93 protein-coding genes, 1 other RNA gene, 1 pseudogene and 1 riboswitch (2 of these 96 cut by a window edge) are annotated in these 115,343 nt (G+C 45.0%); of the genes and pseudogenes, 56 read left to right on the top strand and 39 right to left on the bottom strand.

The genetic code is table 11. The features are described from left to right. A pseudogene (locus ECHVI_RS01095) lies at window positions 1–41 on the bottom strand (DUF4143 domain-containing protein) (its annotated part extends 223 nt beyond the left edge of the window); the annotation flags it as partial. Between the two features lie 276 nt (window positions 42–317). Between ECHVI_RS01095 and ECHVI_RS01090 the strand changes: the two are divergent. From ECHVI_RS01090 to tenA, 9 genes are all read left to right on the top strand, one after another. Further along, the gene (locus ECHVI_RS01090) at window positions 318–605 is read left to right on the top strand and encodes an FtsB family cell division protein (RefSeq protein WP_015264087.1); all 288 of its coding nucleotides are present in this window, start codon (window positions 318–320) and stop codon (window positions 603–605) included. Continuing rightward, window positions 586–1,158: a hypothetical protein gene (locus ECHVI_RS01085; RefSeq protein ID WP_015264086.1), complete on the top strand. Its 573-nt coding sequence runs from the start codon at window positions 586–588 to the stop codon at window positions 1,156–1,158. Before ECHVI_RS01090 ends, ECHVI_RS01085 begins: the two co-directional genes overlap by 20 nt. A gap of 15 nt (window positions 1,159–1,173) precedes the next feature. Further along, window positions 1,174–2,016, top strand: a complete 843-nt coding sequence (gene epsC, locus ECHVI_RS01080) for a serine O-acetyltransferase EpsC (protein WP_015264085.1) — start codon at window positions 1,174–1,176, stop codon at window positions 2,014–2,016. Window positions 2,017–2,019: 3 nt separating this feature from the next. After that, window positions 2,020–2,898 (top strand): cysteine synthase CysM, encoded by an 879-nt coding sequence (gene cysM, locus ECHVI_RS01075; RefSeq protein ID WP_015264084.1) that lies wholly within the window; start codon window positions 2,020–2,022, stop codon window positions 2,896–2,898. Between the two features lie 532 nt (window positions 2,899–3,430). Continuing rightward, a complete protein-coding gene (locus tag ECHVI_RS01070; protein WP_041739250.1) occupies window positions 3,431–4,456 on the top strand; it encodes an LLM class flavin-dependent oxidoreductase in 1,026 nt (341 codons plus the stop codon). A gap of 102 nt (window positions 4,457–4,558) precedes the next feature. Then, a riboswitch (TPP riboswitch) is annotated at window positions 4,559–4,653 on the top strand. Window positions 4,654–4,880: 227 nt separating this feature from the next. Beyond that, window positions 4,881–5,681 carry a hydroxyethylthiazole kinase gene (gene thiM / locus ECHVI_RS01065; protein WP_015264081.1) on the top strand — a complete coding sequence of 267 codons (801 nt, stop codon included), beginning with the start codon at window positions 4,881–4,883 and terminating at the stop codon, window positions 5,679–5,681. Beyond that, window positions 5,674–6,312 carry a thiamine phosphate synthase gene (gene thiE / locus ECHVI_RS01060; protein ID WP_015264080.1) on the top strand — a complete coding sequence of 213 codons (639 nt, stop codon included), beginning with the start codon at window positions 5,674–5,676 and terminating at the stop codon, window positions 6,310–6,312. The genes thiM and thiE overlap by 8 nt, the downstream gene beginning before the upstream one ends. After that, window positions 6,309–7,148 (top strand): bifunctional hydroxymethylpyrimidine kinase/phosphomethylpyrimidine kinase, encoded by an 840-nt coding sequence (thiD, locus tag ECHVI_RS01055; RefSeq protein ID WP_015264079.1) that lies wholly within the window; start codon window positions 6,309–6,311, stop codon window positions 7,146–7,148. The genes thiE and thiD overlap by 4 nt, the downstream gene beginning before the upstream one ends. Further along, on the top strand, window positions 7,132–7,785 hold the full coding sequence (gene tenA, locus ECHVI_RS01050) for a thiaminase II (RefSeq protein ID WP_015264078.1): 654 nt from the start codon (window positions 7,132–7,134) through the stop codon (window positions 7,783–7,785). The genes thiD and tenA overlap by 17 nt, the downstream gene beginning before the upstream one ends. Before the next feature lie 540 nt (window positions 7,786–8,325). Here tenA and ECHVI_RS01040 read toward each other — a convergent pair. Further along, window positions 8,326–8,640 carry a hypothetical protein gene (locus tag ECHVI_RS01040; RefSeq protein ID WP_015264077.1) on the bottom strand — a complete coding sequence of 105 codons (315 nt, stop codon included), beginning with the start codon at window positions 8,638–8,640 and terminating at the stop codon, window positions 8,326–8,328. 552 nt (window positions 8,641–9,192) lie between these two features. Here ECHVI_RS01040 and ECHVI_RS01035 point away from each other — a divergent pair. The 4 genes from ECHVI_RS01035 to ECHVI_RS01020 all read left to right on the top strand — a co-directional run bounded on the left by ECHVI_RS01035 (window position 9,193) and on the right by ECHVI_RS01020 (window position 13,186). Further along, window positions 9,193–10,440, top strand: a complete 1,248-nt coding sequence (locus ECHVI_RS01035; protein ID WP_015264076.1) for a sulfite oxidase — start codon at window positions 9,193–9,195, stop codon at window positions 10,438–10,440. Window position 10,441: 1 nt separating this feature from the next. After that, window positions 10,442–10,909, top strand: a complete 468-nt coding sequence (locus ECHVI_RS01030) for a hypothetical protein (RefSeq protein WP_015264075.1) — start codon at window positions 10,442–10,444, stop codon at window positions 10,907–10,909. A gap of 148 nt (window positions 10,910–11,057) precedes the next feature. Next, the gene (locus ECHVI_RS01025; protein ID WP_015264074.1) at window positions 11,058–12,002 is read left to right on the top strand and encodes a fasciclin domain-containing protein; all 945 of its coding nucleotides are present in this window, start codon (window positions 11,058–11,060) and stop codon (window positions 12,000–12,002) included. Between the two features lie 101 nt (window positions 12,003–12,103). After that, window positions 12,104–13,186 (top strand): hypothetical protein, encoded by a 1,083-nt coding sequence (locus ECHVI_RS01020; RefSeq protein ID WP_157501151.1) that lies wholly within the window; start codon window positions 12,104–12,106, stop codon window positions 13,184–13,186. A gap of 14 nt (window positions 13,187–13,200) precedes the next feature. Here ECHVI_RS01020 and ECHVI_RS01015 read toward each other — a convergent pair whose 3' ends face one another. Next, entirely contained in the window at window positions 13,201–13,950 is a 750-nt protein-coding gene (locus tag ECHVI_RS01015; RefSeq protein ID WP_015264072.1) for a hypothetical protein, read from the bottom strand. Between the two features lie 153 nt (window positions 13,951–14,103). Here ECHVI_RS01015 and ECHVI_RS01010 point away from each other — a divergent pair, with 153 nt between their 5' ends. Further along, window positions 14,104–15,000, top strand: a complete 897-nt coding sequence (locus ECHVI_RS01010) for an IS982 family transposase (RefSeq protein ID WP_015264071.1) — start codon at window positions 14,104–14,106, stop codon at window positions 14,998–15,000. Window positions 15,001–15,906: 906 nt separating this feature from the next. Then, window positions 15,907–16,668 (top strand): transcriptional repressor AgaR, encoded by a 762-nt coding sequence (gene agaR / locus ECHVI_RS01005; RefSeq protein ID WP_015264070.1) that lies wholly within the window; start codon window positions 15,907–15,909, stop codon window positions 16,666–16,668. A gap of 73 nt (window positions 16,669–16,741) precedes the next feature. Here agaR and ECHVI_RS01000 read toward each other — a convergent pair whose 3' ends face one another. From ECHVI_RS01000 to ECHVI_RS00990, 3 genes are all read right to left on the bottom strand, one after another. Then, window positions 16,742–17,536 (bottom strand): endonuclease/exonuclease/phosphatase family protein, encoded by a 795-nt coding sequence (locus ECHVI_RS01000; protein ID WP_015264069.1) that lies wholly within the window; start codon window positions 17,534–17,536, stop codon window positions 16,742–16,744. Window positions 17,537–17,545: 9 nt separating this feature from the next. After that, complete coding sequence (locus ECHVI_RS00995; protein ID WP_015264068.1) at window positions 17,546–19,480, bottom strand: beta-N-acetylhexosaminidase; 1,935 nt, start codon at window positions 19,478–19,480, stop codon at window positions 17,546–17,548. A 150-nt stretch (window positions 19,481–19,630) separates the two neighbouring features. Next, a complete protein-coding gene (locus ECHVI_RS00990) occupies window positions 19,631–20,509 on the bottom strand; it encodes a LysR substrate-binding domain-containing protein (protein WP_015264067.1) in 879 nt (292 codons plus the stop codon). A 124-nt stretch (window positions 20,510–20,633) separates the two neighbouring features. Here ECHVI_RS00990 and hutH point away from each other — a divergent pair, with 124 nt between their 5' ends. Continuing rightward, window positions 20,634–22,160, top strand: a complete 1,527-nt coding sequence (gene hutH / locus ECHVI_RS00985; protein WP_015264066.1) for a histidine ammonia-lyase — start codon at window positions 20,634–20,636, stop codon at window positions 22,158–22,160. A gap of 110 nt (window positions 22,161–22,270) precedes the next feature. Here hutH and ald read toward each other — a convergent pair whose 3' ends face one another. Further along, entirely contained in the window at window positions 22,271–23,389 is a 1,119-nt protein-coding gene (gene ald, locus ECHVI_RS00980; protein WP_015264065.1) for an alanine dehydrogenase, read from the bottom strand. Between the two features lie 432 nt (window positions 23,390–23,821). On the opposite strand from ald, the gene ECHVI_RS00975 reads away from it, so the two are divergent. After that, entirely contained in the window at window positions 23,822–26,236 is a 2,415-nt protein-coding gene (locus ECHVI_RS00975; protein WP_015264064.1) for an alpha-ketoacid dehydrogenase subunit alpha/beta, read from the top strand. 58 nt (window positions 26,237–26,294) lie between these two features. Here the strand turns inward: ECHVI_RS00975 and ECHVI_RS00970 are convergent, their stop codons facing one another. Next, window positions 26,295–26,969, bottom strand: a complete 675-nt coding sequence (locus tag ECHVI_RS00970) for a hypothetical protein (RefSeq protein WP_015264063.1) — start codon at window positions 26,967–26,969, stop codon at window positions 26,295–26,297. Window positions 26,970–27,043: 74 nt separating this feature from the next. On the opposite strand from ECHVI_RS00970, the gene ECHVI_RS00965 reads away from it, so the two are divergent. Further along, complete coding sequence (locus ECHVI_RS00965) at window positions 27,044–28,048, top strand: long-chain-fatty-acid--protein ligase (RefSeq protein WP_015264062.1); 1,005 nt, start codon at window positions 27,044–27,046, stop codon at window positions 28,046–28,048. Between the two features lie 189 nt (window positions 28,049–28,237). On the opposite strand, the gene ECHVI_RS00960 is transcribed toward ECHVI_RS00965, so the two are convergent. Further along, window positions 28,238–29,395, bottom strand: a complete 1,158-nt coding sequence (locus tag ECHVI_RS00960) for a sigma-54-dependent transcriptional regulator (protein WP_015264060.1) — start codon at window positions 29,393–29,395, stop codon at window positions 28,238–28,240. 23 nt (window positions 29,396–29,418) lie between these two features. Continuing rightward, an RNA gene (gene rnpB, locus ECHVI_RS23185) (RNase P RNA component class A) lies at window positions 29,419–29,816 on the bottom strand. Between the two features lie 133 nt (window positions 29,817–29,949). Here rnpB and ECHVI_RS00950 point away from each other — a divergent pair. Beyond that, window positions 29,950–30,513, top strand: coding sequence for a DUF3109 family protein (locus ECHVI_RS00950; protein ID WP_041739245.1), 564 nt, complete (start codon window positions 29,950–29,952; stop codon window positions 30,511–30,513). A 57-nt stretch (window positions 30,514–30,570) separates the two neighbouring features. Here the strand turns inward: ECHVI_RS00950 and ECHVI_RS00945 are convergent, their stop codons facing one another. Next, window positions 30,571–31,533, bottom strand: coding sequence for an NAD-dependent epimerase/dehydratase family protein (locus tag ECHVI_RS00945; protein ID WP_015264058.1), 963 nt, complete (start codon window positions 31,531–31,533; stop codon window positions 30,571–30,573). 374 nt (window positions 31,534–31,907) lie between these two features. Here ECHVI_RS00945 and ECHVI_RS00940 point away from each other — a divergent pair, with 374 nt between their 5' ends. Next, the gene (locus ECHVI_RS00940) at window positions 31,908–32,525 is read left to right on the top strand and encodes a hypothetical protein (protein ID WP_015264057.1); all 618 of its coding nucleotides are present in this window, start codon (window positions 31,908–31,910) and stop codon (window positions 32,523–32,525) included. A 322-nt stretch (window positions 32,526–32,847) separates the two neighbouring features. On the opposite strand, the gene accC is transcribed toward ECHVI_RS00940, so the two are convergent. The 8 genes from accC to ECHVI_RS00905 form a co-directional block, all read right to left on the bottom strand. Beyond that, window positions 32,848–34,197: an acetyl-CoA carboxylase biotin carboxylase subunit gene (gene accC, locus ECHVI_RS00935; RefSeq protein ID WP_015264056.1), complete on the bottom strand. Its 1,350-nt coding sequence runs from the start codon at window positions 34,195–34,197 to the stop codon at window positions 32,848–32,850. 29 nt (window positions 34,198–34,226) lie between these two features. Further along, a complete protein-coding gene (gene accB, locus ECHVI_RS00930) occupies window positions 34,227–34,712 on the bottom strand; it encodes an acetyl-CoA carboxylase biotin carboxyl carrier protein (protein WP_015264055.1) in 486 nt (161 codons plus the stop codon). Between the two features lie 100 nt (window positions 34,713–34,812). Continuing rightward, the gene (gene efp, locus ECHVI_RS00925) at window positions 34,813–35,376 is read right to left on the bottom strand and encodes an elongation factor P (RefSeq protein WP_015264054.1); all 564 of its coding nucleotides are present in this window, start codon (window positions 35,374–35,376) and stop codon (window positions 34,813–34,815) included. Window positions 35,377–35,400: 24 nt separating this feature from the next. Continuing rightward, window positions 35,401–36,399 (bottom strand): beta-ketoacyl-ACP synthase III, encoded by a 999-nt coding sequence (locus tag ECHVI_RS00920; RefSeq protein ID WP_015264053.1) that lies wholly within the window; start codon window positions 36,397–36,399, stop codon window positions 35,401–35,403. A gap of 382 nt (window positions 36,400–36,781) precedes the next feature. Continuing rightward, a complete protein-coding gene (gene rpmF, locus ECHVI_RS23205) occupies window positions 36,782–36,973 on the bottom strand; it encodes a 50S ribosomal protein L32 (protein ID WP_015264052.1) in 192 nt (63 codons plus the stop codon). Between the two features lie 18 nt (window positions 36,974–36,991). After that, window positions 36,992–37,558, bottom strand: coding sequence for a YceD family protein (locus ECHVI_RS00915; RefSeq protein WP_015264051.1), 567 nt, complete (start codon window positions 37,556–37,558; stop codon window positions 36,992–36,994). A gap of 72 nt (window positions 37,559–37,630) precedes the next feature. After that, complete coding sequence (gene pdxA / locus ECHVI_RS00910) at window positions 37,631–38,653, bottom strand: 4-hydroxythreonine-4-phosphate dehydrogenase PdxA (protein ID WP_015264050.1); 1,023 nt, start codon at window positions 38,651–38,653, stop codon at window positions 37,631–37,633. A gap of 74 nt (window positions 38,654–38,727) precedes the next feature. Next, window positions 38,728–40,164, bottom strand: coding sequence for a leucyl aminopeptidase family protein (locus ECHVI_RS00905; protein ID WP_015264049.1), 1,437 nt, complete (start codon window positions 40,162–40,164; stop codon window positions 38,728–38,730). 54 nt (window positions 40,165–40,218) lie between these two features. Between ECHVI_RS00905 and rsmA the strand changes: the two genes are divergently transcribed. The 10 genes from rsmA to ECHVI_RS00855 all read left to right on the top strand — a co-directional run bounded on the left by rsmA (window position 40,219) and on the right by ECHVI_RS00855 (window position 59,684). Continuing rightward, complete coding sequence (rsmA, locus tag ECHVI_RS00900) at window positions 40,219–41,001, top strand: 16S rRNA (adenine(1518)-N(6)/adenine(1519)-N(6))-dimethyltransferase RsmA (RefSeq protein WP_015264048.1); 783 nt, start codon at window positions 40,219–40,221, stop codon at window positions 40,999–41,001. Further along, window positions 40,989–42,356, top strand: a complete 1,368-nt coding sequence (mgtE, locus tag ECHVI_RS00895; protein WP_015264047.1) for a magnesium transporter — start codon at window positions 40,989–40,991, stop codon at window positions 42,354–42,356. The genes rsmA and mgtE overlap by 13 nt, the downstream gene beginning before the upstream one ends. A gap of 49 nt (window positions 42,357–42,405) precedes the next feature. After that, complete coding sequence (locus ECHVI_RS00890) at window positions 42,406–43,341, top strand: 2-hydroxyacid dehydrogenase (RefSeq protein WP_015264046.1); 936 nt, start codon at window positions 42,406–42,408, stop codon at window positions 43,339–43,341. 154 nt (window positions 43,342–43,495) lie between these two features. Beyond that, entirely contained in the window at window positions 43,496–43,969 is a 474-nt protein-coding gene (gene greA / locus ECHVI_RS00885; protein WP_015264045.1) for a transcription elongation factor GreA, read from the top strand. A 50-nt stretch (window positions 43,970–44,019) separates the two neighbouring features. Next, window positions 44,020–44,415, top strand: a complete 396-nt coding sequence (locus ECHVI_RS00880; RefSeq protein ID WP_015264044.1) for an HIT family protein — start codon at window positions 44,020–44,022, stop codon at window positions 44,413–44,415. A 465-nt stretch (window positions 44,416–44,880) separates the two neighbouring features. Continuing rightward, the gene (locus tag ECHVI_RS00875; protein WP_015264043.1) at window positions 44,881–45,849 is read left to right on the top strand and encodes a PorP/SprF family type IX secretion system membrane protein; all 969 of its coding nucleotides are present in this window, start codon (window positions 44,881–44,883) and stop codon (window positions 45,847–45,849) included. Between the two features lie 2 nt (window positions 45,850–45,851). Further along, window positions 45,852–48,176 (top strand): OmpA family protein, encoded by a 2,325-nt coding sequence (locus tag ECHVI_RS00870; protein WP_015264042.1) that lies wholly within the window; start codon window positions 45,852–45,854, stop codon window positions 48,174–48,176. Continuing rightward, window positions 48,173–49,774 carry a T9SS type B sorting domain-containing protein gene (locus ECHVI_RS00865; RefSeq protein WP_015264041.1) on the top strand — a complete coding sequence of 534 codons (1,602 nt, stop codon included), beginning with the start codon at window positions 48,173–48,175 and terminating at the stop codon, window positions 49,772–49,774. Before ECHVI_RS00870 ends, ECHVI_RS00865 begins: the two co-directional genes overlap by 4 nt. Window positions 49,775–49,803: 29 nt before the next feature. Next, window positions 49,804–55,644 (top strand): beta strand repeat-containing protein, encoded by a 5,841-nt coding sequence (locus ECHVI_RS00860; RefSeq protein ID WP_015264040.1) that lies wholly within the window; start codon window positions 49,804–49,806, stop codon window positions 55,642–55,644. A gap of 26 nt (window positions 55,645–55,670) precedes the next feature. Continuing rightward, window positions 55,671–59,684, top strand: a complete 4,014-nt coding sequence (locus ECHVI_RS00855; RefSeq protein ID WP_015264039.1) for a hypothetical protein — start codon at window positions 55,671–55,673, stop codon at window positions 59,682–59,684. Between the two features lie 106 nt (window positions 59,685–59,790). Here ECHVI_RS00855 and ECHVI_RS00850 read toward each other — a convergent pair whose 3' ends face one another. Together ECHVI_RS00850 and rlmD are read right to left on the bottom strand one after the other, a co-directional pair. Continuing rightward, a complete protein-coding gene (locus ECHVI_RS00850) occupies window positions 59,791–60,165 on the bottom strand; it encodes a hypothetical protein (protein WP_015264038.1) in 375 nt (124 codons plus the stop codon). 85 nt (window positions 60,166–60,250) lie between these two features. Continuing rightward, a complete protein-coding gene (gene rlmD / locus ECHVI_RS00845) occupies window positions 60,251–61,654 on the bottom strand; it encodes a 23S rRNA (uracil(1939)-C(5))-methyltransferase RlmD (RefSeq protein WP_015264037.1) in 1,404 nt (467 codons plus the stop codon). A gap of 369 nt (window positions 61,655–62,023) precedes the next feature. Here rlmD and ECHVI_RS00840 point away from each other — a divergent pair, with 369 nt between their 5' ends. Together ECHVI_RS00840 and ECHVI_RS00835 are read left to right on the top strand one after the other, a co-directional pair. Further along, window positions 62,024–62,836: an SDR family oxidoreductase gene (locus tag ECHVI_RS00840; RefSeq protein ID WP_015264036.1), complete on the top strand. Its 813-nt coding sequence runs from the start codon at window positions 62,024–62,026 to the stop codon at window positions 62,834–62,836. A 6-nt stretch (window positions 62,837–62,842) separates the two neighbouring features. After that, the gene (locus ECHVI_RS00835; protein ID WP_015264035.1) at window positions 62,843–66,835 is read left to right on the top strand and encodes an AAA domain-containing protein; all 3,993 of its coding nucleotides are present in this window, start codon (window positions 62,843–62,845) and stop codon (window positions 66,833–66,835) included. Between the two features lies 1 nt (window position 66,836). On the opposite strand, the gene ECHVI_RS00830 is transcribed toward ECHVI_RS00835, so the two are convergent. Genes ECHVI_RS00830 through recQ form a run of 4 tightly spaced genes read right to left on the bottom strand, consistent with a single transcriptional unit; the run spans window position 66,837 to window position 72,254 of the window. Continuing rightward, window positions 66,837–67,319 carry a gliding motility lipoprotein GldH gene (locus tag ECHVI_RS00830; protein ID WP_015264034.1) on the bottom strand — a complete coding sequence of 161 codons (483 nt, stop codon included), beginning with the start codon at window positions 67,317–67,319 and terminating at the stop codon, window positions 66,837–66,839. Then, window positions 67,309–68,706: a PSP1 domain-containing protein gene (locus tag ECHVI_RS00825; protein WP_015264033.1), complete on the bottom strand. Its 1,398-nt coding sequence runs from the start codon at window positions 68,704–68,706 to the stop codon at window positions 67,309–67,311. The genes ECHVI_RS00830 and ECHVI_RS00825 overlap by 11 nt, the downstream gene beginning before the upstream one ends. 60 nt (window positions 68,707–68,766) lie before the next feature. Further along, entirely contained in the window at window positions 68,767–70,059 is a 1,293-nt protein-coding gene (gene purD / locus ECHVI_RS00820) for a phosphoribosylamine--glycine ligase (RefSeq protein ID WP_015264032.1), read from the bottom strand. Between the two features lie 17 nt (window positions 70,060–70,076). Next, window positions 70,077–72,254, bottom strand: coding sequence for a DNA helicase RecQ (recQ, locus tag ECHVI_RS00815; RefSeq protein WP_015264031.1), 2,178 nt, complete (start codon window positions 72,252–72,254; stop codon window positions 70,077–70,079). Between the two features lie 100 nt (window positions 72,255–72,354). Here recQ and ECHVI_RS00810 point away from each other — a divergent pair, with 100 nt between their 5' ends. Both ECHVI_RS00810 and ECHVI_RS00805 read left to right on the top strand, forming a co-directional pair. After that, window positions 72,355–73,323 carry a KpsF/GutQ family sugar-phosphate isomerase gene (locus ECHVI_RS00810; RefSeq protein ID WP_015264030.1) on the top strand — a complete coding sequence of 323 codons (969 nt, stop codon included), beginning with the start codon at window positions 72,355–72,357 and terminating at the stop codon, window positions 73,321–73,323. An 8-nt stretch (window positions 73,324–73,331) separates the two neighbouring features. Next, window positions 73,332–74,402 carry a mannose-1-phosphate guanylyltransferase gene (locus ECHVI_RS00805; RefSeq protein WP_015264029.1) on the top strand — a complete coding sequence of 357 codons (1,071 nt, stop codon included), beginning with the start codon at window positions 73,332–73,334 and terminating at the stop codon, window positions 74,400–74,402. A 78-nt stretch (window positions 74,403–74,480) separates the two neighbouring features. Here the strand turns inward: ECHVI_RS00805 and ECHVI_RS00800 are convergent, their stop codons facing one another. The 3 genes from ECHVI_RS00800 to ECHVI_RS00790 all read right to left on the bottom strand — a co-directional run bounded on the left by ECHVI_RS00800 (window position 74,481) and on the right by ECHVI_RS00790 (window position 77,186). Continuing rightward, on the bottom strand, window positions 74,481–74,975 hold the full coding sequence (locus ECHVI_RS00800; RefSeq protein ID WP_015264028.1) for an OsmC family protein: 495 nt from the start codon (window positions 74,973–74,975) through the stop codon (window positions 74,481–74,483). Window positions 74,976–75,097: 122 nt separating this feature from the next. Next, entirely contained in the window at window positions 75,098–76,174 is a 1,077-nt protein-coding gene (locus tag ECHVI_RS00795) for an Ldh family oxidoreductase (RefSeq protein WP_015264027.1), read from the bottom strand. A gap of 46 nt (window positions 76,175–76,220) precedes the next feature. Beyond that, a complete protein-coding gene (locus tag ECHVI_RS00790; RefSeq protein ID WP_015264026.1) occupies window positions 76,221–77,186 on the bottom strand; it encodes a Ppx/GppA phosphatase family protein in 966 nt (321 codons plus the stop codon). A gap of 196 nt (window positions 77,187–77,382) precedes the next feature. Here ECHVI_RS00790 and ECHVI_RS00785 point away from each other — a divergent pair, with 196 nt between their 5' ends. The 11 genes from ECHVI_RS00785 to hemL all read left to right on the top strand — a co-directional run bounded on the left by ECHVI_RS00785 (window position 77,383) and on the right by hemL (window position 91,915). Then, window positions 77,383–78,966 (top strand): acyl-CoA carboxylase subunit beta, encoded by a 1,584-nt coding sequence (locus ECHVI_RS00785; RefSeq protein WP_015264025.1) that lies wholly within the window; start codon window positions 77,383–77,385, stop codon window positions 78,964–78,966. Between the two features lie 172 nt (window positions 78,967–79,138). Next, window positions 79,139–80,206: a M42 family metallopeptidase gene (locus ECHVI_RS00780; RefSeq protein ID WP_015264024.1), complete on the top strand. Its 1,068-nt coding sequence runs from the start codon at window positions 79,139–79,141 to the stop codon at window positions 80,204–80,206. Between the two features lie 457 nt (window positions 80,207–80,663). After that, window positions 80,664–81,836 carry an SIS domain-containing protein gene (locus ECHVI_RS00775; protein ID WP_015264023.1) on the top strand — a complete coding sequence of 391 codons (1,173 nt, stop codon included), beginning with the start codon at window positions 80,664–80,666 and terminating at the stop codon, window positions 81,834–81,836. Between the two features lie 2 nt (window positions 81,837–81,838). Next, window positions 81,839–82,762 (top strand): 1-phosphofructokinase family hexose kinase, encoded by a 924-nt coding sequence (locus ECHVI_RS00770; RefSeq protein ID WP_015264022.1) that lies wholly within the window; start codon window positions 81,839–81,841, stop codon window positions 82,760–82,762. Beyond that, window positions 82,755–83,699, top strand: a complete 945-nt coding sequence (locus ECHVI_RS00765) for a carbohydrate kinase family protein (protein ID WP_015264021.1) — start codon at window positions 82,755–82,757, stop codon at window positions 83,697–83,699. Before ECHVI_RS00770 ends, ECHVI_RS00765 begins: the two co-directional genes overlap by 8 nt. A gap of 8 nt (window positions 83,700–83,707) precedes the next feature. After that, a complete protein-coding gene (locus ECHVI_RS00760; protein ID WP_015264020.1) occupies window positions 83,708–84,532 on the top strand; it encodes a class II fructose-bisphosphate aldolase in 825 nt (274 codons plus the stop codon). Further along, a complete protein-coding gene (locus ECHVI_RS00755; RefSeq protein ID WP_015264019.1) occupies window positions 84,533–85,516 on the top strand; it encodes an amidohydrolase family protein in 984 nt (327 codons plus the stop codon). Window positions 85,517–85,575: 59 nt separating this feature from the next. Continuing rightward, window positions 85,576–86,988, top strand: a complete 1,413-nt coding sequence (locus ECHVI_RS00750) for a Gfo/Idh/MocA family protein (protein ID WP_015264018.1) — start codon at window positions 85,576–85,578, stop codon at window positions 86,986–86,988. Between the two features lie 205 nt (window positions 86,989–87,193). Continuing rightward, entirely contained in the window at window positions 87,194–88,723 is a 1,530-nt protein-coding gene (gene guaA, locus ECHVI_RS00745; RefSeq protein ID WP_015264017.1) for a glutamine-hydrolyzing GMP synthase, read from the top strand. 219 nt (window positions 88,724–88,942) lie between these two features. Further along, window positions 88,943–90,616 (top strand): ABC transporter substrate-binding protein, encoded by a 1,674-nt coding sequence (locus ECHVI_RS00740; protein ID WP_015264016.1) that lies wholly within the window; start codon window positions 88,943–88,945, stop codon window positions 90,614–90,616. 9 nt (window positions 90,617–90,625) lie between these two features. Further along, entirely contained in the window at window positions 90,626–91,915 is a 1,290-nt protein-coding gene (gene hemL, locus ECHVI_RS00735) for a glutamate-1-semialdehyde 2,1-aminomutase (RefSeq protein ID WP_015264015.1), read from the top strand. Window positions 91,916–92,027: 112 nt separating this feature from the next. Here the strand turns inward: hemL and ECHVI_RS00730 are convergent, their stop codons facing one another. Continuing rightward, window positions 92,028–93,065, bottom strand: coding sequence for a DUF3667 domain-containing protein (locus tag ECHVI_RS00730; protein WP_015264014.1), 1,038 nt, complete (start codon window positions 93,063–93,065; stop codon window positions 92,028–92,030). Between the two features lie 136 nt (window positions 93,066–93,201). Here ECHVI_RS00730 and ECHVI_RS00725 point away from each other — a divergent pair, with 136 nt between their 5' ends. After that, complete coding sequence (locus ECHVI_RS00725) at window positions 93,202–93,558, top strand: Spx/MgsR family RNA polymerase-binding regulatory protein (protein WP_015264013.1); 357 nt, start codon at window positions 93,202–93,204, stop codon at window positions 93,556–93,558. 71 nt (window positions 93,559–93,629) lie between these two features. On the opposite strand, the gene ECHVI_RS00720 is transcribed toward ECHVI_RS00725, so the two are convergent. Next, a complete protein-coding gene (locus ECHVI_RS00720) occupies window positions 93,630–94,115 on the bottom strand; it encodes a copper resistance protein NlpE (RefSeq protein WP_015264012.1) in 486 nt (161 codons plus the stop codon). 7 nt (window positions 94,116–94,122) lie between these two features. After that, a complete protein-coding gene (locus ECHVI_RS00715) occupies window positions 94,123–95,079 on the bottom strand; it encodes an NAD-dependent epimerase/dehydratase family protein (RefSeq protein ID WP_041738238.1) in 957 nt (318 codons plus the stop codon). Between the two features lie 258 nt (window positions 95,080–95,337). Between ECHVI_RS00715 and kbl the strand changes: the two genes are divergently transcribed. Next, window positions 95,338–96,531: a glycine C-acetyltransferase gene (kbl, locus tag ECHVI_RS00710; RefSeq protein WP_015264010.1), complete on the top strand. Its 1,194-nt coding sequence runs from the start codon at window positions 95,338–95,340 to the stop codon at window positions 96,529–96,531. 381 nt (window positions 96,532–96,912) lie between these two features. Here kbl and ECHVI_RS24210 read toward each other — a convergent pair whose 3' ends face one another. The 3 genes from ECHVI_RS24210 to folP form a co-directional block, all read right to left on the bottom strand. Then, window positions 96,913–97,041 (bottom strand): hypothetical protein, encoded by a 129-nt coding sequence (locus ECHVI_RS24210; protein ID WP_281168842.1) that lies wholly within the window; start codon window positions 97,039–97,041, stop codon window positions 96,913–96,915. 214 nt (window positions 97,042–97,255) lie between these two features. Next, entirely contained in the window at window positions 97,256–98,122 is an 867-nt protein-coding gene (gene cdaA / locus ECHVI_RS00705; protein WP_015264009.1) for a diadenylate cyclase CdaA, read from the bottom strand. After that, window positions 98,119–99,003 carry a dihydropteroate synthase gene (folP, locus tag ECHVI_RS00700; protein ID WP_015264008.1) on the bottom strand — a complete coding sequence of 295 codons (885 nt, stop codon included), beginning with the start codon at window positions 99,001–99,003 and terminating at the stop codon, window positions 98,119–98,121. Before folP ends, cdaA begins: the two co-directional genes overlap by 4 nt. A gap of 17 nt (window positions 99,004–99,020) precedes the next feature. Between folP and ECHVI_RS00695 the strand changes: the two genes are divergently transcribed. From ECHVI_RS00695 to ECHVI_RS00685, 3 genes are read left to right on the top strand one after another with little or no spacing between them, the layout of a single operon-like run. Next, on the top strand, window positions 99,021–99,572 hold the full coding sequence (locus tag ECHVI_RS00695; RefSeq protein ID WP_015264007.1) for a DUF1599 domain-containing protein: 552 nt from the start codon (window positions 99,021–99,023) through the stop codon (window positions 99,570–99,572). Then, window positions 99,565–100,656, top strand: a complete 1,092-nt coding sequence (locus tag ECHVI_RS00690; protein WP_015264006.1) for a BT_3928 family protein — start codon at window positions 99,565–99,567, stop codon at window positions 100,654–100,656. Before ECHVI_RS00695 ends, ECHVI_RS00690 begins: the two co-directional genes overlap by 8 nt. Beyond that, the gene (locus ECHVI_RS00685; protein WP_015264005.1) at window positions 100,656–101,186 is read left to right on the top strand and encodes a shikimate kinase; all 531 of its coding nucleotides are present in this window, start codon (window positions 100,656–100,658) and stop codon (window positions 101,184–101,186) included. Before ECHVI_RS00690 ends, ECHVI_RS00685 begins: the two co-directional genes overlap by 1 nt. On the opposite strand, the gene ECHVI_RS00680 is transcribed toward ECHVI_RS00685, so the two are convergent. Both ECHVI_RS00680 and ECHVI_RS23200 read right to left on the bottom strand, forming a co-directional pair. Beyond that, the gene (locus ECHVI_RS00680) at window positions 101,176–102,675 is read right to left on the bottom strand and encodes an OmpP1/FadL family transporter (RefSeq protein WP_041738237.1); all 1,500 of its coding nucleotides are present in this window, start codon (window positions 102,673–102,675) and stop codon (window positions 101,176–101,178) included. The two genes, ECHVI_RS00685 and ECHVI_RS00680, sit on opposite strands and share 11 nt — an antisense overlap. A gap of 114 nt (window positions 102,676–102,789) precedes the next feature. Continuing rightward, on the bottom strand, window positions 102,790–104,103 hold the full coding sequence (locus tag ECHVI_RS23200) for a hypothetical protein (protein ID WP_015264003.1): 1,314 nt from the start codon (window positions 104,101–104,103) through the stop codon (window positions 102,790–102,792). 132 nt (window positions 104,104–104,235) lie between these two features. Between ECHVI_RS23200 and proS the strand changes: the two genes are divergently transcribed. From proS to floA, 3 genes are all read left to right on the top strand, one after another. Then, window positions 104,236–105,717: a proline--tRNA ligase gene (proS, locus tag ECHVI_RS00670; protein ID WP_015264002.1), complete on the top strand. Its 1,482-nt coding sequence runs from the start codon at window positions 104,236–104,238 to the stop codon at window positions 105,715–105,717. A gap of 254 nt (window positions 105,718–105,971) precedes the next feature. Next, window positions 105,972–106,430, top strand: a complete 459-nt coding sequence (locus tag ECHVI_RS00665) for an NfeD family protein (RefSeq protein WP_015264001.1) — start codon at window positions 105,972–105,974, stop codon at window positions 106,428–106,430. Between the two features lie 6 nt (window positions 106,431–106,436). Beyond that, window positions 106,437–107,444, top strand: a complete 1,008-nt coding sequence (floA, locus tag ECHVI_RS00660) for a flotillin-like protein FloA (RefSeq protein WP_015264000.1) — start codon at window positions 106,437–106,439, stop codon at window positions 107,442–107,444. A 381-nt stretch (window positions 107,445–107,825) separates the two neighbouring features. Here floA and ECHVI_RS00655 read toward each other — a convergent pair whose 3' ends face one another. Continuing rightward, complete coding sequence (locus tag ECHVI_RS00655; RefSeq protein ID WP_015263998.1) at window positions 107,826–109,388, bottom strand: WG repeat-containing protein; 1,563 nt, start codon at window positions 109,386–109,388, stop codon at window positions 107,826–107,828. A gap of 156 nt (window positions 109,389–109,544) precedes the next feature. Beyond that, the gene (hemA, locus tag ECHVI_RS00650; RefSeq protein WP_015263997.1) at window positions 109,545–110,816 is read right to left on the bottom strand and encodes a glutamyl-tRNA reductase; all 1,272 of its coding nucleotides are present in this window, start codon (window positions 110,814–110,816) and stop codon (window positions 109,545–109,547) included. A 271-nt stretch (window positions 110,817–111,087) separates the two neighbouring features. Here hemA and ECHVI_RS00645 point away from each other — a divergent pair, with 271 nt between their 5' ends. Then, on the top strand, window positions 111,088–111,801 hold the full coding sequence (locus ECHVI_RS00645) for a ComEA family DNA-binding protein (protein WP_015263996.1): 714 nt from the start codon (window positions 111,088–111,090) through the stop codon (window positions 111,799–111,801). Window positions 111,802–111,922: 121 nt separating this feature from the next. Here ECHVI_RS00645 and ECHVI_RS00640 read toward each other — a convergent pair whose 3' ends face one another. After that, the gene (locus ECHVI_RS00640) at window positions 111,923–113,563 is read right to left on the bottom strand and encodes an amidohydrolase (protein ID WP_015263995.1); all 1,641 of its coding nucleotides are present in this window, start codon (window positions 113,561–113,563) and stop codon (window positions 111,923–111,925) included. Between the two features lie 26 nt (window positions 113,564–113,589). On the opposite strand from ECHVI_RS00640, the gene ECHVI_RS00635 reads away from it, so the two are divergent. Together ECHVI_RS00635 and ECHVI_RS00625 are read left to right on the top strand one after the other, a co-directional pair. After that, window positions 113,590–114,072 carry a type I restriction enzyme HsdR N-terminal domain-containing protein gene (locus tag ECHVI_RS00635; protein ID WP_015263994.1) on the top strand — a complete coding sequence of 161 codons (483 nt, stop codon included), beginning with the start codon at window positions 113,590–113,592 and terminating at the stop codon, window positions 114,070–114,072. Between the two features lie 530 nt (window positions 114,073–114,602). Beyond that, window positions 114,603–115,343, top strand: partial view of an ABC transporter substrate-binding protein gene (locus ECHVI_RS00625; RefSeq protein ID WP_015263991.1) — the 5' portion only. The gene runs 27 nt beyond the window's last position; 741 of the gene's 768 nt are visible here — the first part of the coding sequence; the start codon lies at window positions 114,603–114,605; its stop codon lies off the right edge, out of view.

The raw sequence follows: 115,343 nt of genomic DNA, 5'->3' as shown, positions 1-115,343 counted from the left end.
TCCCAAATAGGGTGCCCCGTAAGGCTTTCAAAACTTGAAACCTGAAAGTATGCGTTTCAATTTTCAAGGTTTAGCAAAAACCAAATAGGCAATTGACAAAGGGGAGTGGTTAAGGTGCCACCTGGCAGACAAGGGCCATACAGCTGATACCGGTTCTTTTATCGATCCATAACATGACCGAATCTTCCAATCTTTTAGTATTTACAAATCTTATAACTTTCAAACCTTAACAACCAATTATTCCTTATTGTAGATAGCCGTTCAAAGATTAGTCCCGACTATTTCCTATATTTGTCATAAGTAAAACTTCGCGTCTTATGGCCAAATACCTTAAATACACCAAAAACTTCTATTTTATCTTCACGGTACTTTTTGTGACCTGGATGGTATTTATTGATAATAATGATATCATCAGCCAGATAAAGCTACAGGCTAAACTCAATAGTTTGGAAGACCAAAAGGAATTCTATTTGGAGCGAAAGGAAAAAATTAAGGCTGAAAGAGAAGAATTGCTTAGTAATTATGAACTTTTGGAGAAGTTTGCCCGTGAAAGATACTTAATGAAGAAAAAAACTGAAGATCTGTATGTTATCGTTGACGAGTAAATTCAGGGCATTGCCCCTTTTGGTGGTACTTTTCTTATTTTTAGGAACGGTAGATGTATTTGCGCAGCGGGAATTTTATCAAGAAGAGGAAGCGCCTGTTCCGTTGAGCGAGCGTTTGTATTTCGGAGGTAACCTGGGGCTGCAATTTGGGTATGTGACTTATGTGGAAGTGTCTCCACTGGTAGGGGTAATGATTACGGATCGTTATTCCGCAGGGCTGGGCATTACCTATCAATACCTGAAGTATAAAGACTTTGGAGAATCCTCCAATGTTTATGGCGGCAGGATCTTTAACCGTTATAATATCCTCCCTAATCTTTTTGCCCATGCAGAGTATGAAAACCTTAGTGTAGAAGCATATAAGCAAGATGATTTTGGGAGAATTGTTTCAGAGCGGGAGTGGGTTCCCGGTTTGTTTCTTGGAGGCGGATATTTTGTGCCTTTCGGTCGAAGGGGCGGAATGAATTTCACCCTCTTGTACAATGTTCTTTATGACAACCAAAACCTTATTTATACTGAACCATATGTGATCAGACTGGGTTTTGTTTTATAACTGCTAACGATTACGATGGAATACAGAAAATCATTTATAAAGAAAATTCACGATTCCCACAAACAATGCCCTGGATGTCCCTCGCCAAGGAAGGTACAGGAGTTTTTTGAAGGTGTTCTGGGGGTGCTTTTTCCGGAATATGCCGTTAAGATTCTTAAAGATACCCAAGAGATAGAGGATAAGCTCAAGTATTATGAGGTCCAATTGCAAGGGATCTTGGGCAAAAACAAAAGGTTGATTGATGAAGAAAGTGAGGCGGTGGCAGCAGCTTTTTTTGATCGGCTTTCTGATGTTTACGATGCCATTCACGAGGATATTCAGGCGATGTTTGAAGGAGATCCTGCGGCCAAGTCCACTACCGAGGTAATCAGGAGTTATCCCGGGTTTTACGCCATCGCCGCCTACCGGATCGCGCATTTGCTTCAAGAGCAAGGAGTATCCCTTATCCCTCGGATGATTACGGAGTTTGCCCATAGTAAGACAGGGATTGATATTCATCCTGGGGCAAGCATAGGACGCTTTTTTTGCATTGACCATGGTACGGGCGTGGTGATCGGTGAGACCACCAAAATCGGCGATCATGTGAAACTTTACCAAGGGGTTACGTTGGGTGCATTGAGTGTCAATAAGGAAGATGCCGATATTCAGCGTCATCCCACCATAGGAGATCATGTGGTCATTTATGCCGGAGCGACAATTTTGGGTGGAAAAACGGTCATAGGACCAGAAAGTGTCATTGGGGGAAATGTATGGCTGACCAAGAGCATCCCCGCAAAAAGTAAAATCTATTATCAGACCAAAATGTATGATGCCAGTGCAGAGACCACTGACATGTATGTTTTCAAAAATGACGCCTAACAGATGAAATTATTTGAGTTGATCGGCAATACACCGCTTGTCGAACTTGAGCATATTCCTACCAACCCCAACGTCAAAATCTACTGTAAGCTGGAGGGGCAAAACCCTGGAGGCAGTGTGAAAGACCGTGCTGCCTATAGCATGATCAAGAGGGCCATGGACCGCGGAGATCTCAAACAAGGTGACCGGGTAGTCGAAGCCACCAGTGGCAATACAGGCATAGCCCTTGCCATGATCGCCAAAGTCCTTGGTGTGGAGATGACCTTGATCATGCCAGACAATTCAACTCGGGAGCGGGTCGTGTCGATGGAGGCATATGGGGCGAAAGTCATCTTGACTCCTGCTGCCAAAACGATTGAATACTCCAGGACATTGGCGGAGGAAATGGCCAAGAACGAGGGATATTATATCCTCAACCAGTTTGCCAATCCAGATAATTATCAAGCGCATTATGAGGGGACAGGTCCGGAAATCATGCGCGACACCAATGGGGAAATCACGCATTTCGTGTCGGCGATGGGCACTACAGGGACCATTATGGGGGTTTCCAGGTACCTCAAAGAACAAAAGCCAGCTGTTCAAATTGTCGGAACCCAACCGACAGATGGTTCCAGCATTCCGGGGATCAGGAGGTGGTCGCCCGAGTTTTTGCCCAAGATTTATGATGCTTCCCGGGTGGATCAAATCATCGATGTGAGTCAGGAGGAAGCTACTGAGATGACCCGGAGAATGGCCAAAGAAGAAGGAATTCTTGCCGGGATGAGCAGTGGAGGAGCCTTGCATGCTGCGGTGAAGCTAGCCGAGTCACTCGATTCAGGGGTGATTGTTTGTATCACCTGTGACCGTGGTGACCGGTATTTGAGTTCGGATTTGTTTGGGTGATTTTTCCTTTGTGCATTACAAATGCACTCCTCGGTGGATATGTGGATCAGATTGTTGCTACTGTGCTGGGGGCGGTTGTGATTGTTGAACCTTACTTCCTGAGTTATGAAAAGCAGCTTTATTTCATTCCTGTCGATAGCAATAATTGATACCTGTAGAATAGTATTGTCTCTATTCGTAGGGATATTCTTTATAATGAATTGGGGTGTGATGACGGGTAGTAATGAAGGTCTTACAGTGGAATATAATTTATTTGGGCATGAATTTTTTACTGAAGAAGGAGATACATTTTACCATCTTATGTTTTTTTAAGTTCCTGTTTTTCTTGTATTCCTATCCTTTATAGTGTTGACTTATGTAAAAAAATCATTACTAGAAATAATGCGCTGACATGAAAATCGCATGTCTTTCCCAGATAACAAAGTCATTAAAACCGGAACGGCCGTTTAGACCGTTCCGTTTTTTTTTATTCAGCTGTAGAGAACGATTTTTGTATTATTCCAGTTGGTAATAAAACGAAATGATAGGTAAGATGAAACAAAGTAAACCACTGGATGAGGTAGCCTTTTCCGTACTGGATCTGGCTATTATCAAGGAGCAGCATGATGCAGCTGATGCATTCGAAAGGAGCTTAGACCTGGCTAAGCATACCGAGAAATGGGGATATAAACGGTTTTGGTTGGCAGAGCATCACAATATGGTCAGTGTCGGCAGTTCAGCGACAGCGGTGTTGATCGGACATATAGCAGGAGGTACCCGACACATCCGTGTAGGTTCAGGTGGGATCATGCTGCCAAACCACGCACCATTGATGGTAGCAGAGCAATTTGGCACTTTGGCGTCTCTCTATCCTGATCGGATAGACCTTGGCTTGGGCCGGGCACCGGGCACGGATCAGACCACGGCCAGGGCATTGAGAAGAGACCGGTTGGAAACCGTAGAGGAATTTCCACGAGATTTGGAGGAGTTACAGCTTTACCTTTCTGATGACAATATAGATGGTAAGGTAAGGGCCATTCCGGGAGAAGGACTGGATATTCCCATTTACCTTTTGGGAAGTAGCATGAGCAGTGCTAGGCTCGCTGCTAAAAAAGGATTGCCATATGCCTTTGCCAGCCATTTTGCCCCCGCCCAGTTTTTGGATGCCATTCGCTATTACCGAGAGCATTTCGAGCCTTCTGAATATTTGAAAAGCCCCTATGTGATTTCCTGTGTCAATGTGATTGCTGCCGAAACAGATGAAAAGGCCCATCAGATGGCCACTTCATTTTATCAAATGGCCTTGGGGATCGTACGAAGGAAATCCTATCCATTACGACCTCCGGTGGATACCATGGAGGGGATTTGGACAGAAGCTGAAGCAGCAGCCATCAACCAGATGATGGCTTGTAGTTTTGTGGGCGATGCTACCTCTGTACGGGGGGAATTGGAGCATTTTCAGGAAATCACCCAAGTGGATGAAATCATGGTCTGTTCACATATTTATGATCATGGCGAGCGGCTAAGATCCTATGAATTGGCGGCTTCGTGTTTTAAAAAGAAATTGGTCACACCGTGATGAATGGATGACCGTGTGGGAAGTTGATTTCACCCTAGGATGTATTAAAACTTCACACGACTAACTTTGCGGCATGGGATTAAAATCGTAATTTCACCATAATACAAACTTTAGGGGTGTCCCTGCATGGGGCTGAGATAATACCCTTCGAACCTGAAGCGGGTAGTACCGACGGAGGAAAAAGTTACCTTTTCTTGCAGGCTTTTGCCTGTGCAGTTTGCAGGTTCCCTAAAGTTTTTTAACCCGCTTTATGCATTTGGAATCGTTATGAGAGCTGAAACTACAATAAAATCAGGCTGTTTGGAGATGGAATCATAGCATCGCTATGGTGAGATCGAAAACAGCAGCGAAGCGATTGATTTTGAAGTGGTTTCAGGTCGCAATAGATAGGCTAATGCACAATGCGGGTTTATAAGCTGAGGATATGAAGGAATCTGTAATAAACAATCTGAAAACACTGAGAGAAAAAGGCCCTTTGGTACAGAGCATTACCAATTATGTGGTCATGAACAATACGGCCAATGCGCTATTGGCTGTAGGCGCCTCTCCGATCATGGCTCATGCCAAGCTGGAGATGGCGGACATGGTCAAAATCGTTCATGCATTAGTGGTCAATATCGGTACATTGGATGAGTTTTGGGTGGATAGCATGTTGCTGGCAGCCAAAGAAGCCAATGAGCGAAACACCCCTTGGGTCCTGGATCCGGTGGGAGCTGGTGCCACCCCCTATCGAAACGAGACCTTGACGAGGCTGTTGACTTTTAAACCGACCATTATTCGAGGAAATGCTTCCGAAATCATGGCTTTGGCCAAAGCAAATGTGCAGACAAAGGGAGTGGACAGTACCCATTCTTCTGATGAGGCATTGGCATATGGCAAGCAACTTTCCAAAGAAACGGCAGCCGTCGTATGCATATCTGGAGAGACGGACTATATCATTGATGGGGAGAGGCTGACCAAAGTCAAGAACGGCCATGCATTGATGGGGAAAGTTACGGGAATGGGCTGCACCGCCACTGCGCTGATAGCAGCTTTTGCGGGCATTACCAGCGATCCCTATTTGGCCACGGTCGCGGGGATGACCACTATGGGCTTGGCCGGAGAAATAGCCGCCCGAAAAGCAGAAGGTCCCGGGACACTCCAGCTGTACCTATACGATGCACTTTACCATCTCAAAGAAAGTGAAGTGAAGCAATGGGCAAAACTGGAAGAAAGCCATGCATAAGATTTCTTTTCCCTACAGGCTGTATTTGGTGACCGATCAGCAGGCCTGTTTGGGCAGGGATTTTTTTTGGGTGCTCGAAGAGGCCTTGAAGGGTGGAGTGGAGCTGGTCCAATTACGAGAAAAAAGCCTTTCCAAGGAAGCTTTTCTTACCAAGGCTTTGAGGGTAAAATCCCTTTGTGATCGGTATGAAGTTCCTCTGATCATCAATGATAGTTTGGAAGTGGCGAAGGAGACCTCTTCTTATGGTGTCCATATAGGGCAGTCTGATAGCAGTATGAAGTCTGCCAAAGACTTTTTAGGGAGCCGTTTTCCGGTAGGTTTGTCCTTGGAACGAATGGATGAACTTACGGCTGATAGGACTGAGTTGGCATGGTATTACGGGGTGAGCCCTGTTTTTTCAACCCCGACAAAACCTGATACACGCTACGAATGGGGCCTAAGTGGCCTACAAAAGCTTCGCAAAGCCACTTCGAAACCCTTAGTGGCCATTGGCAATATAAACGAAAGCAATGCGGGTGCGGTCATGAAAGCAGGGGCAGATTGCTTGGCAGTGGTATCTGCGATCTGCAGTGCAGCACATCCAGCAAAAGCAGCAGAAGCATTTCGGAATGAAATAGAAAAAGCAACATGAACGATAAAATCAAAACCTATTTGCCTGTCCTGACCATTGCTGGCTCAGACAGCGGTGGCGGAGCAGGGATCCAAGCAGACCTCAAGACATTTTCTGCTTTGGGGTGCTTCGGTACCAGTGTCATTACGGCTACTACTGCCCAAAATACCCAAGGAGTAAGAAGTATCCATGACATCCCCGAGCAGCATATCCAAGACCAGTTGGAAGCAGTGCTTTCGGATATTGGGCCGAAGGCCATAAAAATAGGCATGATCAACCGGCCTGAAGTGGTTAGGGTGATCGTGGAAGCCTTGAGGAGGTATCCCGATATTCCAGTGGTCTTTGATCCAGTGATGGTGGCTACCAGCGGTGACCGTTTGATTAAGGAAGAAACCGTGGAGGTCATCAAACAGGAATTGTTTCCGGTTTCCAATGTGATTACCCCAAACATGGACGAGGCGGCCGTCCTTATCGGCAAAGCGGTCAATGATCCGCAGGAAATGGAGAAGGCTGCCCAAACGCTCTTAGGTTACGGATCAGGCTTCGTCTTGGTCAAGGGAGGACACCTCCAAGGGGATCAGGTGTCTGATGTGCTTTGTGGGGATGGACAGACTCATGTTTTTGAAAGTGCAAAAATCAAAACAAAAAATGTTCACGGAACAGGCTGCACCCTTTCATCCGCCATCGCCGTGTTTTTGGCCGAAGGACAGGAAGTCAGGCAAGCTGTGGCGTCGGCGAGAAACTATGTTTTTCAAGCCATCGATGCGGGTAAAGCAGTCAAAACAGGCCAAGGAAGTGGGCCTTTAAATCACTTCTATTATCCGAAAAAAATGATTATTCATGAGCTGGACCAGTGAAGCTTGGGAAAAAATTACACCCCTTTATGACAAGATCATCAACATGCCGTTTAACCAAGAACTGCAAAAGGGGAGCCTTCCAAAGGAGGTGTTTAAATTCTACATGGCCCAAGATGCCTTTTATCTGGGGGAGTTTGGGAAAGCGCTGAGTACCATCAGCGGGCGTTTTGCCGACTTGGATAGGGTGCTGGCGTTCTCGGAATTTGCTGCAGGAGCCATTGTAGTGGAGCGAGCGCTTCACGAAAGTTATTTTAAGGAGCTGGGACTTCCGGACGAAGTAGAACCTTCCCCATCTTGCTTGCTCTACACCAACTATATCCGAAACCAAGCAGGATTTGCCAATATAGAAAAGGCTGTGGCGGCCATTTTGCCATGCTTTTGGATTTATAAAGCGGTAGGAGATCATATTTATGCACAGCAAGACGGTAGTGAAAATCCCTATAAAAACTGGATAGATACTTATGCCGGGGAGGAATTTGCAACTTCTGTCGAAAAGGCAATCGCAATTACCGATCAGTTGGCAGAAGAGGCCAGTCCAGCAGCGCGGGAAGAAATGTTTGAGGCTTTTGAGATGGCGTCCAAGCTGGAATGGATGTTTTGGGACAGTGCTTACCGCACTGAAAAATGGCCGATTTAGTGGACGTTATCAAAAGCAGAATGGGAATCCTGGATCAAGCAGAAAAGATGGGGCTATTTCGATGGGTAAATATGTTCTTCGCCACCTTTGGTTGCTATTTGGCTACGGATAAACGCTGATAAACACAGATAGGATGCTTAAGAAATGGCAAATCCGTGTTCAAATCTTTTATCAGTAGCTTACTTGACTTAAATGTTTACGATGCCCATGCCTTTGGCTTTGAACAGGGCTTCTCGGCAAAGCCTGGATTCATCCAGTTCCTAGATGAAATAGCATCCTTTAAAATAAAGCTGCCCCCAGAAATATTGCTTGATCCGAAATCCTTTTCTGGATAGATCAGAAAATACGGTAAACCCGATCAGTTTCTCAAAAAAAAAGAGATCTGCTTTTTTGCAGATCTCTTTTTAGTTGGTTTTAGAAGTGGATACAAATCCTTTTCATGTCACATCAGGCAGGCTTTTCTGTGTGACGTTAAGGTACAGGCCAACCTGGAACGGCCTTGCTGATCGGCTCTGCATCCACGGATGGATGAAGGAGGGATTATTCATCAGTGATGTCTTTCCCTTCATCGTCGTATTTTTTTACAATGGTCTCTTCCTCCATGCCGAAATGTGCTTCATAGGTGACTGTGCCATCCATATCGGTTACCTTAAAGGCCTTGGTGATGGGCATGGCTTTGAGTTCTTCATCATCCAGAATGGATTCCTTAACCTTTTGGGGCAAGTCCTCAGGGACTATTTCCACCCGGCTATCTTGGTGTAGGGTGGTTTGGGCATGTAAACTGTTGGACGTTGTATTTACGGTCCCTAAATACATTGCGGCCCCAATGATGAATATTAATGCTAATTTTTTCATGGTAGTGTTAGTTTGGTTAGTTTTCAAATCACAATAGGGATCAAGCTAAATTCTTGGTCCTTTCGGCTGCTGAACACCAATTGTCCCGCCGAACCTATCGAGCGTTGGCTTGTTTTGATGACCTGCTTGTTTTCTAAAGATAGGTTACGAGTTAACCTCAGCTCGACACTTAAACCGATGTTTAACCGCCCCGATGAGCTTTATGAAGCCCGACAACTTCCTTCGAAGCCGCTCAGGGACAAATTTAAAATCACACTCACGTTATGAAAGGTCACTTTTTGTGCCAATGTTTAAAATGAGCTAGCTAAGGGTGTTTTGATTGGATTTGAGATAAATGCTGTAGGAAATGTTGTACAATTTGTGGAAAAATAGATAGGTTTAGGGGACGGGATGGTGATTTTGGGTAAGAAAATGGTAAAGTTAACCTGGATCAATATAAATTCTTTCGGAAGATTTTGAAACTTTCTTATTTTTGAATTGCCACGATGGTGATGTGGTTATGGGGTAGCACCTGTACCTTTCGTTTTTAGTAAAATTAGCAATACCAAGGCCATGAAAAATAAACAAACCCCTTCTGCGGGAAGTAGAAGGAAATTTTTGAGAAACAGTGCACTAGCGACCATTGCCACGGCGGTAGGGGCCAAGGTGGTGTTCGCCTCATCCATGCCGGAAGGGTACATTCCGGTAGTATTGCAGGATGATGATCCCTATAAGCTTTTTAACAAAGATAAAGGGCTCATTGTCCTCAACAATAAGCCTTGGAACATAGAGTCACAGCCCCACTTGCTTGATGATAAGGTGACGCCAGCAGATAAGATGTTTATCCGCAACAATGGTTTAATACCAGAATCCCTTGATGAAGGCACTTGGGAGTTAGTGTTTGATGGGGAGGCAGTGGCTTCTCCCAAAACGTATTCACTGAAAACACTGAAGGAGAAATTTGAGCATTTTACTTACCAGCTCACCTTGGAATGTGGCGGGAATGGGCGCAGTGAGTTTTATCCCCCTGCCAGTGGAAACCAGTGGAAGACAGGAGCCGTATCTTGTGCTTCATGGACCGGAGTGAGGTTAAGGGATGTCTTGGAAGATGTGGGAATAACCGATCAAGCTGTTTACATCGGGTATCATTCTGCCGATACCCACTTGAGTGGCAACCCCGACAAAGCCCCCATTTCCCGAGGGGTTCCCATCGCCAAGGCACTGCAAGAGGAGACCTTGCTGGCCTTTGAGATGAATGGAGGGCCTATTCCCTTGGCACATGGATTTCCACTTCGCTTGGTGGCGGGCGGTTTTCCTGCATCTGCTTCTGGGAAGTGGTTAAAGGGAATTTCGGTGAGGGATAAGGTGCATGACGGGGCCAAAATGGCGGCTCCTTCATATCGTGTTCCCTGCAAGTCCGTGGCACCGGGAGAAGAGGTGGCCGAAGAAGACATGTGTATCATAGAGTCGATGCCTGTAAAATCGCTGATCACCTATCCCAAGAGTGGTGCAATGATCGGATTAGGCGATTCGCTGGAGGTGCGGGGGCATGCCTGGGCAGGGGAGCTGTCGGTCAGTGAGCTGCATGTTTCCATTGACTTTGGTGCCACCTGGAGGGCCTGTAAGCTTGATCCTCCCGTCAATCGATTGGCATGGCAACACTTCAGCACCACGCTTTCATTTCCGGAAGAGGGGTATTATGAAGTATGGGCGAAGGCCACGGACAGTAATGGTGTGAGTCAGCCGATGGTCGTTCCTGGATGGAACCCAAAAGGATATTTAAATAATGCATGTCACCGGATCGCGGTAAAAGTAGGGTAGGATGGATCAGGAAATTTTTAAATCGTTAAAAGGCCTCATTGGTTTAATGACCGTTTTGGTGGGGTTGGTTTCCATTTTAATAGTCGGGCTATTGGTCGTCCAATATAACCCCCACCTACTTTCCAGTTCCGAAAAGGAGAGGGAGGAAATTCCGCCACCCTTGGAAAATGGAGATGCGGTAAAAGATGGTGTTCATGTGGCCACTGGCTTGGTGGCAGCGGAGGGATATGAAGTTGTCGTGGCCAATTGCACCAATTGTCATGCGGCAAACCTGATTACCCAAAATCGGGGAGACAAGGAACACTGGGAAGCATTGATCGATTGGATGCAGGAAACCCAAGGGCTATGGGATCTCGGCCAAAATGAAGCCATCATTGTCGCCTACTTGGCTGAGCATTATGCTCCCATGCAGCAGGGGAGACGCGCAAATCTCAGTGATATTGAGTGGTATGAGTTCAAAAAAGAGTAGATAAATAGGGCTATAAAACGTGGTTTTTTTGGTTAATTGAGGCGATTTTTACTTTTTTGTTTAATAAATAACGAAAAATATTAAACAAAATAAACGTGTATGGGTTTATCAGTTGTAACAAAACAATAACTTAAAAATCAACTGAACCATGAAAACCGCAAAGACTAAGTTCCCTACCCTTTTAATGCTTTTCTCCGTATGGATGTTTCTGATGGCCTGTAACGATGATGATGATCCGGTACCCATGGAGGAAGACGATATCGTGGATGTTGTCATGGCGAGTAGCAATTTTACTGTATTGGAATCGGCGGTAGTGGAGGCCGATTTGGTGACCACGCTGAAAGGAGACGGACCCTTTACTGTATTTGCTCCGACAGATGCAGCTTTTACTGCATTTTTAGATGATACCAATATGACTGCAGAGGACTTATTAGGGAGCCCTAGTTTAGCGGATGTGTTGACCTATCATGTGCTGGCTGGAGAAGTGATGGCGACAGATGTGAGTGCCGGAGAGGTAAGTACTGTAAACGGTGCCAGTTTCTATGTCAGCGAAGATGTGGAGGGTAAATTTTGGATCAATGGCTCAGCCATGGTGACGGATACAGATATCACTGCATCCAATGGCGTGATCCATGCTTTGGATTATGTGATCATGCCTCCTTCCCAGTCAATAGCAGAAATTGCGGTGGGAATGACCACGGCTGCTACTCCTGAATTCACCCATTTGGTAGGAGCGCTTCAACGCGCCAATTTGGTGGATGCCGTTAGTGGTGACGAGGGCGATCTAACCGTTTTTGCTCCAACAGATGCAGCTTTTCAAGCGCTATATGACACCAATCCTGATTGGAACGATTTTAATGATATCCCAATGGAAACCTTGACGGCTGTCCTTACGGCTCATGTGGTGCCGGCGAGGGCTTTTTCCCAGGATTTAAGAACGGGGACTTCCCTCACTCCATTAAATACGGACGCCTCGCTTGAAGTGGACTTGGGAGCAGGTACTGTGGGAGGAGCCGCCCTGAATACTAGTATGCTGAATATTCATGCCACCAATGGTGTTATCCATGTCATTAACGATGTGATATTGCCTTGATCAGATAATTTTCTTCCAAATAATGGAACTGCCGTGGTGACGCGGCAGTTTTTTTATTATCTTTCATAGTATGGTCTGGCCAGCGGGAAAAAATGATGAGTGTGGTTAAAATAATAATTAAGGGCGTTTTGTCCTTGGTTTTACTGGGATGTGTAGTCGGCGCGCAAGCGCAGGATACTTCTCCCTATCTTGTACTTAAACCTGGCGATCAGCGTATTCGCCCCACGGAATTTTTTGTTTTCGAAGTGCAAGATATCAGGGCCATTCAGGCTAACATTGGGGAGATTTTTACTTCTTCCAGGTCCCCTAAGAAAGAACCCTTAAAGCTGAAAGGTGGGGTAGCGGTAGGGGTAAAGGATTTTATCTCAGGAACCGTTTCTACCGATCGATCAAAAAGGCCGGTGGTGATTCAAGTACAAAAAATGAATGTGCAGGAAAAACAAGGAGCAGAAGGTAGGGTGAAGGGACAGATCGACTTGACGTTACGGTTTATGCTGAAAGGGGATAGTTTAGTTCATCTGCTGGATTATGAAGGAGGGGCGCGTTACACCAGGTCTTTGGGGAGGTATGGGGTCATAGGTGATGCGATGCAGCAATCACTTGGAAATGGGTTAACGTATTTTAATGAATGGATCAATCAGCAAGCACCCCGCAATATAAAATTGGCAAAAGGGGTAAAGCTGGAAATAAAGGATTATCCTCTAAAGGAAAGAGGGGATACTGTTTTTTACCATTCTGAGAGAAAACTTGATTGGGATGATTTTAAGGCCAGGCCACATTTTGGGAGTGATTATGCTGCATCGATTTTCACCAGTTTTGCTTGGGAAGGAGATCCTGTGGTGGAAGATGGAGATGTGAAGCTGGTGCTGGTCGTGAAGGTTTTTATGCTCAAATCATCCTCTTGGGCAAGAAGTTCAAGAAAGGATGGGTATGGATTAAATCATGAGCAGCGTCATTTTGATATCACTAAGATCGTGGTAGAGCGTTTTAAGGAGAAGATTCGTGCGATGTCGCTCACACCTCAGGATTATGATGGTCGTATAGGCTATTTGTATATCGAGACGTATCGAGAGATGAATACACTACAAGAGGCCTATGATGACGAAACGGACCATGGAAGGAACAGCGAGGCACAGGAGAAATGGAACGATTATATAGATCAGGAATTGGCCAAATACCAATAGCCTAATCGTGTGCGCTAATTTCCGAAGAGACTGTCAGCAGCGGGAACGAGTTCCGGCGCCCATATTTTTATGTTGTCAAATTTCCCCACATCGTCAAATGTTCCAAAACCAATTTGCCCCGTCTCGAAGTGGCTGTCCGTGGTTTCCATGATAGGGGAAGTCATGTCATCAAAGTACACTTTGATGCTTTGCTCTTCCAAATTTCTAACCACCCTGACTTTGTGCCATTGCTCGGTGCTTCCCCAGTCTATGCCGTCATTGACATGTTTTCCGATGGCCACCCTTGGGGCATCATTGACCAAGAAGATGTTGTGGGCATGTGGATCCGGTATGGAGGCGATGTGGGTGTAATAGAAGTTTGCAGGGGTTTTCATACCAAAGAATATACAAAGGTCCCGATGGCCATATTCTTTTCCGGTTTGTTGCAGTTCTGCTTCGAGGATAAAGCTGCCCACGCTTACACTTTTGATCACGGCGATGTTAAAAGGAGACCGGAAGGGTGGGACGTAATCGCTCTGTTGGGAAATCTCCAATGCGTAATTGTCCCCTTCTTTACGGAGGGACCAGGCATTGCTATCGGTCATTTCAAAATCCGCAATGGATTTTTCCCCTGAAAAATCCTGTTCATAAACCATTGAATAGTGATCGGGAATGGCTTGTCCCAAGAGGGTGAAATGTACTCCAAAATAAATTAATAACCTGAGTTCGATTAATAATTCCCCATAAATTGTCCGCCAAGAAACGTTCAAGCAAGAATAACACAAAAATTAATGTTAAAATTTATTTTATAAAAAAATTCACATATATAGATAATATTTTCTATGTATTTAATTAAAAACTATAATTAGAAACATAGAAAAAGCCATGTTTTTTCGTTATATTAAAGTGTTGAAGTTCAATACATTAACTACTAAAACATGACCTTAACTGACTCCAAAATTACCGAAATTTTCTATCTTATCGATGAATTCTGCATCCAATTTGAAAAATCCACTGAAAAACATATTCTTGGAAACAGGCCCAAGAGAAGGCCCAGAATGAGCCTGAGCGAAGTCATTACCATTATGGTGATGTTCCATACCGGGGGATTCCGAAACATGAAACACTTTTATCTCTATTTTATCAAAGTCCATAAAAAACACCTTTTCCCCCAGACCGTTTCCTACAACAGGTTTGTTGAACTGATGCAATCCGCCACCCTTCCGATGACTATATTCCTGAAAACCTGTTGTTTAGGAGAGGGGACAGGTATTGCGTTTATCGACTCAACTCCGATCAGGGTATGCAAAAACAAAAGGATAAAAAGGAACAAGGTTTTCAAAGATATTGCCCAGGTGGGCAAATCCACCATGGGATATTTCTTCGGCTTCAAGCTCCACCTGGTCATCAATGACAAAGGGGAGCTGTTAAACTTTGTGGTCACCCAGGCCAATGTTGATGACAGGGAGCCGCTTAGGAACAAAAGTTTCGTAAATAACCTAAAGGGGAAATTATATGCGGACAAAGGCTATGTTTCAAAGGATTTGACCGAATTGTTGTTTTCAGACGGGCTTCACCTAATTGCCAATATTAGGAATAATATGAAGAATGTCCTTATGGAAATGAAGGACAAAATCATGCTCAGAAAACGATCTGTTATTGAAACGGTAAATGATGAATTGAAAAACATGTGTCAGATCGAACATTCCAGGCACCGCTCTTTTGGAAATTTCATCACCAACATGATTTCAGGACTCATTGCCTACTCATTTTTCCCTAAAAAGCCCGCAATCAAATACCAAACAGTCCAAACTAACCAAATAGCCCTGTTTTAAAATCGAACTCAGGTTAATACCAATGACGGAAATAGCTTCATGAGGATGACATTTGAACATTCAGTATTGTTAAAGATAATTACAAATTTGATGAATTGAGAAGTTTCGTGAATAAAGTGAAAGACCCTTAGTCTATATCACGGTTTTGGGATATAGGTAAGGAGGTTTGGAGTCACCGGTGTCCATGGCACTAGGAACAAGTAATCCTTTTGTCCATTTGATGCTAATGGAGGAATCCTGTCATCTCAATGGTTTGAAGGGGCCCTTTTAAAAAACTTGTCAAAATTCATCCTCTATAAAATGAGTTGGATCCGTATCGTTCATAAAAAAACCGATCATCAGTGTGTGGAGTACTGTGATCGGCCTTTTTCGAAAAATAACCCTAACAAACCAGATAATCTATATCTGACCCCTAATTTCGTGAATTAATTTTAAAATACAAATAAAACGAAAATAAATTATGTTTTGAATTCTTTTATTTTACGCCGTGTGTCGTCAAATGGTGAGGTTATAAGTTTTGATTAAGAAAGTAAGGGGAAGATACGTTTATTTGCCTTGTTTGTGAAATAAGACTTAGTGAGTTGGTTATGAGGGGGTGAGATGAGGAATGAAGTGTCTCAAATGCGCCTAAATATAAAATGATGTGACGAATCGAAAATTTTGTTTTTGATAAAGTTGTCTTTTAATTAAGTTTTTAGGTAAATTAAAAACGAAAATATAATTTTGGTTTCCCATAATCGTTTTAAGATAACAAGTTATAATCGTAAATTATATCTTGTTGTTTTGATGGTGATCAAAAGGTTATGAATATAAAGTGTATTTGATAAATGAAACTTATTGAGTATTTTTCGAAAGATTTTTTTAGAGGATACTATTATTTAACAAAACTAGAACAGACATAAAAATATGAAAAAGACGGCACAGCGAAGGTCTAGAATCTTGGAGGTTTTGGATGAGCATGGACAGGTGAATGTCAGCGAGCTAAGCAAAGCCCTTGGCGTGAGTGAAGTGACGATTCGAAATGATTTGGCCAACTTGGAAAGAAATAAACTTTTGGTGCGGGCTCATGGTGGTGCATTTAAGACCAATAATATGGCGCTTCCGGTTACAGAAAAGAAAAAAATAAACCTGGATCTTAAGCGTAAGATTGGTAAAAAAGCGGTGTCGATGATTGAGGAGAATGACTCTATTATCTTGGATTCAGGGACCACCACTTTTGAGATTTCCAATAACCTGTCCAAGTTTGAACGGCTGACAGTCATCAGTAACGCCTTAGACATTGTCAATAATCTGGCCAGCTACGATAACCTCGATGTGATGATGCCGGGAGGTTTTCTAAAGGAGTTTTCCATGTCTTTGGTCGGTCCCATGGCAGAGCGAAACCTGAAGCAGCTACATTGTAACAAAATGTTTTTGGGGGTAGATGGGATCAAGGCAGATGTGGGTGTGTTTACGCATTATATGGAGGAAGCTTACCTGAATCAGATCATGATTGATATAGCAGAGGAGGTGATCGTGGTGTCAGATTCGACGAAGTTTAAAAAAATAGGATTGGCTTTTATCGCCGGTTTTAACAAAGTCCACAAGGTAATTACTGACGACCGAATTGAAACAGAGCACGTGAAAATGCTCGAAAGAAATAATGTGGAAGTGATTATAGCAGGGTGAGAAATGTGATTTGATCCGATAAATGGCCTTTTCCTATTTGCTGTAGGGAAAGGCCTTTTGGTTTAAATTCTTTTTATTCTTTTAGCACTACTTTTACGACCACTGGCATGTGGTCGCTAAAATCTACCGGAATCACTTTTACTTCTTTTATTTCCCACTGCACATTCTTGGACAGCCAAATATAGTCGATCCTTGTAGTGGGATCGTCAAAGGGAATGGTGGGTCTAGGGTCTCCAAAATCAGCTGCAGCATCTATGAAGTCCTTTCCAATGATGGAATATGGCTTTTCAGTAGGGTTGAAGTTAAGGTCTCCAGCTACCACTACGGCACCTTTTATGCCTTGGAGGTAGTTGACAATTGCATCGGTCTGAGCCACCCTGTTGGAGTCAAATTGGTGGCAAAGATGGGTAGCGCCAAAGGTGATTTGACCGCCGTTTTCAAGCGTATAGGTGGCCAATGCCATTGCCCTGCCTTCTCCGCCTTGTGGTGTGGGCAGGTCGATTTTGTGCATTTTTGCCGGGTGCTTGCTCAAAAGCCCTTCTCCATATCCCCCATTGCTGAAGTCAATGGCTTTGGCAAAATAGCCGTACATTCCCGTGCGATTGGCGAGTGCTTCTGCCAAGTCTACAGGGGTGTTGTCATAAATTTTTGCAGTACGTTGGGTCATGCTGTCCACCTCCTGTAAAGCCACAAAGTCGGGGTCAATGTCCCGGATCAGCTGGGCTATATCGTCCAAATTTGGATGTCCCTTGTCGTATGCTTGTTCTCCATGGTAAATGTTATAGCTCATCAGCGTAAGCGTGGTTTGTTGCGCGCTTAGCTGAAGGGCTGCTAATAGGAGTAATATTGTAAAAGATAGGTGTCTCATCAGTTCATGTTATTTAGGTATGCTGATCGAAAACTCGTTGCTTGATCTTCCATCTGGGGTGATGACAATATAGCGTAAGGTTAAACTGTCCTGCTCAGGGCCAACGATAGGTGCAGGGAAGGTTCCCGTGTAAAGGTTGGCCGTTTGATCTGCTTTGTGTCCGTCGACGGTGAAATATACTTTACTGTCTTTTACCAAAGGTTGGATGGTCACCAGTTTACGGCCGGATTGGTCGTCAGTGGAAAAGCTGACCTTGGCCTCCGGGACACGATAAAACACTTGGAGTTGCGCTAGCTCTGCCAGTCTTTTGGGAAGTCGGTGGCTGGTGAATTCGAGATAGTCCTTTTGAAGTTTTTCCGTCCAGGCCACTTCAGCCAATGCCAATGCCCTGGGGAAAAGGTGATATTCCAATTTGTGGTTTGTGGCAATGTATTCTGTCCACAGGTTGGCTTGTACCCCGAGGATATGGTTTTGCTGCTCAGGAGTCAATGCTTCTGGTCGTGGGGAGTAATCATAAACCTTGTCAAGGGGAAGGAAACCGCCTATTGCCAATGGCTCGGTGCTTTTATCTTCCGCCTGATAATGGTCAAAGTACATGTGGCTGTTTGGGGTCATGATGACATCATGGTTCATTCTGGCCGCGGCGATTCCGCCTTTTTCACCTCTCCAGCTCATGACGGTAGCGTTTGGCGCTAGCCCGCCTTCCAGAATTTCATCCCAGCCAATGAGCTTCCTCCCGTTTTCGTTCAGGAAGGTTTCTATCCTAGTAATGAAATAACTCTGTAGCTCATGTTCATCATTCAGGTTTTCTTTTTTGATAAGGTCTTGGGAAATAGAAGAGGTTTTCCAGTGGTCTTTAGGGGCTTCATCTCCGCCGATGTGGATGTATTCGCTTGGAAAGATCTCCATCACTTCCGTAAGGACATCTTCCAGGAATTTGAAAGTCTCCTCTTTTGCGCCATATATGTTGGGATGTACACCCCAGAATCCGGGAACAGTGGTGTTGAGGTCGTTGTCATAGGGTTCCCCCTTTTCGTTCATGGCCATGACGGATCCTGTTAAGGGTTTGCCGTCTTTTGGTTCGTGTCCATCCATTTTAAAACTGCCAAATTCTGGATAGGCTGCTAGGGCTGCGGAACTGTGTCCGGGGAGTTCGATCTCAGGAATGACCGTGATCATTCGATCTGAAGCATAACGGACGATTTCCTTTGCTTCTTCTTGGGTGTAGTACCCTCCGTGTTTTTGTCCGTCATAAATGAAAGGATCGTAGTCCCAGTATTGTCCGATGATGGTAGAATCACGCCAAGCTCCTATCTCTGTAAGTTTGGGGTACTTTTTGATCTCCAATCTCCAGCCTTGGTCCTCTGTGAGGTGCCAGTGCATTTTATTGAATTTAAAATAGGCCATCAGGTCGATCATCTTTTTTATTTCTGCTACCTCGAAAAAGTGACGCCCTACATCCAACATGATGCCCCTATAGTCAAACGCTGGTTTGTCTTTGATGGAAACTGCAGGGATGAGGCACGTGCCATCTATCTTGTTGATCAGCTGTAGGCTGGTTTGAAGCCCGTAGAATATTCCTTTTTCGGAACCAGAAATGGTGATATTGTCCTGGTTTACTTCCAAATGGTAGCTTTCGTCAGTCTCGTTTTTTTCAGGCAAAACGGATAAGCTGATGGATGGCCTGTCCTGCTCTAGTGCGGATACCGGTAAAGTAAAGCCGTGAAGTTTGAGTAGGAAATTATTGAATATGTCTGCTGATTTTCTTGAATGGTCGGTTTTGGCTAGAATATAGGCACTTTCAGTGAGTAGGAAGTTTCCTTCTTTTTTGGTGATTTCCGCTGGCTTTGGAATGACTGAAAGCTCCTGCTCCGCTTCTTGTGCATGAAGGCTTTTGAATATGAATAACGCCAGAAAGGCGATGGTTATTTTTTTGATGAGCATTGGGGATTGTTTTAAAATAGGTTTTGAGATTTTTCTTTCGTTATGTGATTTTTTAATTGGAAAAGAAATATAACGAAAATTTAATTGAGCTGGAATAAAGGTGTGAAAAAAAGGTGCTCTAATTTTATGGTAGGTGATTTCGGGGAAGGTTCAGCGAATGGAAGGAATGAAGCGAAGGAGTTTTTGTAGGCTTGGGTTAGGGTTTTCCTTGTTCCAAAGAGCCGTGATTTCTGCCTTTTGGGGAATATCGGGCAAAGGGATGAACTTCACGGCGGCATTGGAAACATTCTTGAAAGAAGAAGGTAGGAAGGTGATGCCCAAGCCGTGGTCCACGAGGTTTAGCACAGTGTGTCCATGGACGGTTTCGTGGGCAATGTGTGGTGAGAAACCACTGTCCTCACAGATGCTCAGTTGCAGCCTGTAATATAATTCCCCGTCTGCTTGGGTGGGGAGGATAAATTCTTCCGTTGCCAATTGGGCCATTTCTTTGAAGTTTTCAGGGCCGATAGGGTGGTTTTGAGGAAGTACAATTGAAAACGGTTCTCTGTAAACCAGCTGACTTCCGTATTGGGGTTGAGGATAAGGGTTTCTCAAGAAGGCAATGTCAAGCTCTCCGTTTTTGATCGCCTCTAATTGGGTCCGGCTGGTCATTTCGTTTAGATACGTTTGGATGTGTGGATGGGACTGGTGCATTTCGGTAAGGACATCAGGCAAAAACGTATGGATGCATGATCCCACGTAGCCAATCCGGATTTCACCCTTTTCGCCTTCTTGTACCAGTCTGGTATGGCTTTTTATGAGCTCCAATTGGTCAATGATGGCTTTTGTCTCTTTTTGAAAGTATTCACCGGCAGCGGTAAGCTGTACGTTACGTTTATCCCTTTTGAGCAATGCTGTTCCCAGTTCTTCTTCCAATAATTTGATCTGCTTGGAAAGGGCGGGCTGGACAATAAACAACCGCTCAGCTGCTTTTCGGAAATGCAGCTCCTCTGCCAGTACCAAGAAATATTTTACTTGCCTTAATTCCATTGTGATCACTTTTGGTTATTAAATAGTGAATATAATACTATTTTTCATTATTAGTAATAATCTTGACCTTTGTAGGTGTCAGTGAATAGACCCATTTATTATTACAGATTTAAAGTGATCAATTATGATAGAGGTACTCGAAAAGCAAGAAGCGTATAGGGTTGGTGAAATGCCTGTTACCTTAGAGCGGATTTACCGCGTAGTGAGCGAAGGTAAGCGTTTGGAGCTTTCATCGGCTGCGATTGAGCGTATTCAGCAATGTCGCGCGTACTTGGATGATAAGATTTATAAGGATGAGGCGGCTTTGTATTACGGGATCAATACGGGGTTTGGCTATCTTCAGCAGGTGAGGATTGACCGAAATGAAATCCAGCAGCTCCAGTATAACTTATTGCAGTCCCATGCATGTGGAGTGGGAGAGAAGGTGCCGAAAGAATTGGTAAGGCTGATGTTGTTGACCAAGATAGAGTCCCTTTCCCGTGGGCATTCAGGTGTCCAGCTGGAAACGGTCCAGCGGTTGGTAGATTTTTATAACCACGATGTGTTGCCAGTGGTGTATAATCAAGGATCACTGGGGGCATCAGGTGATTTGTCACCGCTTTCACATTTAAGTTTGCCATTGATCGGAATGGGAGAGGTCTATTTCGAAGGGAAAGTGTGTCCCAGTGCACAGGTGCTGGAACAATTTGGCTGGCAGCCAGTGACGCTGCGTTCAAAGGAAGGGCTTTCACTGATCAACGGTACCCAGTTTATGTTGAGTTATGGCGTGCACATTACCCAAAGGGCTGAGGCGTTGTTTCGTTGGGCAGATTTGATCGCAGCCATTTCTGTGGACGGGTTTAATGGGAACCTACAGCCTTTTAATGCGCTTATTCACCGGATAAGGGCTCATGAGGGCCAGGTAGATACTGCGGCGAGTTTGCGACATTATTTGGAGGGAAGTGAGATTGCTCAGTCTAAGGAAAAGCAGGTGCAAGATCCGTATTCTTTTCGCTGCATCCCTCAAGTGCATGGTGCTTCAAAAGATACGCTTGCGTTTGTGAAAGGGACATTTGAGCGTGAAGCAGATTCTGTGACGGATAACCCTAATATCTTTCCTGATGAAGATGAGATTTTATCAGGCGGCAATTTCCATGGCCAGCCGCTTGCGTTGGCATTTGATTATTTGGCCATAGCGATGGCAGAAATCGGTAGTATATCTGAGCGAAGGACCTACCAGTTGCTTTCCGGTCAGCGTGGCCTTCCGTTGTTCTTGGTGGATGATCCGGGGCTGCATTCAGGGTTGATGATACCGCAATATACCGCTGCCTCTGTGGTGAGTGAAAACAAGCAGCTTTGTACGCCGGCTTCGGTGGATTCGATTGTTTCCTCAAATGGTCAGGAAGACCATGTCAGCATGGGCGCCAATGGCGCAACGAAATGCCTGCGTGTTTTGGACAACTTGGAAAAAATACTGGCTATAGAGTTGTTGACAGCTGCGCAGGCATTGGAATTTAGAAGGCCTGCAAGGAGTTCTGAAATTGTGGAGCGGTTGATAGGGGTATATCGAGACCACGTGAGTTTTAATGCTCAAGACAGGGTGTTGTCCGTGGATATTAAAAATACAATAAAGTTTTTAAGAGATAGGAGTGTCGAGGAGTTCGAAAAGTGAGTCGAATCTCTTTTGAAATAAGCTGTGCGTGTTGAAGCAAAAAAAAGACTGCCTCGCAGAGGCAGTCTTTTTATATATTTGGGAAATATCCTTCTGAAGGGATTGTTTTTTTAGTCAACCAAGTGTTTTTCTACAGCGATAAAAGGGAGGTCGAATGCTTCGGCCACAGCCTTGTAAACCACATCGCCTTTTACTACGTTTAGTCCTAAAGCCAGCTCTTTGTTTTCTTTTGAGGCTTTTTTCCAGCCCTTGTCGGCCAATTGGATGGCATACGGAAGGGTGGCGTTAGTCAGGGCGATCGTCGATGTGTAAGGAACGGCTCCAGGCATATTGGCCACGCAATAATGTAGTACGCCGTCGATGGTGAAAGTAGGGTCTTGGTGTGTGGTAGGTTTGCAGGTTTCGATACATCCACCCTGATCCACCGCAACATCGACCAATACTGTTCCAGGCTGCATTTCCTTCAGCATGTCCCTGGTGATAAGGTGCGGCGCCTTGGCTCCTGGGATCAGGACGGCCCCGATGATCAGGTCGGCTGTTTTAATCAATTCCCGGATGTTGTATTCATTGGACATTCTGGTTTTTACATTGGCAGGCATGACGTCAGAAAGGTATCTCATTCGAGGAAGGGAAACATCCAGAATGGTGACGTCGGCTTTCATCCCGGCGGCCATCCAAGCGGCTTGAGTTCCTACTACCCCTCCGCCTAAAATCAGGACTTTGGCGGGTAACGTACCGGGTACTCCGCCCATCAGGATTCCTTTTCCTCCCAATGGTTTTTCTAGGTAATTTGCACCTTTTTGGGTAGCCATTCTACCAGCTACTTCTGACATAGGGACAAGTAAAGGAAGGCCTCCTCCTGCTTTTTCCACGGTTTCATACGCCAAGCAAACCGACTTGCTTTTGATCATGGCATTGGTCAGTGGTTCGTGCGAAGCAAAGTGGAAATAGGTGAACAAAAGCTGGTCTTCTCGTACCAAATCATATTCTGGTTCGATGGGTTCTTTCACCTTCATGATCATCTCAGCGATGCGGTAAGTTTCCTCGATAGTGGGCAGGATTTTGGCTCCAGCTTCTTCGTAGAGATGGTCAGGGAAGCCGCTGCCTTCGCCAGCCGTGTGTTGGACATATACGGTATGGCCTCTTTTGACCAGTTCTTGAGCGCCAGCAGGTGTTAAGGCAACTCTGTTTTCGTTGTTTTTAATCTCTTTGGGTATCCCTATGATCATAACAAATATTGGTTGGATGTACTACTTACCTTGCAAATATACTAACTGTAACGTGATTGGTTGTTAGATACTTACTGATTATTTTGGTACAGGTAAGAAAAATAATGGTTTGTAGAATAAAATTTTATTAACTATTTCACAATTACATAAAGTTTTAAAACAATTCTTTTTAGATATTTTTTATTTGGTGCTCAATTTTTTAAAAATTGACGTTGCTTTAATTCTATTAAGTAAAATTTTAAAATATTGTAATTTTATCGTGATTTCGTTATTGTCAGAATATTATTTTATTAATATCGTTGTGATTAATTGTTTTTGAAATTTATTATGGAGATTGAATGGTAATACTTGATGGTTCTATTTGTATAGAACTTAAAAATCAGTATTTTTGAAGTACCTTGAAAAACCCAAAATACCTGTTAATTTATAAATATGATAGAATTGGAAACGTTACCAACACATAAGGTTAAGCTAGATTTAGAAAAGGATCAAATTTTATTTGATTACAAGATTGTTCAGCAAAGTCGCCAAGCTTCCCTGATGGGGAGGAAGGAAGTCTTTATGGGCAAGGCTAAATTTGGAATCTTCGGTGACGGCAAGGAGCTGGCGCAAGTGGTCATGGCGCGCTACTTCAAGAAGGGAGATTGGCGGTCCGGTTATTATCGAGACCAGACGTTTATGCTGGCAATCGAGGAGCTGAAGTTGCAGGAATATTTTGCCCAGCTGTACGCACATACCGTCGTTGAGGAAGAGCCAGCTTCTGGTGGACGGTTGATGAATGGACATTTTGCCACTCGTTCGTTAAATGAAGATGGCACATGGAAAGATATTAGAAATACCAAAAACTCAGGTGGTGATATTTCACCTACTGCCGGCCAGGTTCCCAGGTTGATCGGTTTGGGGTATGCCTCGAAATTATTTAAAGAGAATGAAGCCCTTCAGAGGCTTGAGCAATTTAAAGGACTGGGAAAGGAAATTGCCTGGGGGACCATCGGTAATGCTTCTTGTGCAGAAGGGATGTTCTTGGAGACGATCAATGCGGCAGGGGTCTTACAGATACCATTGGTTCTTTCGGTATGGGACGATGATTATGGGATTTCTGTACCCAACGAATTTCAGACGACCAAAGGCAGTATTTCAGAAGCCTTGGCAGGATACCAAAGAACGGAAGAGAAACCCGGAGTAGAAATTATTGTTGCCAAAGGTTGGGATTATGAATCCCTTCATGCAGCTTATAGGAAGGCCGAAACATTGGCCAGGGAAGCATCTGTTCCTTCACTGGTTCATGTGATCGAAATGACCCAGCCACAAGGGCATTCTACCTCTGGATCCCATGAACGCTACAAATCCAAGGAGCGGTTGCAGTGGGAAGCAGATCATGACTGTAATATGATGTTCCGGTCCTACATTTTGGAAAATGGTCTTGCCACCGAGGAAGAACTTGACGAGATCGATAAAGAGGCGGTGCGTTTTGTGCGCGAGCAGAAGGATAAAGCTTGGAAGTCTTTTACCGAAGATATAAAATCAGACCTTAAGACCGTCGTAGGCCTGATTAAGGAGGCCGCTGGCCAAAGCAAGCAGCAAAATGCCCTCAATCAGCTGGCCGATGACCTTGCCAAAACCTTGAATCCCATTCGTAAAGATGTGTTTGGTGCCGTCCGCAAGACATTGTTATTGATGCGATTTGATGCGGAGGAGGCAAGAGGTCCCCTGAAAGCATGGTATGAAGAGCAGAAAAAGCGTAATTATGATCGCTACAATAGTCATTTGTACAGCGAGTCCGAAGAAGGGAGTCAGCATGTTCAAGTCATTGCCCCGGTTTACACCGAGCAATCTCCAACGGTGGATGGCAGAGAGGTCTTGCAAGCATGCTTTGATCAAATGCTCAGCAATGATCCCCGGGTGTTTGCTTTTGGGGAAGATGTGGGGAAGATAGGAGATGTTAACCAGGCTTTTGCGGGACTCCAAGAAAAGCACGGGGAGCTTCGGGTAACCGATACGGGAATCCGTGAAATGACGATTATTGGTCAGGGAATCGGGACTGCTTTGCGTGGATTACGCCCTATTGCTGAGATTCAGTATTTGGATTATATCTATTATGCACTGATGACCTTGACGGATGATTTGGCCTGTTTGCACTATCGGACGAAGGGTGGTCAGAAAGCCCCAATGATTGTCAGAACCAGAGGGCATCGACTTGAGGGAGTTTGGCATTCTGGCTCGCCTATGAGTGCCATTTTGGGCAGTTTGAGAGGGCTGTTGGTGTGTGTGCCCCGAAACATGACGCAGGCCGCTGGAATGTATAATACTTTGTTAAGAAGTGATGAGCCGGCACTGATGATTGAGTGCCTCAATGCTTATCGCCAAAAAGAACTGATGCCTACCAACGTAGGTGAGTTTACGGTGCCGCTGGGAAGACCTGAAGTGCTTCGTGAAGGGACGGATATTACCGTGGTGACTTACGGGGCGATGTGCCGCATTGTATTGGATGCTGCCGAGCAATTAGTGGAATACGGGGTTTCAGTGGAGGTCATTGATGTCCAAACACTGTTGCCTTTTGATGTGGATCATGTCATTTTGGAATCCATTAAAAAGACCAGCCGAGTTATTTTTGCAGATGAGGATGTTCCAGGAGGAGCTTCCGCCTATATGATGCAGCAGGTGTTGGAAAAACAAAAAGCTTATTACCAGCTGGATTCTGAGCCAGTGACGCTGTCTGCTCAGCCTCACCGTCCTGCTTATTCATCAGATGGGGATTATTTCTCCAAACCGAGCGTGGATGATGTGATCGAAAAAGCTTATCTAATCATGCACGAAGTGGACCCCATAAGCTATCCAATGTGGTAACCCTATAAGGAAAAGGGGAAAAAACGGCTTGGACCAAACCTTTGGTCCAAGCCGTTTTTTATTGCTGCTGAATTTGGTTGAGGGTGAATTCAGGCGTGGAAATAACGTTACTTTTATTAAGGGCCCGGTCTTGAATCTGAAGGTCCAGTCGGACAGTATCATTTCTGAAAATGGACCGCCATCCAGAAGACAGCATGGCGTATTCAATAGTGCCTTCTACTGCTCTTTGGTTGTTGTCGTTAAGGATCAAAGGGAAACGCCCGTCGAAGGTGGTGTAATAGGGTGCGTCAGTCCATTTGAATTCATTAAAAGTGCCGTTTCGCTTGATGAAAAACCGGACAAAAATATTGTAATAGTCCGGGTTATGTTCCACCCAGAGGGTGTCCTCGATGGTCTCGTTATTGATGGTAGGTTCCACCGCCCAGTCTCTAGGGTTATAGGAGGGAGCATCTTCGGGGCGGTTGGAATACGTGATATAGTCTCCATTTTCGTCAGTGAGGAAAAAGAGGGGGTTGTAGGGAGGGTTGTCTTCCCTTGGGTCAAGCCCAAGATCACCTTCCGCATCCCGGAAATTTATAGCTACCTTTAAGGAATCTGAAGCACCATCTACTTCCAAGTATGACAGTCCTTCATAACTGATCTCCGGGACAGTAGGGAAGTTGTCAGGGGGAGATACGCAGGCACCTGCGGAAAAAATTAAAACCAAGATATATGCATAGCTTTTTGCTTTCATATGGCCAGTAATAGTTATTGATGTAGAGTCAATCTTAAATTTGCTTAAATTTGTCCATTATAGATAATAAAACGATGAATTATTTCAAAAGTTTTTCTGAGCAAGTACAGGGCATGAATCCGAGTGATTTTGATTCGTTGGCCATGGAGCTGTTTCGCTATCAGGCCAAAGAAAATACGACCTACAAGGCCTATTTGGATGCTCGGGGGGTCAATCCAGTTGAAGTGAAAGCTGTAGGTGAGATCCCTTTCTTGCCGATCCGTTTTTTTAAATCACATAAGGTGGTGAGTGGGCCTGAGGAAGGGTTTGAATCGTTTTATTCCAGTAGTGGGACCACTGGGCAGATTACCAGCAGGCATTTTATCTGGTCTGAGGAGTTTTACCTGAAGCATTCCCAAAAGCTGTTTGAGGAAGTGTACGGTTCACTGGAGGAGTTTCATGTGCTGGCCTTGTTACCGGCTTATTTGGAGCGAAAGGGGAGTTCCCTGGTAGCGATGGCTGATCATTTTATCAAGCAATCAGGCTCCGACCAATCGGGATTCTATTTGTACAATTACGATGTGCTGATCGATCGGCTTTATCACCTGAAGCAATTGAAGGACGGGAAAAGGGTGTTGTTGCTGGGCGTAACGTTTGCTTTGTTGGATTTGGCCGAGCAGTTTGGGGAAGATTTTCCAGAAATGGACCATTTAATCGTGATGGAGACGGGAGGAATGAAAGGGAGAAGAAAGGAGATGATTCGAGAAGCGGTTCATGAAAATCTCTCCAAAGCATTCAAACAGCTTAGGATCCATTCCGAGTACGGCATGACAGAGCTGATGTCACAGGCATATTCGCAGGGAAATGGTAAATATCAACTGCCTGCGAGCATGCGGGTAATGCTGCGGGATGTCAATGATCCCTTGTCTTGGAGCCCTAGGAAACAAGGGGGTATTAACATAATTGACTTGGCCAATTTCCATTCATGTGCCTTTATTGAGACACAGGATTTGGGTCGGTTTGATGATGAAGGAATGTTGGAAGTGCTTGGAAGATTCGATAATAGTGAAATCAGAGGATGCAATTTAATGGTGAATTAATTTTGTAATCGTTTTAATAATAGACATATTTGATTTGGATAAAAAATGATTTTAGTATGAGAAGACTAGCAGCTATTATTCTTGCCTCGGGGCTATTGGCCTTGGGAGCATGTGCGTCGAGCAAACCTTGCCCTGCTTACGCCAAAGCAGTGGATAACCAAGAAGTAAAAGGATAAAAAAATACGCTGATCAAAAATCAGCGTATTTTTTTATGTCTTCAAGTGAAATTGTTTTTCCTCCCAGTATAATCAGCCTTTCTACCACGTTTCTAAGCTCCCGGATATTTCCAGTCCACGGGTATTCCTGCAATTTTGCAATGGCCTTATCGTCAATGTCTTTTTTGGTAGTGCCATATTCTTTCGCAATGTCCTCTAAAAAGCGGTCCACCAAAAGTGGGATGTCCTCTTTTCGGTCCTTTAGCGCCGGTACTTGAATAAGGATGACGCTGAGGCGATGGTAGAGGTCTTCCCGGAAATTGTTCTCTTCAATTTCTTTTTTTAAGTCTTTATTGGTCGCCGCTAAAACGCGTACATCGATCTTGATGTCTTTGTCACCACCGACCCTGGAAATCTTGTGCTCTTGAAGTGCTCGGAGTACTTTGGCCTGGGCAGAAAGGCTCATGTCTCCTATTTCATCCAAGAAGATCGTGCCTCCATTTGCCTGTTCAAATTTCCCTTGGCGCTGTTTGTTGGCCGAGGTAAAGGCACCTTTTTCGTGGCCAAAAAGTTCACTTTCAATGAGCTCAGCAGGAATGGCCGCGCAGTTTACCGCAATAAATGGGGATTTGTTCCGGCCGCTTTTTTGATGAAGCCAATGGGCGACGAGCTCTTTTCCTGTGCCATTAGGGCCTGTAATCAGTACGCGGGCATCGGTTGGGGCTACTTTCTCGATGGTCTCTTTGACTTGCAGAATAGCAGCAGATTCGCCCACCATGTCCAGTTTTTTGGACAGTTTTTTCTTAAGGACTTTGGTTTCGGTCACCAAGTCCTTTTTCTCCAGGGCATTTCTGACCGTGAGCAGTAGCCTGTTGAGGTCTGGAGGTTTGGGGATAAAGTCAAAGGCACCTTTTTTGGTTGCTTCCACCGCCGATTCAATCGAGCCATGTGCGGATATCATGATGAATTGCGGCTGTTTATCCGATTGATAGACTTTGTCCAATACCTCCAATCCATCCATTTTAGGCATTTTGATATCACAAAGCACCAAGTCGAAATCCTGGCTTTCTATCTTCTTAAGACCTTCTACACCATCCTGTGCTTCATGGATTTCATAATCTTCATATTCTAAAATTTCTTTGAGCGTAGACCTGATGACTTTTTCATCATCGATAATCAGGATTTTTGGCATAAGTAGTTATTATGGTTAAATAATAAATGTGCAAGCCTATAAGCCGGGTTCTGTCCCCGCCGTGGCGGGTACTTGTCATTTATCTGCCCCTGACCTCACGATCAGGATCTATCGATCTACCCACTCCGGTTTCTCCGCCGAAACGGAAATTGGACGAGCAGCCCTTGGACCGGAGCCTATTTGATCTTTCAACCCATAAGGTTTGCCATGCGACAACGGTCGCCCGCTGCCCGGTGGGCACTTACTCCACCTTTTCACCCTTACCCCATCCCAAAGGATCGAGGCGGTTTGTTTTCTGTGGCACTGGCTGTAATTCAGCCGTCTCCAGCTGAACCCCTTCCCGTTAGGAAGTATGGCGCTCTGTGTTGCCCGGACTTTCCTCACCAACCAAGAAGGTTGGAGCGACAAGTCGACTTGCACCTTGCAAAATAAGTTAATTTCCATTGATTTTTCATGATTATAAAGAAATGTTGTGCCCTCTCGCAATGCTTTGGTCTGAGGAGAGGGATAAGCATCATACTTTTTTTACCTTTGTACATGAAAAGAGACAATTTATGATACTAGTAGGCAATGCAGTGCTCAGTGATGACCTCAAGGAACATTTCTTCGTTTGCAACTTGGAGAAATGTAAGGGGGCTTGCTGTGTGGAAGGAGATGCTGGGGCTCCTTTGGAGGATGATGAGACCAAGGTTTTGGAAGAACTCTATCCTAAGATTAAAAAATACCTTACCCCGCAAGGCATTAAGGCTATAGAAGAGCAAGGTACTTGGGTGATCGACCAAGAAGGTGAAAAAGGCACTCCTACGATCAACAACCGAGAATGTGCATATGCCTTGAGAGATGAAAATGGAACCTTGAAATGTGGCATTGAAGAGGCGCATATCCAAGGGGAAATAGATTATAAAAAACCGCTAAGCTGTCACCTATATCCAGTACGCGTGACCAAGTACGACGAATATGATGCCCTGAATTATGACCGATGGGATATTTGCAGCCCCGCATGTGGTTTGGGTAAAGAACTGAACGTGCCTATTTATAAATTCGTGAAAGATGCACTGATCCGGAAGTACGGAGTCGCGTGGTACGAGGAGTTGGTGGCTGACATTGAGGGGAAGTAGCTATTTTATAGCTTACAAAAATCATGTAGGCCGTTACAGGATGATATGCTTGATGGATCAATAGCGTATATCATCCATTTTCTTTTCCAAGCTTGGGAATTCCTCATGAATGATGTTTTTAATCCCATCCCGGTATTTGGTCGGTTTAAAGAAGAAATTTTCTTGGAATTTGGTGCTGTCAAAGACATAGGGCCTTTCGTATTGATAGAGCATTTCTTTCAGCTCTCGCATGAAAGGAACAAACAGTCCGGAAACAGAAAAAAACCAAGGAGCCAATACCTGGTACTTCGGAGATTTGCTCATTTCCTTTGCGATCAGATAGATCCATTCTTTTCCTGTGGGAGGATTGGAAGCGGTGGGGAGGTGCCATACCTGGTTATAGGCATCTTCAGTATTCCCGAGTAGGGCAAGGGCTTTCCCTGCATCTGGTGTAAAGGTGAAGGCATGTGGTTGGTGGGCATCGCCGAGCCATTTAGCGGTTCCCCCTTTTGCAAGCGGTTTAAATGCCAGCTCTGTTAGGATGCTGTTTAATGTGATATGTGGACCGTAGAAATCTGCAGATCTTGCAATGATGGCTTCCAGATTCCCTTTGCTAGTACTTTCCAAAACCATATCCGCAATTTTTGCCCTGACCGCACCTTTTCTGCTGACAGGCCGGATAGGCGTATCCTCTGACATATGACCAATATAGTTGGGGTCGTACATGTATATATTGTCAAAAAAGACAAGTTTTGATTGGTGTTGCGTACAGGCTTCAATGACATTGCGCATTATTTTTGGCCAGGCAGACTCCCAAATGCGTGCCTTGTATTTAAGCCCTACCGTCAGGTAGACAATACTGCTGCCCTTTACGGCTTTCTTGACCTGATCAGCTTGGGTGAGGTCTGCCGAGATGGTCTCATCATCTTGGTTGATTTTTTGAGGGTTTCGGCTGACAAGCCTAATGCCAGTGGTGTAAGTTCTCAGTTCCCTGGCCAATTCATTTGCGATAACTCCTCCTGATCCAAGTATAGTTTGCATAGGCCAGTACGATTTATGGTGAAAACCTTTCTTTAAGATATTGGAATATAAAAGAGATATGGCAAAAGTGGAAGAGAATTAAAAATAAATGCGGCCATAACTTTTGAGATCAATTTATATTTTACACTCTGACCTACACTTATGGCACCGTATGGAGGGGTTTTGGAGGTGCTGTTTTTTTAGTGAACGGGCTAAACGTAGCGATTGCATAGCACCATGGCTGCACTTTTCTATAGTAATCAGATGGTAAATAGGACTATTGAAACCATTGTTTTTACCAATTTTTTGTAATTTAAATAATAATAAATGTAATTTAGAGTTATTAATATGTGTTTCATATAGATAAAACGATTTGTTACTAAACCAAAATTATTATGAAAAAAACTTTTATACCTATGATTACGAGGCTGTTGTTTGTAGGACTTCTTGCAAGTGTATGGATGGCTTGTGAGAGTGAAGATGAGGAGCCTGAAACCCCAGAGCAAGAGGCTGAGGAGGAAATCCCAGAGGAGGCCAGGTGTTTCATAGATAAAAATGCGTGGGCGATGGGCCTGGATCATGAAAACCATCATATTAAATTTATAGAATTGCCGTCCTTCGATGCAGCTAAGGCCGGTGAGGGGGACATCCTTTGGTTGTACTTGGAGTTAGAAACGGAAGGGGATGAACATGAGCATATTGGTGCTGTTAAATTCAAAGAGTTAAAGCCAGAAGAAATACCTGATGGAGCTGCAGCTGGAGAATATGTTAAATTACTTATCAGAATAGATGAGCCTACGTGGTATTTTGGGTCGGATACGGAAAATGTGCATGTTCAAGGATATGACAGTGAGCCCAGTGGAGGATATGATCCATCTACCTTTGAGACCCATAATGGAGTAGCAGAAATTGCTACAGGTGATGATTGGGAATACTATGAGGTGGTGCTTAAGCGGTATCCCTATTATTCGATCAATGTGGGAGCGAAAATGGAAGTGGAATGTGAAGAGTAAGCGTGAAATATAGGATCAAGCGAAAAAGCTGGGGACGGCCGTTTTGCATTTTGGTAAAATCATAATAAAAAGGCCACAACTCCTCAAAGGCACCTAGTGGATGCTGTTGCCTTGGAAGGAATTTTTAGTTGCAATGTGCCTTGGAGCCTTCCTGGCGAATCATTGTTCTGATTAATGAAGAAATATATCGCCCCAGAAATATTGCTTGATCCGAAGTATATCTTTTCTTCAAATTCATTATAGGAAAAATAAAACGGCTGTTGCCAAAAGGTAAGTCCCTAAGGCAACAGCCGTTGTATAATATAGTCCGGTAAAAACTTCTTTATCCTTTGATGACCGAAAAGTCAAATGTCTCTAAGAACTTGGTAGTAAAGTTTCCGGCCTTGAATTGTTCGTCCTCCAAGAGGGCAATGTGAAACGGAATGGTGGTCTTGATACCATCAATCACAAATTCCTCTAGCGCACGCTTCATCCTCACGATAACTTCTTCCCTGGATTGACCGCTTACGATAAGCTTCGCAATCATCGAGTCATAGTTTGGCGGGATGATATATCCGGCATATACGTGGCTATCTACCCGTACCCCACGTCCTCCAGGGAGGTGAAGGTTGTTGATTTTACCAGGGCTTGGACGGAATCCATTTGCCGGGTCTTCGGCATTGATCCTACATTCCATGGCATATAATTTAGGGTAGTAGTTCTGTCCTGAGATAGGGATGCCTGCTGCTACTTTTATTTGTTCTTTTATCAGATCGTAATCGGTCACCTCTTCCGTGATGGGGTGTTCTACTTGGATACGGGTATTCATTTCCATAAAGTAGAAATTACGATGCTTGTCCACTAGGAATTCGATGGTTCCTGCTCCTTCGTACCCAATGGCCTCGGCGCCTTTGATGGCTGCTTTCCCCATGGCATCCCGCAGTTCGTCCGTGATGAATGGAGAAGGTGTTTCTTCCACCAGTTTTTGGTGCCTTCTTTGGATGGAGCAGTCCCTTTCGGAGAGGTGGCATGCTTTTCCAGTGTTGTCACCGACTACTTGGATTTCGATATGGCGTGGTTCTTCCACGAATTTTTCGAGATACAGGCCGTCATTGCCGAAGGCTGCACCGGATTCTTGGCGAGCATCATCCCAGGCTTTTTTAAATTCCTTTTCTTCACGGACGATCCTCATGCCACGGCCACCACCGCCAGCAGTAGCTTTTAGAATGACGGGGTACCCCATTTCATTGGCAATTTTAATGCCCTGCTCAATGGAGTCGAGCAGTCCTTCAGATCCCGGGATGGTAGGCACGCCAGCAGCTTTCATCGTAGCTTTGGCAGTGGCTTTGTCCCCCATTTTATCGATCATTTCAGAACTGGCACCAATGAATTTAATGTTGTATTCTTCACAGATCTTAGAAAACTCAGCGTTCTCCGAAAGAAAGCCATATCCGGGGTGAATGGCATCAGCGTTGGTGATTTCGGCTGCTGCGATGACCCTAGGGATGTTCAGGTAGGACTCTCGACTGGGAGCTGCACCAATGCAAACGGCTTCGTCTGCAAATCTCACATGAAGGCTGTCTTTATCTGCTGTGGAGTAAACGGCTACTGTTTTGATGCCCATCTCTTTACAGGTACGGATAATCCTCAGTGCAATTTCTCCTCTGTTGGCAATTAGTATTTTATTAAACACGGTTCTTTCAAATTGGTGGAAAAATAAATTTATCCTGCTGGGTCAACCAAGAATAGCGGTTGGTCATATTCTACCGGAGTAGCATTTTCGACAAGGACTTTAACGATTTTTCCTGAAACCTCAGATTCGATTTCATTGAAAAGCTTCATGGCTTCTATGATGCAGACGGTCTGTCCGGGTTTTACGCTGTCTCCTACGCTCACGAAGTTGTCAGCATCAGGGTTTGGCGTAGTATAGAAGGTGCCGATCATCGGCGATTTGATTTCGACATAATTGGAAGCATCCGCAGCTGGGGCTTCTTTTTCAGGTGCAGGTGATGCGGCAGGAGCCGGTGCCGAGGCAGGGGCTGGCGCAGGGCTAGGTGCTGGAGAAGGAGCCGTTTCAGCTGCTTTTACAACTTGGGTTTCTGCGTTTTTCTTGATGGACAGTTTGAATTCGTCCGTTTCGATCTTTACCTCGGCAAGACCCGAGTTGGAAATAAAATCTATTAGTTCTTGGATTTCTTTGGCTTTCATAAAATTATGTTTTAGCAATTGCCTTGTTTTAATGGAGCAATTTATGGGTTTATAAAAACGTAAAGCTATGTAATTTAACCAAATCACATAGCTTTTGAAATTATTTTACTCTTTCGGAATAGGATCCGTCACGTGTATCTACTTTGATCACGATGTCTTGGTCCACAAATAAGGGAACCATTACAGTGGCACCGGTTTCCAAGGTTGCCGGTTTCAATGCATTAGTGGCGGTGTCTCCCTTGATGCCGGGTTCTGTGTAAGTGATCAGTAGCTCCACAAAAGGCGGCAACTCGACTCCCAGTGGCGTGTCTGTTTCGTCATGAATTAGGATGTCCACCACTTGACCTTCCTTCATCAGGTCAGCCCTTTCGATGAGTTTTTCCTCAATAGGGATCTGTTCGAAGGTAGTGGTATCCATGAAGTGATACCCCAGGTCGTCTGCATACAAAAACTGGTGTGGCCTTCTTTCTACCCTGGCAGTAGTGATCTTCTCACCAGCGTTGAAGGTCTTATCCAGCACCTTGCCGGTGGTTAGACTTTTAAGTTTGGTTCTGACAAAAGCAGCACCTTTTCCGGGTTTGACATGCTGGAATTCTACAATGCTCCAAATGTCATTGTTCATCTCCATGCATAAACCATTTTTGAAATCTGCAGTACTTGCCATATGAATTTTGTTAGTTAAATTAATTTATTTTGGGTCGTATCCCCATTTGAGATAAACGGAGCCCCAAGTAAATCCTCCTCCAAAAGCGGCAAGGATAATATTGTCTCCTTTTTTGAGTTTTGATTCGTAATCCCATAGGCACAGTGGGATGGTGCCCGCGGTGGTGTTGCCGTATTTTTCGATATTGATCATCACCTTTTCTGGCCCCACGTTCATGCGGTTTGCAGTGGCGTCAATGATACGTTTGTTGGCTTGGTGCGGTACCAGCCAAGCAATGTCGTCTCCTTTGAGGTTGTTTTTGGCCATGATCTGGGCACTTACCTCTGCCATATTGGTTACGGCAAATTTAAATACGGTAGAACCCTCTTGGTAAGCGTAGTGCTCTTTTGCCTTCACCGTGTCTTCTGAAGCGGGCTTCAAGCTTCCTCCTGCCTTGATGTGCAGGTAAGGGGAGCCGGATCCGTCAGAATGGTGAAGGGAGTCCATGACGCCAACCTCTTCTGTGGTGGGTTCCAATAAAACCGCTCCGCCACCATCTCCGAAGATGATGCAGGTGGTTCGGTCCTCGTAATTGACGATCGAAGACATTTTGTCCGCGCCCACCACGATGACCTTTTTGTGCATGCCGGTTTCGATGAACTGGCTGCCGATGGTCAGTGCATAGATGAAGCCTGAGCAAGCAGCAGAAATGTCAAAGCTGTAGCTATTTTTAGCCCCTACCTTATGGGAGATCATATTGGCACAAGAAGGAAACGGCATGTCCGGAGTGACGGTGGCACAGATGATAAGGTCAATGTCTTCCGGATTGGTATTGGTCTTTTCAAGAAGTCCCTTGATGGCATTTGCGCCTATGTCAGAGGTAGCTTTGTCTTCACCTTTTAGTATTCGTCTTTCTTTGATACCGGTGCGAGAGGTAATCCATTCATCGCTGGTTTCCACCATTGACTCGAGTTCCTTATTGGTCAATACGTAATCCGGAACCCATCCATTGACGCCGGTTATGACAGCTCTAGTTTTTTCCATTTATTTGTTGTTTTGGGCAAATGCTATTGGTACATCGGAGGGAAGTCAACATCTGCGCCTTACATTATGCTAGTTTGTCTTATTTTATATGGTTAAAATAAAAACAAAATATTTTTGGCTTTCAAAATTATTTAAAATGTGCCTTACCACCAAGTAATTTTGGAAGTAGAATCCTTTTTATGGTCTATTAAAACTCAGTGCCGCATGTTTCGATGCGGTTGCCGCTATTTTTTGGTGCTTTTTAGAAGTGGGCAAAGGGTGATATGATAGAGGCGTTAGGTTTTTTGACATAAAAAAATCCATTTGGGGATAGTCCAAATGGATTTAATTATAGCTTTCACTTATCTAAGTGACATCAGATTCGTAGTTCAAATCTTCCTGCTTAGGCAAGAACCTCTTTTTCAATGATCACTTGACCTTTGTAATAAAGTTTACCGTCAAGCCAGTAAGCTCTGTGAGGTAAGTGGTATTCACCTGTAGTAGGACATTGCGCTAAGCCTGGAGCGGTAAGCTTGTAATGCGTTCTTCTCTTGTCCCTTCTGGTTTTTGAAATTTTGCGTTTAGGATGTGCCATCTCTATACAGTTTTTAGATTAATCTTTTTTCTTAATATTCTTTAATGCTTCCCATCTGGGATCTATCTGATCGTTCGGATCAAGCTCAGAAGCATCGTTTTCCTCGGCTCCCTCATCTTGCTCGTCTGACCAATATACCAACCTGCCTTCGCCTTCCATTTCTTCTTCATCCCGATAATCCGGATGAATTTTCTTGATGGGCAATGCAAGTACTATAAACTCATAAATCAATTGGGCAACATTGATCTTGGGGGTGTCCCTGGTGATCATGAAGATTTCTTCATTGATCTCCTGTTCTTCCGGCCCGTATTTATAGATGATCTTTTCGGATGTGTGCAAGGCTTGGTCAAATTTCTCCAAGCTTCTGTCACACGTAAGCTCCACCGTGCCATCTATTATGAATGTTGCCTCTAAGAGGTTGACTTCCTTTTTTAAAAGGACTTTAGCCTCCAGGTTTCCTTTTTTTATCAGATCATTGTCCTTGATTTGCTCAAAGAACTCATCATTCACCGTGAAGGAAAACTCATGTGTTCCCTCGTTGAGTTTGATGATGTCAATGTCAAAAGCTCTCCAGAATTTAATCATTCCTCCCGCTTGTTTAAGACCGCAAATTTAGCGAACTATTTTTTAAATATAAAATATGGCTACGATTTATTTTTATTCATCGTCTTCCCAAGGCTGTTTTTTGGAAAGGATATCGTAGGCCGTAAAGATGGCAGCACGCATCGAGCCTTCATCTGCAAGGTTTTTGCCGGCAATATTGTAGGCGGTGCCGTGGTCCGGTGAAGTCCTCACGATCGGTAGGCCGGCCGTGAAGTTGACCCCATTGTCAAATGCCAAGGTCTTGAAAGGAACCAGCCCTTGGTCATGGTACATGGCCAAGACACCGTCAAATTTTTTCTGATGCATCATGCCGAAGAATCCATCCGATGGGTAAGGGCCAAAAATCAAATGCCCTTTGTCCTTGAATTCCCGGATGGCAGGCTGGATGATTTCTATTTCTTCTTTGCCCAAGAGTCCGTCTTCACCTGCATGCGGGTTCAGTCCCAATACGGCGATCCGTGGTTTTTCGATGCCAAAGTCTTCCCGCAGGGATGCGAGCATGATTTTCAGCTTTAGCTTGATTTTATTGCCGGTGACATTTTTGATTACCTGGCTCAGTGGGACGTGGCCGGAAACCAATCCTACGCGCATGTCCTCAGAGACCATAAACATCATGCTTGCCTTGGCTTCAAAAGCCTCTGTAAGGTATTCTGTGTGCCCCACAAACTTCAACGAATCTGAGTTGATGTTGTTTTTGTTTAGCGGTGCTGTTACCAGCGCGTCTATGTTGTGGTCTTTGATGTCCGAGATGGCATGGTCCAGTGCTGCCAAGGCCATTTTTCCCGCTTCGGAAGTCTCTGTTCCGGGCATGACTTCAGGACATTCCTCTGTCACGTTGATGACATTTACCTTTTTGTGATGGATCTCCCCAATGTTTCGGATCTGCATGAAATTAAAATCTTCCAATTTCAGGTGCTTTCTGTAAAAGGTCAATGCTTTGCCGTGGGCGTAGATCACAGGGGTGACCAGTTTCAGGATGCGGTTGTCCATGAGTGCTTTCATGGTCACCTCTGCACTGACGCCGTTGATGTCACCAATGGTGATGCCGATTACCGGTTTATTCTTTTTTGGATTCATTTCGTCGGTATATTTATCTTTTTCATTACCCTAATCCCCAAGGCTTGTTTGGAGGTGGGTATTCCTTTACTAGCTTAATTTGAAATGTTTTTTAAAAACTGAGTGACCAGCCTGACCCCAAAACCTGTGCCTCCAGTAGGTTTGTAGCTTTCTCCTGTTTTGATAAACGATGGTCCTGCAATATCGATATGGATCCAGTTATAATCCGTGAAGTGTTCCAAAAACTTTCCAGCAGTAATGGCTCCGGCAGTAGGCCCTCCAATGTTGGCGATGTCTGCCACGGACGATTTAAGCTGGTCTCCATATTCTTCCCAAAGGGGAAACTCTACCAATCGTTCACATACTTCCTTGCCGGCAATTTTAAGGAACCCTTTCTCCTCATCATAGGCATTTCCCATCATGACGGCGCCCTCTTTGCCCAGGGCAGCAGCGGCTGCACCGGTAAGGGTGGCCAGGTCAATGACCAATTTAGGGTCGTACTTTGAGGCATAAATCAGGGCATCTGCAAGGATCAATCGGCCTTCTGCATCCGTATTGAGGATTTCTACGCTCTTGCCATTAGGGTAGGTGATGATGTCTCCAGGAGTGATGGCATTATAGCCCGGGCGATTATCAGTCGCGGGTACCAAGCCGATGACTTCTACCGGTAACCCTAGTTTGGCAACTGCGCATAAGGTGCCGATAACTGCTGCTGCACCGGCCATGTCTGCCTTCATGAAATCCATGGAGTTTGGCGTGGGTTTTAGGCTAAGGCCGCCAGTGTCATAAACGACGCCCTTTCCAACCAGCACGACAGGCTTCTTGAATTTCTTGCCAGCAGAAGGTTTGTAATGCATCACCGAGAATGTAGGAGGAAGTTCACTTCCTGCATTGACCGCGAGGAGCCCTTCCATTTTGAGCGAACTGATTTTGCTTTCGTCCAGTATTTCGGTGCTGAACCCATAGCTTTTTCCTAATTTTTCGATTTCGTTACCGAGCTGCTCGGCGTTGAGGTATATCACGGGCTCATTGACCAGATCCCTTGCCACAAAAGTGGCCAGGCAGACGGTTACCAATTCTTCTAAACTGCTTTCATCGGTGATGTCTGCACAGACTTCAAGAGAAGTGGGGGCTTGTCCTTTGGAAGATTTGTATTTTGAAAATTTGTAAGAGGCAAGTACCACCCCTTCCAAAAAAGCCAATAATAATTTCTCTGATTTGCCGAAATAGAAAACACGTGGTTTTTCTGTCTCCTTTAAAATTTTCCAACTGGCAGCTCCGGCTTTTCTGGCTTGTTCCAGTTGGTAGCTGGAACTGTCGTGATCCTTGGCCTTGACAAACACCAATTGGCTATTTTCGCTTGAAAAGTGTACTTGTGACTTATTCTTTTCCCATAGCTGTGATTTAACAAAGGCAGTCTTGGTACTATCTACGGGTACCTGTTCCAGGTCATGCTCACTGGATATAAATATCACTCCGCTTTGATGGAGAAGATTTCCCGGAGAGTCTAGTAATCTTATGGCGGTTAACATATATTGTCTTAATTTTGATTGGCAATTTAGTATAATTTTATCAGACAAATAAAGATGGAGAAGGTCAGAGCGAAAAAGCACCTCGGACAACACTTCCTGAAGGACCTTGGGATTGCTGAAAAGATTGCCTTGTCAGTGACGGGTCACATGGGAGTCAAGAAGGTATTGGAAATAGGGCCTGGGATGGGGGTGTTGACCGACTTCTTGCTTCAGGGGGATTGGGAACTGTTTTTAGTGGACATCGACAAAGAATCAATAGCCTATCTGCACCAAAAATATCCGCAGTTAAGTGAGCATATTATCGATGCCGATTTTCTAAAATATGATTTTGGAAAGGTTATTGAAGGTGACTATATCGTAGCTGGTAATTTCCCGTATAATATTTCGTCCCAGATATTTTTTAAAATTCTGGAGGTACGGAATAAAGTACCCGAAGTGGTTTGCATGCTCCAGAAGGAGGTCGCTCAGCGCATAGCCTCTCCACACGGAAATAAGGAATATGGTATCCTGAGCGTGCTTTTGCAAGCCTTTTATGACATAGAATATTTATTTACGGTTCCGCCTACCGTCTTTGATCCCCCTCCAAAAGTAAACAGTGGAGTGATCAGGCTCAAGAGAAATGCGGTTCAAACGCTGGAATGTAATGAGAAGTTGTTTTTCAGGGTGGTCAAGCAAGGCTTTAGCACCAGAAGAAAGACGCTTCGAAACGCCCTTAAGTCCATGGGGCTTTCAGAGGAGATGAAAAATGATCCCATTCTGGATAAGCGTGCAGAACAGTTAGATGTCCCAGCTTTCATATCGCTAACCAATAAACTGGAATTGTCTTGGAAAAAATAAGAGAATTTGAGCTCTCGCGAGAGTATCTGGAATCCTTAAAAGTAAGTATTGAGGAAGAGAATATCAGTGGTATCCGTGAATCCTTGGAAGGCACTAATGAAGCCGATGTCGCTTCACTGCTGGATGAGTTGGAGATGGAGGAGGTGCTTTATGTGCTAAGGGTGCTAGAGCATGAGTTTGCCGCTGACGTCCTTATCGAACTGGATGAAGAATCTCAGTTTAAGTTGGTTCAAGAAATGGAATCTGAAGAACTGGCGTTGCTGCTGGATTCCATGGAGTCCGATGATGCGGTGGATATTCTCCACCAATTGGTAGTGAAAGACCGGGAAGATGTCATCAGCCACTTGCAAGAAAAAGAGAAGGCGGGGCATATCATGGAGCTCTTGCGGTATGAAGAAGGCAGTGCGGGGGCGTTGATGGCCAAGGAGTTTATCAAGGCCAACCTGAACTGGACCGTAGTGCAGACCATAGATGAGATCCGGAGACAGGCGGAGAATGTTGAGAAAATTTATTCCATTTATGTAGTAGATAACAAGGAGAGCCTTTTGGGAAGGGTAGCGCTGAAGAAAATCATCCTTGGATCTGCCAATACCAAAATCAAGGATATTTTCGAAGAGGATATCATATCCGTGCCCACGTACATGGACGAAGAAGAAATAGCGGAGATCATGCGTAAGTATGACTTGGAAGCACTTCCGGTGGTCAATGCCAAAAACAAACTGGTGGGAAGAATTACGGTGGATGACGTTTTGGACGTGATTCGGGAGCAGGCGGAAGAAGACATGCAGGCCATGACAGGTATTTCCGATGACGTGGAGGAGTCAGATTCCGTGTTTCGCCTTTCCAAGGCCAGACTGCCTTGGTTGCTGATCGGTATTTTTGGAGGGCTGATGGGGGCCAGGATCATTGGGGTATTTAATGATGGGCTGAGCAAATACATCCAGTTGGCTTCTTTCATTCCGCTGATCACTGCGACAGGGGGGAATGTAGGCATCCAATCCTCTTCCCTTGTGGTGCAATCGCTTGCGGCAAAGTCGGTATTTGCGGAGAGTATTGGAAAGCGATTTGCAAAAGTGCTGCTAGTGGCGATGCTGAATGGGATTGTATTGGGTGCGGTAGTGTTTGGAACGGTGGTGTTTGTCTACGGCAATGAGGTGAAGTTTGGGATAGTGGTAGGCTTTGCCCTGTTCAGCGTGGTGCTTTTGGCGTCGTTCATGGGGACGGTTACCCCGATCGTGCTGGATAAGTTTGGAATAAATCCTGCCATGGCTTCCGGTCCTTTTATTACCACCGCAAATGACCTTTTGGGCTTGGCGGTTTATTTTTTGGTGGCCATGATGCTGCTAAACTTGTAAAAAACAACAATAGAAGCTTGGCCTGGCCGGGTTTTTAATAAAAACTTAGATGAATATACTGATAATTGATGAGATGCATTCCAGTATTATACCGCTACTGGAAGAGAAAGGGTTCAAGGTAAATTATAGCCCAAAGATCACCCGAGAGGAAATAGAGGCGATCATAGCCGATTATGAAGGATTGATCATCCGATCCAAGACCCCCATGGACAAGCCATTGTTGGAAAAGGCCAAAAAGCTGAAATTCATTGGAAGGGCAGGAGCGGGATTGGACAAGATAGATTTGGATTTCATCCAGAAGCAGGGCATAAAGCTGTTTCATGCGCCAGAGGGGAATCGTGATGCCGTAGGAGAACATGCCGTAGCGATGCTGTTAATGCTCTTCAATAACCTTAAGAAAGCGGACAGTGAAGTGCGCCAAGGAGTATGGGACAGGGAAGGCAATAGAGGCGAAGAACTTCAGGGAAAAACCGTAGGGATTTTTGGTTATGGTAATATGGGAAAAGCATTTGCGCGAAGGCTGAGCGGATTTGGGGTCAAGGTGGTGGCTTACGACAAGTATTTGGATAAATACAGCGATGAATATGCCGCTCAGGTTACCTTTGACCAATTGCAGCAACAGGCAGATGTCCTCAGCATCCATGTCCCCCTCACTGAAGAGACGAGAAATTTTTTCACGGAAGAAGTGCTGGCCGGTTTTAGCAAGCCATTTTACCTGATCAATACCGCGAGAGGAGAAGTAATCAGTATGGAAACCTTGAATGCTGCCTTGGAAAAGGGCATTCTGAAAGGCGCCTTGCTGGATGTACTCGAAAATGAAAAGCTTCACACGCTGAACGATGTCCAAAAAACGGCATTTGAGAAGTTGTCAGTGAGGGATGATGTTTTGTTTTCTCCGCATATTGCAGGTTGGACATTCCAGTCTTATAAAAAGATCAATGAGGTATTGGTAAGCAAGATTTCGGAAGCGTTTTTGGTGAAATAGAGTAGTTTGGCCTATAAATCCAAAGGGTAAAATTGCTTTGTCGTCAATATATGCTTATATTTGCGCTATACACAACATACAAGTGGGAAAAAGAAACGGTCTTCAGAAATGAGACCGTTCTTTTATTTTTCACACTTTGAGAAATTTAAAGACTATGGGACAAGTACAATATTATACTGAAGAAGGACTGAAAAAATTGAAGGATGAGCTTCAGGAACTGAAGACCAAAGGACGTCAGGATATTGCCAAGCAGATTGCTGAGGCAAGGGATAAGGGAGACTTGAGTGAGAATGCAGAGTATGACGCTGCCAAGGATGCTCAGGGACTTCTTGAGTTGAAGATAGCCAAGCTGGAAGGCGTTATTGGCAATGCCCGGGTACTGGACAATTCCAAAATGGACACGTCCAAAGTAGGGATTCTCTGTACGGTGAAAATAAAAAATGTTAAAAATGGCATGACCGTCGCTTATACTTTGGTATCGGAGGAAGAAGCCGATCTCAAAGCCAATAAGATTTCGTTGGCATCTCCTTTTGGAAAAGGGCTCTTGGGCAAGAAAGTTGGTGAGATTGCCCAGATAAATGCTCCCGCTGGTGTAGTGGAGTTTGAAGTACTCGATATTACCTACTAAAAAAGCACAATCCCGATGGTATTCCATACGGGATTTTTTATTTTTATCCCATGGCAAGTATTTTTACAAAAATCATAAATAGAGAGATTCCGGGTCATATTGTGGCCGAGGATGACGATTTCATCGCATTTCTAGACATCATGCCTTTAGTAAAAGGGCATGTGTTGGTGGTACCTAAGAGAGAAGTAGATTACATCTTTGACCTGGAGGATCAGGAATTGGCAGGGCTGCATGTTTTTGCGAAGAAGGTGGCCAAAGCCATCGATCAGTCCGTCAAGTGTACACGTGTTGGGGTAGCGGTTATAGGACTTGAAGTGCCGCATGTGCATGTGCATTTGGTGCCACTCAACACGATGGATGATATCAATTTTACCCGGCCTAAGCTTAAACTTGGCGAGGATGAAATGAAAACAATAGCAGCCAATATCAAAGATAAGTTGGTGTAAATAAGTTGATTATTGCTCCTGTCGAGGAGTGATTTTGAATAAGGCGATGGATTTGGATCTGTCGCCTTTTATTTTTGATAAAAACAAGTGAAAGTATTAATATTTTTATGTTTAATATTTTATCTCAAAGCTTGCTTATTTTATTTTTGATTTACATAATTTTTGTATAAATATTTAATAACTATTAGATAATAATTGATTTTTAATGGTAATATATTGGATTTATTTACTTTTGAGTAGCCATGAGTAGGGTGAGTTTTTAAGTTTGCGTATATGTGCGTATCTATTTTTTACCATTAGTGATAAATTATCTGTTCATTTGAATAATCGACATTAAAATGTATTTGATCGGTTGATAATACCTGCTGAATGTCAAGATCTACGTTTTAAATCTGAAGGAATAGGTGAATTTCCGAGTGATTTAGTTTGATATAAGCCGGTAAGTAAAAAAAATGAACTTTACCAATGGGAAATGTAATAAAATTTATGTTGTGGGTTGTGGTGGTTTTTACCAGTGTAAAAACCCATGCCCAACAGCTTCCCCAATTTAGTCAGTATATATTCAATGGACTTCATATCAATCCAGGATATGCAGGCTATAAAGAGGAAGGATATATCCAGGCCACTTATCGTTCGCAGTGGGTGAATTTTCCGGGTGCGCCCCGGACACTTTCGGCCTCTGCCGACTTTAGTGCGAACGAGGGTACTATGGGTTTTGGTGTTTCTTTTTTGAGGGATCAGTTAGGGCCTTCACGGACGACGGGTGCTTTGTTGACTTATGCTTATCGCATTCAAACGGGATTTGATTCCTTTCTTGGACTTGGCGTAAGCGCCGGCATTTCAGATTATCGACTGGACTATGATATGTTGGAGGCGATAGATCCGGATGATCGGACGCTAGGAGAAGGGGTTGTCAATGTAAAAGAGCCTAATGTAAATGTAGGGATCTTTTATAATACGGCTAATTTTTATGCCGGAATCAGTGCCTTTAATGTGGTGGGAAATAAGGCCTTTGAAAATCAAGGAATAGTAAGGGGCTATCATGATTTTCACTATTACCTCACTGCCGGGGCATTGCTGCCCATGTCGGATAATGTATCCTTCAAGCCTTCATTTTTAGTGAAAGAGGTAAAGGGTGCTCCTACTAGTTTCGACCTGAATGCGCTGTTCCTTTTCTATGAGCGGTTATGGGTTGGTGGCTCATACCGAAGCAATACTAAATTTTGGAAAGACAACCTGCAAGAAAATCTCAGTAACAGGAATGCCTTGGCCTTTATTCTTGAGGTGTTCGCTACAGAGGACATCCGTGTAGGGTATGCCTACGATCATAGCATCAATGTTCTGAACAATAGAAGGAACAATTCCCACGAGTTGTCATTAGGATATTACCTGTCCCCTAAAAGGGTACGAATGAGGAATCAAAGGTGGTTTTAGTCATGAAAAGAGCAATAACGATACTTACAATACTGATACTGGTGGGTGCTGCAAGGGGCGTGGAAGCCCAAGAGGCTTTGATCCGGTATGCTGATGATCAACAGCAACAAATGAACTATAGGATAGCTGCTGAAATATATACCAAGGCCTTTGAGAAAAAGTCCTCGTATCGTTCTGCTAGGAATGCTGCTTTCTGTTATACCAAAAATAACGAGTATGACGAGGCAGTCCAATGGTGGAAAGAAGCGATAGCCTTTAGCGATGAGGTGAGCGACAGTGACGTGAAGTTTCTTCTGGAAGCAGGACATGCGGTGGGCAAGGATAAAGAGGTAAGGGACTTTTTGGAGGATCAAGGTATTCCAAAAAAGCACATTAAAGAATACTATAGCATTATGGAGGCCGATGGAGAGAAAGCGGTAAATCGCCTAAAGCTTCTGGATAAGATCAATTCCACTGCGGCTGATTTTATGTTGGCAAAAGACCCCTACGGGAATAAGTATTTTGTTTCCGATCGAGGGGACAGCATTGGAGAGGTCCAGGTAAAGAAGCTACGATTTGACGCAAAGGATAAAATATATGATGAGAAGATCTATGAATGGACAGGACGCGGTTATCTAAAGATCTACCGTCAAGATAAGGAGGGCAATATTAGGATGATCAACATGCGTGGGAGTGACTTTATGCATGTGAGCGATCCTAGTTTTGTAAAGGTGGAGGATACGGACTACGTGTTTTTTTCGGTCACCAGAGATTTAAGAAAAGAACGTAAAAACCGGGATTTTGAAATACAGCCTGAATTGTACTATGGGACACTTAATGAGGAAGGCAGTCTTGAATATGTTTATCCCTATCCAAGGAATTTGCCTCTTTCATATGGACTGATCACTCCATATGCAGATGCCAAGAGCCAGCGGCTATACTTTGCCTCAAACATGGAAGGTGGCCATGGCGGATATGATCTCTATTATGTCAATTACTATAAAGACGGTGACCGACTGATCTTTTCCGCCCCCGCCAACTTGGGAGAGCGTATAAACACTGCTGAAAATGAAAGGGATCCATTTGTCCATCAAGGCAAGTTATACTTTGCTTCAGAGGGACATTCCTCTTATGGAGAATTGGATGTTTTCTTTGCTGAGATGCTCGAAGGGGGTGTTTTGGGGGCAGCTGTCAATATGGGGCCACTTATCAATTCAGGCAGTGATGACTTTGCCTATCGAAGGTATGGTGATGATGAAATCTACCTGAGTTCCAACCGTAAAGGAAAGGAAGGGCTGGACGATATCTATCAATTTTTGCCTGCTCAAAGAAGGCTCTTGGCAAAGGTGATGGACTGTAAGGGAGACACCCTGTCTGACATTCAGTTTTCGCTTAAGCAAATCGATGGAGAGGCTGTAGAAGTGGATAAAAGGGTGAAAGGAAACTATTGGGCGGATCTCTCAGCAGAAAGTCAATATGAAGTAAAGGTAGAGAAGGAAGGTTATTTTCCTGTATTGGACCGGGAGATCTCCAGTGTGGGAATGGATTCAGGTACCATCAGACGAGAATACCGGTTGGCGCGGATTCCGACCAGAGATTTGGCCATTACGGAGATCATTTACTATGACCTTGACAAAAGCCTGATCAGACGGTCGGAAAACGAAATATTGGATGATGTGGCGGAGTTGATGATACAATATCCCCAATTGGAACTCCACGTTTCTTCCCATACCGACGCAAGGGCATCACATCAGTACAATCAGCGGCTAAGTGAAGACCGGGCCAAGTCGGTGGTCAATTATTTAGGGAAAAAGGGAATAGATCCCTCTAGGATTCAGCCGGCATGGTTTGGTGAAGAGCAATTGGCCATTGATTGTCCAGATGGGAAGGTTTGTAGCGAGGATCAGCACCAATTGAATAGAAGGAGTGAATTGTTGCTCCATGTTTCGGTAAAGCAGTGGGCTGCGTCTTTGGCTGAATATGAGGATTACTGCTCACTGACAGGTTCATTAGATGAATTGTTTCGGAAGGCAGGAGCCGACCAGCTCAGATTTGGGTTAGGCCAGTCCCAGCTTGACATAGAGCAGAAAATGGCATTGGAAAGACTTCGACTATTCCTCTTGCAGAACAAGGCTGTCAAGGTGCAGTTTATTGGAGCTTTAGGTAAGAAGGATTTTGATGACCGAGTAGCGATGGTGACGGATTACTTGCATTCTAGAGGCATTCAGAAAAATAGGTTAACCCAAGAGCGATTTGATACTGTCGATGCGCTTGAATCAAGAAAAGAGAAGGCTACGATAGCCGGTGTATTGGGGGAATTTAGACAGATAATTATAGAGTTGAAATGATATCATATAGAATAGAAATAAAGGTTTTTACCCAGCAATTGCTATTGCTGATGATCTTGGCAGTTGGCATGGTCCAAGCCCAAACGGTGAACCTGGGAGAAATGACCATCACGGAGGGTACCACGGTGTCGACCTTGTTTGCATTTGAAAATGAGGCCACAGGGAGACTGGTAAATGATGGGGATTTTTATGTTTACTCTCATTTTAAAAATGACGGTACAGCAACTTATGCAGGAAACCCCAATGCAGGGATGACCCGATTTGTGGGTGAGACAGGTGTGCAGCAAATAGCAGGAACCCAAATTGCTGAACTTAATCATGTGGTTTTTGATAATAAGTCTTCTCAATATCCATTTTTATTGGAAGGGATAGTAAGCATTGCCGGAAGAGGGGATTTTATAAATGGTGTCATAGAGGCAAAAGATGATGATGGCATGATCATTTTTAAGGAAGGAGCTGTACATGAGCAGACCTCTGATAGAAGCCATGTGGATGGATTTGTCCAAAAGCAAGGTAGTAAGAGGTTTATATTCCCTGTTGGGGATGGTGGGTATTATCGATTTGATGGAGTGTCTTCTTTAGAAACTGAAAGGGCTGTTTATAATACCAGGTATTTTTATGAGGATCCTGATCCGATTTTCCCGCGAGACAATAAGGAAGCCGGTATATCGGCCATTGATGATTCGGAATATTGGGTCATAAAGCAGGTAGAAGGAGACGGGATGGTGAATTTGACGTTGTCGTGGCGAGATGTGACCACTCCTGCTTTTATTCTTGGGGAGTCCAACAAAAAGATTCAGATAGCCCAATGGGATGTTGCGAAAAATGCTTGGATAAACTTAGGTGGTGAAGTGGATCCTGTAAAACAAACGGTAACTGCAGCAGCTGAGGTGGAAGCAACCAGCGCGTTTACTTTTGCATTGGTCCAAGGAAGTTTGACGGATTTGAGCATTGCCAAGACTTCATTTGAAAAAATGGTCTGGGAAGGTGATGATTTGGAATATGAGATCAGGGTTCAAAATAACAGTGAAACTAACGCTACTGATGTGGTAGTGGTAGACAACCTCCCTCCCGGAACCCATTACAAAGAGATGAAAGTTACCTCGGCGTTCGGTTTACTGGAATATGCTTTTGAGGTAAATGGCCAAACCTTGATGTGGAGTATCCCTAAGTTTTTGGCAGGAGATGAAATGATCATCACTTTGACAGTAGCCACTGGAGAAGAAGGGACTTTAATCAATGCAGTAAAAGTTAATTCCATTGAAGAAGATGCCAATACAGAGGATAATGAAGATGATGATGTTAATAAAGTGCATAAATTCTTTATTCCTAACGTCATTACACCAAATGGGGATAAGGACAATGAAACGTTTCAAATCAAAGGGTTGAATAAATTCAAAGAGAACCAGATCACCATTTTTAACCGGTGGGGTGACCATGTATTTGAAACTGAAAACTACCAGAATGATTGGGAGGCCAAAGGACTAGTAGACGGTACCTATTTCTATGTGCTAGAAGTAGTGCTGGAAAATGGAGAGCAGAAAGAATTTAAAGGATGGATTCAGGTAATCAGGGATCCACTAAATGAAGATAAATAATCAAAGAAACGACATAAAACAATATGAGCATGAAAAATTTACTTTTAGTATTGATTTTCTGCCTAGGGGCAGGATATGCGAGTGCTCAAGTAGGGATTGGGACCGCTACGCCGAATCAATCTGCCCAATTGGAAGTGTTGGCAGCAGACAAAGGGGTGTTGATTCCAAGGATTGCCCTGACGAGTACTGTTGATAAAGAAACCATAGCTAACGGAAATGTTGAGAGTTTGTTAGTATATAATACTACAAATACCAACCTTATTACACCAGGTTATTACTACTGGTATAACGAAAAATGGAGAAGACTGAGCGCTTCCGGGGATACTACCAATCAAGTCATATATGATCCAGAGACTGATCAGTTTTATTATATCACTGAGGATGGAGATTTGGTAAATATAGAAATCGGTGATTTACTAAACGAAACAATTTCGAGATTGGTCGATAACGGAGACGGTTCATATACCTACACTGATGAGGAGGGGGTAGAAACCATCATCAATGTACCAGAAGCTGTAATCAATGAGTTTACTGAGATTACTCAAAACAACAATGTTTTGAATCAACTGGTAAGTATTGTTCATAAGCATGGTGGGAACGTATATTATGACGGTGATAGCTTTAGTTATACGGATGAAAATGGAGAGAATGTAGAAATCAGTATTGAAGACTTACTGGAAGAGACGGTTACGAGTTTGGTTTCCAACGGTGACGGAACGTACACCTATACGTCAGAAGACAGCACGGTAACGGTTATCAACGTACCGGGGGATGTGGTCAATCAGTTCGAGACGATCATCGAGAACGAGGAAGTGAGGAACGAGATCACCGAGCTGATCAAGAACGTCGGCGGGAACGTGTACTACGACGGAGACGAGCTGACGTATATAACCGAAGAGGGAGACGAAGCGGTGATCAACGTCACGGAGATCGTACAGTCGCACGAGACGGTCACGAGTTTGGTTTCCAACGGTGACGGAACGTACACCTATACGTCAGAAGACAGCACGGTAACGGTTATCAACGTACCGGGAGATGTGGTCAATGAGTTCGAGACGATCATCGAGAACGAGGAAGTGAGGAACGAGATCACCGAGCTGATCAAGAACGTCGGCGGGAACGTGTACTACGACGGAGACGAGCTGACGTATATAACCGAAGAGGGAGACGAAGCGGTGATCAACGTCACGGAGATCGTACAGTCGCACGAGACGGTCACGAGTTTGGTTTCCAACGGTGACGGAACGTACACCTATACGTCAGAGGACAGCACGGTAACGGTTATCAACGTACCGGGAGATGTGGTCAATGAGTTCGAGACAATCATCGAGAACGAGGAAGTGAGGAACGAGATCACCGAACTGATCAAGAACGTCGGCGGGAACGTGTACTACGACGGAGACGAGCTGACGTATATAACCGAAGAGGGAGACGAAGCGGTGATCAACGTCACGGAGATCGTACAGTCGCACGAGACGGTCACGAGTTTGGTTTCCAACGGTGACGGAACGTACACCTATACGTCAGAGGACAGCACGGTAACGGTTATCAACGTACCGGGAGATGTGGTCAATCAGTTCGAGACGATCATCGAGAACGAGGAAGTGAAGAACGAGATCACCGAACTGATCAAGAACGTCGGCGGGAACGTGTACTACGACGGAGACGAGCTGACGTATATAACCGAAGAGGGAGACGAAGCGGTGATCAACGTCACGGAGATCGTACAGTCGCATGAGACAGTTACAAGTTTGGTTTCCAACGGTAACGGAACGTACACCTATACATCAGAGGACAGCACGGTAACGGTTATCAACGTACCGGGAGATGTGGTCAATCAGTTCGAGACGATCATCGAGAACGAGGAAGTGAGGAACGAGATCACCGAACTGATCAAGAACGTCGGCGGGAACGTGTACTACGACGGAGACGAGCTGACGTACATAACCGAAGAGGGAGACGAAGCGGTGATCAACGTCACGGAGATCGTACAATCGCACGAGACGGTTACGAGTTTGGTTGCCAACGGTGACGGTACGTACACCTATACATCAGAGGATGATACAGAAACAATATTCAGTATTACTCAGACTGGCACGGGCAACCCGAACGACAACGGTACGACGGGGGCTGCCGGCGATGTCTACGTTGACGAGAGCACGGGATACGTCTATGCGCATAACGGTACGGAATGGATCGAGGCCGGCGAGAGCAGTCTGACGATCAACGAAGGTGACCCGAACGATAACGGTACGTCCGGCGAGAGCGGTGATGTATATATCGACAACAGCACTGGCGACACGTATGTATACAATGAGACGACAGGAGAGTGGGATAAAAACACCGATACGTTGCTGGTGGAGAACGGCACGGTAACGCATACTGCGGTAGACGGCACGGTGGTGAACTTTGATGTTACGCGCAGCGGCACGGGCAATCCGAACGACAACGGTACGACGGGCGAAGGCGGCGATGTCTACGTTGACGAGAGCACGGGATACATCTATGCGCATAACGGTACGGAATGGATCGAGGCCGGCGAGAGCAGTCTGACGATCAATGAAGGTGACCCGAACGATAACGGTACGTCCGGCGAGAGCGGTGATGTATATATCGACAACAGCACTGGCGACACGTATGTATACAATGAGACGACAGGAGAGTGGGAACAGAACACGGATACGTTGCTGGCGGAGAACGGCACGGTAACGCATACTGCGGTAGACGGCTCGGTAGTGAGCTTTGCTGTCACACAGAGCGGCACGGGCAATCCGAACGGTAACGGCACCCAAGGCGAAGGCGGTGATATCTATGTAGACGAGTCTACGGGAGATATCTACACGTATAATCCTACGACCGATACCTGGGAACAGGCGAGCGGCCTATCCGATATGCTTGAGGTTAACAACGGCACGGTGACGCACACGGCTGTAGACGGCTCGGTAGTGAGCTTCGATGTTACGCGCAGCGGCACGGGCAACCCGAACGACAACGGCACGACGGGCGAAGGCGGAGATGTCTACGTGGACGAGAGCACGGGATATGTCTATGCCCATAACGGTACGGAATGGATCGAGGCCGGCGAGAGCAGTCTGACGATCAACGAAGGTGACCCGAACGATAACGGTACGTCCGGCGAGAGCGGTGATGTGTATATCGACAACAGCACTGGCGACACGTATGTATACAATGAGACGACAGGAGAGTGGGATAAAAACACCGATACGTTGCTGGCGGAGAACGGCACGGTAACACATACTGCGGTAGACGGCTCGGTAGTGAGCTTTGCTGTCACACAGAGCGGCACGGGCAATCCGAACGGTAACGGCACCCAAGGCGAAGGCGGTGATATCTATGTAGACGAGTCTACGGGTGATATCTATACCTTTAACCCAGCGACCAACACTTGGGAACAGGCGAGCGGCCTATCCGATATGCTTGAGGTTAACAACGGCACGGTAACACATACTGCGGTAGACGGCTCGGTAGTGAGCTTTGCTGTCACACAGAGCGGCACGGGCGACCCGAACGGTAATGGTACGACGGGCGAAGGTGGTGATATCTATGTAGACGAGTCTACGGGTGATATCTATACCTTTAACCCAGCGACCAACACTTGGGAACAGGCGAGCGGCCTATCCGATATGCTTGAGGTTAACAACGGTACGGTAACGCACACTGCCGTTGACGGCACGGTGGTGAACTTTGATGTTACGCGCAGCGGCACGGGTAACCCGAACGACAACGGTACGACGGGCTCAGCCGGCGATGTCTATGTTGACAAGAGCACGGGATATGTCTATGCGCATAACGGTACGGAATGGATCGAGGCCGGCGAGAGCAGTCTGACGATCAACGAAGGTGACCCGAACGATAACGGTACGTCCGGCGAGAGCGGTGATGTGTATATCGACAACAGCACTGGCGACACGTATGTATATAACGAGACGACAGGAGAGTGGGATAAAAACACCGATATGCTTGAGTTGAACAACGGCACGGTAACACATACTGCCGTTGACGGCTCGGTGGTGAGCTTCGATGTTACGCGCAGCGGCACGGGTAATCCGAACGACAACGGTACGACGGGCTCAGCCGGCGATGTCTATGTTGACGAGAGCACGGGATACGTCTATGCGCATAACGGTACGGAATGGATCGAGGCCGGCGAGAGCAGTCTGACGATCAACGAAGGTGACCCGAACGATAACGGTACGTCCGGCGAGAGTGGTGATGTGTATATCGACAACAGCACTGGCGACACGTATGTATATAACGAGACGACAGGAGAGTGGGAACAGAACACGGATACGTTGTTGGCGGAGAACGGCACGGTTACACATACTGCCGTTGACGGCTCGGTAGTGAGCTTTGCTGTCACACAGAGCGGCACGGGCAATCCGAACGGTAACGGCACCCAAGGCGAAGGCGGTGACATCTATGTAGACGAGTCTACGGGAGATATCTACACGTATAATCCTACGACCGATACCTGGGAACAGGCGAGCGGCCTATCCGATATGCTTGAGTTGAACAACGGTATGGTAACGCATACTGCGGTAGACGGCTCAGTAGTGAGCTTTGCTGTCACACAGAGCGGTACGGGCAATCCGAACGGTAACGGCACCCAAGGCGAAGGCGGTGACATCTATGTAGACGAGTCTACGGGAGATATCTACACGTATAATCCTACGACCGACACCTGGGAACAGGCGAGCGGCCTATCCGATATGCTTGAGGTTAACAACGGCACGGTTACACATACTGCCGTTGACGGCACGGTGGTGAACTTCGATGTTACGCGCAGCGGCACGGGCAATCCGAACGACAACGGAACGACGGGGGCTGCCGGCGATGTCTACGTGGACGAGGGCACGGGAGACGTCTATGCGCATAACGGCACGGAATGGATCGAGGCCGGCGAGAGCAGTCTGACGATCAACGAAGGTGACCCGAACGATAACGGTACGTCCGGCGAGAGCGGTGATGTGTATATCGACAACAGCACTGGCGACACGTATGTATACAATGAGACGACAGGAGAGTGGGATAAAAACACCGATATACTTGAGTTGAACAACGGCACGGTTACACACACTGCCGTAGACGGTTCAGCGGTGAGCTTCGATGTTACGCGCAGCGGCACGGGCAACCCGAACGACAACGGTACGACGGGCGAAGGCGGTGACATTTATGTGGATGAAACGACGGGCGATGTATACACTTATATCGAAGACCCTGATGGAGATCCTTCAACTGATGATGCTACATGGGTACAAACAAATGTAACGGAGCCTTGGCAAGTAGAAAACACCACGGCAAAGGCACAATCGAATACCGAACATATTTACCAGGTAGGTAATGTTGGAGTAGGAGATTTTTCAGGTGAAGCCATTTCGGCGAAGCTTGATGTAAAGGAAGGTAACGTAAGAATACGTGAGATAAATACAAACACTGGTACGATTGAGGCTGCGGAGACAGGTCAGAAGGACCGTGTAGTGGTAGCAGGTACAGACGGTGTTATAAAATCCCTTAAAGCAACACTGCCAAAATTCTTCTATATGCCTTCGGTACTTATTCCCGTGAATGAAGAGCAGGTGCCTACAGGAGATACTTTTGGGACGGTAGATTTGCACAGTAAGTATATTAGTCAATTTACCAACCCAATGGTAAGCAGTACCGGTGCTTCGGAAGGAATTCCAGTATTGCCTGCAAATGAATTGGAATACCACATTACTTGGTTTGATGAAACCGTTTTTGAGAATGTAGCGGTATCTGAGACAGGTGTGTTGACTTATGAAGTGATTGATGGAGCGGAAGTTAATGAAGGCTCATTTATGAATGTGGTATTCGTGGTTAAAGAGGAGTAATATTCCTTGAACACAAAATCAATGTTATGCATAAAATAAGTTATATATCGATTCTCGTGGTTTGTGCCATATTGGTAGGCTATGTCCCAAAGGATGTTGTCTCGAATAGTGGGGTAAAGGTTGAGAGTGTTCGGAAAAATATCAACAGCGACACTGATTACGATGAAGATGGAGTTTTGAACGACAACGATTTGGATGATGATAATGATGGTATTTTGGATATTGACGAGGGCTTTGTTTGCACGACAAATTCACAAAAAACTGTTTTGAAAGCAATTTCAAATAATATTCCGGCTGAAGGAACCTCCTATTGTGGTGGGTTAAAAAATAGTTATACACATTTTTCAGACGGATATTTGGATACTCAAAATGATATTACAGGTACTTATACATTGAATTATTCTTATTCCGGATTAGATGTATCTAAAGAAGCTATATTTCAACATCGCCTGGTATATTCTAATGTAAATGGTAGTCATGGGGTGGACCAAAATACCTCAAATGTGAGGATTACTTCAAAGATATATGTCAATAATACTTTAGTTAGAACTGCCTCAGTGACAGGCTGGAATTATCACAGTCAACCAAGAGAAAAGGATAATAAGTATTATTATTTTACTCCGAGTACAGCTTCAGGTACAGTGAGAATTGACATTACTTTTGAAAGATTGAATGGATACTGTGATGTTATTCCAGAAGTGTTTTTTGGTGGGAATCTTTCTCAAACAAGTGATCCTATCTGTACATCAATTGATACCGATGGAGATGGGATCCCCGATCATCAGGATTTGGATAGTGATGGTGATGGATGTCCGGATGCTTTGGAGGGGCAAGGTGGATTTACGGCCGCTGATTTGGTTTCATCAGCTTTGGCCGGAGGTAATTCTGGGGCCAATTATACAGGTGTGGCTGGGTCAGTTGTAAGCAACTTAGGTGCTACAGTAGGCTCAAACGGCGTACCCACAAAAGCAGCCAGTGGCCAAGGAAGAGGGACCTCTCGTGAAATTCAGCAAGTGGCTTCCGCCTGTATAGGGTGTAGTACATTGGCTGGAGATGTTACCGATACGGGTGGGGATCCTGTCGGAAATGCGATGATCCGAGTTTATGCAGATTTTGATCAAAATGGAAACATCTCCTCGGGAGATGAGTTGTTAAAAGTAGTCAATGCTGACGCCCAAGGTGCTTATTCGATAAATAAAGGGTATTATATCACCGTAAAGGACGACTTCTCGGGGGATGTTTTTTCTGGCAATAACAATAGCTCAGGAGATTACAATGCATGGTTAGACGCCAGTTGGACTCAAAGCAATAGTGCCAACTCAGGAATATCATCAAACACGAATGGTGACGATAACTTAGAAAGTAGGCATATATACATTCATAATAATACGCAGGTTTATAGGGCAGTTAACTTGTCCAAGTTTAAGACAGCAAATTTGCGGTTTGATTATGATACAGAAAATGACCTTGATGCTACTGATAAGTTTCATGTAGAGCTATCAAAAGATGGTGGAGCCACCTACACTACGGTTTACACCTATACAGATGGAAATGTGGACAATCAGCCCGCTCGAAGCCAGAATATCAATCTAAATGGATATGCAGGTGAGAGCAATGTGATTATTCGTTTTAGAGCAGAAAGTAGTAGCGGAGAATATATATGGCTGGACAATGTCACGATTTATAATGCATTTCCAACAGTATTGTTAAAGCCGGTATACAACGAACCGTATAGGTCCTCCAATCCTGCCACCATTGCTGTTAACCCAAGTACCACCACATGTAGTGGGTTGGATTTTACGCTTTTGGATGCATGTGATGTGGATCCCACTGATACGGATGGAGATGGGGTTTGCGATGCCATAGATATTGATGATGACGATGACGGTGTTTTGGATGAAACGGAAGGACATTTTTGTGGAGAATTAGACCGAAATATCATTATAGGGTATTTAGACTCAGGGGTAGGTAACGATGGTTTAGCGACAGACATGTTACTTAACCTCAAAAATTATGGTGAGTATGGGACATATGACAAGGTGAGGGGAGTCGTTTTGGTGCCATTTAGCTCATCGGCCGAAATCACTGAGGCCAATCTCGAGGCTAATAATATCGATGTTTTCTTTGCAGGATCCTCAACTGCAAATTCTGAAGGTAGCTCAGATAAGCTTTCTTCCTCCACCAATGCAGTGCTAATGAGTTGGGCGGAAAATAATGACAAAGGCTTGTTTGTTTTGCAGAATAATGCAGTGGATTATGGCTATACTTTAACGAACAACGACTTGCCACCTGATGTGCCCAATGGAGAGCTAGGGTATCAAGTATATACCAATGGTTACTGGCCAGTTTCTTCCATTACACAAACAGGAACTGTGAAAATGACCATAAGTTCATCCACGAGAAGTTTTGAGGCGTTGATGGTCGACAGTAAGAGCCGGCCTACATTGGTTAAAGATAACATGATGAAGCTGGTGATATTTCCAGATGCCACCATTTATAATGATGAAGCCAATACGGTTGACCCCAATAAAAACGATGCAACAAAAGTAATTGCAGATACTTGGGCATTTGTTATGGATACTTTCATAGGAGATGGTTGTTCTGAGTTGGATACAAATGGAGACGGAACCCCAAATCACCTTGACCTGGACAGTGACGGTGATGGTTGTTCAGATGCCTTCGAGGCGAATGCCACAGAGGATATTACCCCTAATTTTCAGTTTGATGTACAGAAGGGGACGTCTTCAGATACTAACGGTGATGGCTTGGCTGATGCCGTAGATGAGAATTTAAACGGAATACCTGATTATGTGAGTGCCTATTATCCTGATGCTTTGGATAATACGACATGTACGGACAGTGATGGTGATACGATTGTAGATGCGGTGGACCTTGATGATGATAATGATGGGATTTTGGATGTGGATGAAGGCTTGGTTTGTACAGGGGCAAATCAAGGCGAGTTTAAAATTGGTTATGTTGATACCACCGTCGGGAAAACAGGCCTTATGGAGAATATGTTAACCAATACGGATAATTTTGGCCCTGATGGTGTATACGATAAAATTCCAAATGTAACACTCGTCCCTTATGCGATTAACGATGTGTCCGAGACCCGTTTGATTGAAGATCAGATAGATGTGTTCTATTTAGGATCGAGTACGGAAGGAGATTTTCTCAACCAGACAGGAAGCAATAGCCAGAAACTTCCTTCCACTCTTAATAGCACTGTTAGGGCCTGGGGAGAAAACAACAATAAGTCAGTGCTTGTGGTACAAAACAACGCGATCGACTTTGGTTATAGACTGGTTAATAATAGTGTTAATCCCAATACACCCTATGATGCATTGGGGGAATCCGTTATGACCAATGGGTATTGGCCAGTGAGTACTTTTGACCAGACTGGGTCAGTTCAGTTGACTGCATCATCTGCTACCGAGAGGTACGATGTGGTGATGACGGACAAAAATGGAAAAGCTACTCTGCTATCTAGCAGGACATCGAACATGGTTTTGTTACCGGACGCTACCATCATGAAGGATAATAGTACTCAATCTACTGTTTCTACAGATATATTAAAGGTAGTGGCTAATATTCATGCATACTTGTTTGATATGTTTTTAGCAACTCCCCAGTGTAAGGGGATAGATACGGATGGTGATGGCGTGGCCAATCATCTGGATCTAGACAGTGACGGAGATGGCTGTCCGGACATTAAGGAAGCGGGGATTAGTAATTACCTCTTTAAAAATGACCAGGAGTCATTGATGGTTTCTGGGGAAGTGGTAAACCTTAGCGAAACGGATAGCACTCAAAATACCACTACCACCATTGGGATGTCCCGGATGAATCCTTCAAACGGAGGGGACAATGTGGGGCCTTTTAATGGTTTCCATGATTATCTGGAACAGACCAGTCCGGGAGTGTACGAAAATGCTCCTTACCAACTGGAGCCATATTTGAGTAACGAGGTAAATGCATGTAGGATAAGAAAAATATATACGAATCCGGCTATGCACACACCGCGTAAAGCACAATAAAAGAATTTGGTTAGTTTGATTTAATAATATGCACGCAGCCATCGATACATGGCTGCGTGCATTCCTGAAAATCCCTTTGCCATTTGCGAAGGGATTTTTTTAAGTCCTACTCATTTGGGTATGGGATATACACGAAGTTGGTGAAATCTTGGTCTACTACAAATAAACAGCAATATTCATCGGGATTTTTATAAGCGTTTTTAAAGCCTTCAATGCCTTCATTGTCGATCAATTTACGTTGGATAAATTCATCCAAATAGGTGATGTAATAGTTCCAATCTACCTTAAGGTCTGTATTGCCAATCAAAAGTTGTCCAATGGGTTGATCTGATTTACAAACCGGAAAGATGGGGAAATCAGAAAATTTCCGGGACCTAACTTGATACGACGCTTCTTTCAACGTATCGGCTACTTTTACAAAGTCCTTTGTTATGGTGCCCAAATATTTTCCGTTCAATTCTGGATCATTATCGTCTCTCATGATACTTTTAATTTTAGAAGTTTTTGAAGTGGGGCTGTAGAAGTAAGGTTAGGGCTTATCATGGTATATAACACATTCTTGCTCCCTATTTCAGTGTTAATAATACTACATTTTCCACATGATATGTTTGAGGAAACATGTCTACTGGCTGAACGATATCTACACTATATTTTTCCCCTAAAAGCGCAATGTCCCGTGCTTGTGTAGCAGGGTTGCAGCTGATGTAAACGATTTTAGGTGCGGCTAGTTTTAGTAGCATATTGACTACGTCTTCATGCATTCCCGCTCGAGGAGGGTCAGTGATGATCACATCAGGCGCGGCATGGTCAGCAATGAATTCATCGGTCAGCATGTCCTTCATGTCACCAGCATAAAACTGGGTGTTTTCCAGGCCATTTTCTTTTGCATTAAGTTTGGCATCCTCAATGGCCTCTTCAACATATTCGATGCCGATTACCTGTTTCGCCTTCTTTGCTATGAAGTTCGCGATGGTGCCTGTACCAGTATATAGGTCGTAAACTACTTCATTCCCTTGTAAACTGGCAAATTCTCTGGCGACTTTATATAATTCGTACGCTTGCTTGGAATTGGTCTGGTAAAAGGATTTGGGGCCGATACGGAACTGTAGCCCCTCCATTTCTTCTATGATGTAGTCCCTGCCCATGAAGGTATGAATCTCCTGATCATGGAACGTTTCATTCTTTTTCAGGTTGATGATGTAAAGCAGGGAAGTTATGGAAGGGAAACGCCCCGCAAGAAAATCCATGACTTGCTCAATTTGTTCAGGATGGTTTTCGCCAAATTGGACGATGACCATGGTTTCATCAGTAGTAGTTGTTCTGATGATGAGGTTACGGAGCAGGCCATTTTGCTTGATCATATCAAAAAAGGTCAGGCTGTTTTCAAGGGCAAACTCCCTTAAAGCATTGCGGACCTCATTGGATAGTCCTCCTTGCAGGTAGCAGTGGTCGACATCCACGATTTTATCAAACCGCTTGGGAATGTGAAAGCCTAGGGCATTTCGTTCGAATTCTTCACCCGAATCAATTTGTTCTCTGGTCAGCCATCGGTTGTTGGAGAATGTAAAGTCCAGTTTATTACGATAATACTGAGTGTCTCCCGAACCAATAATAGGCAGGACTTCAGGAATGGGGACTTTGGCTATTCGTTGAAATTGGTCCACTACCTGCTGCCGCTTATAGTTCATTTGAAGGTCGTAGTTGATGTGCTGCCATTTGCATCCGCCACAAACCCCAAAATGGGAGCAAAATGGGGCCACCCGGTCTTTGGAGTATTCATGGATATGGATGGCATCTCCTTCCATGAAGCTGCTTTTTCCTCGCCTGATCCTAACGTCCACTACATCTCCAGGAGCCACATTTTGTACAAACACCACTTTGCCATCATAATGAGCAATACACTTGCCTTCAGAGGCAATCCGTTCTATCGTAAGGTTTTTTAATACCTTGTTTTTCATCTTTCTCGACATAGGCTGCAAAATTAATCATTATATCCGATTTGTGGCAATGCCTCCCAAGCAGTAATCTCAACAGCCTAGGATCAAGATGATGATTATTTGGGCTGGAAGGGCAGCCCTTAGGGTAGCATAAAAAAAAACTGATGAAACAGGTCCATACCTTCTTATGCTGAAGGAGACTGTATAGGGTGAAAATTGCTTGAAATTGGGGAAACAAGCTTGTTTAAATCACATTCTGAACCGTATATGTTTTATGGAGTTTGTAGGGAAATATGGTGTGATAACGAACGATTCGCAGCATTCTTTCTTGGGTTCTTCCTCCTTTTCGATTACCCAATTAGGGTGAAATGATTATATTTAGGCTTAAAGTTTGAAAGAGGAATGAAATTAATTGATAAAGTAGTCGTGGTAACAGGCGCGACATCAGGCATCGGGGAAGCATGTGCGATTGCATTTGGAATGGAAGGGGCCAAGGTGGCCATTACCGGTAGGAGTCAGGTTAAACTGGATAATACCTTGGTAAAGCTACGGAAGGAAGGGATTGATTGCATGGGGCTGTTGGCTGATGCAGGAGTGGAAGAGGATAACCAAAGGATGGCAGATAATGTGGTTGCCCATTTTGGAAAGATTGATATCCTGATCAATAATGCGGGGATTTCCATGCGAGCTTTATTTGAAGAGCTGGATACAGCGGTCTTTCATAAGGTAATGGATACCAATTTCTGGGGAACTGTGTATGCTACTAAGTACTGTTTGCCCGAGATATTAAAGCAAGAAGGGTCGGTTATTGGGATTTCATCGATCAATGGTTATCGAGGCACGCCCGCCAGAACTGCTTATACCGCTAGTAAATACGCAATGAATGGTTTTTTGGAATCCCTGCGCACGGAGGTGATGAAAAGGGGCGTTCATGTGTTGGTAGCCTGTCCGGGGTTTACGGCTTCCAATATCAGAAATAATGCCCTTACTGCAGCAGGGAATTCCCAAGGGGAATCTCCCAGAAATGAAGATGATATGATGACCGCCAAGGAAGTGGCCGATCACATTCTCAAGGCCACCATTAAGAAAAAAAGGGATTTGGTATTGACCAGCGAGGGGAAACTGGCGGTGTTTTTGAACAAATGGATTCCAGGAATAATGGACGGTATTGTATATAACCACATGGCAAAGGAAAAGGATTCTCCATTTAAATAGGGATTTATGATAAAGGATATCTTTCGGGTCTATATGAACAGATTGATGGATTTGTCTGCAAGGAACAGGTCCATTTTCTTACCCAAACTGATGACGGGCCAAATGATAGACCTGAAAGAATTTGAATTTTTGGAATATGATAATGCTTTCACCTATATTACGGAGCTACTGGGGAGAAAGAAGAAAATCCCGCTCATTCCCGCCGGGGATGCCAGGAATGCTCAGGTGAATCAACTATCTGTTAGGCTCAAAAGGCTTGGCCAGCGCGTAAAACTTGCAGAAGAAGAGAGTGGTGAAAAAAGCCTATATGTAGGATGGCCGTTTATTGAAGGAAAGCTGTCCAATGATCAGGTCGTCCGATGTCCTTTGTTGTTCTTTCCCGTTCGCATAACTGAAGAAGGTAAAAAGTGGTACATTAAGAAAAAATCAGGCGATCAACCATTCTTCAACAGGGCATTTCTGTTGGCATATGCCCGGGCCAATCAACAGCCTTTTAAAAAGGACTGGTGGGAAAATCCAATGGAACAATTCCCCAAAGAACCTACCCCATTCCGAACCGCTCTATACCAATTTCTTCAAAAGGAATTGACCTTAAATTTTAGTCAAGAACTGTTTCAGGATAAGTTGGATGGTTTTAGGGAGACCAGTTCTGCGGAAGCGGAGAAAGTTTTTCAAACGGGGATGCTTAAGCTTCGTCCCAATGCAATTTTGGGACAATTTTCCCAGAAGAGTTCCTTTCTGATGAGGGACTATGAGGAATTGATGGAGAAATTTCCGGGAACGGATCTGGAGGGCCTTTTTATGGATTGGTATGCCAAAATGGATGGTCACCATTCCTCGCGATCAGCAGAAAGCTTGTTTAACACCCTGCCGCTGGATGCCAGCCAAGAGGAGGTGCTCAAAAGTGTTCGAAGCGGTGGATCCTGTGTAGTGGAAGGTCCACCTGGTACGGGGAAATCCCAGCTCATATGTAACTTGGTGGCTGATTTTATTTCCAGGGATATGAAGGTCTTGGTGGTTTCCCAAAAGCGTGCAGCGTTGGATGTGGTTCATGAGCGGTTAGTCAAGCAAGGCTTCGGTTCATTTCTAGCGCTGGTGCATGATTTCAGAACCGATAGGGGAGCGGTGTTCAAGAAATTGGCAGATCAAATCAATTCTTTGGAAGTTTATAAAGGGTTAAATAGAAGCTTGGATGCTATCCAGCTGGAGCGGAGTTTTAGTAAAATTGTCAATGTCATAGATCAGCATAGTGACTATTTGGAAGAATACAGGCATGCACTTTTTAATACTGAGGAATGTGGTGTCCCCGTGAAGGAACTCTATATGAGCACCTCTCTTGATGACGAGCATTTGAACCTGACGCAGTATTATAAGCATTATCACTGGAGTGGGTTGGATGAGTTTTTAAAGGATCTAAAGGAATACTTATACTATTATCCAAAGTACGAGCAGGCCGACTCATTTTGGCTTCACCGGGTTGACTTTGCAGAATTTACAGCCAATGCCATCCATCGCTTCAAGGAAAACCTGTTGGAGATCAAGGAACTGAAAAGCACCGCTGAATTGATCCTTGGTGATCTGTTATACCAACCATTTGAGTTCCCTTTGGTATATCAGTCTTTTGAGCAGAAGGATAGGCTTGAAGAACTTCAAAAGCTGATCAGTAACAAGGAGGTCTTTGCCGTTCTCCAAAGGCTCATGAAGTACCCTAAGGCAGATATGGACCTTTTGTGGCTTGAAAACAAAGTGGATATCGTCAAGAATCTATTGGCCGAAGAGGGAGTAGAGTGGTCTGTCGAAGACGGAGCCGTGGAAGAAATCTACCAGAAAGTACTCCATGTGATTGCGATGAAGGACTCTTGGTGGAAATCCCTCTCGCTGCGTTTTTATAGAAAGGAATATCGCGAAGTATGGGCCCTGTTGGAGCACAATGAGTTGGAGAGAAACTTGACAGGATTACAGGTGCTGGTTAAAATGCTCGAAAATAGGCTGAACCTAAACCATCAATATACCTTGCTTGACCGGAAACCCTGGATCAATTTACCGGACAAGCCATTTGAATTCCCAAGTTTCAACCACGAGTTTCATATCCTTATCGAAGCAGTAAAAGCACGATTTATCCTCGAAGAGCTTGGTGTCCTTACACCTTATTTGATCTTTGAAAATGCAGATTTTGATCATTTTAGAAGAATCCTACAAGAGTTGATTGGGATCAATGAGCTGATAGAACACAAAGCGGGAGGTTGGAGAACCTATTTTACGACCATACAAATAAAGCATTTACTGACCACCTCTGATGAGGAAAGGTTGGACAAAATAAAAGGTACGATTACCGAGCATTTTACCGAGATAGTGGCCATGGACCGGCTGAAAAGGAAGTTAAGAAGTGTCGATATCGAGGTGGTCAACAAATTATTGGATGACTATCCCGAAGCTGATTTTGAGGAACTTAAACAAATCTTTCTTTCCGGTCTCAAGCTCAGTTGGATCGAACATATTGAGGCTAAATATCCTGTCCTTCAGGAAATGAGCCTTTATAAGGTCAAGGATATTTTAGAGGAATTTTCAGAAGCGGTGGATGAAAAGCTGAAAATAAGCAGGTTTATCACGGAAATGCGGCTTAGGGAAAATACCTTTAAAAAGCTTGAATATAATCGACTAAATAACCTGATCACCTACCGGGAATTACAACATCAGGTAACAAAGAAGAAGCGGTTATGGAGTATTAAAAAGTTGTTGGAGAAGTTTGAAGAAGAGATTTTCAGGCTTGTTCCGTGTTGGTTGGCATCGCCTGAAACGGTCTCAGCACTTTTTCCAATACAGAGCCATTTTGACCTGGTGGTCTTTGATGAGTCATCACAGTGCTATGCTGAAAGGGGGCTTCCAGCGATGCTTCGAGGGAAACAAGCAGTTATTGCAGGGGATAGCCAGCAATTACAACCGTTTGATTTATATAAGGTTCGCATGGATGAGACAGAACGGGAAGGGATGGACTTGGAGGTAGTGTCTTTGCTGGAATTGGCATCGCATTATTTTAAGAAATATACCCTTGAGGGACACTATCGGAGCAAGTCCCTCTCTTTAATTGGTTTTTCTAATCAACATTTTTACGATAATAAGTTGACCATGCTCCCTGAAATGAGTAGCCTTAACCAAGAAGAGTGCGCATACAAGTGGATAAAAGTGGATGGTACTTGGGATAAACAAACCAATGTAGCAGAAGCTGAAAGAGTTGTCGAAGAATTGATCACTTTGGTGGAGGGTGGCGCTGTAGGTTCGATTGGCGTCATCACGTTTAACTACTTCCAAATGGAACTTATAATCGACCTTGTCTTAAAAGAAAAGTCGCTGAAGGCACGGCTAGGGAAAGGGATTAAGGTCAAAAACATTGAAAACGTTCAGGGAGATGAATTTGATGTGGTGCTGTTTTCAATAGGTTATGCTCGAAATAAAGCGGGTAAGTTTATTGCCAACTTCGGTTCGCTGTCTAAGGATGGCGGAGTAAATCGGTTAAATGTGGCAATCACAAGGGCCCGGAGCAAGGTATGTGTGATCACTAGCATCGGTGCAGATGATTTCAAGACGAAACAAATTTATAATCCTGGCATCAGAATGTTGCGGGATTACCTGCGTTACGCCGAGGAAGTTTCACAAGGTAAACGGGTGATGATCCAAGAACAGACCTCAGGAGGGTTTGAGGTATCGTGGTACCTCAAGAATAAACTGGAAGGGGAATATGGAGGCCATACCATCAGAAATAGTACAATTTCAAGGAATATGGACTTGGAGTTAATGGTAAATGGCAAATATGTCGGAGCCATTCTCACTGATGATAATCGACTATTTACGGCCAAAACAGCAAAAGAAGCTTTTGTATATCATCCTAGGATTCTGAAGGAAAAAGGCTGGAATATTACACAGGTATTTAGCCGACAATATTGGATGGATCGAGAGGATCTTTTACAAACTAAAATACCTGAAAACCTAAGCGAGGAATGAACTAATCCATTTCTCGCTTAAGTTTGATTCCTACGGTTTCAATGCCGTCCAAATCGTTACTACGCATGTATTGGATAAACTGGACTTTTATTTTTTCACCTGCCGTTACTTTTTTTAAAGGCAAAGTGTCCAGTTGGGTAAAGCTATTCCCATATCCGCTTCCCAAAGGTTTGCCTGTTTTGGGATCAAATAGATTAAGGTTTAGCAATTCATTGCTTTTGATCTGGTTCAGGCTGTCTCGAACCAAGTACCTTACGTACAGGTTATAATAGTCATAATCCTGATTGTATTTAATCCGGAGAGTGGATAAAACCTTGTGGTCATAGGCAGTCTCAATATCAAACGACACGGTGTCAGCAATAGGCCAAGAGAGGTTTTTCAAACCGTGGTACTCCTCATATATACGGTCGTTGTTACAGGAAAATACCAAAGAAGTGAATAGCAAAATTCCACAAATTCTTATGACGATATTTTTATTGATCATTCTGCTGATTGCCTTTATTATTGGACGGTCTGCCCCCACCTTTTCTACGATTGTTTCTCCGTTTATTTCCTTTTGGCTTAGCTCCTTGGGAGGCCTGCGGATTATTTTGATCCGTTGAAGGTTGTTGCTTTGGCGGTGACTGCCCTTTTCTTTGCTCTCCCCCTTTTCTCCGGTTGGACGGTTTGCGTCGGGTGTGCTGTTGCCGATCTTTTTGGTCTTTGTTTGGGGGAGGAGTATTGGTTTTGGCTCCTGCAGCCGATCTGTTGGAGGGCTGTTTTTGCCTTGGTTTCCGCTTTTTCCGCTTTTTGTTGTTTTTGCTGAACTTTTTATCCAACAGCTCCAGGTCAATATTGGAATTGGATTTTTCCTCTTCCAGATCCATGACATCATTTAATTCAAGGCTGAATGGCTTTTTCCCTTCCTTGTTCATTTCAATGATCTCCTTTACCCTGTCGCAGTCAATCGAATGCCAGTTGTTTTCATTGTTGTAACTGAACCACATCAGCTTCCGGAAGATGTCCGTCTTTTGGAGCTTGGCATGGCCCGCTTCCGTTACCAATGGTTTTTCGATAGTTGGAATGTCCTCCAGCGCCGTCATGTAGGTGTCGAGCTCGTAGTTGAGGCAGCATTTCAACCTCCCGCACTGACCAGAAAGTTTGGTGGGGTTTAGAGAAAGGTTTTGGTACCTTGCTGCCGAAGTACTGACACTCTTGAAATCATGAATCCACGTAGAACAACACAATTCACGACCGCATACCCCAATGCCGCCTAATCTTCCCGCCTCTTGTCTGAGGCTGATTTGACGCATTTCCACACGGATCTTAAATTCTGACGCCAATATTTTAATCAGCTCCCTGAAGTCCACTCGCTCATCTGCAGAATAATAAAAAGTGGCTTTGGAATTGTCCGCCTGATATTCAATATCGGACAATTTCATCTCCAGCTTTATCTCATCGATGATTTGCTTGGTTCGGTAAAGTGTAGGGATCTCCCTGTTTTTGGCTTCTTCCCATTTCTCCAAGTCCTTGGGTGAGGCCACGCGATAGATCTTGGTGATGTTATCATCATTTTTGATCTTTCGTTTTTGCATTTGAAGCCTTACCAGCTCACCTTGGAGGGAAACATAGCCGATATGATGTCCACTGGGGACGTCCACCACCACCGGGTCACCCGTGGTGAGTTGAAGGTGGTTTACATTTCTGAAATAGTCTTTTCTGCCACCCTTAAACTTAACTTCTACAATATCAAAATTGTCCACGTTTGGAATGCCCATATGGGACAACCAATCGAAGGAATTCATTTTATTACAATCGCTCGTACCACAGCTGCCATTATTTTGGCATCCGCCACCTCCGGTGGTGGTAGAGCAGCTACTACATCCTGCCATAACACATATATTATTTAGGGAACATGCTCAGTACATATTCCTCGTGAATAAATTATGGTTTTATTTACCATAATTTAGGACGTCTTGACCGATATCTTTTCGGAAATAGACGTCTTTCCAGGAAATTTCATTTACCCTGGAATAGGCATTGGAAAGCGCTTCTTCAATGCTGTTTCCTTTGCCCGTGATCCCCAATATCCGGCCACCATTGGTGACCACATCGCCTTGGGGATTTGTAGTGGTGCCTGCATGGAAGGTCAGGCTAGCGCCATCTTCGTTTTCCAGTCCACTGATGGCATCACCTTTGGGATAGCTGCCGGGATATCCGCCTGCCACCATGACAATGGTAGTAGCCGTGAAATCTTCCAGCTCCAAATCATAATCTTCCAAGGTGCCAGTGCCCATGGCGTACAGTAGATCTACGAAGTCGCTTTTAATGCGCGGAAGTACCGCTTGGGTTTCCGGGTCTCCCATACGCACGTTATACTCGATTACGTAAGGTTCTCCATTATCATTCATCAATCCGATGAAGATAAAGCCTTTATAATCAATTTCGTCTTTTTTTAGTCCTTCGATGGTCGGTTTGACCACTTTTTCTTCGACTTTCTTCAGGAATGCCCCTTTGGCAAAAGGCACTGGACTGACGGCTCCCATTCCGCCCGTGTTCAAGCCTGTGTCTTTTTCGCCAATGCGTTTGTAGTCTTTGGCTTCTGGAAGGATCTTATAGCTTTTGCCGTCCGTTGCCACGAATACGGAAAGTTCTATTCCAGAAAGGAATTCCTCGATGACTACCTTCTCGGAAGCGGCACCGAATTTACTTTCTAGTAGCATTTCCTTAAAGGAACTTTCAGCATCTTCTATCGTTTCGCAGATCAGCACACCTTTCCCCGCAGCCAGTCCATCAGCCTTCAGCACGACAGGTACCTGCTGTGCCCTGATAAACGCTAATCCTTCATCGATGGTATCTTTGGTAAAGGTTGCAGAGGCCGCGGTAGGTACTTGATGGCGCTGCATGAATTGCTTGGAAAAATCCTTGCTTCCTTCCAAGGTGGCACCTTTTTGCTTAGGACCCACTACAGGTAAGGCTTTCGTTTCTTCTTGGGAAGCAAAATAATCTGCCACACCCTTTACGAGCGGCTCCTCTGGGCCTACTACGACCAAGTCTATGGCGTTTGCCAAGATAAAATCCTTCAGGGCAGGGAAATCAGTGATCCCAATGGATACATTCGTAGCGATACTGGCGGTGCCCGCATTTCCCGGGGCTACATATAAACGATCACATTTTGGGCTATTGGCAATTTTATAAGCGAAAGCATGTTCTCTGCCTCCGCTTCCTAATAATAGTATGTTCATGTATTTAAGTCTAATTTTTAATTGGCATGATCAGAAATAAACTTGATTCTGTAGACCCTGATCTCTTCTTCTCCGAAGTCTTCGTCCTCAAGTTCTTGAAGTGCCTCTCTGATATTGTCCGTTTCGGCGGTCATGAAGTAATCATGTAAGATGTCTTCCCGCTCTTCATCCATAATGTTATGGATGTAGTAATTGATATTTAACTTGGTGCCACTGTAAATAATCTGTTCTATCTCCTGCAGTAATTCGGACATTTCAATGTTCAGATTACTGGCGATTTCATCAAGATCTATTTTACGGTCTACCTGCTGGATGATGGATATCTTTACTTTGGAGCGGGTACCGGCCGTTTTGACAACAACGTCCGAAGCCGTAATAATGTCATTTTCCTCAACGTAATTGGTAATTAGTTTGAGAAATGGTGCTCCAAATTTAGTGACTTTTCCCATACCTACCCCATTAACTTGGGCAAGTTCTTCTCTTGAAGTAGGATAAACGGTTGCCATTTCTTCCAAGGAGGGATCCTGAAAGATGACGTAAGGAGGCAGCCCTTTGCTTTTGGCTACTTTTTTACGCTCTACTTTGAGCAGCTCAAATAGCTTTTCATCATAGGCCTTGTTGGTATTGGCAATTTCCTCGGCCTCATCATTTTCGATCATCTCATCAAAGTCATGATCCTTCGTGAATGTGATCTCATGAGGGTTTTTGAGGAAGTCTTCACTGGTTTTGGAGAGCTTGATGACCCCATAGTTTTCAATGTCTTTTTCCAAAAGGCCATGGATCATCGTTTGGCGGATAACAGAACGCCAGTACCGCTCATTTTCTTCTTTGCCTTTCCCGAAAACTGAAAGCCCATCATGGTTATAGCTTTCCATGTATTCATTTTGTTCACCGCGAATGACATTGACGATGTGGTCCAAACTGAATCGCTGATGGGTTTCCTTGACGGCCTCTATGGCCGTTAGGATGTCTTCTTTTGCATCGAAAGCATCTCGTTTTTTCTTACAGTTGTCACAGAAGCCACAATCTTCGTTTAAGCTTTCACCAAAATAGTGTAGCAAAACTCTCCTGCGACATACCGAGCTTTCCGCATAAGCAGCCATTTCCTGAAGGAGCACTTTGGCATTTTCACGCTCATTTACCGGTTTGTCCTTATTGAACTTTTCGAGCTTGACGATGTCTTCATATTTATAAAACATCAAGCAGTGGCCTTCCAGTCCATCTCTGCCAGCCCTTCCTGTTTCCTGGTAATATCCCTCCAGTGATTTTGGAACATCATAGTGAATGACATAGCGGACATCCGGTTTGTCGATTCCCATGCCAAAGGCGATCGTCGCCACTACCACATCCACTTCTTCATTAAGGAAGTCATCCTGGTTTTTTATCCGCATGGCGGATTCGAGGCCGGCGTGGTAAGGTGCTGCGTTGATGCCGTTGACTTTCAGGAGTTCTGCGATTTCTTCCACCTTTTTCCTGCTCAGGCAATAGATAATTCCCGATTTGCCCTTTTGGGATTTGACGTATTTTATGAGGTGCTTTTTGGTGTCTGATTTGGCTTTTGGCCTTACCTCGTAGAAAAGGTTGGTTCTGTTAAAGGAGGACTTAAACAGGTCCGCTTCCTCCATGTTAAGGTTTCGCTGGATGTCCTGCTGCACCTTTGGAGTGGCGGTGGCCGTAAGGGCTATGATCGGCAGGGCGTCGCCGATCTGTGCGATGATGCTTTTGATCTTTCGGTATTCAGGCCTAAAGTCGTGTCCCCACTCTGAAATACAGTGTGCCTCATCAATGGCCACGAAACTGAGTTGGGCGGATTTTAGAAATTCGACGTTCTCCTCTTTGGTCAGCGACTCTGGTGCGACATACAGCAGTTTGGTGGCTCCAGAAAGGACTTCCTTTTTGACCTTATTGGTTTCGGTCTTACTGAGCGTCGAATTCAGAAAATGGGCATTGATGCCAAATGCATTCAGTTGATCCACTTGGTTTTTCATCAAGGCGATCAAGGGTGATATGACAATAGCCGTGCCTTCTTTGGTCACGGCTGGAAGTTGATAGCATAAGGATTTTCCGGCTCCGGTAGGCATAATCACGAAAGTATTGTTGCCCTGCAATATGTTGTCAACAATCGCTTCCTGGTTTCCTCTAAATTGGTTGAAGCCAAAAATCTTTTTGAGGTTCTCTTTAATTTTTATATCCACTCCATTTTCTATTTTTAATGATGTGCCGATCGCTTTTCATTAAATTTTTAAAGCAAATAATTTTACCTTTGTACAAATTTAATTAATAACCTCGGTAAAATTGAATATAATAAAAAATATTAGAAACAGCGCCATTAAAGTCCTCCAAACAGAGGCTGAAGCCCTTCAAAATCTGATCCCAAAAATTGACGGTGACTTTGAAGCCTGTGTGGAAGAAATCCTCCATTCCAAAGGACGGGTGGTGATTACCGGGGTGGGCAAGAGTGCCATTGTCGCCACCAAAATAGTGGCCACCTTAAATTCTACGGGTACTCCAGCACTTTTTATGCATGCCGCAGATGCTATTCATGGTGATTTAGGTATGATTCAAAAGGAAGATTTTGTACTTTGTATCTCCAAGAGTGGGAATACACCGGAAGTGAAAGTCCTCGTGCCCATGCTCAAGAGAATGGGGTCGCGGTTGGTGGCCTTGGTAAGTAATACGGATAGCTATCTGGCCGAACATGCCGATTTTGTGTTGAATGCCACCATTGCCGCAGAGGCTTGTCCTTTAAATTTAGCACCAACAACGAGTACCACCGCGCACATGGCCATGGGAGATGCATTGGCCGTTTGCCTTTTGGAAGCCCGCGGATTTAGTAGCGATGATTTTGCACGCTATCATCCAGGGGGAGCTCTCGGGAAACAACTGTACCTTACCGTGGATGACCTGATGGTGAAGGATGCGGTTCCAGTGGTCCATGAAAGTGCTGCGCTCACAGAAGTAATCTTGGAAATCAGTGGAAAGCGACTTGGCGCCACTGCCGTCGTGGATTCCAGTAGGAAGCTCATGGGCATTGTGACCGATGGGGACCTCCGAAGGATGCTGGAAAATCACCAGGATTTATCTAAATTAACAGCTAAAGATATTATGACCATAAACCCAAAGACCATCGTGCGCAATGAATATGCGGTGAGGGCGTTGAATCGCATGAGGGAGTATAACATCACGCAATTGGTCGTGGCAGAAGAGGGAGAGGTGTTTGGATTTATCCATATCCATGACTTAATGAAAGAGGGGATTGTTTAAGAAGAATCATGCAAAATAAACCATATATTGTTGTTTTGGCCGGTGGTATCGGCACCAAGTTTTGGCCACATAGCAGAAACAATTTTCCAAAGCAGTTTTTAGATCTATTGGGCACTGGCAGAACCCTGCTGCAGACTACCTATGACCGATTTGTAAAACTGTCCAGCCCTGACAGGTTTGTCGTGGTGACCAATCATAATTATGTCGACATTGTCAAGGAGCAACTCCCGGAGTTGGGAGATGACCAGATATTGAGCGAGCCCCTTCGCAGGAATACAGCTACGTGTATCGCATATGCCAGCTATGTGATTCGAAAAAGGGATGAAGCGGCGCGGGTTATCGTGACGCCTTCAGACCATTTGATTCTACATGAAGTGGCCTTTCAGGATACCATCGCCTTGGCCCTGAGTGAAGCAGAAAAGGACCATCACTTGGTTACCATCGGTATAAAGCCCAATCGGCCGGATACTGCCTATGGCTACATCCAGTACATGGATGGCCATGAGGAGGTCAAAAAGGTGAAGACTTTTACCGAAAAGCCTGATGTTACATTGGCGAAGACTTTTTTGGAAAGTGGCGATTTTGTCTGGAACAGCGGAGTCTTTGTTTGGAAAAACCAGTCCATCATCAGGGCTTTTGAAAAACACATGCCCGAGATAGCGGAGGTTTTTGAAGAAGGAATCGATTTTTATGCCACCTCAAAAGAGCAGGAGTTTGTAAAGAGGGCTTATTCCTTGGTGAAAAATGTGACCATCGACCTTGGTATCATGGAGAAATCAGATGATGTTTACCTGATATTGGGAGACTTTGGGTGGTCTGATCTTGGCTCTTGGATGAGTATTCATAAATTAAAAAACCGGGACAAGGACAATAATGTCGTGGATGCAAACGCCATGCTTTACGATACTACCAATAGTTATATCAAAGTTTCCCCGCAGAAACTGGTAGTCGTTCACGGGCTGGATAATTACCTGATCAATGAGTCTGAAAACGTCCTGCTGATCTGTAAGTTGGATGCCGAGAAGAAGTTTAAGGAGTTTGTGGCGGATGCCAAAAACAAGGGAGAGGGCTTTATTTAGGCCGCTTCCTTCCGTTAAGCATAACTTTAGAATTCCTATCTGGCGAGAACAAATGAATGATTTTTAGGTCCTCGCTTTTTAATGGCTATAGCTTTGTTTTTTCGAGGCTATCCTTACCACTGGTTTGTGACGGATTTTGAAATTGCAGCTGTTGGCAATAAAGCAATACTTGTTGGCTTCCTCGTGAAGCTGCATGGCTTTGGTTTTCATGGATTCCACTTCCACGGTCACGACAGGATACAGGACCACTTCGCTGAATTGACCGGAGCCATTTTTGTTTTCCACCATAATGCCTTCTGCATGGTCTTCATACGAAACGATACTTATTCCTGCTTCGGCACACAAGTGCAGGTACCAAAGCATGTGACAGGAAGCGATACTGGCCAGAAACAGTTCTTCCGGATTATGGCGGGATTTGTCTCCGCGAAAATGGGGATCTGCACTCCCGTAAATGACTGGCCTGCCTTCTGTATGGACATCAAAGTTTCTTTGGTACGCGAGGTATCCCCTCGTGCCCATGCCGGTATTGCCGGTCCAGGTGATCAGCGTCTGGTAATGATGGAATTTTGACATGTCATTAAGATAGAAAAAAATGGAATATCGAAAAATTAAAATATCGTAAATTTCTCGTGTGCATAGGGTTTAGATGCTCCCGCACACGAGAAATTGTAGCGTTAAGTTACAAAGCAGCGTGATCAGGAGCGAAGGGGCACTCCAAACTTTTCGCCCAGGGCCGTCAAATCTTGCTGCACAGGTTCCAGCAAAGGAATACCGTTTTCCATTCGTTCTTTTTCCAGCTCCCTTTCCGGGTCGCCGGGGATGAGCACTTTATCATGTCCCGGAGTGGTTTTGGCTTCCCGGAACCTGCTGATCCAAGTGTCCATGTGGTTTTTAAACTCATCTGCCGGTCGGAAAGCATCCACCCGCATGGCGCCAAAGAAGTGACCTATGCCTTCTCCTACCGGGTTGGGGTCTGGCTCTAGGAAAGCGACGAAGGGCGGTACCCAAGGGCCGTAGTTGGCGCCGGAGAGCACTGCAGAGAAGATGTCCACGATGGCCCCTAAGGCATACCCCTTATGGGATCCATGCTCTCGGTCACCTCCCAGAGGAAGCAGGGCCCCACCTTCTTTTACACCAAAAGCATTGGTAGTGGGATTCCCTTCTTTGTCCTGTACCCAGCCAGAAGGGGCATTTTCCTGTTTTCGCTGAAGGATTTCCAGCTTGCCATTGGCGGCCGTTGTGGTGGCCATGTCCGCAACAAATGGAGGCTCTTTCCCCGCTGGAATGGCCACGGAGATCGGATTGGTGCCCAGCAGCCTTTCCTTTGAGAATGTAGGGCTGACCAACGGGCTGGCGTTGGTCATGGACATGCCAATCATATCTTCCTTGACCGCTTGAAGCGCGTGGTGTCCAGCTATGCCATAGTGGTTGGAGTTTTTGACAGATACCCAGCCGGTGCCGGCATTTTTAGCTTTTTCGATGGCGATTTTCATGGCCACGGGGGCGACGACCAATCCCAAGCCACCGTCTCCATCCACCACCGCTGTACTGGGCGTCTCGTGGACTATGCGGATCTTGGGGGTAGGGTTGATCCGGCCTGCTTCCCAAAGCCTGACATAGCCGGAAAGCCTGGCCACACCATGGGAGTCCACGCCGCGGAGATCTGCCGAGAGCAGAACTTCCGTAGCCGATTGGGCATCGGCCTCAGGGCACCCGATTTTTATGAAAATTTCTTTTGTAAATGCAAATAGGCTTTTAAAATCAAAATTCATGATGCTGTATAAAATTAAAGCTCACCTCAGTGGGTGAGCAGAAGGGTTAAGGTTTTTCTATTCCCATACAGGGGATAATGGATTCGTTTTTCAGGATTTTAGAGATGACCCCCTCCTTGAGGGCATAATTGGAACAGATGAGTTCGTCGGCATCTACGTATTGGAGGATGAAGTCGATGAGACAAGAAGCCACCACGATCATGTCCACCCGCATAGGGATCATGCCGGGGATTTCCAATCGTTCCTTTTTATGGAGTGAGACCAGCTTTTGGGATAGGCGTTGGAATTCGCCTCGAGGGAGATGGAAGACGGTTTGGCTTTTGGTTTTGGTAAGGTGGGCTGAAGCGTAGTACATGTCCGTCAAGGTGTCAAAAGTACCTGACGCACCCACCAGTCTTTTGGGCTGATGTGCTTTAAGTGCTTCAATCAGGGGCTGTAGGCGTTCTGAAAGAAACTCCTTGAGCTTGTCGATTTCCTCTGGAAGTATGGGGTCATGATAATGGAATAGGTCCAAGAGCCGCTGGCCGCCAATTTCAAAACTTTGCTTCCATAGCGCTTTGTCCTCATTACCGATGATGAATTCTACCGAGCCACCACCGATGTCCATCATCAGGCTGTTTTCCTTGCCCAATGATTTGCTAAACCGAATGCCTTCATAGATGAGCTGGGCTTCCTGATCGCCATCGATCACATTGACGTCGATGTTGAAATCGTTTCTGATCTCCTGTACCAATTCCATCCCGTTGTGGGCGTTGCGCACGGCACTGGTGGCAAAGGCATAAATATGCTCGATCGCTTCCCCGTCGATCAAATTCCGGAAATGCTTAAGGGTGTGCATTGCCCGTTTTTTTGCATCGGGATGGATTTCGTTCTTGCTGATGCCTTTTTGCCCGATCTTCACAGGGACTTTTTCTTTGAAAAGAATGTCAAAACCCTCTTCGCTAAGATTTACCAATATCAAATGAAATGTATTGGTTCCCATGTCAATTATGGCTGCCTTCTCATGTCTCATGTAGCCCCGGTTTTTTAGTTGTGCGAATATAAAAAGTTTATTTAAAATGCTTTATGATATTTCCCAGTTTAATAAAGGAAAGGTATAAATTGAGTAGGGACGTGTATTCCTGAGTAGTTTTGAGCAGAGAGGGAAAAAGTTTCTTCCATAAAAAACAGTTCGTTATATTGTATGAAGAACCTACGATGCTGATGTTATGAAAAGTGCTACCAAAGGAGTGTATACCCTGCCAGGAAACAAGGAGAAACTGGAATTGTTAAAAAAGAAAAACGAAGAAGCCCTGATGGGAGGGGGCCAGCAGCGGATAGCTACCCAACATGAGAAAGGGAAGTTGACGGCTCGTGAGCGTATTCATTTGCTGATCGATGAAGGGACCTTTCAGGAGATCGACAAGTTTAAAATGCACCGCTGTAAGGACTTTGGACTGGATAAGGAATATTATTTGGGAGATGGTGTGGTGACCGGCTATGGTGAGGTCAATGGCCGACTGGTGTATGTGTATTCCCAGGATTTTACCGTGTTTGGTGGTTCCCTTTCAGAAACCCATGCCGAAAAGATTTGCAAGATCATGGACATGGCCATGAAAAACGGTGCCCCTGTTATTGGGTTGAATGACTCCGGGGGTGCCCGCATCCAAGAGGGCGTGAATTCACTGGGGGGATATGCCGATATATTTTACCGTAATACCCGGGCATCAGGCGTGATTCCACAGCTTTCGGCGATCATGGGGCCCTGTGCCGGAGGGGCGGTTTATTCACCGGCAATTACCGATTTTATTCTTATGGTAGAGGAGACCAGCTATATGTTTGTGACTGGTCCAAATGTCGTGAAGACCGTTACACAGGAGCATGTCAGTTCAGAGGAATTGGGCGGGGCAAGCACTCATAGTACCAAAAGCGGCGTGACGCATTTTGCCTGCCAAAATGAAGTTGAGTGCATCAAGACCATAAAAGATATCCTTAGCTACATTCCCCAAAATTGTGAAGATGATGCACCGTCCTATCCGTATGATATGTTGGAAGATGAGTCCAGGCCGGTACTGGATACGATGGTACCCGAAAATCCAAATCATCCGTATGACATGCGGGAAGTGGTCAGGGGAATCGTCGATGAAGCCTCGTTTTTAGAGGTGCACCAAAACTTTGCGGATAATATGGTGGTGGGCTTTGCCAGGATAGCTGGGAGGAGCATAGGTGTCGTAGGTAATCAGCCCCAATCCCTGGCAGGGGTATTGGATAATGATGCGTCGATCAAAGCGGCCCGCTTTGTGCGGTTTTGCGATTGTTTTAATGTCCCTTTGCTGGTTCTGGTGGATGTGCCGGGTTTTTTGCCGGGTACAGACCAAGAGTGGAATGGCATCATTACCAACGGGGCAAAATTGCTGTATGCTTTTTCGGAAGCTACCGTCCCGAGGATCACCGTGATTACCAGAAAGGCCTATGGGGGCGCTTATGATGTGATGAACTCCAAGCATATTGGAGCGGATTTGAATTTTGCATGGCCTACTGCAGAGATCGCTGTAATGGGAGCAAAGGGAGCTGCAGAAATAATTTTCAAAAAGGAAATTGCCCAAGCGGAAGACTCAGAAGCTAAATTGCAGGAGAAAATCGACCAGTATACCCGGAAATTTGCCAATCCTTATAAGGCTGCCCACCGAGGATACATCGATGAGGTGATTCTACCGTCCCAAACCAGAAAAAAACTCATTTCAGGATTCAAAATGCTCAAAAATAAGGTGGATAACCTTCCTAAAAAGAAACATGGAAATATACCTTTGTAATTAGGGGTGACCGTGAAACCAGAACCATGCTAGTTAAGTTATGGTGGAGAATACCTTATGGTAAAATCATGGGCTTAAGTTGCAGAAATACGGTAAACCGTATCTTTTAAAAGCCAGCATAAAACAGATAGGTAGGATTAGGAGTACTAACGAATAACCAAATAGCTAATTCATGCAAGAAAACGAAAAATTTCTTTACAAATACCTCAATAACGCCTCGCCTACGGGGTTTGAGGCATCAGGTCAACAGTTATGGCTGGATTATATCAAGCCGTATGTGGACCAGTATTTTACCGACAGCTATGGGACTGCCGTGGGGGTGGTCAACCCAGACGCCCCTTTCAAGGTGGTCATTGAGGCGCATGCCGACGAGATCAGCTGGTTTGTGAATTATATCACACCAGAAGGATATATTTATGTGCGCAGAAATGGAGGCTCAGACCACATGATCGCACCATCCATGCGAGTAAATATCCATACGGATGATAAGGTCATTCCTGGGGTTTTTGGATGGCCGGCCATCCATGTGCGGAAAGGAGATAAAGAAGACAAGCCCTCATTGGAGAATATCTTCATCGATGTTGGGGCAAGGAGCAAGGAGGAAGTTGAGAAGATGGGCATTCATGTCGGCTGTGTGGCGACTTTCCAGGACGAGTTGATTGATCTTAATGGTAATTTCTTTGCCGGAAGGGCTTTGGATAATCGTGTGGGAGGCTATATGATTGCGCAAGTGCTGAAGAAACTACACGATGCAGGGAAGAAGCTTCCTTTTGCATTGTATGTTGTCAATGCGGTGCAGGAAGAGATCGGCCTTCGCGGGGCACAGATGATTGCCGCTAAGATCAAGCCGAATGTGGCGGTGATCACGGATGTTTGCCATGACACCACCGCTCCGATGTACAATAAGATTACCAGTGGAGAGCAGGTGGCTGGGGATGGTCCAGTGCTGACCTATGGTGCTTCTGTTCATAAAAAGCTGCTGGACTTGATCATTGCAGCAGCTGACAAAAGGAAGATCCCTTTCCAGCGGGCAGCCGCTTCGAGAGGTACAGGGACAGACACGGATGCCTTTGCCTATTCCAATGAAGGGGTGCCTGCCGCACTGATTTCTTTGCCACTCAAGTATATGCATACTACCGTAGAGACGGCCAGCAAAAAGGATATTAATAGTGTCATTGACCTGATTACCGCTTTTCTGGAGGACTTGGATCCAAATTATAACTTTAAGTATATTGGTTAGGCTCCCTTACGGGTGGCTGTGCCAATTAAAAGCTACAAATCAAGATGAAGGATGATAGAGGCCAGTGGAGATGTTTCCACTGGCCTTTTTATGGATAGACTATGAAGGGAGCGAAAGCATGTGAAAATTTTTGTTAGTGAGTTAATGGCGGGGTATCGGCTGTTTTATGGCGGTAGGTCATGAAAAGTGTCCTCTAAACAAATGTTTGTTGAAGGTTTTTGGCAGCTATTGATGAAATATGTTCCGTTTTATGGTGGTGATTTGGGTATTGATCGTTAAATGCATAGTGGTGAAGTGGATTAGTTTTTTTTGTTAATAAAAATAATTTGAAATTTTTTTGTTTCATTTTATTTCGTTTAATTTGATGTGTATGTAAAACGAAAGTGCAGTATTTTGTCTTTCATTGGGGCAGGAGCTGTTTTGGATCGATAGCGTGAGCTATATTTTACTTTAAGATATGATACAAACGACATATTTGACTTTGGACTCTGAAAAGGCTGAGGAACTTGGAGCATTTCACACAGCCAAGGAAATAGCAGGCCAGCCGGAGTTATGGCAACGCGTGTTTCGTCAATTGAAAAATGAACAAAACGCGATACATTCTTTTATCAAGCCTATTCTCGAAAAAGGCAATGCACGCATTGTTCTTACCGGAGCCGGTTCTTCTGCGTTTATTGGTGAATCTGCCCAAGGAATTGTTCAGCAGTTGACCGGTGTCCATACACAAGCCATAGCGACTACAGATGTCGTGACACATCCTGAGCTGTTTTTTCTAGAGAAGGTACCCACGTTGTTGGTTTCTTTTGCCCGTTCAGGAAATAGTCCGGAAAGTGTGGAGGCGGTAAGGCTTGCTGATGCACACTGCAACGAAATATACCATCTAATCATCACTTGTAATCCAGATGGAGAGTTGGCGGCTTATGCGAACGATTGTGGGGGGAATTGTCTTGCGTTGGTGTTACCTGAAGGATCCAATGATAACAGTTTGGCCATGACCGGCAGCTTTACATCGATGTTATTGGCCATTTTGTTGGTGGCTGGAATTGATCAGCTGGATCAGTTGAAACAGCAGTTTGAAGATGCGGCGGAGACAGCCAATCACATTTTGCGCAACAGCTTGCATGAATTTGAGGCGGTGGCCAAATCGGATTTTAATCGGGTGATATTTTTAGGTTCTGGAGCAATGCTGGGAGTAGCACGGGAATGCCATTTAAAACTTCAGGAATTGACAGATGGCAAGGTGGTCTGCAAGCATGATTCATTTCTTGGTTTCAGACACGGCCCCAGGGCGGTGGCAAATGAGGAATCCATCGTGGTTTACCTGTTTTCCAGGGATCCTCACGTGGTTCGTTATGAGACTGATCTGGCCAAGAGTATCGGAGAGGACAAAAGGAAGATAAGAACCATTAGTTTTGCAGCCGAAAATACGGATGGATATCACTCCATACTGGATTTGCCTGCTGTAGGTACAAGTGAAAAAGCCATTTTCAATGTCCTTCCGGCCACGATGGTGGGGCAGCTGTTAGGGTTTTATAAGTGCCTGCAGTTGGGATTGCACCCGGATAATCCTTCCGTTAGTGGTGCCATCAGTCGGGTGGTGCAAGGTGTGACCATTTATAACAAAGCGTAACCATGGTGCTGTCAGTCTGCCCCAATCCGTCAATAGATACTTATGCTTGGTTGGAGGATTTTCAGCTTGGCAAGGCAAACCGCATTTCCAAGCAAGAGGAATTTCCTGGAGGCAAGGGTGTGCATGTGGCCATGGCCCTCCAGGAAGCAGGAGCACCTACCGTGCTCATGGCCGCTTGGGCGGGACATCCGGGGGAATGGATCAAGGCAGCCTGTAAGGAACGAGGGATGGCTACCGTAGGGGTGGACTTAAAAGGAATGAACAGAAAATGTTATACCTTTTTGGCTGAGGCAACAGCGATACGGAATACTGAGTTGATGGAGCCAGGGCCAGAGATGAACGGGGAGGATTTTGACCGTTTTGTTGGGGTGTTTAAGGACAATCTTCGCCAGTCAGCCTTGACAGTGATGTCAGGATCTTGGCCCAAAGGAGCTCCCAAAACAGCTTATCGGGAATTGATAGCCGCGGCCAATGGAAGTGGGAAGAAGGTGATCCTGGACTGTAGCGGTGAGCAATTGACCCATGCGCTGGAAGAAAAGATATTTGGAATTCATCTCAACGAACATGAGGCGAAGCAATATTGCGGGACATCAAGTGTCCATGAGGCCTTCGATAAATTGCACGAAAAAGTCGAGCTGATCGCCTTGACCAAAGGCAAGGAAGGGTTGTTCCTGAGTTATCAAGGCACCCGTTTGCATGCCAATGTCACCTTGGAAAAAGTGATCAGCACGGTGGGCTGTGGCGATTGCCTGACAGCCGGAGTAGCGCTTGGAGTTAGCCGGGGATATGGTGTTGAAGAAATTGCCCGGTATGGAGCTGCCTTTGGTGCCGCCAATTGTCTTAGGCCCGATTTGGGAATGATATATAAAGCAGATGTGGAGCGATTGCTCCCACAAGTAAACATAAATGAATTGACTTATGGGTAAAAGGGATTTGCTGGTAGTCGGAGAACTGAACATTGATTTGATCCTGAATCAAATCCAGGGATTTCCGGAAATGGGCAGTGAGAAAGTCGCCCAAAAAATGGATGTGGTCTTAGGGAGCTCATCAGCCATTTTCGCTGCCAATATCGCCACATTGGGCGTGGATACTGCTTTTTGTGGAATGGTCGGAAAGGACGACTTTGGCAAGATGGTGCAGGAAACCTTGGCTGCCCAGCAGGTGGATACCCGTTTTATCGCTACCTCAGCGCAGTATAAGACCGGCTTGACGGTCGTGATGAACTATGATCAGGACCGTGCCAATGTTACCTATTGCGGTGCGATGGAAGCCTTGACCATGCAGGAGATCCCATGGGAGGTCGCCGGTACTTTCAAGCACTTTCACCTTTCCAATTATTTCCTTCAGAAAGGTATCCAAAAAGATATTACCGCAATTTTTGAGAAGGCGAAGTCGGCGGGAATGACCACTTCCTTGGACTTGCAGGTGGATCCTGATGATCAGTGGGATTTTGATTATGAAAGATGCCTGCCCCATGTAGATATATTTCTTCCAAATGAATCGGAATTGTTGTCTCTTACGGGGAAATCCAGCATTAGTGAGGCCCTTGAAGCCATAAAGCCGTACGCCAATACGGTAGCCTTGAAAAGGGGAGTGAAGGGCGGCTTGGTGTTTGAAAAAGGGAAGGTCACGGAAGTAGCGGCATTTGTAAACGATCAATTCGTAGATGCCATTGGCGCTGGGGACAGTTTCAATGCAGGATTTATCCATCGATTCCTCCAAGGGGCCGATTGGGAATCATGTCTTCGTTTTGCAAATCTCACCGGTGCATTGAACACTACTGCTGCGGGAGGTACAGGTGCTTTTACGTCCCTAGCTGCTGTAAAAGCGCGGGCCAAATCCCAGTTTAATCAAGAAATCTAATCATTGTCATGAAGTTAAAACATAAATTACAGGAATTTACCGCACAAAAGCGCGGGCTATTGGCCACCAACTTCTATAACTTGGAAACCTTGCAAGGCGTCTTAAAGGCAGCATCTGCGATGGACGAGCCCGTGATTTTGCAGCTTACCAAAAGTTCGATTGACTACATGGGGCTAAACACGGCAGTAGCCATGGGACGGGCGGCACTTAAGGAGTATGGTGTGGAAGGTTGGATCCATTTGGATCATGGGGGCAGTGTGGAACTGGCACAAGCTTGCTTGGATGCCGGATTTGATTCCGTGATGATCGATGGCAGTGAGCTGCCCTTTGAAGAGAACGTAAAGATCACCCAGGAAGTCGTCAGGAGGGCTCATAAGTACGGGGCCAATGTAGAGGCGGAACTGGGCTATGTGGCTAAACTGGGGCAGTCTCACGAGCATCAAGGGTTTACAACCGCTGAGGAGGCCAAGACTTTTGTGGAACAGACAGGCGTGGACGCACTGGCAATTTCCATTGGCACGGCGCATGGCTTTTACAAGCAAGAGCCTAAATTGCAGTTTGACTTGTTGAGTGAAATTGCGGCGGCAACAGAGGCTACCTTGGTGCTCCACGGCAGTTCAGGCGTTCCTGAGGAGCAATTGCGAAAGGCGATTAGCGGGGGGATTTGCAAGGTAAACCTTGCTACAGAAATCAAGAATATTTTTATGAAAACCTTGCAGCAGCTATTGCTTCAGAACGAAGAGATCGACTTGCGAAAAGTCTTTCCAAAGGCCACCAAGGAAGTAACTGACTTGGTGAGTTACAAGTTGGATATCATGAAAAACGATAAATAAATGATTCGTCCATTTATAGACGCACACGTACACTTAAATACCACCTCTATCGAGAAAATGGAGAAAGCGCTGGAGTATGGCGCCTCCTTTCTTTCGATCAATACCGAAATCCCTTTTTTTGATTCCATCGAGGGACAGCAAGAGGTGCTCAAACAACTGGATAGTCAATATCCAAACCGAATTAAGTTTGTGACCTCTTTTTCTACAGAAGGCATAAACGAGGAAGGTTGGGCCGCAGCGGTCATAGCGCAAATAAAGCGTGGTTTGGACAAAGGAGCTGCTGGCGTGAAGATTTGGAAGAATATTGGGATGGAGCTTCAGGACAATGCGGGGCGATTTATCATGATCGATGATGATCGGTTACGTCCTGTGCTGGATTTCTTGGAGCAGGAGGGGATTCTACTGATCGGCCACCAGGGAGAGCCCAAAAACTGTTGGCTTCCTCTGGAGGAGATGACGGTAGATTCAGACCGAAGTTACTTTAGCAGTCATCCGGAATACCATATGCACTTGCATCCGGAGTACCCATCATACCAAGCACAAATGGATGCTCGTGACCGGGTGCTGGAGCGCCATCCGGCACTACAGTTTGTCGGCCTGCATCTGTTGAGCATGGAGTGGAGTATCGATGAGGTGTCCAAGAGGTTGGATAAGTACCCCAATCTAATGACCGATGTGGCAGAACGGGTCTGTCACCTGCAGTTACAGGCCCAAGGTCGCTGGGAGGAGGTACGAGCATTTATGATTAAATACCAAGACAGGATCATGTATGGAACCGACGTGATTGACGACGGTTCGTTTGGCGATCAAGGAGTGGCGGATCGTTTCGAGCAGCTGTGGAATTTTCATTGGGACTTCTTTGCAACGGAAAACGTACTGGAGGCGCCCGAGTTTGCCGGGGAATTTCGCGGACTTGGATTACCTGAAGAAGTTTTGCAAAAACTATTCTATACCAATGCGGCCAGGGTTTATGGTTTTGATTGACGACCTGAACGAAGCTGTTTTGGAAAATTTATAATTACACTAACCAAAAAGTCATCATTATGAGCAATAATAGAAGAGATTTTCTTAAGCTTTCCGGGCTTGCGGGTATGGGGTTGGTAGGAGCTGGTATGAGCGGATTTACCCAGCCACAGCTTGACGAAGTGCTTAGACAGAGTAAGCGAAAAAACAACCAGCGTTTCAATATGTCGGGATACGGTGCACCTAAACTGGATACCGTACGAGCAGGTTTTATTGGTTTGGGCATGCGTGGGCCTGGACATGTGGAGCGCATGAGTAAAATAACAGGAGTGGAGATCAAGGCCATCTGTGACTTGGTGCCGGAAAAGGTGGATAAGGTAAAGGAGATGTTGAAAGACTCGCCGCACGATCCCGATACCTATTCTGGATCAGCCTATGCTTGGAAAAAGATGGTAGACAGGGATGACCTGGATATCATATTTATCCTTACTCCTTGGGAATGGCACGTGCCGATGGCCGTCTATGCGATGGAAGCTGATAAGCACGTGGCGATCGAAGTGCCTGCTGCCAAGACCCTTGAGGAATGCTGGGAGTTGGTGGAGACTTCAGAGCGTACCCGAAAGCACTGCATGATGATGGAAAACTGCTGTTATGATTTCTTCGAGATGATGACGCTCAATATGGCCAGGGATGGTTTCTTTGGGGATGTGATCCATGGCGAAGGGGCCTATATACACGACCTGCTCGGGCTGAACTTTAAGAAGGAGGGAGGCTATGAAGACATGTGGAGGTTAAAGGAAAATGCCCACCGAAACGGAAACCTCTATGCCACGCATGGACTGGGGCCTATCTGTCAGGTCATGGATATCAACAGAGGTGACCAGATGGATTACCTGACATCACTTTCCAGCAATGACTTCATGATGCAGCAGCATGCGCAGGAATTGGCTGAGGAAGATGACTTTTTTGCTTCCTATGCCAATATGCAGTTCCGAGGAAATATGAATACGACCATGGTGAAAACCAAAAAAGGGAGGTCGATCATGATCCAGCACGATGTGACTTCTCCAAGGCCGTATTCCAGGATTCACTTGGTGAGCGGAACCAAAGGCATTGCCAGAAAATGGCCAAAACAAGGTGTGGCAACCGGCCACCGATGGTTCTCAGATGAGCAGATGCAGGAACTTGAAGAAAAATACACGCCAGAGATCACCAAAAAAGTCGGAGAGATGGCCAAAAAGATCGGCGGTCATGGCGGTATGGACTTCATGATGACCTGGAGGTTAGTGGATTGCTTGAGAAACGGCCTGCCATTGGATCAGGATGTCTATGATGCGGCACTTTGGAGTGCATTTTCTCCATTGTCAGAGTGGTCAGTGGCCAATAAGGCTACTTCTATCGATGTGCCTGACTTTACCGGAGGTTCCTGGAAAACCAACAAACCTGTAAGCATTACGCTTGAAGGCGGTGGGAATACTGGTGTAAGGATATAGAGAGATGCGGCAAGTCAGTTCCTGCGGAAGTGCCTGCCGTTCATAATGGCCACATAAAGTTTTTTATTTCAAAGCGATTAGCTTACTATGAAAAATCGGAATGTCACCCTTTGAGCAATCAAGGGGTGACATTTTTTTTCCAAATAAAATTTCGAAATTTTCTTCTTCGGCTTTTTCATTAGTGGAAGTGTGATTACCTTTGCGCATGGCAGAACAGATACTTATCCTAGACTTTGGTTCGCAGTACACGCAGCTTATCGCCAGAAGAGTAAGAGAACTCGATGTGTACTGTGAAATCCATCCCTATAACAACATCCCAGAAATCACACCAGATATCAAAGGTGTCATCCTATCGGGCAGCCCCTGCTCAGTGAGGGATGAAGGCTCACCAGATGTGGACCTTGAGCAGTTCAGAGGTAAATTGCCCCTTTTGGGCGTTTGTTACGGTTCACAATTGCTGGCCCAGAAGTATGGCGGCAATGTAACCCCCTCCGAAATCAGGGAATATGGTCGAGCAAATTTGAATTTTATCGACAAGCACAATGATTTGTTCCATGAAGTTTCCCATGGCTCCCAAGTATGGATGTCCCATGGCGATACCATCAAGGAGCTTCCACAAGGCTGGGAAGTGATTTCCAGTACTGCCTCGGTAAAAGTGGCTGCTTTCAAAGTGCCTGATGAGGATACCTTCGGTATTCAGTTTCACCCGGAAGTGACGCATTCCGAGGAAGGTAAAAATGTGTTGAGAAACTTTGTCGTGCAGATTTGTGGATGTAGTCAGGATTGGACCTCTGATGTGTTTATTGATGCGACCATTGATGAGCTGAAGCAGAAACTTGGTGATGACAAGGTGGTCATGGGACTTTCTGGAGGAGTAGATTCCTCTGTAGCTGCCACATTGATCCATAGGGCTATTGGGGACAATCTCGTCTGCGTATTTGTGGACAATGGCCTTTTGCGTAAACATGAATATGAGGAAGTGCTCGACTCTTACAAGCACCTTGGCCTCAATGTAATCGGGGTGGATGCCAAGCAGCGTTTTTATGATGCATTGGCTGGGAAGAGTGATCCTGAAGATAAAAGAAAAGCAATCGGAAATACGTTTATCGAGGTGTTCGATGACGAAGCACACAAAATCCAAGGTGTGAAATGGCTCGGGCAGGGTACCATCTATCCCGATGTGATCGAATCGGTATCGGTCAATGGCCCTTCCGCCACGATTAAATCTCACCATAATGTGGGGGGATTGCCGGATTTTATGAAGCTAAAGGTGGTAGAACCGCTTAATACCTTGTTTAAGGATGGTGTCCGGGAAGTAGGACGTGCTTTGCAGATTCCAGAAATTATCATCGGTAGACATCCTTTTCCAGGGCCAGGGCTCGCCATTCGGGTTTTGGGCGAGGTGACGCCAGAGAAAGTGAGCATTTTGCAGGAGGTAGACCATATCTTCATCCAAGGGCTCAAAGACGATAATCTCTATGATGAAGTATGGCAAGCAGGAGCAATTTTGCTTCCTGTTCAGTCTGTCGGAGTCATGGGGGATGAGCGAACCTATGAACAGGTAGTGGCCCTGAGAGCAGTGACTTCCGTGGATGGCATGACCGCTGATTGGGTGCATTTACCCTACGAATTCCTGGGGAAAATATCCAATGAAATTATCAATAAGGTAAAAGGGGTAAACAGAGTGGTGTATGACATCAGCTCTAAGCCGCCTGCAACCATTGAATGGGAATAAAGGAAAAGCCTGGTGTAAATCAGGCTTTTTTTATGTGGTTTTGTTCCAAAATCAATTAAATTCGTAATCCGTCTGGATAAGGTATGAAATTTGAGTTTGACCTCTGACGGACATTGGTTGCAGGGAAGCTGCTCGGTTTCACATCACCCAAAATTAACGGCCTGTTGTTTTGGTCAGTGCAGTCAATGGCTTCAAAATGATTGTAAGTAAAATTTACCCATGAGAAAGATAAACATATTTTTATTGCTTGCCATGTTGTTGTGCGGTCCGGTGATGGCGCAGCAAACAGGGACCGGTTACAGCACTGCTGTGCAGTTGATAGATAGCGGACGACCAGATGAGGCCATGGAGCAACTAAGACCGTATTTGGATTATAATCAATACGGGAAATTAGCCTTGTACGCCCATTATCATTTTGCACGCGCTGCCAATAAGAATCAGCAGTACCAACTGGCAAAAGCTACGTTGGAGCAGCTCTTGGCAGATTATGATTGGGAGAAAGAAGATGAGGCCCTTTACCTATTGGGGACGACCAATTTTGCGTTGAACCAAGCCTACGATGGGCTCAGTGCCATGAGTAAGATTGATAGTGAAGCGATCAAGGAAGAGGGGTACCGGGCGAGCTATAAATACTGCAGTAACAACGTGACGGTAAGTTTGTTGGTGGCACACTATTCGGCATTCAAGGATAACAAAGGGTACAGCCTTGCCCTGAAAGAGAAATTGCTGCAGCAGTCGGTACTTTCTTCCAATGAGAAAAAGCTTTTGGCGGAGTTGTGCAATATGAACTTGGATGGAAAAGCTGGAGAAGGAATGTCGCTGGACCGGGAAGAAAACGGGATATTGGATGTGGCCATTGTGCTGCCATTTAATTACCAAGGAGGTACAGGGGTAAGGAGTCTCGATGGGGCCAATTTTGTATTTGAGCTTTATCAAGGCTTGGATATGGCCATCAAAGATGCCAAAAGCAAAGGTTTGGACATTAATGTGAAGACTTTTGACACGGAGCGAAAAAATGCTGTCGTTCAGAAGATCCTGTCCGATCCATTTTTTAACAAAGCGGATATCATTGTGGGGCCTATATACCCTGAAGAGACAGCATTAGTGTCCGATTTTGCGGATCAGCACCGTATCCCTTTTATCAATCCCCTTTCTAATATCAAGGAGACGTTCGGGGATACTGACTTTGCCTACCTTTTTAGGCCATCGACCGAGATGATCGTTGACAAGCTCTTGGCCTATGGCCGAAAGCATGTGACCGGAAACCGTATCGCTATTGCTTATTCTGGTTCAACCAGGGATGAGCTGATGGCGCGCCAATTGGCAGATGAAGCTTCCAGAAGAGGGTACCGGATTGTGTTCAACGAGAAGGTTGGTTCCAGTAGTATTCGCGGCTTCCTGTCGAAAGTAGGCTTAAAGCCAGGCATGGAAGCGCGCGCTGACCAAATTGTCATCCTATCGGACGATCCATATATTGCTTCCCCCACACTTTCCATGATGGAGTCTTTGAGCGTAAATACCCCGGTGTTTGTGATGGACAGTTGGCTGTATTTTAATTTTGCCAACTTTGATATGCTGGAAGGCAATGACCTGAACTATATCGGGAATAATACGGTGGATTTTAGCAATGATCAGACGGAGGATTTCAGGTACCGTTTTTTTGAAACATACAGTACTTACCCCGGCTCAAACGCTTATTTGGGTTTTGATTTAATGAACTGGGTGACGGCCACCATCAACAGTGCTGCTGGATTTGATTTTAGAAATAATCTCAATCGGCAGGGGGAGATCCATTCAGGACTTGGCTTTGGACTTGATTTTAAAGGGAGCCAGTCCAATCAGTACGTACCCGTGCTGAAGCTTAAAGAAGGTAAAATTGAAGAAATCAAATAATACGTTTTAATGAACATCCAAAACAGCAAGACGCTTTTTTCCAACGCACAAAATTTTATCCCAGGAGGTGTGAATTCACCAGTGAGGGCTTTTAAAGCCGTAGGTGGCGACCCTTTGTTTATCAAAAAGGCTGAGGGAGCTTATCTTTTCGATGAGGATGACAATCGCTACATTGAACTGATCAACAGCTGGGGGCCGATGATCTTGGGGCACAATCATCCGGAAATTAACGAGGCGATCGTAAAGGCCGTCGAAAATGGGACCTCTTTTGGAGCCCCTACCGCAAAAGAAATAGATATTGCTGAATTGATCTGCAAGATGGTGCCTTCTGTGGAAAAGGTAAGGATGGTCAATTCCGGTACGGAGGCCACCATGTCAGCGGTAAGGCTGGCCAGGGGCTATACGGGCCGTGATAAGTTTTTGAAATTTGAAGGAAACTACCATGGGCATGGAGATTCATTTTTGATTGCCGCAGGGTCAGGAGCCATGACCATGGGAGCACCGAATTCACCAGGAGTCACCAAAGGGACGGCCAAGGATACGTTACTGGCGCCATATAATGATCTGAATGCGGTCAAAGAAGTGCTGGAGGCCAATAGGGATGAAGTGGCTGCTATTATTTTGGAGCCCGTTCCCGGAAATATGGGGTTGGTATTGCCGAATGAAGGATTTTTGCAGGGACTTAGAAAGCTCTGTGATGAAGAGGGCATCGTTTTGATTTTCGATGAGGTCATGACCGGTTTCAGGCTGGCCCAAGGGGGAGCCCAGGAAGTATTTGGCGTGACGCCGGATTTGACAACCATGGGCAAGATCATTGGCGGTGGCATGCCGGTGGGCGCATATGGCGGCAAAAAGGAGATCATGGATTTTGTGTCTCCAGTAGGGCCGGTTTATCAAGCGGGCACCTTGTCGGGTAATCCTATTGCCATGGCGGCAGGTTTCGCTATGCTTGATCACTTGTATCAGCATCCAGAGGTGTATCAGCAGCTGGATCAGGCCGGAAGCAAGCTGGTGGCGGGTGTCAAAAGTAGCGTCGAAAAGCTTGGTTTGGAGTATACCATGACCCATCTGGGAAGCATGTACAGCTTGTTCTTTACCAAAGAGAAGGTAGTTGATTTCGAAACGGCAAAGACATCCGATACCGTACTGTTCGGCAAGTATTTTCAAGCGATGCTGAAGCGGGGGGTATACTTGCCACCATCGCAGTTTGAAAGCCTCTTTTTGAGCACCGCATTGACCGATGAGCATATTGATCAGATCATCGATGCCAATGAAGCTTCCTTGAGAGAAATCCTTTAACGGTTTATTGGGGCTGTCTTATAAATGAACAATCCGTTATCACGAGGCCGGTAGCCTTCGGTCCGCCCCTGCAGTGGACAATAACGAGGACTTATGAGACAGTCTCATTTTTTCACATCAACCGTAATGATACGTACAGCTCAATGCCTATGGCGATGAACAAAGTACTGAAATAAACGAATCCCAATACCCAGAATTTTAACAGGGTGCGCAGCCAGTGTTGGCGATGAATGCGCATCATGCTGATATAAGCATATGTGGAAACCAGCACAAAGCAAGTGATGATAATCATGCTGGAATTGGCCATGTTTAAATTGAAGAGGAAGATACCGCATCCATAAATAAGGTAGGCAAAACTGTGCATGTGGAGCCCCTCGATCAGGTGTTCGACGTAATAGGTGCCTCGGCGGAAATAAAGCAACTTTAGTAACAAAGCAAAAAATGGGAGCAGCACAAACATCATGATCGGAAGGTTCTGTGCCGAACTGATGATGAAAAGGTTGGAGTTGGCGATAAAATTACGCTGAATTGCAGTGTCTACTTCATCGAAAAGAACATAATCGGTAGCGTTGAGGATCCCATAAAAGGTGCTGTCAGAGATTTGTGGATCCTGAGCGGCCATCTTAAGTTCCATCCAATTGGTCGTAGTGTCATTTTGGGACTGGTTTTGCTGGTAAAAGCGGTTTTTGATGCTGTCGATTTGGTGTTGCTTGATAAGACTGTCCAGTTCCTGACGATCTTGCTCCGAAAGGGATGTTTCCAGGTTACTATCGATAAGCTCGCTGGTGACAACATCTGAAAACTCGTTGACCATGATGCGATCAAATATGTCTGGAGGAATGATGATGCCGATGGCAAAAAAGTAGAAAAGCGACAAAATCAAATATAGTCGAATAGGGTGGAGGTATTTTCTGCGTTTCCCTTCATTGAAGGCGATGGTGAGTTTTCCGGGTTTTAATAGGAAGGCAGGGACAGTCCTGAAAAAGAGGGATTCAAAATTCAAGTAATTGGCAAAAAAGTCACTGATGAAAACCCAGAACGGTACTTTTTGATCTTTGTTTTCTTGGCCACAGTTTGGGCAGAAGTTGTCTTCCTCGCAGAGGCTATGGTTGCAGTTCAGACAGAAATCGTTTTTGCGCGCTTCCTTCATGGATGTCTTTTAATTTAACCGTTAATATAGCCGAATGTCATAGCCGAAAGAAATATGGGAGGATATTTAAAAAGGAAAATTGGTGTTATCAGGTGAGATAAATTAGTTTAGCGGAGAAAATAATGATAAATATTCAATGGAAAAGAAGTTAACTGTATATGGTATCAAGAATTGTGATACCATGAAGAAAACGTTTAAGTTTTTAGAAGAAAATGAGGTGGCCTATGAATTTGTAGATTATAAAAAGACGCCGCCGACCCCATCACTTTTGGAGGCGTTTCTTGAAGAGGTGCCGCTGGACAAGTTGGTGAACAAGCGGGGGACTACTTACCGGAAACTTACAGATGATGAAAAGGCAAAGATGGATGCGGAAAGCACCGCTGTTCCTATATTGGTGGCCAATAGCAGTATGATCAAGCGACCGGTGATGGTATATCCTGACGGAACGGTGCTGTTAGGTTTTCAGAAAGAGGCCATATTGGATAAAAAATAAGACCAGCAGAAAGGTATCCGTCATGGTGAACACTTTTCTCACCATGACGGATAGCAAATGGATGATGACCGCTATTTGATGGTCAAGGAATAATTCAGGTCGGAGCTTATCATTTTTTTATTGCTGTCCAGCATAATGAACCGGTCACTGTCCTTTTCTTGAAGAAAGTGCTTAATGGGGGTATCGTGCTCGTCCAATAGCGTAATGATCATGGCGCCTGGGTTGCCATCCATGCCATAGCTTACCTCGTATATCCCCGAGGACTCAAAGGCCCTGTTACCATCAGGAGTGCCCAAATAGACTTGGGTTAGCTTATATTCCCTCTCGTTTTTTTCGGCCCGATTTTCCAATCGAAGGGTCATTTCGATGCCACTGCAATCGGCACAGGGCACCGTGCCTTCATAGGTGAACCAAGTGGAGCCTTCTTTTTGAAGGATCTTGTCGGCTGGATCGGGTGTGTTTTCAGTCGTGAGGGCTTCGTTTGCGGTTTCTTCTGCCGGCTTGTCACAGGCCATTACAAATCCCAATATAAAGACGTATGGCAGTAGCTTTTTCATTCTTGCACTATTTTAGGTTTACCAAATAGGCCGGTAAGTTAGCTAAAATATCCTTAGTCATTTCCTCCAATCCATAAGAATGTTGCCATCCCCAGTCGTTTTGGGCTGCACTGTCATCAATGCTGTCTGGCCAGGTATCCGCAATTTGTTGCCTGAAATCAGGTTTATAGGTGATGTTGAAATTAGGATAATGCTGTTTGATGCACTCATAAATTTCCTTGGGAGAGAAACTGATGCCTCCAAGATTATAGCTGGAGCGTACTTTTATTTGCGCTGCGGGAGCATGCATCAGGTCTAAAGTAGCCTTGATAGCATCGTCCATATACATCATGGGGAGATAGGTGTCTTCCTCGAGGAAGCATTCAAAATCCTCGCCCTCGATGGCTTTGTGAAAAATATCCACGGCATAGTCGGTAGTGCCGCCGCCAGGCATGGATTTGTATCCGATCAGTCCAGGATACCGCAAGCTTCTGACGTCCACGCCAAATTTTTCAAAATAATAGGCACACCATCTTTCCCCGGCTTGTTTTGAAATACCATAAACGGTGTTGGGATCCATGATGCAGTCTTGCGGAGTGTGCTGCATGGGCGTGTTCGGTCCGAATACGGCAATGGACGAAGGCCAATAAATTTTGTTCAGCTTTTGCTCACGGGCAATTTCCAAGATGGATAGCAGGCTTTCCATGTTTAGGTTCCATGCAAAAATGGGGTTCTTTTCACTGGTGGCAGAAAGGATGGCTGCTAAGTGATAGATCTGGGTGACCTTTTCAGCCTTTACGATTTCCGTCATGCGTTTACGGTCCATGACATCCAATGCCATAAACCGGCAATAATCAAACTTGTAAGCAGAGGCCTCATTGATGTCTGTGGCAATGATGCGGTCTCCTCCGTACATGTTGGCCAGTGCCAGGGTCAATTCGGAACCCAGTTGCCCTGCGGCTCCAGTGATAAGAATTGTTTCCATAATCTCTATAAGCCTTGCCATAAAGGGACAAGGGCTTCTTTACGTTTAGGGTTTATATTGTTCGAACGATGGAATGGCCCTGTGGCGGTGACTTGAAGCCTCTTCTTGCGTGTTTTTAGCGATCAGGGGCTGGTCTCATTCATCATCCGAGTTTAGGCAAAATTAATAAATTCAATTTTACCGATTGTAAATATTTTAAACTACTTTTATATGAAAGTTTTTCTATTGCAATAATACAAAATTAAATCCAAATATATCATGTACGAAAGTTTAAAACCAAAATTAGAAAAGGAACTGAAAGAAATAAGCGATGCTGGGCTATATAAGTCAGAAAGAATCATAACCTCTCCACAAGGAGCGGAAATCAGCACCTCGGAGGGCAAACAAGTCTTGAATTTTTGTGCAAATAATTACTTGGGGCTTTCCAGTCATCCCAAGGTAATTGAAGCGGCCAAAAATGCCATCGATACCCACGGTTACGGGATGTCTTCGGTAAGGTTTATCTGTGGCACCCAGGATATCCATAAGGAGCTGGAAAGAAAGATCAGCGAATTTTTGGGGACTGAGGATACCATTCTATATGCGGCAGCTTTTGATGCCAATGGGGGTGTTTTTGAGCCTATTTTGGGGCCAGAAGATGCGATCATATCCGATGCGCTAAACCATGCCTCTATTATCGATGGTGTGCGGTTGTGCAAGGCCATGAGGTTTCGGTATAAGCACAATGACATGGAAGACCTGGAGACCCAGCTAAAAGAAGCCAATGCCAAAGGGGCCAAGCAAAAAATCATCGTTACAGACGGTGCGTTTTCCATGGATGGTACCATTGCCCAAATGGACAAGATAGTGGCCTTGGCAGAGCAATACGATGCGCTAGTGATGTCAGATGAGTGCCATTCCACCGGGTTTATCGGGAAGACTGGTCGTGGTGTACATGAGCTGAAAGGGGTCATGGGAAAAATGGATATTATTACCGGTACACTTGGAAAGGCACTTGGAGGTGCTTCTGGTGGATTTACTTCTGGCAGAAAAGAGATCATAGACATCCTTCGTCAGCGATCCCGTCCCTATCTTTTTTCCAATACACTTGCTCCAGCGATTACGGGTGCTTCTATTGCAGTGTTTGATCTTTTGTCCGAAACCACTGAGCTAAGGGATAAGCTGGAAGACAATACCACCTATTTTAGGGAGAAAATGACTGCTGCTGGATTTGATATCAAGCCGGGTGTACACCCAATTGTCCCTATCATGTTGTATGATGCAGTGCTTTCCCAGCAAATGGCCGAGAAGTTGCTCGAGCGTGGGGTATATGTGATCGGTTTTTATTATCCGGTAGTGCCGAAAGGCCAGGCCAGGATCCGAGTGCAAATATCCGCTGCCCATGATCGTAAGCATTTGGATGCGGCGATCGAAGCTTTTACGGAAGTAGGAAAGGAGCTAGGGGTCATTTGATCCAAAGCACATTTGTTTTTCTAATTCTGGTAATAGCCCTTTTACTTAGGGCGCATGAGGTCACCCTGAACGGAGTCGATGCGGCACTGCTCAGGGTGATCTTGGATAAAGCAATGTTTCTGGCGGGATGATTTTTGACTCTTATGAAAGAAAATTTCACACCGCTAAAACGATACTTTTCCTCCATCCGCTCGAATGGGTTTTAGCGGGAAGTTGTGGAGAATAGGGCGGTAAATGCGGCTAAAACCGAAAACGTTGTATGGGTTAATTCACCATGGCTTCACCCATGGCTATGAATGTGCCGCCCCTCTGGGGCTAACTTTCGAGTTTACATCATACACCATACCACGGATCAATCAATATTTCTGAGGGCAACTTTATTTAAAAGGATGCTATTTCATCTATGAACTGGATGAATCCAAGCGTTGCCGAGAAGTCCTCTTCATAGCCAAAGGCAGAGGCATCGTAATCTTTTAAGTCATGTAAGCTATTGATAAGAGATTTGAACACGGATTTGCAACGCCTTAAGCATTCTATCTGTGTTTATCAGCGTTCATCCGTGGCCAAATAGCAACCAAAGGTGGCGAAGAACATTTTTACCCATCGAAATAGGCTACCCCCATCTTTTCGGCTTGATCCGTGATCTTTTTTAAGTTTTTGATTGAACAAAAAGGCTTTTGAAAGAGGGCTTTTTCTTCCTGTCAATTTCTAGCCCAGGGATGTGCTATGCTTCAGCAGTGCGTTGTTTGAGTTTTTTGCTTTCAAACGGGCTGATCATCTCGAATTTGTCGTCAATATCCACTCCTGTGAGGTAATTGTTGAGCATTTCACGGACTTCCTGAAAGGAGAGGTTGTGAAGGATGTTGCCGTTTTTGGCCATGGACACTTGGCCTGTTTCTTCCGAAACGATGAGGACCAAGGTGTCAGTAGCCTCGGACATTCCGATTGCAGCACGGTGACGAAGGCCAAACTTGGCCGGTACCTCCTTTTCGGTCACGGGCAATATACACCTGGCGGCTTTTACTTTTCCGTTATACAGAATGACCGCGCCGTCATGTAAAGGGCTGTACTTGTTGAAAATACTGATCAAAAGTCTTTTTGAGACAATGGCATCGATCAAGTCACCACTTTCGGCATAGAATTTCAGTTCTGTATTGCGCGAAACGACCATGAGCGCACCGGTACTCGTGCCTGAAAGGGATTTGCAAGCATCGATGATGGGTGTGATGTTAAAGGCATTGGTTTCCTTTTTTCGCCAAAAAAGAAGTTCTTGAAGCACGTTTTCATTGGAAAGGATAGAACTCCGGCCGATGATCAGAAGGAATTTTCGTATTTCCGGGGCAAAGAGAATAATGGCGGCGATCACACCTACTCCCATAAACTGCCCCAGTATACTGGAAAGTAGCTCCATTCTGGCGGCATTGACCACCAGGTATACCAAATATATCGACAAGAACCCCAAAAAGATTTTTATGGCCACACTTCCCCGCATCAATTTATAGACCTGATAAATCAGAATGCTCACCAAGGTGATGTCTATAATATTGACGATGGAAATGTCTAAAAATCCTATTTTGAAAAGTAGATTCAAGGGTATAGTTGTTTATATAATTTTACGGTTTCTGTCGCTTCCTTTACATCATGTACTCTTAATATTTTTGCTCCATTAAGGAGCGCGGCCATGTTCAGGGCCGTTGTTCCATTTAAGGCTTCCTCTGGGCTGATGCCCAAAGTTTTGTAAATCATAGATTTTCTGGATACCCCAGCTAATATAGGGCTTTTTATAGTCTTAAAATAAGATAAATTTTTAAGAATCCTATAATTTTGAGCTAAACTTTTAGCAAAACCGAAGCCTGGATCAATTATTACATCTTTAATGCCAGCTTTATGACATTGGTTCAATTTTTCGTTAAAAAATAATAAAATATCTTTTTCTAAGTTATTATACTCTGTTTTGCCCTGCATGGTTGCAGGATTTCCACGCATGTGCATGCAGATATAGGGAATTTTTAGTTTTCCGACTGTCGGGATCATTTTTTTGTCGAGTTCCCCGCCCGAAATGTCATTGATGATGTCGGCTCCTTCTGCGAATGCAGCTTCGGCGACTTCGTGCCTAAAAGTATCGACAGAAATGATGGCTTCGGGAAACCGGTCCTTTAAGGCTTTTACGGCGGGGACAATCCGGCTTATCTCGTCTTCTGTCGTCACTTCCGCAGCACCGGGTCTACTGCTGTATCCACCCAAGTCAAGTATGGCGGCCCCTTCACCAAGTAGCTGTTCGGCTTTTTGTAACAACTGGTTTCCAAGGGTGCTGATGCGGCTTTCACTGTAAAAGGAGTCCGGGGTGACGTTCAGAATGCCCATGACACAGGGATCGTCAAGCAGGATCAGCTTTCCTTTGATTTGGAGTGTTATTTTTGAGGGAAATGATTTATCTTCGGTTTCTGAAGATGAGTTCGGAGTATCTTTCATTAAAATCAATCATTGCTTTGAAAACGCAAACTGTTAGCGAATATAATCAAGTTATTGCCCTTTGTAAAGAACTTTTTAAGAAGAAAACAGTCGATTATGGGACTGCCTGGAGGGTACTACGCCTTCCTTCCATCACCGACCAGATTTTTATCAAAGCCCAGCGAATACGCTCTATTCAAGAGAAAGGTACCCAGCGTGTTCAGGATCCGGTTCAGGATGAATTTATCGGCATTATCAATTACTGCCTGATCGCCTTGATCCAGATGGGGCTTGAAAATGATGAGCGGTTGGAATTAGGATATGAAGAACTGGAACCGATGTATGATAAGTGGGTGGATGCGACTCGGGGCTTGCTGGAAAATAAAAACCATGACTATGGAGAAGCATGGAGGGATATGCGTGTGTCCTCCATGACTGATCTTATTTTGATGAAGCTTTACCGTGTAAAGCAAATTGAAGACAACAGCGGTAAAACACTGGCTTCCGAAGGAGTAGACGCCAATTACCAGGACATGATCAACTATTCGATATTTTGTCTTATCAAACTAAAAGAACAAGCGGATGTTTAAAAAGGTAATATTAAACCTGTTTCGGTTCCTGGTAGGGGGACTGTTTATTTTTTCGGGATTGATAAAGGTGAATGATCCAGTGGGGACCTCCATTAAGTTGGAGGAGTATTTCGAGGTGTTCTCCAATGATATTGCCGGTTTTTTTGAGGTGTTTAAATCCTTTGCACTCGAACTTTCAGTGTTATTAATTGTATTGGAAGTGGTGTTAGGGGTGATGCTGCTTTTGAATTATAAGCCTAAGCTGACCATTAGCTTATTGTCGATCTTGATCTTGTTTTTCACCTTTCTGACCTTTTATTCAGCTTATTTCAATAAAGTGACGGATTGTGGGTGTTTTGGAGATGCGATCAAGCTGACCCCTTGGCAGAGTTTTTACAAGGACATCGCATTGGTGGTCATGATTGGGGTATTGTTTGTGTTTCGTAAGGATTTGCCCCAAAATACCTCCAAGCTTTCTGCAGGTTTGGTGATCGGTTCAGCTGTAGGATGCTTGGTGCTCTCCCTGTTGGCCATTCGTAATTTACCGTTCATCGACTTCAGGGCCTATAAGGAAGGGGTGAATATCACAGAAGCCATGCAGCCTTCAGGTGCACTGGAATACCGGTATATCATGAAAAAGGACGGAGAAGAGGTGGTGATGGACGAGTATCCGTCAGACGAAAGCTATGAGTTTGTGGACATGCAACTGAAGAATCCGGAGGCTTTGCCGAAGATTGCAGATTTTGGGATCTGGAACGATGATGGAGACTTTACCGAGGCCATGCTGCAAGGCAATAAACTGTTGATCTTGATCAGTAGCTATGAAAAAATGGATCAAGCCAAATTGGGGAATTTGGATGAGTTGATGGATGTCGAGGGAGTGGAAACGGTCATTATTACAGCCACAGCTGCTGATGAAATCGAAACGGTGATGACCGCGCAGGACTGGGAAGTGCCTTATTACTTTGGTGATGCTACTGTCCTGAAGACCATTATCCGGTCAAATCCAGGTGTGGTATTGCTTAAGGACGGTACTGTGCTGAAAAAATACCATGTCAACAACGCTCCCAACATAGCGGAAGTGCAAGAAAATTTTAATCATTAATGAATAATTCTGCAAAGATCGTATTGGTAGGCATGCCGGGAAGTGGGAAATCCACTTTAGGCAAAACTTTGGCAGGACAGCTGGGCTTTGACTTTTATGATTTGGATGAGGAAATTGTAAAAGAAGAAGGCAGGAGTATTCCTGCGATTTTTATGGAAAACGGCGAGGGATATTTCCGACGGACAGAAACCCGCGTGATCGAAAAACTTCTACAGATTGATTCGGCTTTCGTGCTTTCTACTGGTGGCGGTGCCCCATGTTTCAATGATAATATGACCCTGATCAACCGGCATGGGATATCGGTCTTTCTCAATGTAAGCATCGAACAATTGCTTCTGCGGTTAACGAAGAATGAAGCTGATAAGCGGCCAATGTTCCAAGGGCTGGATACAGGAGAAATTCGGCTAAAACTACAGGATTTATTGGCAGACCGGGAAGTGTATTATGAGCAGTCAAAAATAATGCTCAGCGGAGACGATATTTCCACTGAGCATTTGATATCAGAACTGATGAGTTTTTTTAGAAATTAAACCCGAGTGTTAGAAGTCCTTGGGTGTTCGAATTGTCGGTAGTAGTCAATTCAGCACCGGGATAAGAAGAGTAATACGTATCAAATTGGTTGTGGACTATTCCCAAATCCACATACATATTAGGTAGTTTTACGCCTACTCCTCCGGTAAATTGTGTTCTGGAACGGTCAAATTCCGAATCTTTATATGGGTCGCCGTATAAAGCTGTACCTGCTCTTAGCCTGAACATATTGATTCTCCATTCACCACCTACACGGTAGTTGATGACATTGCCCATAGTGGCATCAATGTTTTCGTTGGCAGCATTTAACCGGTAATCGGATGAAGAAAGGTTCATGGAAGCATAATTGAGGTAATCTACATCGGCGGTAATGAAACCGTTTTTATTGATGAAGAAGGCCAAACCACCGCTTAACTTCATGGGAGTGGTCAGGTTTATGGATGAGACGTAAATATCACTGAATGCGTTATCATCTGATTGGAGGTTACCGTTCAGGTCATAGAATTCTGCATAAATATCCGAATCATATTCCTCATCATACCGGGCCCACGTTGGGGAACTAAAGGATGCACCGATATTGATTTGATCAATGGGCTTGTATATCACCCCTAGGTTTAGGTTGACCCCGGCACCACTGTGGTAAAGGTTTTCTGCCAGTGAAAAATAGGTGGAAGTATTGCCGCTTTCGTCGATAAATTCTTCATTATATATCTTCCTCGAACTGAAGTTGATGGAGGTTATACCCACTGATCCCCCGATAAACAATTTGTTCTTATAGTTTCCTCCATAGGCGAAGGTGATTTGGCTGAGGTTTCCTTCGTTCTCAATCAGCTCGTCCTGAAAGGGAGCGATGGGACTATCAAAGTTTGGGGATCCGTCTTCATTGGGATTGTAGGTGTAATCTGAAGGGTAAAAAGTATTTCCTTCTTTTATGACAAGACCGACATCTAAGGGAAGACCGGCAGGGTCGCCTACTGCGGGTTCTCCGTACATATTATAGTCATCAGCATAATAATCAAGTAAAGATGTAGGGCTGCCAATGTTGGAATAGTAGCCAAATGTGTTATTGAAATTGCGGGTTCGGTTAAAGCTGATGCCGAAGGAATGTCCTCGCCAAGCATCTTGGTTTAACGGATCCTTTACTTTCGCCATCACGATACCGACATTGGGAAGGGCAAAATTTCCTTTATGGTCTTCTTGGGGCTGATCCATAAAGGAGGAAGTAGACTTCCAATTCCCATAGGAAGGGGTGAAGCTGAATTCTGATTTTCTGAAGAATCCAAGTCCAGCAGGGTTGCCGGAGATATTGGAGACATCACCGCCAATGGCAAACTGGCTGCCCCCGATCCCCATGATTCTGGCAGAACCAGTGGCGTTGTACTGACTGTACCGAAGGGCATCTTCGAGGGTTTGTGCTAATGTGGGTGTTATGGAGGAGGCTCCTAAAAGAAATCCTATCCCCAAAATAGTTGTTTTAATAATTTTCATATTCGCTCAAATAATATGATTCCATTCAGCTATGCTGTTAGCTGTGCAATGTTTTGCTAATAAGGTTCTGATTATTTAACGGTGATAGCGGAAAAAGTGGTAAAAAAAGGGGGATTAATTTCCCCCTCTTCTTGATCCTCCAGAACTTCGGCTGGCGCCTCCTGAGCTCCTGGATGACGAGCCGCCACTGCTATAGCTTCTGCTACTGCTGCTACTTCTGGAAGGTGTATAACTACTGTTTGATCTTGATCTACTTGGCGTAGAGTATGTTCTACTGCTTGAAGAACTTCTGCTCCTGGTATTGTAAGATGGAGACGTGCTTCTTGAAGGAGTACTATAACTTGATCTTGACCTGCTAGTGCTTGATGGACGAGTTGTAACTTCCCTTCTGGTGCTGGATGACCGTGGGGTGTAGGCACTTCTTGACCTTTCAGAACTGCTAGGTCGGGTCATGACGGCAGAGTTACTTGCTCTTCTGCTTGAGGAAGCGGAAGCTACGCGGCTTCTACCGTTCATATAATCATTTTCGGATCTGCTAAAGTCGCTTCTTGAACGATTTCCATCCACTCTGCTTACAGCACTTCTACGTGCCAAAGCCCGTGATGTGCTCGGCTCAGTGGCGGATCTACGGACGACCCTGCTAAGAGTGGACGAACCTCTTGACGGTCTGGCAGCCCTTACGATCCTTCGGCTTTCTCCGTTATAGATGTTGTTTATGATGATAGGACGTCCATAATATCCACCACCATAATAACCTCCATAGTATCCGCCATAAGCATAGCTAGGTCCCCAGAAAGGGTCGTAGAACGGACTGTATGGGCCATACGGTCTGTATCCCCAGCCGCCCATGCCCATGCCAAAGCCGATTCCAAAACCGATGGACATGTTAAAGCCTGGTCTGAAGCCGAAGCCAGGACCCCAAAAAGGATCATAGAATCCCATTCCAAATCCCGGGTACATGCCCCAAGGGCCATACATCATGTTCATGGACATATAAGGCATCCATGAATTTCGGCTACTTGATCCGTTAGGATCATTATATCCGTAGAAATTGTTATAGACATTTACATTGCCCTCAGCATCCGTAGTGGTGGTGCTTTGGGTGGATGCATTGTCGTCAAAATATACGATTTCATCATCAGGAACCGTGTCGTTTTGTACCTGATATTTGGCTACGTATTCTGGATTGACATTTTTTGCAGAAAAATTCTCTTGCTGATATTGATTGGCAGCACTGACTTGGCCGTAATTGTCAAAACTTTCGGGTGTATTGTTGGTTACGGCATTGGACGTCACCACTGCATCATCAGATGCCATAAAGTAAAGGTCATCTGTTTCTCCCTGCATGGCACTATAGCTGCTGCTACAGGAAACCAGTCCTACAGCTGCCAGGATAGCAAGATAACGGTATGAGGTATTTTTCTTCATAATCATTTAGTTTACAACTCGTAACACTATATACGTGCTCATGGGAGGAGGGTTATATTTTTTTAATTTATATTTGCTCCCTAAAATAGGGACGAAAGTTAAAGAGTTTTTCGAAAACAACAAATTTTACTCATGAGCAAAGGACTGCCTAAAAGAAGTGAGGACTACTCACAGTGGTACAATGAATTGGTAAAAAGGGCTGACCTGGCAGAGAATTCTGCCGTAAGAGGATGCATGGTGATCAAGCCGTACGGTTATTCCATTTGGGAAAAAATGCAGCAGCAGCTGGATAAAATGTTCAAGGACACAGGGCATAGCAATGCCTATTTTCCTTTGTTCATTCCAAAATCTTATTTGTCCAAAGAAGCCAGCCATGTGGAGGGGTTTGCAAAGGAATGCGCCGTGGTGACCCATTACCGATTGAAGAATGATGAAGAAGGCAAAGGTGTCATCGTAGATCCCGAGGCCAAGCTTGAGGAAGAACTGATCGTACGCCCTACCTCCGAGACGGTGATCTGGAGCACTTATCGCAATTGGATCCAATCTTACCGTGACTTGCCGCTCAAGGTAAACCAATGGGCCAATGTGGTCAGGTGGGAAATGCGGACCCGGTTGTTTTTGCGAACGGCGGAGTTTTTATGGCAAGAGGGGCATACCGCTCACGCTACCCGTGAGGAAGCCGTCGAAGAGACCGAGCTGATGATGAACGTTTACGCCCAGTTTGCGGAAGAGCATATGGGGGTGCCAGTGGTAAAAGGCATTAAAACGGCCAGTGAGCGGTTTGCCGGCGCAGAAGAAACGTATTGTATTGAGGCGTTAATGCAGGACGGAAAGGCCTTACAAGCAGGTACTTCGCATTTCTTGGGTCAGAACTTTGCCAATGCCTTTGATGTGAAATTTGCTACCAAAGAAGGTGGCCTGGAGCATGTTTGGGGGACTTCATGGGGGGTGAGTACCCGATTGATGGGAGCACTCATCATGGCCCACTCCGATGACAATGGACTAGTGCTGCCACCTAAGCTGGCTCCGATACAAGTGGTGATCGTGCCGATCTTTAGAAGTGAGGAAGAGCTACAGGCGGTAGAGGAAAAGGCCCATGACATCATGGATAAACTGAAGCCATTGGGGATTTCCGTGCATTTTGATCATCGTGATACCCATAAGCCAGGGTGGAAGTTTGCCGAATATGAATTGAAAGGGGTGCCTTTGCGCATTGCCATGGGGCCGCGTGACCTGGCCAATAATACCATCGAAATCGCCAGAAGAGATACCCTGACCAAAGAAATGGTCAACCTTGGGGAGGTGGAAATTGGCGAGTACATCACCGATAAGCTGGAAGAGATCCAATCCACCATTTACCAAAAAGCACTTCAATTCCGACAGGAAAATACCACGGCCGTAGATTCTTGGAATGAATTCCAAGAAGTGTTGGAATCAAAAGGAGGCTTTATTGCTGCCCATTGGGACGGTACTCCTGAGACAGAAGAAAAAATCAAGGAGTTGACCAAAGCGACCATTCGATGCATTCCGTTGGACCAAGTGAAGGAAGAAGGGAAATGTGTGCTTACCGGCAATCCATCCAGCGGAAGGGTGTTGTTTGCCAAAGCGTATTGATTGAATTATGGTAGGGAGTCTTAAGATTTGTGTAGCGTTGCTGACTCCATAAAGCTATTCGGGGTTCAAATAGTTGGGGGGAACCCTTTCACTTGTAACGCTGCAGAGAATACGGAAAAGGCCGGGATTGGGCATGGCAAGATTTGCCAATGCTAAATTCCGGCCTTCTTGATTTTTAAATGTAAAATTAAATGGGGGGATTTCCTAAATCAAAAAAATCTATCTAATTTGAGCAGAACAATTAACAAAAAACCATGACTTGGGCGCTTATTCTTGGATTATTGGTGCTAGGCTTGATCCTCATCCTTCTGGAAGTGATTTTTGTCCCAGGAACCACGCTGGTGGGAATTTTGGGGCTGGTTTTTAGTGGGCTTGGCGTATATTTTACCTTTATCAATTATGATTCGTCCACCGCTTTGTGGGTGCTTGGACTTACCGCTATAGCAAATATAGGCGTGATTTTTTATGGTTTTAAATCCGGTGTATGGAAGCGGTTTTCACTGAAAGACACCATCTCTAGTCGCACTTACGATGATCGTTTACAAGGCTTGCAGGTGGGCCTTCGGGGCAAGACGGTTTCCGATATCAAACCTTACGGAAAAGCGGAGTTTGGTGACATGATCTATGAGGTGAAGTCCAATACAGGCTTTATCCCTGCAGGGCAGAATGTCGAAATCCAACAACTAGAATACAATAGAATTATCATTAAATAATATACTATGGAATTAGCAAACTCGGCAATTATTTTAATTGCAGCTTTTGGAGGATTGATTTTACTGTTCATCTTCCTTTATTTTGTGCCGGTAAACCTGTGGATAACAGCAATTTTTGCCAATGTGAAAGTGGGGATAGGCGAGCTGATCGGGATGAGGATCAGAAAGGTGCCCCCTAGCATTATTGTTAACTCACTCATTACCGCTACCAAGGCAGGGCTTGATCTGACCACCAATGAGCTGGAGACCCACTACCTGGCAGGAGGGAATGTACCCAATGTGATCAGGGCACTGATTTCTGCCGATAAGGCCAATATTAACCTTAGCTTCAAGCAGGCAACGGCAATTGATTTGGCCGGGCGAGATGTGTTTGAGGCAGTACAAATATCGGTAAATCCGAAGGTGATCAATACGCCCAACGTGGCGGCCGTCGCGGCAGATGGGATTCAGCTCATCGCCAAGGCCAGGGTGACCGTTCGGGCCAATATCGCCCAATTGGTCGGTGGTTCTGGAGAGGACACCATTCTAGCCAGGGTCGGGGAGGGAATCGTGACCTCTATCGGCTCAGCCGAAACCCATAAGAGTGTGCTCGAAAATCCTGATAAGATTTCCAAGCTTGTCCTCCAGCGCGGACTAGATGCAGGCACGGCATTTGAAATCTTGTCCATTGACATTGCTGATATCGATGTGGGCACCAATATCGGGGCCAAGTTACAGATCGATCAAGCTTCTGCTGACCTTAAAGTGGCAGAGGCTAAAGCAGAGGAAAGAAGGGCCATGGCCGTGGCATTGGAGCAGGAGATGAAAGCCCGAAATGTGGAAATGAGGGCCAAGGTAGTAGAAGCCGAGGCGGAAGTGCCCAAGGCACTGGCAGAGGCTTTCAGGTCCGGAAATCTTGGCGTAATGGATTATTACAGGATGGAAAATATCAAATCGGATACGGACATGAGGGATTCCATTGCCAAGCCTGATGAAGGAAAAGGCAATGATAAGTCCAAAGGAGACAAAAAGTAAATTGACTGGAATATCAATAGAAAACCGGTCGCCAGTAGTCAAGAGAATGCTGGTGACCGGTTATTTTTGTTCTAACCTCAAAACCTCCCGCAGTAAATCGGGTGAAGCAGCAAAGATGGGGCTTGTCTATTTCGATGGCTATGCCTATGCTTTGCCATCTTTGGCTGCGCTTTGGTCACGAATGAACACTGATATTCACAGATGTGGCCTTGAGGCATTGCTAATCTGTGTTCATCCCTTTTATCCGTGGCTTAAAATCAGGCTAATGGTTACCATGGACTTGCCCTTTGCTATGCAGAGGGGCCCTGCCAAGGCGTGGAGTATGCTGCTTATTGATCATGCTATCAAGGAAGCGGCTTGCCAGGAATATCGCGTGGACCACTATTTCCGTTTCTTTTTACCTTTTTTGTCCTCTTCGGGGACCATTGGCTTAAAAATGTCTTCTGCAAGTATTTTTTGGGCGCTGTTGTCGATGATGATGTCTTGATAATACACCGGAAGGAGTGCTTCTCCGGATTCATTGATGATGCCAAATCTTCCGTTTTTCTGTACGATGATTCGGTCATAACCTTCCCGTCTTACGGATTGGAAGGTTGGGGAGGCGATTTCCTTTCCGTTAGGATCGATGATCCCAAACATTCCGTCATTTTCGGTGATGTAATAGTGGTCGTCAGATCGATCAATATGCTGGTAGTAAGAGGATAGGATTTCCTTTCCGCTGCGATCGATCAGGTTAGCTTTTCCTTCTTTTTTGACGACCGCCAGTCCGTTATGGAATTCCCCTGCGTCATCGAAATGAGGAGGGATGACCATGCTGCCATGACTGTCAATGTAGCCCCAAGCTCCTTTGGCCTTTACGGCAGCCAACCCTTCAGAAAACCGTCCGGTTCCTTCAAAAGTATTGGGGATCACCCATTTTCCCGCGCGGTTTACATAGCCGTAGAATCGGCCGTGCAAAGCCCCGTAACGTTCTTCATTGCCGGGTAAGATCGAGGTGATGCTGTCCGCTGGGACGACTTGCCAAACTCCTTTGCTGTCCAGGAGACCTACTTTTCCATTTTTGAAATAAACATTATAATGGTGGGCATCTATGCGGTTTACGTCTGCCATGCCCATGATGTCAAGTAGGATTCCGTCGTTTTTCATGATCCTTCGGAGGCGTCCATGGATGTATTCGAGGATGACATCGTTTTCCAAGGCGATTTTGTGATAGCTACTGTACTTGATTTGAGCATCATCCTCTGTGGCCTTGATGAGCATGTACTGGTTTTCGTTAAAGCCAAAAAAGAATTCTTTTTCAAGGTGCAGGAGGGTGTCCAAAACCGGCTCAAGAATATAGTCCCCATGCCTGTTGATAAGTCCATACCCGCTGGTTTCACGGGAAAGGATAGCGCTGTTTGAAGCCGATGCCAAATGTTGATAGATATGTTGGGGGTTTTCAGAAAGCGGGAGTTGGTAGCCGGCGGGTACCTTGGCGATCACCTGGCCATTTTTTGCAATTTTTGCTTCTTGGAAAGTGCCTAGGGAATTCAAAATTTTGGTGCCGATATCATAATGGTAAAAGGTGTTTCCCCTTTTGCCGAGCAGTTCGTTGTAGCGGGTGTCAATGTGATCGTATTCCGGCTTCATGATCTGTTCGCCGTATTCGTGGTAGGCTCCAAGCTTTCCATCTTTTTCCACCAGTATCCAAGGGCTTAGGTATTGGTATATCGATGATCCTTCCAGTTCCAAAAACGGCTCATAATTTTGATTCAGGAGTTTGAGCTTTTGGTCTTTGTCACTCACTCGGATAGATTCACTTAACAGAAAGATGTGGTCGTCGTTGATTTTCTGGATCAGTTCCAGCTGAGGGTTGTACACCTCATACATTTGGGCGTTAGTGAAGCTAAAGGATACTAGATACAAACAAAGGGCAATGGCCCATTTACCGATTACTGTTGACATTGAAGTAGCGTTTTTTATGTTGCCACTAAAGTAAGTCGAAAGCAAATGTTTTTCAAAAAATTGCCTCGTAAACAAAGAAAACATCTAGGGCAAATTTGACTTGAAATCTGTCCTGGATGTTTCAAAATTATTGCCTCTTTACTTTAATGCTTGTGTTTATGAATGCTTGGTGTTTTCTTTTTCCAAGTCAAAAAGATCAGAAATAATTCCGATCATTTCTTCTGCTTGGTCTTTTTTGCAAGCTGCTTTCAACTGCACCACGGGTACTTTGATGATCTTTTGCATCATGCTCTTGGTGATTTTGTCGATCACAGCATATTCTTCTTCACTGGCATTTTTCATGTAACGCTCCAGTTCTTCCATTCGGATCTGCTCCAAGGCATTTTTGAGCTTGTTGATGGTGGGAGATACCATCATTTCTTTCTTCCAATTGTAAAACTCGTCAATGCTTTCGTTTATGATGCCTTCCACTTGTGGGACAGCAGCCAGCCTTCTTTCCAGTGCTTCAGTGGTCTTGCTTTGAATGTTGTCCACGTTATAAAGTAGCACGCCCGGAACATCTTCCACGATGGTTTCGATGCTGCGAGGAACGGACAAATCCACAAAAAGTTTATAGCTTTTAATGTCAAATGCCTTGACCAGTTCCTTGGTGATGAAGGGCCGGGAGGATGAAATGGATGACACCACTACATCAGCTTCCTGCATGGCTTGGTGTACTTTGTCGAAGGGGATAACGTTATACCCTAATTCAGTCCCCATCTGAAGGGCTTTTTCATAAGTCCTGTTGGTGATGGTCACTTTGGCATTTGGTACATACACCATGTTTTTGGCGACGTCTTCACCGATTTCTCCAAGTCCCACAAGTAAAATCCGGGGATTGATGGTGTTGGAAGTGATTTCCTCAATCAGTTCCACCGCTGCATACGAAACAGAGGCAGCCCCATCCCGAAAGGCCGTTTCCTGTACTACACGCTTATTGGTAAAGAAGATCGTGTGCATCAAACGGTGAAGGAATGGCCCGGCCATTTCCATGTCGGCAGATGCTTGATAGGCCCTTTTTACTTGATTGGAGATTTGCATATCCCCGACCACCTGTGCTTCAAGCCCCATGGAAACCTTGAAAAGGTGTTCAATGGCTTTCTTGTCGTCTTGAATAATGGTGAAATACTCCAGGTAGGAGACTACATTGTGCAGCCCTTTTTCAGTACCAATTAACTTGATGATTTCTGTGCTGAGATCCAGTTCATGGGCATAGTACACCTCTGTCCTGTTGCAGGTAGACAAAATCAAAGTGTCTTTCACGTTGAAAAACTCCTTTAGTTTTATCAAAAGAGAATGGATGGCCTTGTCGTCCAATGCTATAATTTCCCTGATCTCTACCGGGGCGTTTTTATAGGAAAGACTTATGGCACTAAAGTTATGCTGCATTATTGGTACTGTTATATGGTGCAAATTTATTACAGAAACTCCACGAAATGAATTATTTCTGTCAGCTCTTATTAATTTAAAATCTGTCTAAATAGTAAGTGGGCTATTTAATTGATTTTTACAGTGCAATAATGGTAAATCTTTGGAAATAATTCCAATATGATTATTTTATGAGGTATTGAAGAAATCAATGATCAGAGCAATAGTGCCTTTTAAACAAATTTTTGGTGTTTTTTTAACCGTTTATGGTGTTCCGTAGAATGCGAATATTATGAAAAAGAGACTACGCTATTTTTTACAAGAGTATTTTGGTTTTACGCAGCGAGAATCCAACGGCTTTTTCTTGGTGATCCCTGTATTAGTGGTGCTGGCACTGGTCCCCAAAGGATTTCATTGGTATCAGCACCGAGAAGCCCGTGCCCAATATCAAGAATACCTCGTAAAGGCAGACAGTATGTTCCAAGCAGTGAAAGAGGATTCGGTGGCACGTTATGCCCGCGTAAATCGGTCCTTCCTGGCCAAGGATACGGGGAGGTGGGAAGCTTACCAACGTAAACAAGCCACGCTAAACAAGATGGATTTTGCTGCGGCAGACTCGGTGGTCTTGCAGGTCGTTCCGGGGATTGGGCCTACCCTTGCAGCAAGAATCGTAAAGTTTCGCGAAAGCCTTGGTGGCCTGCACCGTAAAGAGCAGTTGTTGGATGTGTACGGGATTAAAGTGCCGGTAGCCAAGAGGGTATTTGAGTATTTTACCTTTACCCCTGCTGTCGATCGTTATCTCTACTTAAATACAGCGGGGATAAAGGACTTGGCGGCTCATCCCTATATCAGGTATGGTGAAGCCAAGGTGATTGTGGCTTATCGCGGACAGCATGGTGCCTATGCCCGGGTGGAAGATTTGCTTCGGATTAAGATCCTCTCCGAAGATTGGCTTGACCGGGTAAAGCCATATCTGAAACTCGAGGAAGCTCCTGTCGACCAATGAAATGACTGGATAGGCCTGGAGGTTTGAGGAAATTGACCGGCGAAAGACACGGTTAATGCTAGGGCAAACCTGATCTGTCTACAGCGATGGTTTTTCCTGTGGGGTGGGAAGTTTCCTGCTGTCAATAAACTTTTTCTCCCCCGATATAGGTGGCTTCTACCTTGATTTCCCGCAGGTTTTCATGAGGGGCGGTCATCAAATCCCTGCTGGTGATGATAAAGTCTGCAAGTTTTCCGCTTTCAATACTTCCCTTGAGATTTTCTTCAAAATTGGCATAAGCAGCCCAGATGGTCATGCCTTTCAAAGCCTCTTGACGGGTAAGGCTGTTTTCGGTTTGAAACCCATCGGTGGGCCAATTGTTGGCGTCTTGACGGGCCACTGCGGCATGGAAGCCAAAAAGCGGGTTGATGCTTTCCACAGGAAAATCACTTCCCAGCGCGATCAATCCATTTTGCTCCAACAGGTCCTTGTAAATATAGGCATGTTTTACACGTTCCTCGCCAAGACGGTCTTCCGCCCAATACATATCGGAGGTGGCATGTGTGGGCTGAACCGAAGGAATGATGTGGTAGGTGGCAAATTTTTCAACGTCCTGAGGATGGACCACTTGGGCGTGTTCGATCCTCCAGCGTTGGTCATTTTCTTTCATCAGGACTTTGGCATAAATGTTCAATAGGGTTCGGTTGGCGGAGTCTCCGATGCAGTGGGTGTTCATCTGAAAGCCATGGTCGTGAATGTCTTCGGCCAGTGACAAAAAGTTTTCGGGGGTGTTCAACAAAAAGCCCAGTTCGTCCGGGGCGTCGTGGTAGGGGGCGAGTAAGGAAGCTCCTCTGGATCCCAATGCCCCATCGCCATAAATTTTGAAACTTCTTACCGTCAGCGATTCGTTTTGGAAAGGGCCTTTTTCAAAGTAGTATGCCATGTTCTCCTCCGTGGGGTTTACCATGGCGTAAATGCGCATTTTTAAGTCCCCTTCTTTCTGCATGCTTTCCATGAGGTCAATGATGGGCTTGTCCAGCCCTGCATCTGCTACGGTAGTAAGGCCTACGGCAAAGCAATTTTCTTGGGCGTCCAGCAGTGCCTGACGAGATTCTGCGGTGGAAATCTCAGGGATTTTGGAGGAGACCATGCCGATGGCGTTATCAATGAGTACGCCGGTAGGTTCTCCGTTTTGAAGGATGATTTTTCCGCCAAGGATGTCGGTGGTGGCGGTGATTTCACCCATATCCAAGGCCTTTTGGTTGGCGATGGCGGCATGGCCGTCTATCCGGGTAAGCAGGACAGGGGTGTTGGGGAAGGCTTCGTCCAATAAGGACTTTTCAGGGAAGGATTTTTCAGGCCATAGGTTTTGGTCCCAGCCCCTGCCCAGAACCCACGCTTGGTTGGGATGGGCTTTGCGGTGCGCTTTGACGGTTTTGACCAAGGCTTCAAAGGAGGTGATTCCCGTCAGGTCGGCGACCTTTAGCCCGGTGCCATACCGGTAGAAATGGGTGTGTGCATCGATCAATCCGGGGTAAACGAATTTACCTTTCAGGTCCATGATATTCGGTGCCGAATATTTTTTTAGAATGGTTTCGCTGGAATTGACTGCAATAAATTTTCCATCCTTGACAGCAAATGCTTCCGCCTGTTCAAATGCTCCATTGACAGTATAGATCAGCCCGTTATGGACAATGAGGTCTACGTTTTCTTTTTTTGCACAAGCTGAAAACAGTAAAATAATGCCAAACAGGATGGTGTGGAATCTTTTCATTTTTGTCATTCTTGGTTTTATTTGATAGAATAAGCATGGATATTTGTGACATGACAGCTGCAGATTATCCCTTTTTGAAGAATCCCCTGAACTTGCCAACTACTGATTTCCGAATGGCTACAGAAAGTGGTAAATTAACCATTTTTGATGCCTTACGAAAGAAATTTTTGATATTGACACCAGAGGAATGGGTTCGGCAACATATCATTTATTATTTGATCAACTTTAAAAAATATCCCAAGAGCCTTTTTGCCCTGGAAAAAGGGCTGGAATATAACCGGCTGAAGAAACGCTTTGATATATTGGTGCTGGACAGGTCTGGACAACCGTTTTTGTTGGTGGAATGCAAAGCCCCTGAAGTGAAGCTTAACCAAAAAGTGGTCGAACAGGTCTGCGTGTACAACAAAACCATTAAGGCCCGGTTCATGGCCATCAGTAACGGTTTGCAGCACGTGTGCTTGGCGTTTGATGTCACATCAGGAACGTATCGTCAAATACGTGAATTCCCCGAATTTTAAAGAAACAGTAAAATGAATCCATGCTTCGGCTTCTGGATTTGATGGAGGTTAGTGAATTAAAGGAAACGAAATTTTTTGAATATGTAGGGCTTATGATCGATGAACGATCTTGGTGATACTTTGCTCGATATTTTATTTTGTGTGTATTGTTTTATTTGAGGTAAAATTTATTTTTTAGTTTGTATATCTTTAAATCGTTTTAATAAGTTTGGTTGTGTTAATTTGTGATCGCATAGATTTCCGACTTTTAACCTTTGATTTACTGTTTAGGATTTGGTTAAATATTTTATAAAAATAGGTAAATGAAAGTTTATTTGTTTCAAAAACTTTTGTAAATTTGACATATGTATGCCCGGTCAGGGTATAGACCCAAATATAAAATGAGCTATTTAGGGGAGGGAGTTGTTTCCCTGCTTCCCACAGCATTATACGATAGATGCTTAAAGATTTTCTTCATACGGTTTAATATTAAAAAATTCCCCGGAGCATTCGGGGATTTTTTTTAGATTCGATTTTAAGTAAAAAAGCAAATGACTACTAAACCATATATGGATCAGATGGGTCGGGAAGTAAGGGTGCAGGGTGTTCCTAAACGCATTGTTTCCTTGGTGCCCTCACAGACAGAATTATTGGTTGATTTGGGGTTGGAACAGCAGTTGGTGGGGGTGACGAAGTTTTGTGTCCATCCATCTGGTCTTCGTCAGAAAAAGGCCATTATCGGTGGAACAAAGCATTTCCGTTTTGAGGTGATTGACCAATTAGAGCCGGATTTGATCATTGGCAACAAGGAGGAGAATTATAAGGAAGGCATTGAGCGCTTGGTGGCCAAATATCCGGTATGGATGAGCGATATTTTCACCTTGGAGGATGCCCTTGAGATGATGGAAGGGGTGGGACAGCTCACCGGTAGAAATGATATGGCCAAGGAATTGGTGCAGGAGATCGGTAGTCGGTTTCGTTCCGGCCTTGAAAAAAAAGGGACTGCAGTCTACCTGATTTGGCAAGGACCTTACATGGCCGCTGGCAAGAAGACGTTCATTCATGAGATGCTGGCCCAGGCAGGATTTGAAAACCTGATTGGGCAAGATCGTTACCCTGAGGTGACCTTGGAGGAGATTCGGGAGTTAGTTCCCGATGTCATCATGCTGAGCTCTGAGCCATTTCCTTTTCAAGCCAAACACGCAAGAGTCCTACAAAAGGAATTTCCAAGGGCCAAGGTGATGCTGGTGGATGGAGAAATGTTTTCTTGGTATGGCAGCCGGTTGCGTTTG

The sequence above is a fragment of the Echinicola vietnamensis DSM 17526 genome (assembly GCF_000325705.1).
Lineage (GTDB): Bacteria > Bacteroidota > Bacteroidia > Cytophagales > Cyclobacteriaceae > Echinicola > Echinicola vietnamensis.
This window is presented reverse-complemented; position numbering and strand designations above follow the sequence as displayed.

Excerpts from the sequence above, each read along its gene's own strand:
- ECHVI_RS00635 (WP_015263994.1), top strand. The coding sequence starts at position 113,590 with ATGGATATTTGTGACATGACAGCTGCAGATTATCCCTTTTTGAAGAAT.
- ECHVI_RS00920 (WP_015264053.1), bottom strand. The coding sequence starts at position 36,399 with ATGGAAAAAACTAGAGCTGTCATAACCGGCGTCAATGGATGGGTTCCG.
- ECHVI_RS00905 (WP_015264049.1), bottom strand. The coding sequence starts at position 40,164 with ATGTTAACCGCCATAAGATTACTAGACTCTCCGGGAAATCTTCTCCAT.
- ECHVI_RS01025 (WP_015264074.1), top strand. The coding sequence starts at position 11,058 with ATGAAAACCGCAAAGACTAAGTTCCCTACCCTTTTAATGCTTTTCTCC.
- ECHVI_RS01090 (WP_015264087.1), top strand. The coding sequence starts at position 318 with ATGGCCAAATACCTTAAATACACCAAAAACTTCTATTTTATCTTCACG.
- pdxA (WP_015264050.1), bottom strand. The coding sequence starts at position 38,653 with ATGAATCCAAAAAAGAATAAACCGGTAATCGGCATCACCATTGGTGAC.
- purD (WP_015264032.1), bottom strand. The coding sequence starts at position 70,059 with ATGAACATACTATTATTAGGAAGCGGAGGCAGAGAACATGCTTTCGCT.
- ECHVI_RS00975 (WP_015264064.1), top strand. The coding sequence starts at position 23,822 with ATGATAGAATTGGAAACGTTACCAACACATAAGGTTAAGCTAGATTTA.
- hutH (WP_015264066.1), top strand. The coding sequence starts at position 20,634 with ATGATAGAGGTACTCGAAAAGCAAGAAGCGTATAGGGTTGGTGAAATG.
- ECHVI_RS00730 (WP_015264014.1), bottom strand. The coding sequence starts at position 93,065 with ATGAAGGAAGCGCGCAAAAACGATTTCTGTCTGAACTGCAACCATAGC.
- ECHVI_RS00655 (WP_015263998.1), bottom strand. The coding sequence starts at position 109,388 with ATGTCAACAGTAATCGGTAAATGGGCCATTGCCCTTTGTTTGTATCTA.
- thiD (WP_015264079.1), top strand. The coding sequence starts at position 6,309 with ATGAACGATAAAATCAAAACCTATTTGCCTGTCCTGACCATTGCTGGC.
- ECHVI_RS00645 (WP_015263996.1), top strand. The coding sequence starts at position 111,088 with ATGAAAAAGAGACTACGCTATTTTTTACAAGAGTATTTTGGTTTTACG.
- ECHVI_RS00795 (WP_015264027.1), bottom strand. The coding sequence starts at position 76,174 with ATGAATTTTGATTTTAAAAGCCTATTTGCATTTACAAAAGAAATTTTC.
- ECHVI_RS00825 (WP_015264033.1), bottom strand. The coding sequence starts at position 68,706 with ATGGCAGGATGTAGTAGCTGCTCTACCACCACCGGAGGTGGCGGATGC.
- ECHVI_RS00765 (WP_015264021.1), top strand. The coding sequence starts at position 82,755 with ATGGGTAAAAGGGATTTGCTGGTAGTCGGAGAACTGAACATTGATTTG.
- floA (WP_015264000.1), top strand. The coding sequence starts at position 106,437 with ATGGAATTAGCAAACTCGGCAATTATTTTAATTGCAGCTTTTGGAGGA.
- ECHVI_RS01030 (WP_015264075.1), top strand. The coding sequence starts at position 10,442 with ATGGATCAGGAAATTTTTAAATCGTTAAAAGGCCTCATTGGTTTAATG.
- agaR (WP_015264070.1), top strand. The coding sequence starts at position 15,907 with ATGAAAAAGACGGCACAGCGAAGGTCTAGAATCTTGGAGGTTTTGGAT.
- ECHVI_RS00940 (WP_015264057.1), top strand. The coding sequence starts at position 31,908 with ATGAAAAAAACTTTTATACCTATGATTACGAGGCTGTTGTTTGTAGGA.
- ECHVI_RS00690 (WP_015264006.1), top strand. The coding sequence starts at position 99,565 with ATGTTTAAAAAGGTAATATTAAACCTGTTTCGGTTCCTGGTAGGGGGA.
- guaA (WP_015264017.1), top strand. The coding sequence starts at position 87,194 with ATGGCAGAACAGATACTTATCCTAGACTTTGGTTCGCAGTACACGCAG.
- ECHVI_RS01035 (WP_015264076.1), top strand. The coding sequence starts at position 9,193 with ATGAAAAATAAACAAACCCCTTCTGCGGGAAGTAGAAGGAAATTTTTG.
- ECHVI_RS00780 (WP_015264024.1), top strand. The coding sequence starts at position 79,139 with ATGCAAGAAAACGAAAAATTTCTTTACAAATACCTCAATAACGCCTCG.
- thiM (WP_015264081.1), top strand. The coding sequence starts at position 4,881 with ATGAAGGAATCTGTAATAAACAATCTGAAAACACTGAGAGAAAAAGGC.
- ECHVI_RS00770 (WP_015264022.1), top strand. The coding sequence starts at position 81,839 with ATGGTGCTGTCAGTCTGCCCCAATCCGTCAATAGATACTTATGCTTGG.
- ald (WP_015264065.1), bottom strand. The coding sequence starts at position 23,389 with ATGATCATAGGGATACCCAAAGAGATTAAAAACAACGAAAACAGAGTT.
- ECHVI_RS01040 (WP_015264077.1), bottom strand. The coding sequence starts at position 8,640 with ATGAAAAAATTAGCATTAATATTCATCATTGGGGCCGCAATGTATTTA.
- ECHVI_RS00685 (WP_015264005.1), top strand. The coding sequence starts at position 100,656 with ATGAATAATTCTGCAAAGATCGTATTGGTAGGCATGCCGGGAAGTGGG.
- epsC (WP_015264085.1), top strand. The coding sequence starts at position 1,174 with ATGGAATACAGAAAATCATTTATAAAGAAAATTCACGATTCCCACAAA.
- ECHVI_RS00875 (WP_015264043.1), top strand. The coding sequence starts at position 44,881 with ATGGGAAATGTAATAAAATTTATGTTGTGGGTTGTGGTGGTTTTTACC.
- accB (WP_015264055.1), bottom strand. The coding sequence starts at position 34,712 with ATGAAAGCCAAAGAAATCCAAGAACTAATAGATTTTATTTCCAACTCG.
- ECHVI_RS00725 (WP_015264013.1), top strand. The coding sequence starts at position 93,202 with ATGGAAAAGAAGTTAACTGTATATGGTATCAAGAATTGTGATACCATG.
- ECHVI_RS00950 (WP_041739245.1), top strand. The coding sequence starts at position 29,950 with ATGATACTAGTAGGCAATGCAGTGCTCAGTGATGACCTCAAGGAACAT.
- ECHVI_RS00870 (WP_015264042.1), top strand. The coding sequence starts at position 45,852 with ATGAAAAGAGCAATAACGATACTTACAATACTGATACTGGTGGGTGCT.
- ECHVI_RS00965 (WP_015264062.1), top strand. The coding sequence starts at position 27,044 with ATGAATTATTTCAAAAGTTTTTCTGAGCAAGTACAGGGCATGAATCCG.
- ECHVI_RS00750 (WP_015264018.1), top strand. The coding sequence starts at position 85,576 with ATGAGCAATAATAGAAGAGATTTTCTTAAGCTTTCCGGGCTTGCGGGT.
- ECHVI_RS00790 (WP_015264026.1), bottom strand. The coding sequence starts at position 77,186 with ATGAGACATGAGAAGGCAGCCATAATTGACATGGGAACCAATACATTT.
- ECHVI_RS00970 (WP_015264063.1), bottom strand. The coding sequence starts at position 26,969 with ATGAAAGCAAAAAGCTATGCATATATCTTGGTTTTAATTTTTTCCGCA.
- ECHVI_RS23200 (WP_015264003.1), bottom strand. The coding sequence starts at position 104,103 with ATGAAGAAAAATACCTCATACCGTTATCTTGCTATCCTGGCAGCTGTA.
- ECHVI_RS00995 (WP_015264068.1), bottom strand. The coding sequence starts at position 19,480 with ATGCTCATCAAAAAAATAACCATCGCCTTTCTGGCGTTATTCATATTC.
- ECHVI_RS00990 (WP_015264067.1), bottom strand. The coding sequence starts at position 20,509 with ATGGAATTAAGGCAAGTAAAATATTTCTTGGTACTGGCAGAGGAGCTG.
- ECHVI_RS00680 (WP_041738237.1), bottom strand. The coding sequence starts at position 102,675 with ATGAAAATTATTAAAACAACTATTTTGGGGATAGGATTTCTTTTAGGA.
- ECHVI_RS00835 (WP_015264035.1), top strand. The coding sequence starts at position 62,843 with ATGATAAAGGATATCTTTCGGGTCTATATGAACAGATTGATGGATTTG.
- ECHVI_RS00860 (WP_015264040.1), top strand. The coding sequence starts at position 49,804 with ATGAAAAATTTACTTTTAGTATTGATTTTCTGCCTAGGGGCAGGATAT.
- thiE (WP_015264080.1), top strand. The coding sequence starts at position 5,674 with ATGCATAAGATTTCTTTTCCCTACAGGCTGTATTTGGTGACCGATCAG.
- hemL (WP_015264015.1), top strand. The coding sequence starts at position 90,626 with ATGAACATCCAAAACAGCAAGACGCTTTTTTCCAACGCACAAAATTTT.
- ECHVI_RS00720 (WP_015264012.1), bottom strand. The coding sequence starts at position 94,115 with ATGAAAAAGCTACTGCCATACGTCTTTATATTGGGATTTGTAATGGCC.
- ECHVI_RS00755 (WP_015264019.1), top strand. The coding sequence starts at position 84,533 with ATGATTCGTCCATTTATAGACGCACACGTACACTTAAATACCACCTCT.
- ECHVI_RS00850 (WP_015264038.1), bottom strand. The coding sequence starts at position 60,165 with ATGAGAGACGATAATGATCCAGAATTGAACGGAAAATATTTGGGCACC.
- ECHVI_RS00760 (WP_015264020.1), top strand. The coding sequence starts at position 83,708 with ATGAAGTTAAAACATAAATTACAGGAATTTACCGCACAAAAGCGCGGG.
- kbl (WP_015264010.1), top strand. The coding sequence starts at position 95,338 with ATGTACGAAAGTTTAAAACCAAAATTAGAAAAGGAACTGAAAGAAATA.
- ECHVI_RS00800 (WP_015264028.1), bottom strand. The coding sequence starts at position 74,975 with ATGTCAAAATTCCATCATTACCAGACGCTGATCACCTGGACCGGCAAT.
- ECHVI_RS00945 (WP_015264058.1), bottom strand. The coding sequence starts at position 31,533 with ATGCAAACTATACTTGGATCAGGAGGAGTTATCGCAAATGAATTGGCC.
- folP (WP_015264008.1), bottom strand. The coding sequence starts at position 99,003 with ATGAAAGATACTCCGAACTCATCTTCAGAAACCGAAGATAAATCATTT.
- efp (WP_015264054.1), bottom strand. The coding sequence starts at position 35,376 with ATGGCAAGTACTGCAGATTTCAAAAATGGTTTATGCATGGAGATGAAC.
- ECHVI_RS00775 (WP_015264023.1), top strand. The coding sequence starts at position 80,664 with ATGATACAAACGACATATTTGACTTTGGACTCTGAAAAGGCTGAGGAA.
- ECHVI_RS00665 (WP_015264001.1), top strand. The coding sequence starts at position 105,972 with ATGACTTGGGCGCTTATTCTTGGATTATTGGTGCTAGGCTTGATCCTC.
- ECHVI_RS01070 (WP_041739250.1), top strand. The coding sequence starts at position 3,431 with ATGAAACAAAGTAAACCACTGGATGAGGTAGCCTTTTCCGTACTGGAT.
- greA (WP_015264045.1), top strand. The coding sequence starts at position 43,496 with ATGGGACAAGTACAATATTATACTGAAGAAGGACTGAAAAAATTGAAG.
- rpmF (WP_015264052.1), bottom strand. The coding sequence starts at position 36,973 with ATGGCACATCCTAAACGCAAAATTTCAAAAACCAGAAGGGACAAGAGA.
- rlmD (WP_015264037.1), bottom strand. The coding sequence starts at position 61,654 with ATGTCGAGAAAGATGAAAAACAAGGTATTAAAAAACCTTACGATAGAA.
- ECHVI_RS01010 (WP_015264071.1), top strand. The coding sequence starts at position 14,104 with ATGACCTTAACTGACTCCAAAATTACCGAAATTTTCTATCTTATCGAT.
- ECHVI_RS00715 (WP_041738238.1), bottom strand. The coding sequence starts at position 95,079 with ATGGAAACAATTCTTATCACTGGAGCCGCAGGGCAACTGGGTTCCGAA.
- ECHVI_RS00880 (WP_015264044.1), top strand. The coding sequence starts at position 44,020 with ATGGCAAGTATTTTTACAAAAATCATAAATAGAGAGATTCCGGGTCAT.
- rsmA (WP_015264048.1), top strand. The coding sequence starts at position 40,219 with ATGGAGAAGGTCAGAGCGAAAAAGCACCTCGGACAACACTTCCTGAAG.
- ECHVI_RS00740 (WP_015264016.1), top strand. The coding sequence starts at position 88,943 with ATGAGAAAGATAAACATATTTTTATTGCTTGCCATGTTGTTGTGCGGT.
- ECHVI_RS00855 (WP_015264039.1), top strand. The coding sequence starts at position 55,671 with ATGCATAAAATAAGTTATATATCGATTCTCGTGGTTTGTGCCATATTG.
- hemA (WP_015263997.1), bottom strand. The coding sequence starts at position 110,816 with ATGCAGCATAACTTTAGTGCCATAAGTCTTTCCTATAAAAACGCCCCG.
- ECHVI_RS00890 (WP_015264046.1), top strand. The coding sequence starts at position 42,406 with ATGAATATACTGATAATTGATGAGATGCATTCCAGTATTATACCGCTA.
- ECHVI_RS00640 (WP_015263995.1), bottom strand. The coding sequence starts at position 113,563 with ATGACAAAAATGAAAAGATTCCACACCATCCTGTTTGGCATTATTTTA.
- ECHVI_RS01085 (WP_015264086.1), top strand. The coding sequence starts at position 586 with ATGTTATCGTTGACGAGTAAATTCAGGGCATTGCCCCTTTTGGTGGTA.
- cysM (WP_015264084.1), top strand. The coding sequence starts at position 2,020 with ATGAAATTATTTGAGTTGATCGGCAATACACCGCTTGTCGAACTTGAG.
- ECHVI_RS00960 (WP_015264060.1), bottom strand. The coding sequence starts at position 29,395 with ATGCCAAAAATCCTGATTATCGATGATGAAAAAGTCATCAGGTCTACG.
- tenA (WP_015264078.1), top strand. The coding sequence starts at position 7,132 with ATGAGCTGGACCAGTGAAGCTTGGGAAAAAATTACACCCCTTTATGAC.
- ECHVI_RS00805 (WP_015264029.1), top strand. The coding sequence starts at position 73,332 with ATGCAAAATAAACCATATATTGTTGTTTTGGCCGGTGGTATCGGCACC.
- proS (WP_015264002.1), top strand. The coding sequence starts at position 104,236 with ATGAGCAAAGGACTGCCTAAAAGAAGTGAGGACTACTCACAGTGGTAC.
- ECHVI_RS00830 (WP_015264034.1), bottom strand. The coding sequence starts at position 67,319 with ATGATCAATAAAAATATCGTCATAAGAATTTGTGGAATTTTGCTATTC.
- ECHVI_RS00915 (WP_015264051.1), bottom strand. The coding sequence starts at position 37,558 with ATGATTAAATTCTGGAGAGCTTTTGACATTGACATCATCAAACTCAAC.
- ECHVI_RS00865 (WP_015264041.1), top strand. The coding sequence starts at position 48,173 with ATGATATCATATAGAATAGAAATAAAGGTTTTTACCCAGCAATTGCTA.
- ECHVI_RS01000 (WP_015264069.1), bottom strand. The coding sequence starts at position 17,536 with ATGAGACACCTATCTTTTACAATATTACTCCTATTAGCAGCCCTTCAG.
- ECHVI_RS00785 (WP_015264025.1), top strand. The coding sequence starts at position 77,383 with ATGAAAAGTGCTACCAAAGGAGTGTATACCCTGCCAGGAAACAAGGAG.
- ECHVI_RS00840 (WP_015264036.1), top strand. The coding sequence starts at position 62,024 with ATGAAATTAATTGATAAAGTAGTCGTGGTAACAGGCGCGACATCAGGC.